This window comes from Flaviramulus multivorans (assembly GCF_021728415.1).
Lineage (GTDB): Bacteria > Bacteroidota > Bacteroidia > Flavobacteriales > Flavobacteriaceae > Sabulilitoribacter > Sabulilitoribacter multivorans.
In genome coordinates, this window is record NZ_JAKKDV010000008.1 from 1 (window position 1) to 84,780 (window position 84,780).

The 84,780-nt window shown below is 32.0% G+C and carries 80 protein-coding genes and 2 tRNA genes; 50 read left to right on the plus strand and 32 right to left on the minus strand.

All coding sequences use genetic code 11. From position 1 onward, the window contains the following. The first annotated feature begins 545 nt into the window (after positions 1–545). The 5 genes from thrS to L3X39_RS13905 all read left to right on the plus strand — a co-directional run bounded on the left by thrS (position 546) and on the right by L3X39_RS13905 (position 4,726). Positions 546–2,480: a threonine--tRNA ligase gene (gene thrS, locus L3X39_RS13885; RefSeq protein WP_237232467.1), complete on the plus strand. Its 1,935-nt coding sequence runs from the start codon at positions 546–548 to the stop codon at positions 2,478–2,480. Between the two features lie 33 nt (positions 2,481–2,513). Next, positions 2,514–3,059, plus strand: coding sequence for a translation initiation factor IF-3 (infC, locus tag L3X39_RS13890; protein ID WP_369411674.1), 546 nt, complete (start codon positions 2,514–2,516; stop codon positions 3,057–3,059). Between the two features lie 63 nt (positions 3,060–3,122). Further along, the gene (gene rpmI / locus L3X39_RS13895) at positions 3,123–3,320 is read left to right on the plus strand and encodes a 50S ribosomal protein L35 (RefSeq protein WP_139698285.1); all 198 of its coding nucleotides are present in this window, start codon (positions 3,123–3,125) and stop codon (positions 3,318–3,320) included. Between the two features lie 101 nt (positions 3,321–3,421). Further along, positions 3,422–3,766, plus strand: a complete 345-nt coding sequence (gene rplT, locus L3X39_RS13900) for a 50S ribosomal protein L20 (protein WP_136479789.1) — start codon at positions 3,422–3,424, stop codon at positions 3,764–3,766. Positions 3,767–3,901: 135 nt separating this feature from the next. Further along, positions 3,902–4,726, plus strand: a complete 825-nt coding sequence (locus L3X39_RS13905; RefSeq protein WP_237232468.1) for an HAD family hydrolase — start codon at positions 3,902–3,904, stop codon at positions 4,724–4,726. Here L3X39_RS13905 and L3X39_RS13910 read toward each other — a convergent pair. After that, positions 4,707–5,129, minus strand: coding sequence for a secondary thiamine-phosphate synthase enzyme YjbQ (locus L3X39_RS13910; protein ID WP_237232469.1), 423 nt, complete (start codon positions 5,127–5,129; stop codon positions 4,707–4,709). The two genes, L3X39_RS13905 and L3X39_RS13910, sit on opposite strands and share 20 nt — an antisense overlap. A gap of 134 nt (positions 5,130–5,263) precedes the next feature. Here L3X39_RS13910 and L3X39_RS13915 point away from each other — a divergent pair, with 134 nt between their 5' ends. Further along, on the plus strand, positions 5,264–5,698 hold the full coding sequence (locus L3X39_RS13915) for a hypothetical protein (protein WP_237232470.1): 435 nt from the start codon (positions 5,264–5,266) through the stop codon (positions 5,696–5,698). Between the two features lie 4 nt (positions 5,699–5,702). Here L3X39_RS13915 and L3X39_RS13920 read toward each other — a convergent pair whose 3' ends face one another. The 6 genes from L3X39_RS13920 to tgt form a co-directional block, all read right to left on the minus strand. Next, positions 5,703–6,887: an asparagine synthetase B gene (locus L3X39_RS13920; RefSeq protein WP_369411675.1), complete on the minus strand. Its 1,185-nt coding sequence runs from the start codon at positions 6,885–6,887 to the stop codon at positions 5,703–5,705. Positions 6,888–7,021: 134 nt separating this feature from the next. Next, a complete protein-coding gene (gene dnaB, locus L3X39_RS13925) occupies positions 7,022–8,563 on the minus strand; it encodes a replicative DNA helicase (protein ID WP_237232472.1) in 1,542 nt (513 codons plus the stop codon). A 168-nt stretch (positions 8,564–8,731) separates the two neighbouring features. Then, positions 8,732–9,685: an acetyl-CoA carboxylase carboxyltransferase subunit alpha gene (locus L3X39_RS13930; protein ID WP_237232473.1), complete on the minus strand. Its 954-nt coding sequence runs from the start codon at positions 9,683–9,685 to the stop codon at positions 8,732–8,734. 68 nt (positions 9,686–9,753) lie between these two features. Beyond that, a complete protein-coding gene (locus L3X39_RS13935) occupies positions 9,754–10,650 on the minus strand; it encodes a DMT family transporter (protein ID WP_237232474.1) in 897 nt (298 codons plus the stop codon). Further along, positions 10,637–11,713: an LptF/LptG family permease gene (locus tag L3X39_RS13940; RefSeq protein WP_237232475.1), complete on the minus strand. Its 1,077-nt coding sequence runs from the start codon at positions 11,711–11,713 to the stop codon at positions 10,637–10,639. The genes L3X39_RS13935 and L3X39_RS13940 overlap by 14 nt, the downstream gene beginning before the upstream one ends. 6 nt (positions 11,714–11,719) lie before the next feature. Further along, a complete protein-coding gene (gene tgt / locus L3X39_RS13945) occupies positions 11,720–12,850 on the minus strand; it encodes a tRNA guanosine(34) transglycosylase Tgt (RefSeq protein ID WP_237232476.1) in 1,131 nt (376 codons plus the stop codon). Between the two features lie 123 nt (positions 12,851–12,973). Here tgt and L3X39_RS13950 point away from each other — a divergent pair, with 123 nt between their 5' ends. Continuing rightward, positions 12,974–13,645, plus strand: a complete 672-nt coding sequence (locus tag L3X39_RS13950; protein ID WP_237232477.1) for a TonB-dependent receptor plug domain-containing protein — start codon at positions 12,974–12,976, stop codon at positions 13,643–13,645. Positions 13,646–14,005: 360 nt separating this feature from the next. Then, positions 14,006–14,566 carry an outer membrane beta-barrel protein gene (locus tag L3X39_RS13955; RefSeq protein WP_237232543.1) on the plus strand — a complete coding sequence of 187 codons (561 nt, stop codon included), beginning with the start codon at positions 14,006–14,008 and terminating at the stop codon, positions 14,564–14,566. Positions 14,567–14,614: 48 nt separating this feature from the next. Here the strand turns inward: L3X39_RS13955 and L3X39_RS13960 are convergent, their stop codons facing one another. Further along, positions 14,615–15,562: an FKBP-type peptidyl-prolyl cis-trans isomerase gene (locus L3X39_RS13960; RefSeq protein WP_237232478.1), complete on the minus strand. Its 948-nt coding sequence runs from the start codon at positions 15,560–15,562 to the stop codon at positions 14,615–14,617. A gap of 173 nt (positions 15,563–15,735) precedes the next feature. Here L3X39_RS13960 and L3X39_RS13965 point away from each other — a divergent pair, with 173 nt between their 5' ends. Together L3X39_RS13965 and L3X39_RS13970 are read left to right on the plus strand one after the other, a co-directional pair. Next, positions 15,736–16,107 (plus strand): RNA-binding S4 domain-containing protein, encoded by a 372-nt coding sequence (locus L3X39_RS13965; protein WP_237232479.1) that lies wholly within the window; start codon positions 15,736–15,738, stop codon positions 16,105–16,107. A gap of 29 nt (positions 16,108–16,136) precedes the next feature. After that, on the plus strand, positions 16,137–16,640 hold the full coding sequence (locus L3X39_RS13970; RefSeq protein ID WP_237232480.1) for a phosphoribosyltransferase domain-containing protein: 504 nt from the start codon (positions 16,137–16,139) through the stop codon (positions 16,638–16,640). On the opposite strand, the gene L3X39_RS13975 is transcribed toward L3X39_RS13970, so the two are convergent. Further along, the gene (locus tag L3X39_RS13975) at positions 16,632–17,153 is read right to left on the minus strand and encodes a shikimate kinase (RefSeq protein WP_237232481.1); all 522 of its coding nucleotides are present in this window, start codon (positions 17,151–17,153) and stop codon (positions 16,632–16,634) included. The genes L3X39_RS13970 and L3X39_RS13975 overlap by 9 nt on opposite strands. Positions 17,154–17,287: 134 nt before the next feature. Between L3X39_RS13975 and L3X39_RS13980 the strand changes: the two genes are divergently transcribed. From L3X39_RS13980 to L3X39_RS14010, 7 genes are all read left to right on the plus strand, one after another. Beyond that, positions 17,288–17,360, plus strand: a tRNA-Lys gene (locus L3X39_RS13980). Positions 17,361–17,487: 127 nt separating this feature from the next. Continuing rightward, positions 17,488–17,572 (plus strand) — tRNA-Leu (locus L3X39_RS13985). Positions 17,573–17,684: 112 nt separating this feature from the next. Next, on the plus strand, positions 17,685–18,584 hold the full coding sequence (locus tag L3X39_RS13990; RefSeq protein ID WP_237232482.1) for a MerR family transcriptional regulator: 900 nt from the start codon (positions 17,685–17,687) through the stop codon (positions 18,582–18,584). Between the two features lie 46 nt (positions 18,585–18,630). Then, the gene (crtID, locus tag L3X39_RS13995; RefSeq protein WP_237232483.1) at positions 18,631–20,103 is read left to right on the plus strand and encodes a bifunctional phytoene desaturase/3,4-desaturase; all 1,473 of its coding nucleotides are present in this window, start codon (positions 18,631–18,633) and stop codon (positions 20,101–20,103) included. Continuing rightward, entirely contained in the window at positions 20,100–20,939 is an 840-nt protein-coding gene (locus tag L3X39_RS14000) for a phytoene/squalene synthase family protein (protein ID WP_237232484.1), read from the plus strand. The genes crtID and L3X39_RS14000 overlap by 4 nt, the downstream gene beginning before the upstream one ends. Positions 20,940–20,949: 10 nt before the next feature. Beyond that, a complete protein-coding gene (locus L3X39_RS14005) occupies positions 20,950–21,399 on the plus strand; it encodes a sterol desaturase family protein (RefSeq protein WP_237232485.1) in 450 nt (149 codons plus the stop codon). 3 nt (positions 21,400–21,402) lie between these two features. Then, positions 21,403–22,089 carry a lycopene cyclase domain-containing protein gene (locus L3X39_RS14010; RefSeq protein WP_237232486.1) on the plus strand — a complete coding sequence of 229 codons (687 nt, stop codon included), beginning with the start codon at positions 21,403–21,405 and terminating at the stop codon, positions 22,087–22,089. A gap of 52 nt (positions 22,090–22,141) precedes the next feature. On the opposite strand, the gene L3X39_RS14015 is transcribed toward L3X39_RS14010, so the two are convergent. The 6 genes from L3X39_RS14015 to L3X39_RS14040 all read right to left on the minus strand — a co-directional run bounded on the left by L3X39_RS14015 (position 22,142) and on the right by L3X39_RS14040 (position 25,883). Next, a complete protein-coding gene (locus L3X39_RS14015) occupies positions 22,142–23,014 on the minus strand; it encodes an anti-sigma factor (RefSeq protein WP_237232487.1) in 873 nt (290 codons plus the stop codon). Positions 23,015–23,088: 74 nt separating this feature from the next. Next, positions 23,089–23,760: a Crp/Fnr family transcriptional regulator gene (locus tag L3X39_RS14020; RefSeq protein WP_237232488.1), complete on the minus strand. Its 672-nt coding sequence runs from the start codon at positions 23,758–23,760 to the stop codon at positions 23,089–23,091. Positions 23,761–23,878: 118 nt separating this feature from the next. Next, positions 23,879–24,310: a DUF5606 family protein gene (locus L3X39_RS14025; protein WP_237232489.1), complete on the minus strand. Its 432-nt coding sequence runs from the start codon at positions 24,308–24,310 to the stop codon at positions 23,879–23,881. Between the two features lie 57 nt (positions 24,311–24,367). After that, positions 24,368–24,958, minus strand: coding sequence for a peptide deformylase (gene def, locus L3X39_RS14030; protein ID WP_237232490.1), 591 nt, complete (start codon positions 24,956–24,958; stop codon positions 24,368–24,370). Positions 24,959–25,037: 79 nt separating this feature from the next. Beyond that, positions 25,038–25,448 (minus strand): Holliday junction resolvase RuvX, encoded by a 411-nt coding sequence (gene ruvX / locus L3X39_RS14035; protein ID WP_237232491.1) that lies wholly within the window; start codon positions 25,446–25,448, stop codon positions 25,038–25,040. Between the two features lie 99 nt (positions 25,449–25,547). Then, positions 25,548–25,883 (minus strand): hypothetical protein, encoded by a 336-nt coding sequence (locus tag L3X39_RS14040; RefSeq protein WP_237232492.1) that lies wholly within the window; start codon positions 25,881–25,883, stop codon positions 25,548–25,550. Positions 25,884–26,209: 326 nt separating this feature from the next. Here L3X39_RS14040 and L3X39_RS14045 point away from each other — a divergent pair, with 326 nt between their 5' ends. Beyond that, positions 26,210–27,025, plus strand: coding sequence for a 2,3,4,5-tetrahydropyridine-2,6-dicarboxylate N-succinyltransferase (locus L3X39_RS14045; protein ID WP_237232493.1), 816 nt, complete (start codon positions 26,210–26,212; stop codon positions 27,023–27,025). A gap of 41 nt (positions 27,026–27,066) precedes the next feature. Next, complete coding sequence (locus L3X39_RS14050) at positions 27,067–28,125, plus strand: glycosyltransferase family 9 protein (protein WP_237232494.1); 1,059 nt, start codon at positions 27,067–27,069, stop codon at positions 28,123–28,125. Here L3X39_RS14050 and L3X39_RS14055 read toward each other — a convergent pair. Next, on the minus strand, positions 28,122–28,946 hold the full coding sequence (locus L3X39_RS14055; RefSeq protein WP_237232495.1) for a glycosyltransferase family 2 protein: 825 nt from the start codon (positions 28,944–28,946) through the stop codon (positions 28,122–28,124). The genes L3X39_RS14050 and L3X39_RS14055 overlap by 4 nt on opposite strands. A 43-nt stretch (positions 28,947–28,989) precedes the next feature. Here L3X39_RS14055 and L3X39_RS14060 point away from each other — a divergent pair, with 43 nt between their 5' ends. Then, complete coding sequence (locus tag L3X39_RS14060) at positions 28,990–29,751, plus strand: glycosyltransferase family 2 protein (protein WP_305070113.1); 762 nt, start codon at positions 28,990–28,992, stop codon at positions 29,749–29,751. 8 nt (positions 29,752–29,759) lie between these two features. Here the strand turns inward: L3X39_RS14060 and L3X39_RS14065 are convergent, their stop codons facing one another. Then, on the minus strand, positions 29,760–30,515 hold the full coding sequence (locus L3X39_RS14065) for a lipopolysaccharide kinase InaA family protein (protein ID WP_237232496.1): 756 nt from the start codon (positions 30,513–30,515) through the stop codon (positions 29,760–29,762). After that, positions 30,505–31,158, minus strand: coding sequence for a class I SAM-dependent methyltransferase (locus L3X39_RS14070; protein WP_237232497.1), 654 nt, complete (start codon positions 31,156–31,158; stop codon positions 30,505–30,507). The genes L3X39_RS14065 and L3X39_RS14070 overlap by 11 nt, the downstream gene beginning before the upstream one ends. An 88-nt stretch (positions 31,159–31,246) precedes the next feature. Between L3X39_RS14070 and L3X39_RS14075 the strand changes: the two genes are divergently transcribed. The 7 genes from L3X39_RS14075 to L3X39_RS14105 are packed head-to-tail and all read left to right on the plus strand — an operon-like array spanning position 31,247 to position 36,996. After that, complete coding sequence (locus L3X39_RS14075; RefSeq protein ID WP_237232498.1) at positions 31,247–32,044, plus strand: glycosyltransferase family 2 protein; 798 nt, start codon at positions 31,247–31,249, stop codon at positions 32,042–32,044. Between the two features lie 2 nt (positions 32,045–32,046). Then, positions 32,047–32,976 (plus strand): glycosyltransferase family 2 protein, encoded by a 930-nt coding sequence (locus L3X39_RS14080; RefSeq protein ID WP_237232499.1) that lies wholly within the window; start codon positions 32,047–32,049, stop codon positions 32,974–32,976. A gap of 2 nt (positions 32,977–32,978) precedes the next feature. Beyond that, positions 32,979–33,539 carry an L-threonylcarbamoyladenylate synthase gene (locus L3X39_RS14085; protein WP_237232500.1) on the plus strand — a complete coding sequence of 187 codons (561 nt, stop codon included), beginning with the start codon at positions 32,979–32,981 and terminating at the stop codon, positions 33,537–33,539. Positions 33,540–33,556: 17 nt separating this feature from the next. Beyond that, on the plus strand, positions 33,557–34,984 hold the full coding sequence (locus L3X39_RS14090) for a CCA tRNA nucleotidyltransferase (protein ID WP_237232501.1): 1,428 nt from the start codon (positions 33,557–33,559) through the stop codon (positions 34,982–34,984). Beyond that, positions 34,977–35,429 carry a GNAT family N-acetyltransferase gene (locus tag L3X39_RS14095; RefSeq protein WP_237232502.1) on the plus strand — a complete coding sequence of 151 codons (453 nt, stop codon included), beginning with the start codon at positions 34,977–34,979 and terminating at the stop codon, positions 35,427–35,429. Before L3X39_RS14090 ends, L3X39_RS14095 begins: the two co-directional genes overlap by 8 nt. After that, a complete protein-coding gene (locus tag L3X39_RS14100; RefSeq protein ID WP_237232503.1) occupies positions 35,430–36,446 on the plus strand; it encodes a COX15/CtaA family protein in 1,017 nt (338 codons plus the stop codon). A gap of 37 nt (positions 36,447–36,483) precedes the next feature. Then, positions 36,484–36,996, plus strand: a complete 513-nt coding sequence (locus L3X39_RS14105) for an IS1096 element passenger TnpR family protein (RefSeq protein WP_237232504.1) — start codon at positions 36,484–36,486, stop codon at positions 36,994–36,996. Positions 36,997–36,999: 3 nt separating this feature from the next. Here the strand turns inward: L3X39_RS14105 and L3X39_RS14110 are convergent, their stop codons facing one another. Then, positions 37,000–38,061 carry a hypothetical protein gene (locus tag L3X39_RS14110; protein WP_237232505.1) on the minus strand — a complete coding sequence of 354 codons (1,062 nt, stop codon included), beginning with the start codon at positions 38,059–38,061 and terminating at the stop codon, positions 37,000–37,002. Between the two features lie 126 nt (positions 38,062–38,187). Here L3X39_RS14110 and L3X39_RS14115 point away from each other — a divergent pair, with 126 nt between their 5' ends. The 6 genes from L3X39_RS14115 to uvrB all read left to right on the plus strand — a co-directional run bounded on the left by L3X39_RS14115 (position 38,188) and on the right by uvrB (position 52,111). Continuing rightward, positions 38,188–39,090 carry an ABC transporter ATP-binding protein gene (locus L3X39_RS14115; RefSeq protein ID WP_237232506.1) on the plus strand — a complete coding sequence of 301 codons (903 nt, stop codon included), beginning with the start codon at positions 38,188–38,190 and terminating at the stop codon, positions 39,088–39,090. Positions 39,091–39,100: 10 nt separating this feature from the next. Further along, complete coding sequence (locus tag L3X39_RS14120; protein ID WP_237232507.1) at positions 39,101–39,925, plus strand: ABC transporter permease; 825 nt, start codon at positions 39,101–39,103, stop codon at positions 39,923–39,925. 28 nt (positions 39,926–39,953) lie between these two features. Beyond that, positions 39,954–42,674, plus strand: a complete 2,721-nt coding sequence (locus L3X39_RS14125) for a T9SS type B sorting domain-containing protein (protein ID WP_237232508.1) — start codon at positions 39,954–39,956, stop codon at positions 42,672–42,674. 138 nt (positions 42,675–42,812) lie between these two features. Beyond that, the gene (locus L3X39_RS14130) at positions 42,813–47,702 is read left to right on the plus strand and encodes a T9SS type B sorting domain-containing protein (RefSeq protein WP_237232509.1); all 4,890 of its coding nucleotides are present in this window, start codon (positions 42,813–42,815) and stop codon (positions 47,700–47,702) included. Between the two features lie 50 nt (positions 47,703–47,752). Further along, on the plus strand, positions 47,753–50,080 hold the full coding sequence (locus L3X39_RS14135) for a choice-of-anchor L domain-containing protein (RefSeq protein ID WP_237232510.1): 2,328 nt from the start codon (positions 47,753–47,755) through the stop codon (positions 50,078–50,080). 27 nt (positions 50,081–50,107) lie between these two features. Further along, on the plus strand, positions 50,108–52,111 hold the full coding sequence (gene uvrB / locus L3X39_RS14140) for an excinuclease ABC subunit UvrB (RefSeq protein WP_237232511.1): 2,004 nt from the start codon (positions 50,108–50,110) through the stop codon (positions 52,109–52,111). A 92-nt stretch (positions 52,112–52,203) separates the two neighbouring features. Here the strand turns inward: uvrB and L3X39_RS14145 are convergent, their stop codons facing one another. After that, positions 52,204–52,617: a TerB family tellurite resistance protein gene (locus L3X39_RS14145; protein ID WP_237232512.1), complete on the minus strand. Its 414-nt coding sequence runs from the start codon at positions 52,615–52,617 to the stop codon at positions 52,204–52,206. 371 nt (positions 52,618–52,988) lie between these two features. Between L3X39_RS14145 and L3X39_RS14150 the strand changes: the two genes are divergently transcribed. Continuing rightward, positions 52,989–53,252: a DUF1456 family protein gene (locus tag L3X39_RS14150; protein WP_237232513.1), complete on the plus strand. Its 264-nt coding sequence runs from the start codon at positions 52,989–52,991 to the stop codon at positions 53,250–53,252. Between the two features lie 33 nt (positions 53,253–53,285). Here the strand turns inward: L3X39_RS14150 and sucC are convergent, their stop codons facing one another. After that, a complete protein-coding gene (gene sucC, locus L3X39_RS14155) occupies positions 53,286–54,476 on the minus strand; it encodes an ADP-forming succinate--CoA ligase subunit beta (protein WP_237232514.1) in 1,191 nt (396 codons plus the stop codon). Between the two features lie 196 nt (positions 54,477–54,672). Between sucC and lysA the strand changes: the two genes are divergently transcribed. From lysA to L3X39_RS14225, 14 genes are all read left to right on the plus strand, one after another. After that, positions 54,673–55,908, plus strand: a complete 1,236-nt coding sequence (gene lysA / locus L3X39_RS14160) for a diaminopimelate decarboxylase (RefSeq protein WP_237232515.1) — start codon at positions 54,673–54,675, stop codon at positions 55,906–55,908. A 100-nt stretch (positions 55,909–56,008) separates the two neighbouring features. Beyond that, positions 56,009–57,898, plus strand: a complete 1,890-nt coding sequence (locus L3X39_RS14165) for a tetratricopeptide repeat-containing sensor histidine kinase (RefSeq protein WP_237232516.1) — start codon at positions 56,009–56,011, stop codon at positions 57,896–57,898. Continuing rightward, entirely contained in the window at positions 57,899–58,645 is a 747-nt protein-coding gene (locus L3X39_RS14170) for a LytR/AlgR family response regulator transcription factor (protein ID WP_237232517.1), read from the plus strand. A 166-nt stretch (positions 58,646–58,811) separates the two neighbouring features. Continuing rightward, on the plus strand, positions 58,812–59,549 hold the full coding sequence (locus L3X39_RS14175) for a hypothetical protein (RefSeq protein ID WP_237232518.1): 738 nt from the start codon (positions 58,812–58,814) through the stop codon (positions 59,547–59,549). Between the two features lie 70 nt (positions 59,550–59,619). Beyond that, positions 59,620–60,543, plus strand: a complete 924-nt coding sequence (locus tag L3X39_RS14180; protein WP_237232519.1) for a nuclear transport factor 2 family protein — start codon at positions 59,620–59,622, stop codon at positions 60,541–60,543. A 377-nt stretch (positions 60,544–60,920) separates the two neighbouring features. Further along, positions 60,921–61,439, plus strand: a complete 519-nt coding sequence (locus L3X39_RS14185; RefSeq protein WP_237232520.1) for a RidA family protein — start codon at positions 60,921–60,923, stop codon at positions 61,437–61,439. A 42-nt stretch (positions 61,440–61,481) separates the two neighbouring features. Next, positions 61,482–62,321, plus strand: coding sequence for a nuclear transport factor 2 family protein (locus tag L3X39_RS14190; RefSeq protein WP_237232521.1), 840 nt, complete (start codon positions 61,482–61,484; stop codon positions 62,319–62,321). A gap of 6 nt (positions 62,322–62,327) precedes the next feature. Beyond that, complete coding sequence (locus L3X39_RS14195) at positions 62,328–63,365, plus strand: hypothetical protein (RefSeq protein ID WP_237232522.1); 1,038 nt, start codon at positions 62,328–62,330, stop codon at positions 63,363–63,365. Positions 63,366–63,367: 2 nt separating this feature from the next. Beyond that, positions 63,368–64,783: an MBOAT family O-acyltransferase gene (locus L3X39_RS14200; protein ID WP_237232523.1), complete on the plus strand. Its 1,416-nt coding sequence runs from the start codon at positions 63,368–63,370 to the stop codon at positions 64,781–64,783. 18 nt (positions 64,784–64,801) lie between these two features. Then, on the plus strand, positions 64,802–65,986 hold the full coding sequence (locus L3X39_RS14205) for an acetyltransferase domain-containing protein (protein WP_237232524.1): 1,185 nt from the start codon (positions 64,802–64,804) through the stop codon (positions 65,984–65,986). A gap of 74 nt (positions 65,987–66,060) precedes the next feature. Next, positions 66,061–69,312 carry a S41 family peptidase gene (locus tag L3X39_RS14210; RefSeq protein WP_237232525.1) on the plus strand — a complete coding sequence of 1,084 codons (3,252 nt, stop codon included), beginning with the start codon at positions 66,061–66,063 and terminating at the stop codon, positions 69,310–69,312. Between the two features lie 3 nt (positions 69,313–69,315). Then, positions 69,316–70,614, plus strand: coding sequence for an APC family permease (locus L3X39_RS14215; RefSeq protein ID WP_237232526.1), 1,299 nt, complete (start codon positions 69,316–69,318; stop codon positions 70,612–70,614). Continuing rightward, entirely contained in the window at positions 70,614–71,378 is a 765-nt protein-coding gene (locus L3X39_RS14220) for a DUF6090 family protein (RefSeq protein WP_237232527.1), read from the plus strand. The genes L3X39_RS14215 and L3X39_RS14220 overlap by 1 nt, the downstream gene beginning before the upstream one ends. Further along, entirely contained in the window at positions 71,375–72,091 is a 717-nt protein-coding gene (locus tag L3X39_RS14225; RefSeq protein WP_237232528.1) for a DUF6090 family protein, read from the plus strand. Before L3X39_RS14220 ends, L3X39_RS14225 begins: the two co-directional genes overlap by 4 nt. Before the next feature lies 1 nt (position 72,092). On the opposite strand, the gene L3X39_RS14230 is transcribed toward L3X39_RS14225, so the two are convergent. From L3X39_RS14230 to L3X39_RS14240, 3 genes are all read right to left on the minus strand, one after another. Continuing rightward, positions 72,093–72,644, minus strand: a complete 552-nt coding sequence (locus L3X39_RS14230; RefSeq protein WP_237232529.1) for a hypothetical protein — start codon at positions 72,642–72,644, stop codon at positions 72,093–72,095. Between the two features lie 25 nt (positions 72,645–72,669). Beyond that, positions 72,670–74,073, minus strand: coding sequence for a M20/M25/M40 family metallo-hydrolase (locus tag L3X39_RS14235; RefSeq protein WP_237232530.1), 1,404 nt, complete (start codon positions 74,071–74,073; stop codon positions 72,670–72,672). Positions 74,074–74,245: 172 nt separating this feature from the next. After that, positions 74,246–75,112, minus strand: a complete 867-nt coding sequence (locus L3X39_RS14240) for a PPK2 family polyphosphate kinase (RefSeq protein ID WP_237232531.1) — start codon at positions 75,110–75,112, stop codon at positions 74,246–74,248. A 122-nt stretch (positions 75,113–75,234) separates the two neighbouring features. Between L3X39_RS14240 and L3X39_RS14245 the strand changes: the two genes are divergently transcribed. Then, positions 75,235–75,978, plus strand: coding sequence for a hypothetical protein (locus L3X39_RS14245; protein ID WP_237232532.1), 744 nt, complete (start codon positions 75,235–75,237; stop codon positions 75,976–75,978). Between the two features lie 15 nt (positions 75,979–75,993). On the opposite strand, the gene L3X39_RS14250 is transcribed toward L3X39_RS14245, so the two are convergent. The 8 genes from L3X39_RS14250 to L3X39_RS14285 form a co-directional block, all read right to left on the minus strand. Then, complete coding sequence (locus L3X39_RS14250; RefSeq protein WP_237232533.1) at positions 75,994–76,446, minus strand: GNAT family N-acetyltransferase; 453 nt, start codon at positions 76,444–76,446, stop codon at positions 75,994–75,996. Positions 76,447–76,454: 8 nt separating this feature from the next. Continuing rightward, positions 76,455–77,618 (minus strand): sigma-54-dependent transcriptional regulator, encoded by a 1,164-nt coding sequence (locus tag L3X39_RS14255; protein WP_237232534.1) that lies wholly within the window; start codon positions 77,616–77,618, stop codon positions 76,455–76,457. 2 nt (positions 77,619–77,620) lie between these two features. Further along, a complete protein-coding gene (locus tag L3X39_RS14260) occupies positions 77,621–78,505 on the minus strand; it encodes a DUF6268 family outer membrane beta-barrel protein (RefSeq protein WP_237232535.1) in 885 nt (294 codons plus the stop codon). A 20-nt stretch (positions 78,506–78,525) separates the two neighbouring features. Next, on the minus strand, positions 78,526–79,443 hold the full coding sequence (locus L3X39_RS14265; protein ID WP_237232536.1) for a mechanosensitive ion channel family protein: 918 nt from the start codon (positions 79,441–79,443) through the stop codon (positions 78,526–78,528). A gap of 2 nt (positions 79,444–79,445) precedes the next feature. After that, positions 79,446–80,753 carry an ABC transporter permease gene (locus L3X39_RS14270; protein WP_237232537.1) on the minus strand — a complete coding sequence of 436 codons (1,308 nt, stop codon included), beginning with the start codon at positions 80,751–80,753 and terminating at the stop codon, positions 79,446–79,448. A gap of 1 nt (position 80,754) precedes the next feature. Further along, on the minus strand, positions 80,755–81,678 hold the full coding sequence (locus L3X39_RS14275) for an ABC transporter ATP-binding protein (RefSeq protein WP_237232538.1): 924 nt from the start codon (positions 81,676–81,678) through the stop codon (positions 80,755–80,757). 327 nt (positions 81,679–82,005) lie between these two features. Next, positions 82,006–83,124, minus strand: coding sequence for a molecular chaperone DnaJ (gene dnaJ, locus L3X39_RS14280; RefSeq protein ID WP_237232539.1), 1,119 nt, complete (start codon positions 83,122–83,124; stop codon positions 82,006–82,008). A 9-nt stretch (positions 83,125–83,133) separates the two neighbouring features. Next, positions 83,134–83,685, minus strand: a complete 552-nt coding sequence (locus tag L3X39_RS14285; protein ID WP_237232540.1) for a nucleotide exchange factor GrpE — start codon at positions 83,683–83,685, stop codon at positions 83,134–83,136. Positions 83,686–83,854: 169 nt separating this feature from the next. Here L3X39_RS14285 and L3X39_RS14290 point away from each other — a divergent pair, with 169 nt between their 5' ends. Continuing rightward, on the plus strand, positions 83,855–84,508 hold the full coding sequence (locus tag L3X39_RS14290) for a YceI family protein (RefSeq protein ID WP_237232541.1): 654 nt from the start codon (positions 83,855–83,857) through the stop codon (positions 84,506–84,508). The last annotated feature ends 272 nt before the right edge of the window (positions 84,509–84,780 follow it).

The window sequence follows — 84,780 nt, forward strand, 5'->3', positions numbered from 1 at the left end:
ATGTTTATGAACTTTTTTTATCTTTTACTAGCTCGTTTCCTTGCTAAGCGGGTGCAAATATAAAACCCTTTTTTTAACCCCACAATACTTTTTCAATCTTTTTTAGAAAAACTTTTTTTACCCTTTCTGAAAAATATCCCACCGTGGAAATGAACTTTTGCACAAACAGTACTTAACCGTTTTTGCGGGTGCAAACATAATACCTATTTTTAAATTTACAATGCCTTTTTTGGACTTTTTTTGAACAAGTTTTTAATGCGCTAATTATAGGTGTCTTACGCTCACACTTTTTTAGTTTTTTTATAAATTTTAAACTTTAAAAATATTTTAAAGCCTTTAAATTTTTATTGGATTTTGATTGAAAATATAGCGTTAGGGATTGTAGCGGCATCCTTTTTTGAGACACGAGAAAAAGATATAGTGGAAAGCCCGACCTTTTTAATAAAAAAGGGAACGCCCAAATATTTAAATAAATTATACCTATATATATATTGTGTGGGTTTGTTTATACTATTATCTTTGCAGCCGGATTTTAATTTATTTTAATGATACATATTACATTACCGGACGGCAGTGTGAAGACGTTTGATGAAGGCGTTACACCAATGGATGTTGCAAAAAGCATAAGTGAGGGATTTGCGCGAAACGTGATTTCGGCAAATTTTAATGGTACAACTGTTGAAACTGTTACACCATTAACTACTGATGGCTCTTTGGTATTGTATACATGGAATGACGATGATGGAAAAAAAGCCTTTTGGCATAGTAGTGCGCACGTTTTAGCACAGGCTATTGAAGAACTGTACCCTAGTGCTAAGCTTACTATTGGTCCTGCTATTGAAAATGGGTTTTATTATGATGTAGATTTTGGAGAGCAAGCTGTTTCGGAGAACGATTTTAAAGCGATTGAAAACAAAATGTTGGAGATTGCCCGCGAAAAGCATGATTTTAAGATGCGTTCTGCTAGTAAAGCTCAGGCTTTGGCTATATATAAAGATAATCCGTTTAAAACGGAACTTATTGAAAATTTAGAAGATGGCACCATTACATTTTGTGACCATTCTACATTTACAGATTTATGCCGTGGTGGGCACATACCAAACACGGGAATTATTAAAGCGGTGAAAGTGTTAAGTGTTGCTGGTGCTTATTGGCGCGGTGATGAAAACAAACCACAGTTAACGCGTGTTTATGGAATTTCGTTCCCAAAACAAAAAGAACTCACCGAGTATTTAGAAATGCTTGAAGAAGCCAAAAAGCGTGACCATAGAAAACTTGGTAAGGAACTTGAGCTTTTTACTTTCTCGCAAAAAGTTGGACAAGGTTTGCCTTTATGGTTACCAAAAGGTGCTGCATTACGTGAACGTTTAGAAAATTTTTTAAAAGCTGCGCAGAAAAAAGCTGGTTACGAAATGGTGGTTACGCCACATATTGGGCAGAAAGAACTTTATGTTACTTCTGGTCATTATGCTAAATACGGAGCAGATAGTTTTCAGCCTATTAAAACACCAAAAGAAGATGAAGAGTTTTTGCTAAAACCCATGAATTGTCCGCATCACTGTGAGATTTATAAAAGTAGCCATTGGAGTTACAAGGATTTACCTAAGCGTTTTGCAGAATTTGGTACAGTTTATAGATATGAGCAAAGTGGTGAGTTACACGGTTTAACTCGTGTTAGAGGGTTTACACAAGATGATGCGCATTTGTTTTGTACGCCAAAACAATTGGATAAAGAGTTTAAGGATGTTATCGATTTAGTACTTTATGTATTTGGATCGTTAGGGTTCGAAAACTTTACTGCGCAAGTTTCTGTAAGGGATCCTGAAAATCCCGACAAGTATATAGGAGATGTAGCCAATTGGGAAAAAGCTGAACAGGCCATTATTAATGCTGCTACTGATAAAGGTTTAAATTTTGTTATTGAAACTGGTGAAGCTGCTTTTTATGGTCCTAAGTTAGATTTTATGGTGAAAGATGCTTTGGGCAGACGCTGGCAGCTTGGAACCATACAGGTTGATTATAATTTACCCGAGCGTTTTGAGCTAACCTATAAAGGTAGCGATAACGAGCTTCACAGACCCGTAATGATACACCGTGCACCGTTTGGAAGTATGGAACGTTTTGTGGCATTATTATTAGAACATACAGGTGGTAATTTTCCACTTTGGCTTATGCCAACCCAAGCTATAATATTATCAATTAGCGAGAAATATGAAAAATACTCGCAAAAAGTTTTAAATTTGCTAGAAAATGACGAAATTCGCGCCCTCGTAGATCATAGAAACGAGACCATTGGTAAGAAAATTAGGGAAGCAGAAATGCAGAAACACCCTTATATGATTATCATCGGAGAGCAAGAAGAGCAAGAAGGCAAAATCACTGTGCGTCAGCATGGTGGGGCAGATTTAGGCATGATTTCTGTAGAAGCTTTCTCAGAAATAATAAAAGAAGACATTAAAAAAACGTTAAAATCGTTTTAGAAAATAATAAGTTTAATTTAAAACCATAACGCCATAGCAATTAGAAGAAGACACGAACCTAGAAGGGTTTCACAAGAGGATAAACACAAAATAAACTCTAAAATTACTGCACAAAAAGTACGCCTTGTTGGAGATAATGTAGAGATTGGTATTTATACCAAAGGTGACGCCATGAGGATAGCTAATGAGCAAGAATTAGATCTTGTGGAAATTTCTCCGAATGCTGACCCACCTGTTTGTAAGGTTATGGATTATAAAAAGTTTCTTTATGAGCAAAAGAAACGTGATAAGGCTTTAAAATCTAAAGCTACAAAAGTAATTATAAAAGAAATTCGATTTGGCCCTCAAACAGATGACCATGATTATGAATTTAAAAAGAAACATGCTGAGAAGTTCTTAAAAGAAGGAGCAAAATTAAAAGCTTTCGTATTCTTTAAAGGGCGCTCGATTATATTTAAGGAACAGGGGCAAATTTTATTATTAAGATTAGCTCAAGACCTTGAAGAGTTTGGAAAAGTGGAACAAATGCCTCGATTAGAAGGTAAACGAATGACCATGTTTCTAGCTCCGAAGAAATAAAAAATACTGAGAAATCAGGATTACAGATAATTAAGCGAAATAATTAAAAACTAGGAGAAGAAAATGCCTAAAATGAAAACAAAATCTAGTGCCAAAAAACGTTTTAAGTTAACAGGTACTGGTAAGATTAAAAGAAAGCACGCTTTTAAAAGTCACATCTTAACAAAGAAGTCGAAAAAGCGTAAGCTAGCGTTAACACATGATACATTAGTACATAAGGCTGACGAAGATAATGTTAAAACCATGTTACGTTTAAAGTAATAAGGTTTTAACCGGTTAAAACAATTTATAAACCCTGGAGTTAGGCTAATAAAAAAGTGTCAATTAAAATTGACCGCCTACTACAAAAAACAATTAAAATTATGCCAAGATCAGTAAATTCTGTAGCAAAAAGAGCCCGAAGAAAAAAGGTTCTAAAACAAGCAAAAGGTTACTTCGGACGTCGTAAAAACGTTTGGACAGTAGCAAAAAATGCGGTTGATAAAGCGATGCAATACTCGTATAGAGACCGTAGAAACAAAAAGAGAACATTCCGTGCTTTATGGATTACGCGTATTAACGCTGGAGCCAGAGAACATGGTTTATCTTATTCTCAATTTATGGGTAAATTAAAAGCTAATGATATTGAGTTAAACCGTAAGGTTTTAGCAGATTTAGCTATGAATAACCCAGAAGCTTTTAAAGCTGTAATTGATAAAGTAAAATAAGGCGTTTCGCCTATTGTAAAACATATTATTCGCTTAATAAAAAATCCGATTCGAAAGAGTCGGATTTTTTTATGCTAATATTGTAGAAAATTACCCGAAATAATAGAATATTAAATTTATAGTTTAAAATACAACATGAATCTATCTCAAATAAAATTGGTCGTTACAGATATGGATGGCACACTACTTAACTCAAACCATGAAGTTAGTAGCTTATTTTTTGAGCTATTTAATGAGTTAAAAAAGCATAATGTTTTTTTCGTTGCAGCAAGTGGTAGACCATATTATAGTATTGTTGATAAGTTAAACTCCATTAAAGATGATATCATTATTGTTGCAGAAAATGGTGGTTTAGTGATCAGAAAGGATGAACTACTGCTTTCAACACCGATAAAAAGAGACAATTTGCTTGAAATTGAAGCATTAATAGAGTCCAAAACTGATATCCACCCCATTTTTTGCACAAAAGCCAAAGCTTATTTTAGTCACAGGTCTAGTTCAAATGGTTATTTCAATTCTTTATTAGAATATTATCCTAACTACGCTATAATAAAAAGCACAAAAGAGATTAAAGAAGATATTATTAAAATAGCCTTGTATAATTCAGAGGATTCTGAAAAGCAAATTTATCCACATTTTAAACATTTAGAACCAAACTATAAGGTTAAAATATCTGGAAAACATTGGGTAGATGTATCGGACGATTTGGCCCACAAAGGGCATGCCATTGAGTTAATTCAAGAAAAATATAATATTTCACCCGAGGAAACTTTAGTTTTTGGTGATTACAACAATGATATTGAAATGCTCAAACGCGCATCATATAGTTTTGCAATGGAAAATGCCCATAAAAATGTAAAAGAAGTTGCAAACTACACAACGAAAAGCAACGATGATTTTGGTGTGGAATTTATTTTGAAAAAACTTATTGAGTCGAAAGTTAATTACCGAAAACTGTAATAACTATGCTTCTTGAACTTGCATAATCTCTATGTTCGCATAGATAAATACCCTGCCATATTCCTAAGTTGAGCTTGCCATTTGTTATTGGAATTTGTATCGAAGCACCTAAAAGAGACGATTTTATATGTGCAGGCATATCATCTGACCCTTCAAAGTTATGTTTATAATACGGTTGATTTTCAGGTACCATTATATTAAAATGGCTTTCAAAATCTTGTCGTACAGTAAAATCTGCGTTTTCATTAATTGTTAAACTAGCCGAAGTATGTTTTATAAACACTTGTAATTGACCAATATTAATTTGAGTCATTTCTGGAATCGCTACTAATATAGAATCAGTTATTAGGTGAAATCCTCTTTTAAAAGGTTTTAATTGTATTTCTTTCTGAAAAAATTTCATATTTATATATTTCAAATATAGATTATATACTGATTCCTTATTATTAAAAAAATTAAATGAGAATAATTTTTATTAAATTAACGCAACCTTTTTAAATTACATTCATCTATTAATATAAACCAATTCTATTAATTATGAAACCCTATTTATTTATATTTCTTATAAGTTTTCTATCATTAACCAACTGTTCTATTGGTAATGATGACAATACGCAACCACAAGTTGTTGAAGTCTATTGGAACTTAATAAACGTAACTGGTGGTATTGCTGGTGTTGATGAAGATTACGCTTTAGGTGAAATTATTTGGAGATTTAATGAAGCTTCTGGTGTTTTAAGTGTTGAAAATAATAATACCGATGACACTAAACAGGATGGTTTAGACTCTGGCGACTATACGTATTCTATTTTAGATGATAATGGCGATTTATTTTTAGTTGTTGATTCAGATGAAATGGGCCATTTAACTATTACAGCCAATGAATTTATTTTAAACGAAAATGAAACTTCTCAAGGTAGTGGTGCTGATGGTTTTATTTATACTTTTAGAAAAACCACAGTCACAGAGTAAACCATTATGTTTTCTGCTTTTTCTTTCTAGCAGCTGGAAACAAAACGTTATTTAAGATAAGTCTATATCCTGGTGATGTTGGATGCAAATCGAGTTCGGTTTTCGCATCACCTACCCTATGTTGATAGTCTTCTGGATCATGTCCACCGTAAAATGTAAAAAAACCTTTTCCTTTAATACCATGAATATATTTTGCTTCTCCGTTTAATTTGGTTTCACCCATTACTAAAACATTCGATTTAATTTCATCTCTAGCAAATGATGTTGTTTGCCCCATAAACCCTTTTACCAAAGCAGTGTGATTTTGGCATAACATGGTTGGAATAGGATCCCATTTTGCAGAAAATTCCATAAGTGAAAAATAGTCGCTTGTTTTAGGAATCATACGTTTTCTTGTAGTATCAATAGATGAAAACTCATAAACCAATGGACTTCTCTCCAGAGTATAATTTGTAAATGCAAAGGTTTTATTGTAATCAATTTTATTTTGGTAACCTGGGTCACTTCCATCACCATCAAACATCGGTTCGCAAATATCAATACCTTCAGCAGATAAAGCAATATCAAAACTATCTGTTGCACTACACATAGCAAACATAAAGCCACCACCTATTACATAATCTCGAATTTTTAGAGCCACTGCTAATTTTTCTTCAGACACCTTATTATAACCTAATTTTTCAGCTAATTTTTCAGCATCCTTTTTTTCTTGAATATACCATGACGATGCTCTATATTGGGCATAAAATTTCCCAAATTGACCAGTAAAATCTTCATGATGCAAGTGTAACCAATCAAAAAGTAGTAAACCATCATTTAGTACTTCTTCGTCATAGACAGTTTCATAAGGAATTTCGGCATATTGTAGAACCATGGTTACAGCATCGTCCCAAGGCTGATTCCCATAGGGTGTATAGACCGCTATTTTTGGTGCCTTTTCTAAAATAACAGCTTCCATATTTTGACTAGGACTTGCTATTTCTTCTAAAATACTCTCAGCTTTTGCATTAGAAATTACTTCAAAAGAAACACCTCGTATTTGACATTCACGTTGTATATCATCCGAATCTGGTAATAAAAACGAACCGCCTCTGTAATTAAGTAACCACTTTACTTTAAGTTCTTTTTTAAGCGTCCAATAAGTGATACCGTATGCTTTTAGATGGTTTTTTTGTCCTTCTGCATCCATAGGAATCAGAATGTAAGATGCGAATGCATTGACCGAAAAGAATAACAGTATGATGATTAATGAGGCCTTTTTCATAGACCGAAAGATAATCAAAAATTATTTTTATTGGATAATGTTTAACAGGAGTTTAATTATTAAAACGGCACATCATTATCTTCATCCTCATTAAACGAGCTACCAAAAGCTTGGTCCGGACTCGCTTTAAAATTATCTGATTTAAATGTATCATCGTTTGCAGCGGCGTTCATTTTCGAGTGAAATTCAAAAGGTGAGTCAAAATCATCTAAATTATCAAACTTACCTAAATGACCAATAAACTTCAACCTAATATTATCTAAACCTCCGTTACGATGTTTTGCAACAATAAATTCTGCCTGTCCCTCAGTTGGCGAGCGTTCTTCATCATCCCATTCATCAATTTTATAATATTCTGGCCGGTAAATAAAACTTACAATATCTGCATCCTGCTCAATAGCACCTGATTCACGTAAATCGGATAATAATGGACGCTTGCTTCCGCCACGTGTTTCAACCGCACGAGATAATTGGGATAGGGCTATTACTGGAACATTTAGCTCTTTTGCTAAGGCTTTTAGGTTTCTGGAAATCATTGAAATTTCTTGTTCACGATTTCCTCCATGTGAGCTACCTCCAGTCATTAACTGTAAATAATCAATCATGATAAGCTTTATACCATGCTGCGAAGACAAACGGCGTGCTTTTGCTCTTAAATCGAATATTGAAAGCGATGGTGTATCATCAATAAATAATGGGGCTTTTTCTAATCCTTTAACTTTTACATTCAGTTGTTCCCATTCATGTTTTTCAAGTTTCCCTGTTCTTAATTTTTCGGAAGACAGTCCTGTTTCACTAGAAATTAAACGCGTAATTAATTGTACTGATGCCATCTCTAAAGAGAAAAACGCTACTGGTATATTTTGATCTACCGCTATATTTCTAGCCATAGATAGTGTTAATGCGGTTTTACCCATACCAGGACGTGCAGCTACAATAATTAAATCGGATGGTTGCCAACCCGAAGTTAATTTATCGAGTTTATTAAATCCTGTAGGTATACCACTAAGCCCTTCTTTGTTAGAAATTTCTTCAATTTTCTTTTTAGCCTGAATTACTAAATCTTGAGCTGTTTCACTGGATTTTTTAATATTACCCTGTGTTACTTCATATAACTTCGATTCAGCCTTATCTAATAAATCGAAAACATCCTTAGTTTCATCATAGGAATCCTCAATAATTTCGCTTGAAATTTTTATTAAACTTCGTTGAATAAATTTTTGCAAAATAATACGAGCATGGAACTCAATATGGGCTGAAGAAGACACTTTTTGAGTTAAAGCAATCAGGTAAAAATCACCTCCAGACAATTCTAACTTTGAATTTTTCTTTAACTGCGAAGAAACCGTTAATAAGTCAATTGGTTCACTATTTTCAAATAACTGATAAATAGCTTCAAAAATATTCTGGTGTGCTTCTTTATAAAATGCTTCAGGACTTAAAATATCAATAACCTCATCAACTCCTTTTTTATCAATCATCATTGCTCCAAGCACAACCTCTTCTAAATCAAGTGCTTGAGGTGGTATTTTTCCTTTCTCAAGACTTATAATAGTGCTTTTGTCAATTTTATATCCTTGAAGTTGATTAGGTTGTTTCATCGCTACGAAAGTAATTAAAAAGAAAGGATTTTTGGGTATTTGAACCTTTGTCGTTGTTAACCATTGGTTAACAATTTAACTGTTAATAACTTAAAAATATTGTCAATAAGCATAAAAAAACCTGAAGTTATTAACTTCAAGTTTTACTAGCTTATGGTTTTTAAAGCATTAGCCTTTTACTACACCCATTTGAGCATATTTTTCCATACGTTGAGAAACTAAATCTTTTGGTGATAAGTTTTTAAGTTCCTCATACGATTTTACAATAGCGTTACTAACTGCGGTAAAAGTTTTTTCACGATCCCTATGTGCACCACCAAGAGGTTCTTTAATTATCTCATCAACTAATTTAAGCTTTTTCATATCGGCTGCTGTTAATTTTAAAGCTTCAGCGGCTTGTTCTTTATATTCCCAACTGCGCCATAAAATAGAAGAACAAGACTCTGGTGAAATAACAGAATACCACGTGTTTTCCAACATTAACACCCTATCACCTACTCCAATTCCTAAGGCACCTCCTGATGCTCCCTCTCCAACTACTATGGTAATTATTGGAACTTTTAAGCGAGTCATTTCCAAAATATTTCTTGCAATGGCTTCTCCTTGTCCGCGCTCTTCCGCTTCTAACCCTGGATAAGCTCCTGGTGTATCTAAAAGAGTAACTACAGGAATTCCAAATTTTTCGGCTGATTTCATTAAACGTAATGCCTTTCTATAACCTTCAGGGTTCGCCATCCCGAAATTTCTGTACTGCCTGGTTTTTGTATTATATCCCTTTTGCTGTCCGATAAACATGAAACTCTGATCGCCAACTTTACCTAAACCACCAATCATAGCCTTATCATCCTTAAAGCTTCTATCGCCATGTAACTCTAAAAACGATGTCCCACAAATAGCTCTAATATGGTCTAATGTATAAGGTCTATCAGGGTGTCTAGATAGTTGAACACGCTGCCAAGGTGTAAGATTTTTGTATATTTCTTTTTGGGTAACTTTAAGTTTTTTCTCTATTTGAGCGCAAGTCTCCGTAACATCAACATCGCTTTCTTCCCCAATTACTTTACATTTTTGTAATTGGTCTTCAAGCTCTTTTATAGGAAGTTCAAATTCTAAATATTCCATAAGAATTTATTTTACTTTTTTAATTCTGGTTAGTGTACAAATATAAAAACTTTAATTTGCAAAAAACGTTAACTAGAGTTTCTTTTTATCCTTCTACTATATTTTAAGGCTGCATTTAATAGCACTACAGAAATAATAATTATGGCACCATAATAAAACGATGGACTCATTTTTTCTTTTTCTGGAAACAATATAATGGCTAAAATAATACCATAAACAGGCTCTAAATTATAGGTTAAAACAACCGTAAAAGGGCTTATGATTTTCATTACATATACTGACGCTATAAAAGCATAGGCTGTGCAAATTGATGCCAATATAAATAGGTAAATAAAGTCAGATTGACTGATATCAAAAAAAGCTAAAGAAAAGCCTTCTCCAAAAATTAAAATATACACTGAAATAAAGAAAACACCACTTAGAAATTCATAAAAAGAAATGACTGTTGCAGAATGTCGTTTTAAAAAGCTTCCGTTTAAAACTGCAAACAATGATGAAAAAAATGCTGATGAAATTCCCAACAAAATGCCTGTTAGATATTTGAATTCACTTTGAGTTATGATAAAAACCCCTATAATGACAATGATTCCAAAAACAATTTCGTACCATATTATGGGTCGTTTATAAATTATTGGTTCAATAAAAGATGCAAAAAAAGCACCTGTTGAGAACATCGCCAATGCAATTGAAATATTAGCTTCGTCAATAGCTCCAAAAAAAGTAATCCAATGTAAAGCGATTATAATACCTGCAACAGAAAATCTAAATATGGCCTTGGGATTTGCTTTTAATTTAACCTTGGCAAGTTTTATATAAAGTAACATTAAAATGGATGCGATAACCATTCTATACCAAACTAATGACACTGCTCTTATAGTAATTAACTCGCCTAAAATGGCAGTAAATCCAGCAATAAAAACTAAAAAATGAAGATGTAAATAATTTTTAAGTTTAGCGCTTAGCATTATATAAAAGATATATAGCTAAAATACCAAAAATGAAATTAGGAAACCACACCGCTATTATGGGTGAAAAATCAGATTGTTCAGCCATAACCCCAAAAATTTTATCGAAAAACACAAACACCATCGCAATACATATACCCACTGCCAAATTAACCCCCATTCCACCTCGTCTTTTTATAGATGATACTGCCACTGCTATGATTGTTAAAATAAACACTGAAACTGGTAAACTCCATTTTCTATATAAAACCAATTTAAAACGCCCTACATTTGAAGAACCTTGTGCTTCTTCTTTTGCTATAAAACGTTTTAAATCACCATACATTTTTGTTTCTGCAGCATAAATAACTGGAATTAAATCATCAACATCAAAATCAAATAGGGTGTCTTTTGTTCTTAGGATTTCAAGCTTGTCCTCGTTTTCACCTATATCTCTTTTAACATAATTTGTTAAGGTATATAAGGTATCTTCTTCTGAATAACGAATACTATTTGCTGTGATTTTATACTTAAGTTCGCTATCTTCAAAATGTTCTAAAGTAAAATTACTTCCTAAATTATTTTTTACATCAAAGTTACTAACGTAAATAATTTCATTATCATTTATTTGTTTAAAAACATTTGTGCTTTCAACTGCACTGCGACCTTTTTTAAAATATTTGTAACTAAAATTATTAAACCCTTCACTGGCTTTAGGAGCTAAAAACAATCCTAGAATTATAGCGAGTATACCTACTATAAAAGCGCCAATCAAATAAGGTCTTAAAAACCGAGAAAAGGAGACTCCAGAGCTTAAAAAAGCAATTACCTCGGTATTATTTGCCAGTTTTGAGGTAAACCAAATAACAGATAAGAATAAAAACAACGGGAATAATAAATGGGCAAAGTAAATTGTAAAATCTAAAAAATACCAAAGCACCTCATTTATAGGAACCTCATTTTCCAGAATTTTTCCGATTTTTTCAGCTAGATGAACTGTTATTCCAATAGGAATAAACAGCAATAGCATCATAAAAAATGTAAATATATAACGCTTTAATATGTACCAATCTAAAATCTTCATGTATAACTACAAACGATTATTCATTTGCTTAACCATTTTATCTTTCCAAGTAGCAAAATCTCCTGCTAATATATGTTTTCTAGCTTCGCGAACCAACCATAGATAAAAACCTAAATTATGTATAGTTGCAATTTGCTTGCCCAGTAATTCATTAACCGTAAATAAATGTCTTAAATAAGCTTTCGTATATTCTGTATCGACAAAGGTTATACCCATATCATCAACAGGTGAAAAATCGTCTGCCCACTTCTTATTCTTAATGTTTATGGTACCATTAACCGTAAATAACATGCCGTTTCTCGCATTTCTTGTTGGCATTACACAGTCAAACATATCAATACCTAACGCTATATTTTCTAAAATATTGATTGGAGTGCCAACGCCCATTAAATAACGTGGTTTATCTTCTGGTAAAATTTCGGTCACCACTTCAGTCATAGCATACATTTCTTCGGCGGGTTCTCCAACCGATAAACCTCCAATAGCATTACCAAAAGCTCCTGCGTTTGCAATATATTCAGCGGATTGCTTACGTAAATCTTTATAAGTACTACCTTGCACAATTGGAAAAAAGGCTTGGTTATAATTATATTTTAAAGGTGTTTTTTCTAAATGATTAATACACCTATCTAACCAGCGATGCGTCATATGCATTGAGCGTTTTGCATAATTATAATCGCAAGGATATGGTGTACATTCATCAAACGCCATAATAATATCGGCTCCTATGGTTCGTTGAATTTCCATTACATTTTCTGGGGTGAATGTATGGTAACTTCCATCAATATGAGATTTAAACTTAACACCTTCTTCTTTAATTTTTCTATTAGCAGAAAGTGAGTAAACTTGATAGCCACCAGAATCAGTTAAAATATTTCTATCCCAATTCATAAACTTATGAAGTCCGCCTGCCTTTTCTATAATATCAGTTTGAGGTCGCAAATATAAATGGTAGGTATTTCCTAATATAATATCAGGGTTTATATCATTTTTCAACTCACGTTGGTGTACTCCTTTTACTGTTCCTACCGTACCAACAGGCATAAAAATCGGTGTTTCAATAACTCCATGATCTGTCATTATTACTCCTGCTCTGGCTTTACTTTGTGAATCTTTTTCTTTTAATTCAAATTTCATTTACTCTATACTATTGGTTGGCAAACCTACATATTTTTTTAATTTAAATTAATATTAGTAGTTAAGATTAAAACTTATAATTACCTATTTTAGCTAAAGATTATATCTTTAACTAAAAAGAAAATGATAAATTTATTTAAAAAAGCGTCTTTACTAGTTTTCTTATTATTATTTGTAAGTATTTCATATTCACAAGAAAGAATAGTTACTGGTCAGGTTACTACGTTTAAAAAAATTGCAGTAGTTAATGCTGAAATTAAAGTGCAGAGCAGTAAAGTTACTGTTTTAACTGATACAACTGGGTATTTTAAAGTAAGCTGCTCACCTAAAGACAAAATTAAAATTAGTGCCAATGGTTTTATTTCACAAAAAATAAAATTAGATGAAAAAACGAATGATTTATCTATAAACCTAAAGTTTAAACCAAGTGAAAAGAATATTGACGTAGCAATAGGATATGGACATATTAAAGAAAAAGATAAAACTTTTTCTTTAACGAGTATTAGAAGTGAAACCAATTCTCAATTTGCACAATTTTCGAATATAATTGATATTATTCTTAACAGCTCTCCTTCAATTGCAATTAAAAATGGAGAAATAATAATTCGTGGTGAATCATCACTTAATGGGTCAAGTGCTGCTTTAATACTTGTAAACGGAAGTGAAGTAAATATGTCACAATTATCGGCTATTCAACCCTTGGATGTTAAAAGCATTGATATATTGAAAGGGTCTGGCGGAGCAATATATGGTGTTAGAGGTGCTAATGGTGTCGTTTTAATTACATTAAAATAGTAGTAGATTGAATGAATTATTTATCTAATATATTCCTATTTAGATGCTTCTTAAAAATTTAGTTTAAATTTAATCTTTTACAACTATAAGTTGTTTTTTTTCAGCGCTTCTTCTCCTATAAATTGTTTTTCTTTTTGTTTTTGGAACCATAGTAAACACCTGTTAAAAAGAATCTTTTCAATAAATTAAATCAGCTTTTTTCGTTTAAATAAACCTTTTTACAAAAAAATAATATGCTTTTGGCAACGTTTTTGATATTACAAACAAAATCTTAAAACGAACATTATGAAAATTTTAAAAAGCATTCAAAAACAATTTAAAACTAAAAGTGACGCGAGTAAGAATTTATTTTTTATTTTAATGATTGCATTATGTTTACCTGCCTTAACGATGGCACAAACCGCAACTGGTTTGGGTTTAAAAGGTGGATTAAATTACAATGCAAACGGAGACTATTTTGAATCTATTAGCTCTAATGCACAAAACCCAGACAGAAATGTTGGATATCATTTTGGGATATTCGGGAAAATTGGAACTCATCTTTTTTTTAAACCTGAATTAGTATACACGAGCACCAAAAGTGATTATAACGATGATAGCTTTAAGATGCAAAAATTAGATGCGCCTATGCTAATTGGATTAAAAGTTTTAGGCCCCATAAGTGTTTTCGGAGGTCCCTCATTTCAGTATATTTTAGATACTGAGTTTGATGGTATTACGATAAATGATGTAGAAAATGAATTTACGGTTGGACTAAATTTTGGTATTGGTCTTAACTTAAATAAATTAGGTATTGATGTAAGGTATGAGCGTGGATTTAATAACAACGAAGCAACCTTTTTAGGTAACAACGGTATTAGCAATAGTAGATTAGATACACGTCCAGATCAATTAATTTTGAGTCTATCTCTTATTCTTTAACTAATAAAACCGTTTAAAAAAAACCTCGCAAATGCGAGGTTTTTTTGTTTAATTATCATTCTTCGATGCGGTCTCTTCTGGGTCTAAATAATTAGGTATGTTATTTGCACCTATATCATTTGTTGGGTCACCATCTTCATTTAAATCTTCATTAATAGTAAGTATTCCATCACCATCATCATCCGAATCAACATAGTTTGGTACTCCATCACCATCAGTATCATCATCTGTATCTACGGTTAAATCTTCAAAATTAACTATAAATTCTCCATCACCATTTAAATCTTCTAAATAAGAAGGAACTCCATCGCCATCGTGATCATTTTGAGCCATTTTATACAATTCAAACTTAAAAACCAAAGGCGAATATGAGGAAATACTTCCTGTTGCTCCAGAATAATACCCTAACCCTGAAGGCACAAACATAACCCCTGTACCATGATTTAAATAATCAACTGTGCCGTCTCCATTTTCCACAAAACTTTCCGCCGTATTAAACTGTGGTAATACTTTTCTCCAAGCTGGAATTACAGATGTTAAATCAAAGGTTAAAGGTGTAACCGCACTATCAAAAATCTCATTATCTAGAGTAAAACCTTCGTAGGTTACAATAACATTATCAGCAAAAGTTGGGGAATCTGTGCTACCTCCTTGATTAAGTCTTAAAATATAGTATTCATAATCAGTATCGGCGTAATTAACTGTTTTTGTTTCAACAGCATTAATTAGTAATGAATCTGCATCGCTTGAAATAATTTCGTCAGTAATCTCAGTTATTACCAAGTCTTTAATTTTTGGGTTTGTATTTCCATCAAACTGACTTTTATTATAATAATGTGTTTGTAAATAACCAACTATAGAATCGTTATCAACGATTTGTTGCTCTGTCCTATCTCTCTCTTCTATTATAACCCCACCAGAATCATCGTCGTTTTTACAAGACACGAAACCAACTATTAAAATTAAAATGAATAAGGTGACTTTTCTTAATTTCATGTGAATATTTTTATTTTACTTTTAGCGCATTTGGACACATCCATTTTATCATTTTCCTTCTCGAAAAATTTTTTATTCTTGAATGTTTCAATATTGCTTATTTTTAAGCCCGCAAGATACAATTTTAATACAATCTTGTGCAATAACATTAACGTAGTTTTTAGAATAATTGTATGCGTTTAGATAAGTATTTATGGTGTGTTAGGTATTACAAAACAAGAACACTTGCTACTACTGCCTGTAGAAAGGGTCAAGTACGTGTAAATAACGATGTAGCAAAACCTAGTAGAGAAGTATATGCGCAGGATGTTATTGAGTTCAGAAAAGATCAAATAAATTATAGAATAACCGTTAACGATATCCCTGAAAGTAGAATTGGTGCTAAATTGGTTGATATTTACAGAACTGATACAACTCCGAAAGAACAATTTGAAGCCAGAGAACTTTTAAAATACTCCAAAGATTATTATCGAAAAAAAGGTGTTGGAAGACCTACAAAAAAAGATAGAAGAGATATTGATGATTTTACAGAGGAAAATGAGTAATTTTAGGCTTTAATTTTTAATCAATTACAATGACAGTAAAGAACAATGTAATACTTAATCATAACGAAATTAACAATAAAATAAGACGTATTGCTTTTCAGATTTACGAAACCAATGTGAATGAAAAAGACGTTATTCTTGCTGGTATTGATAAAAACGGTTATGTGTTTGCAAAAAAAATTAAAAGTGTACTTCAAAAAATATCTGATATTAATCCAATACTTTGCAAAGTAAGTATTGATAAAAAAAATCCTTGGTCAGATATTAAAACATCACTACTTGAAGAAGAGTATAAAAATAAATCGTTGGTCCTAGTTGACGATGTTTTAAACTCTGGAACCACATTAATTTACGGTGTAAAGCATTTTTTAAATGTACCTTTAAAACAATTTAAGACTGCTGTTTTGGTTAATAGAAACCACAAAAAATATCCTGTAAAAGCTGATTTTAAAGGCATTTCACTGTCTACATCATTGCATGAACACGTTAATGTAGTTTTAGAAGGTAAAAATTTTGAAGCTGTTTTAGAATAGTTTTAAAATAACTTCTTCAACTATCTTCTTTTTTGATTTACCATCAGTATCTATATGAATTTCGGACTGGTTATAAAACTGAACCCGTTCAAATAAATGCTTAGCAACAAACTCTGTCATTGCCTCCTTTGTTTCAATATGAGATATTAGCGGACGCTTAGTTTTTTTCTTATAAAGTTTTTTGACCAGCGAGGAAATTGAATTTTTTAGATAGATACTTTTTACATTTTGGGTATTCAAAATATGTTCCATATTATTACCAAAACAAGGTGTTCCTCCACCTAGGGACAATACTATTTTATCATTAGATTGTAATATGCTCGTTAAATTTAAAGCTTCTTGTTTTCTGAAATAGATTTCTCCTTTAGTTTTAAATATCTCTCTAACCGATAAATTTTCTTTACTTTCAATAAAATGATCTAAGTCAATAAACCCATAGTTCAATTTATCGGCTAATTTCTTTCCAATTGTAGACTTTCCAGACGCCATATACCCTATTAAAACTATTATCATCTATTCGCTATAAATTGATTATTAAAAACATACGTTTAAGGAGTACAAAAAAACGAAAATTTCTTTTAAAAAAGTATGGTTTTATTAATTAAACATTTTATATTTGCACCCTCGAAAGCGAAAGATTTTGAAACGACCTGGTAGCTCAGTTGGTAGAGCATCTCCCTTTTAAGGAGAGGGTCCTGGGTTCGAGCCCCAGCCCGGTCACTAAAAACAATAAAACCTTGATAATAGATTTATTATCAAGGTTTTTAGTTTTAAATAAAATTATTTTTCAGCTGGAAAAAATTTAAGTTAAATTAGTTTTCTTTTTCTATTTTTAACTTAATATAATGCGCACGTGGCGGAATTGGTAGACGCGCTGGCTTGAGGGGCCAGTATTCGCTTAGAATGTGGAAGTTCGAATCTTCTCGTGCGCACTTCCTTTTTCAATTTAGCAGATTTTTTCTTTTACTAATCAATGTTTTTTAAGAAATTATAATCAACTATTAATATTTATATGTATTTTTGTTTAACATAAATAAGTTATTGATGAACAATATTAAAGTAAATTTTAGTATTAAAGATTTAGAAAATCTTACTGGCATTAAAGCGCACACCATTCGCATATGGGAAAAAAGATATAATTTATTAAGTCCAGATAGGACAGATACCAACATTAGAAATTATAGCTTAAGTAGCTTTCAGAAGCTTCTAAATATATCCTACTTAAATAATAATGGCCTAAAGATTTCTAAAATTGCAAACCTTAAAGAAGAAGAAATACCAATAAAAGTTAGGGAAATAGCATCCAGAGCCAAAATTGAAGATCATGCTATAAATGCTTTAAAAATGGCTATGATTAATTTTGATCAAGTATTATTTTACAGTACTTATAATAGCCTTTTGGAGAGTAAAACATTTAGTGAAATATTTTATTCTGTATTTTTACCATTACTCAATGAAATTGGTTTATTATGGCAAACCAACACAATAACACCAGCTCATGAGCATTTTTTATCAATACATATAAAGCAAAAAATACTTCTAAATATTGAGCGACTACAGCTTTTAGAACCAAAACCTATTTCTAAAACCTATGTGCTTTTTTTGCCAGAAAACGAAATTCATGATATAGGATTATTATTTATAAATTATCAGTTACGAAGCAAAGGTTATCATACTATATTTCTTGGAGAAAGTGTTCCTATGGAGAGTTTAACTGATTTACTTGACTTTTTTGAAGATATTACCTTCGTTTCATACTTTACTGTATATCCTGAAGATAATAACATTAAAGAATACATTAACAAATTCAATAATCTCCTACTAAACCAGGAAAATACAAAACTACTATTACTAGGCAAGAAACTATCTAGTTTTAATAAAAGCGAAGTTCCTCAAAAAGTAACTATTTTCAATTCAATAGAAAATTTAGTTAAACAACTGTAAAATATTTTTATTATTGTTTAACTTTTTTATATATTTGTTAAACAATATGAAATCAACTATAAACATAATTGGCTCTGGATTTTCTTCGCTTGCAGCTTCATGCTATTTAGCGCAAGCTGGATATGAGGTAACCGTTTTTGAAAAAAATAAAACCATTGGTGGTAGAGCTCGCCAACTACACAAAGAGGGTTTTACATTTGATATCGGACCAACTTGGTATTGGATGCCAGATGTATTTGAACGCTTTTTTTCAGATTTTGGAAAGAAACCTTCCGATTATTACGCTTTAGAAAAACTAAACCCAGCATATAGTGTTTATTTTGGTAAAAATGATTTTATAACTATTGAGGATACTCTAGAAAAAATTGCTTTAGCTTTTGAAAAAGAGGAAAAAGGAAGTTCTAAAAAACTTAATAAGTTTATTGTTAAAGCCAAAAATAATTACGACATCGCAATAAAAGATTTGGTTTACAACCCCGGAGTTTCTCCTTTAGAATTGGTTACTCCTGCCACGATAAAAAAAATAAATCAGTTTTTTAGCACCATAAAGAAAGATGTCAGAAAAGAATTTAAAAACGAGCGCTTAGTAAAAATTCTAGAGTTCCCTGTGCTCTTTCTAGGAGCAAAACCTAGCGACACACCTTCTTTTTATAGCTTTATGAATTATGCCGATTTTGGCTTAGGTACATTTCACCCAAAAAAAGGAATGTATCAAGTTATTCTAGCTATGGAAAACTTAGCCAAAGAACTAGGAGTTAAAATTAAAACTGAAAACCCAGTTGATAAAATAATCGTAGATAAAGGTAAAGCAATTGGTATTTTGTCAAACGGAAAAGAATATTTATCAGATATTACAGTTAGTGGTGCAGATTACCATCATACCGAAACACTTTTAGAAAAACCATTAAGACAATATTCTGAAACATATTGGGAAAAGAAAACTTTTGCTCCCTCGTCTCTACTATTTTACGTTGGTTTCGATAAAAAACTAAAAAACGTTAACCATCATACCTTATTTTTTGATGTTGATTTTGATGTGCATGCTGAAGCGATTTATGACAACCCTAAATGGCCAGAAAACCCCTTGTTTTATGCTAGTTTCCCTAGCATAACTGATAAAAATTCAGCTCCTGAAGAAAAAGAAGCTGGAATATTTTTAATTCCATTAGCTCCTGGGTTAGAAGATACCGATGCATTAAGAAATACTTATTTTGATAAAATTATCACTCGTTTTGAAACTTTAACATCTCAAAATGTTAGAAAAGACATTATATTTAAAGAAAGTTTTTGCATTAACGACTTTATAAAAGATTACAATTCATACAAAGGAAATGCCTACGGAATGGCTAATACCTTAATGCAAACAGCTTTTTTAAGACCAAAATTAAAGAGTAAAAACGTAGGAAATTTATTTTTTACAGGGCAATTAACTGTACCTGGTCCAGGTGTTCCTCCCTCGCTAATTTCTGGAAAGTTAGTAGCCGATTTAGTAACTAAACATCATAGTGTATTAGCATGAAAATATTATTCGACACCGTATCCTACCATTCCAGTAAGCTAGTGACCAAAACTTATAGCACCTCGTTTTCATTAGCTACTAAAATGTTGTATAAATCTATTCGTGCTGATATTTATAATATTTATGGCTTTGTGCGATTAGCCGACGAAATCGTAGATTCTTTTCATGATTTTGATAAAGAGTTTCTTTTTAATAGATTTCAAGACGATTTAGAACTTGCTCTGAAAGATAAAATTAGTTTAAATCCAATATTAAATTCTTTTCAACATACTTATCATAAGTATGGTATAGATAAAGATTTAGTGGATGCATTCATGAACAGTATGCGTACCGATTTACATAAAACGATTTACTTAACCGATGAAGAATATAAAGCCTACATTTATGGGTCTGCAGATGTGGTTGGACTTATGTGCTTAAAAGTATTTGTTAAAGGTGATAGACAAAAATATGATGACCTTAAAGATACGGCTATGGCGTTAGGTTCTGCGTTCCAAAAGGTTAATTTTTTGCGAGATTTAAAAGCAGATTACGACGATTTAAATCGAACATATTTTCCAAATACCGATTTAAATAATCTTGATGAAATCTCAAAACAGGATATAATTAATGAAATTGAAAGTGATTTTGAAAAAGGATTAAGTGGTATTAAAAAATTACCCATCGAAGCAAAGTTTGGTGTTTTTATGGCATATAGGTATTACAGACAGTTATTAAAAAAACTAAAAAAAACACCAGCATTGAAAATAAAAGACTCAAGAATTCGAGTTTCTAATCCAAAAAAAATCGAACTTTTAATGAGGAGTTATGTAAAATATCAATTAAAATTAATGTAAATTTAGAATGATGAAAACTTTATTTTGGATATTAATTTTTCTTGCTACATATGGCTTCATGGAATTTATGGCGTGGTTTACTCATAAATATATTATGCATGGCTTTTTATGGAGTTTACATAAAGATCATCATAAAAAAGACCATAATAGTTGGTTTGAGCGTAATGATGCTTTTTTTATTTTTTATGCCGTAGTTAGCATTGGCTTTTTCTTACTTTGGAAATATACAAGCTTTTGGGCTGGCTTACCTATTGGTCTAGGTATTTTTGCTTACGGCGTTTCATATTTTATAGTACACGATATATTTATACATCAACGTTTCAAGCTATTTAGAAATGCAAATAACTGGTATGCAAAAGGTGTAAGACGTGCTCACAAAATGCACCACAAACATTTAGGAAAAGAAGATGGTGAATGCTTTGGAATGCTATTCGTGCCCTTTAAATATTTCAAAAAATAGTAAATGAACTATTTGTATCTATTACTTAATTTAGGATCATTAGCTATACCTTTTATTTTTAGTTTTCACCCTAAACTAAAGTTCTATAAGCTTTGGAAACCTTTATTTATTGGTATTCTTTTTAGTATGCTCATTTTCATTCCTTGGGATATTATTTTCACAAAGCAAGGTGTTTGGGGCTTTAATGATGATTATTTTTTAGGCATAAAATTGTTCTCTCTTCCAATCGAGGAATGGTTATTCTTCATTTGTATTCCGTATGCATGCGTCTTTACACATTATGCTTTACTTTATTATTTTCCTAGTTTAAAACTATCTGAAGCAATAACGAAAACCATTAGTTACTTACTAATTTTAGTATTAATTGTTCTTTCCATTTATAATTATGATAAGTGGTATACTTTAATAAATTTTTTATTAACCATTTTATTAATTAGGGTAGTGACAACTAAAAATGTGCATTTATTGAGACATTATTACCTCACATTTTTAGTTATGCTAATTCCTTTTTTTATTGTGAATGGCGTATTAACTGGAGGCTTTATTGAAAACCAAGTTGTTTGGTATAATAATGAAGAAAATATGGGTATTCGTCTGTTTACTATACCTATTGAAGACACTGCTTATGCATTCACTTTAATTCTTTTGAATTTGTTTATCATGAGCCTGTCTAAATCAAAAAAAGCATAGCTTCAGACATTGAAACTATGCTTTAAATGTTCAAAACGCGATTTAAATAATCTTACCTATTAACAGTTCCTGATATTATGCTTACAGGTCCAGAACCCATAGCAATAGCAGTATGAGTCATTGCATCATTTGGCACCATATGAGCCAATGGTTTTAAAGTAAAAGGCGACTCATTGTTATCTGGTGATGGCTCTACTGAAATTACAATGGTAGCCCCTCTTAAATCTGTTGGAAAAGTAAATCCAGACGGTGCATTTTGTAAATAATCTTCACCTGGATATCCCGGACCATTACCTGTACTACCTTTAAAAGGTGATGAAGTAGCGTTATCATCTGCCATACCAGCATCTGTAAATGTCCCGGTACTTATTGGTGTACCATTTAAAACGGTCCAACCTTCATATTTCCAACCTGCTTGTAATGTTGGTAAATTAAGTCCAGCCACAGGGCTACCGCTTGAATTATCTAAAAACCAAACTCCGCTTGCCTCATTGGTATCATCCATATCTGTTGGAGTTGCTAAAATATAAGTTCCAGAAGCACTGGAAAAATCTGCAACTATTCCATTAGAATTTACACTAGCCGAATTACCCGAAAAATCACCAGCCAATAGTTTTGTGGCTGCTGGAGCAGGATCAGGATCGATTGCAGGTTCAATCGAAAGCACAAAAGTTGTGGCATCTTGCAATTGAGATGCATCAACTATAAAAGATTGCGGAAATGACACTGACGAAAAAGTTCCTGTTGAAACGGGAGCACCATCTACAATAATCCAGCCTTCATAAACATAGTCGCTACCCAAAGCTTCTAGTCCATCTAAGTTTAAAGTTAAAGTTGCAGTTGTTGGTGCATTTCCATCATCATTACTACAGGCAGTAGCAAAAATCCCTATTGCTAGAACTGCTAGACACATTTTTTTAATCATAGTATTTTGTTTTTGAGTTATTTATAATTCAAAATTATACCATGAGGTTTTTATAAAATGTTAGCCATCTAACATTAAGCAATATTTTTATAAATTCTGATTTCTTTTCTATTGAATTCAATAACCTTATCTTGCTTTAACTCGTTTAAAAGCACATTTAATGTAGGTCTTGAAGTACCTATTAATGAGGCTATATCCTTTTGGGTATAAGGATGATGGATTACTTTATCGCCCGTTTTCTTACAATCATAGCCATATTCAGCACATAACTCATCGAGAAATTCCATAAGCCTTGTTTTTGTATCCTTAAACATTAAAAGCTGAAGGCGTCTCTCTAATTTTTGAAGCTTAAAACCAATAAATTTATAAACCCTAAAACTAAAAGATTCGTTTTTACGCATTAAATCGTGCATTGTATCTACACTTATTGGGCAAATACTTGTAGAATTATCAATTGACTGAGCAAATTCTTCTCTTTTATGCTCACCAAGAATTGCCTTTTCGCCAAATAATTGTCCTCTAGATAAAATAGCCTTCACTACTTCGGTTCCATCTTCGTTATAATAACCAATTTTTACCTTACCTTTTTCTATAAGGAATACTTTATTTGAGGCGTCTTCTTCAAAATATATATAATCTTGCTTTTTATATGCATCAAAGTCATGACCTTTCTTGTATTCTTTGAATTTGTGTGGGCATAGAATTTTAAAAAGATTTACATCTTCAAAAAACCAAAGTGAATTCATGGTTCTATCGTTTTTTTGTTAGTTGCTCAATTAAGTCGGTATTACCCAACAAAACTTTCAAAAAAAGGCATAAAAAAACCTCCAAAAGGAGGTTATATCATTTAAAAATTAGTTTTAACTACTCTTCTTCGTCTGTAGATTTACCTTTCTCCTCTTTCGAATCTATTAAATCAAGCATGTCATGTTTTTGTAATAAGTTATACCACTGTATTACTTTTTTAATATCACTTACGTACACTCTATCTTCATCATAATCTGGCAATATTTCGAAAAAATATTCTTCTAATTTATCTTTATTATCCTTAGGCAAAACCGAAGTTTGTCCACCATTTTCCTTCTTTTTTATATTCTTAAAGACTTGCTTTAAAGGTATTTCTTCAGTTAATGTATATATTGCAATTTCACTTAATACGCTTACATTGTTTTGAACACTAACAGATATACGCTTATTATCAATTAATGATTCGGCCACAAAACCACCACGGGTTTGCGCAATTAATTTATATAACCCTGGTTTACCAGATATTGCTAAAACTTTTTCTAAACTCATAAATTATTTTTTCTTGAAAGGCGCAAATATCAACTGTTTATAAATATTTTACAAATATTAACGCTTCTTTTTTTGGTTAGGAAAACGCATTCTGTAATCTACATTTATTTTCCCTTTCGATATGTTTGATAATCTTCCTTTTATCAATCTCTTTTTAAAACTTGAAAGTTTATCTGTAAATAAAATACCCTCAATATGATCGTATTCATGTTGAATAACTCTGGCAATTAAACCATCATAAACTTCGGTTTGTGGTTTAAAATTCTCATCGAGGAACTCAATAGTAATTCTAGGTTTTCTAAATACATCCTCTCTAACATCTGGAATACTTAAACAACCTTCATTAAAAGCCCATTCATCTCCTTCTTCATTCGCTATTTGTGCGTTAATAAAAACACGTTTAAATCCGTTTAAAGATTTCTTTTCTTCTTCGGTCAAATCTTCATCTTCCGAAAAGGGTGTTGTATCTACTATAAATAAACGAATAGGTAATCCAATTTGAGGAGCGGCTAAACCAACACCGTAAGCATTGTACATAGTTTCAAACATGTTCTTCAAAAGTTCATCAAAACCAGCATAATCTTTTGCTATATCGGTTGCCTTTTTCTTTAAAACAGGATCGCCATAGGCTACAATCGGTAATATCATTCTGTGCTTATTAATCCCTGCAAAAATACTAACTTATAATTTATTGCTCGTATTTATGATACATATTCTTTTGAAGATTTTATTTAGAATACAAGTAGCTTTGCAAAATAAGTGTTGCACTTATTTCATCAACTAAAGCTTTATTTTTTCGTTGGCTCTTTTTCAAACCACTATCTATCATGGTTTGAAATGCTATTTTAGATGTAAAACGTTCATCAACCCTAGTTATAGGAATATTAGGAATTTGTTTTTCTAATTTTTGAATAAATTCAGCAATATATGATTCACTCTCCGAAGCCGTGTTATTCATTTGTTTAGGCTCGCCAATTAAAAACAACTCAACAGACTCATTTTTAATATAATCATTTAAAAATAGTAATAAGTCTTTTGTATTAACTGTAGTAAGTCCAGATGCAATAATTTGCAATTCGTCCGTAACTGCTATACCTGTTCTTTTAGTACCATAATCTATTGCTAAAATGCGTCCCATATTTTGCAAAAATAGCTAATAAAACAACAAAGGCTGTCTTTTCAGACAGCCTTTACTTAAAAATTAAACCTTAATTATTAATATTTGAACATTATCGTATTAAGCTTTTACAGCTTTATTTATTTTAGGAAATATAAACTCAATATTATCAGAGTTTTTGAAACGATTAATATAGTTTCTAATATCACTAGTACCACGTGCAATAGTTTCTTTTAAAACATCAGCATCAATTAATAAAGAATCGTTTTCCTTAACTGTATTAACTTCCTTAACTGTATTAACTTCAACACTTGGTGTAATGATAGTTTTATCATCTTCAACAGAAACAGAAATAGTATTGTTAATTTCAATCTCAACAACTTTAGAAGTGCTTTGAGCATTCCCGAAAGAAAAAGAAAGTAATAAAACTAATAGTATGTAAAAATTTGTTTTCATTTGTTTGTTACTGTTTGATGGTTCAAATATATATCTAGATGAAGACTCATGCACAAAAAATTAGTTGTAAACCGAGTATTTTCGATTATAAGGGAAGTGACATATTTGCATCGATGAATAGTTGAAATACATCATTTTAAAGACGAAATACACAAAAAATGCATTTCATCGATTCAATTAATTCGCTTAAGGATAAAAAAGAAAAAAATTGAGGAATAAAACTCAAATATTTGGTTCTTAATCGAAATATTAAATTAAGATATAATAGCTTTTCACTCTTCTTTTTTAATTGATACATATTATATTTGCTCAAAATTTAAATACCGATGACAGAATTACAAGAAATCATAGAAAAAGCGTGGGATAACAGAGATTTATTAAAAGAAGAAAAAACAACTTCTGCTATAAGAAAGGTAGTAGATTTACTAGATAAGGGTGAATTACGTGTTGCTGAGCCTATTGAAGGGGGATGGCAAGTAAATGAATGGGTAAAAAAAGGAGTTGTTCTATATTTTCCAATACAAAAAATGGAAACTATTGAATGCGGACCGTTAGAGTTCCATGATAAAATCCCTTTAAAAACTGGATATGCTGAAAAAGGTATTCGTGTGGTACCTCATGCAGTTGCTAGACATGGCGCTTATATTTCTGCTGGAACAATTTTAATGCCTAGTTATGTAAATATTGGAGCTTATGTAGATGAAGGTACTATGGTAGATACTTGGGCTACTGTAGGTAGTTGTGCTCAAATTGGTAAAAACGTACATCTTTCTGGTGGTGTTGGTATTGGTGGTGTTTTAGAGCCGTTGCAAGCAGCTCCTGTAATTATAGAAGATGATGCTTTTATAGGATCTCGTTGTATTGTGGTTGAAGGTGTTCGTGTGGAAAAAGAAGCAGTTTTAGGTGCTGGCGTTACTTTAACGATGAGTACTAAAATTATCGATGTAACTGGTAAAGAACCTATTGAATATAAAGGTCGTGTACCTGCACGTTCAGTGGTTATTCCTGGAAGTTATGCTAAAGAATTTCCTTCAGGAAACTACAATGTACCATGTGCATTAATTATTGGTAAGCGTAAAGAAAGTACCAATAAAAAAACATCGCTTAACGATGCGCTTCGTGAGCATAGTGTAGCTGTATAGGTTATTACAAATTCACTGTATAAAATAATAACTCTTAGAGTTTGAAAATTTTAATTATACAACAAAAAATGATTGGTGATGTGCTTACAAGCAGTATTTTGTTTGAAGCACTTCGCCAAAAATACCCTAAAGCCCAATTAGATTATTTAATTAATAATCACACTTACCCTGTTGTACAAAACAATCCATTTATAGATAATTTCATTTTTTTTACTGAGAAAGAAGCATCTAGCAAAACAGCTCTTTTTAAACTCGGAAAAACGGTTAGAAATAAAAAGTACGATGTAGTTATTGATATTTATTCTAAGTTTTCAAGCAACTTAATAACACTACTTTCTGTTGCGAAAACTAAAATTTCGAAATATAAGTGGTACACATCGTTTATATACTCTCAAACCTTTAAGGAATTAAAAAGACCTAAAACCACTGCGGGTTTAGCTATTGAAAACAGATTGCGATTGTTAGAACCAATTTTAAATGAAAATTCTCAAATCTTTCAACCTAAAATTTATTTAACCAGTGACGAAATTGAAAATTCAAAACAGTTATTATTAAACCATAATATTGATTTGAATTCGAAATTAATTATGATAAGTGTTTTAGGAAGTAGCGAAAACAAAACATATCCACTTCCTTATATGGCTGAAATTATTGACGCAATAGTTGAAGAAACTAAAGCACAAATTTTATTCAATTATATACCAAACCAAAAAAACAAAGCTAAAGAGGTATACGATTTATGTAAAATAGAAACTCAAAAACACATATTTTACGATGTTTTTGGAAACGGTTTAAGAGAGTTTCTTGCTATAACAAAACACTGTATTGCACTTATTGGTAATGAAGGTGGTGCCGTAAATATGGCTAAAGCTTTGGACATTCCAACATTTACTGTTTTTTCACCATGGATTTTAAAAGAAGCTTGGAATATGTTTGAGGATGGAAAAACTCATGTTTCGATTCATTTAAAAGATACAAATCCTGAACTTTACAGCACTAAATCTGTTAAAGACATGAAAACAGATTCCAAAGAATTATACCATTCCTTTAAACCCAATTTAGTTATTCCAAAACTTAAATCTTTTTTAAAAGGACTTTAGTTACTTCTTTCAATTCCAAAAGGCGTTCTTATAACCTTTTCGTTTTTTGTAGTTTCTCGGATTTTCTTGTTTTTTTCAATCATTTCTGGTTTTACATAACCCCTTTCATGATCTAAATGCAAACAAATGGCACTATAGCGTATTTGTTTTGCTTTTATGCCCATATTAAAAAGACGTTCTCCTAATTCCCTGTCTTCACCACCATATTGCATACGTTCGTCATATCCATTTATCTCCAAAATATCTTTCTTCCAACCTGATGCATTATGCCCATTCCAAGTTGCCCTTGTTGGCGTAAACCTATTTAAAAGTTTTTGTTTAATGCCTTTTGCAGTAATCTTGTTACTTTTAAATGAGTTTTTTAATCCGTGCTTTTTTAACCAATCAATATCAAAACAATCTTGATTTTTTATATCGTCTTTAGAAATTATTTTGCTAATCACCATGGGCAACTTAAAATAGCCTCCTGATAGAAAATAACCTTGCTCTCGGTTATCGATGTGAGTTTGAATAAAATCAGCTCGCGCCACACAATCTCCATCAGTATAAAGCAAGTAGTCCGATTTTCCTGCTACGGTAGCTTTGTTAAGGATTATTGTTTTTTGAAACCCATTATCCTCGTGCCATATATGTTGAACAGGATAAGAAACTTCCTTTTGTATATTTTGTATTAGCTCTTTAGTTGTTTCATCAGAGCCATCATCAGCAATTACAACTTCAAAATTTTTAAATGTTTGAAACTCGTAACTCCAAAGCACTTTTTCTAGCCATTCTGGGTTATTATAAGTACTAATAATAACTGAAACTTCTGTTTTATTCATTGGTATAAAATTAACTATTTTTACCAAAATTTTGAGATTTTAAATGATTAAACTGTCCGGTGTTATAATTACCTATAACGAAGAACGAAATATTGAAAAATGTTTACAATCTTTAGTTAATGTTGTTGACGAAATTGTTGTTTTAGATTCCTTTTCGACTGATAATACTAAAGCTATTTGTTCTAAATACAAAGTAAAGTTCTTTGAACAAACGTTTTTAGGTTATGTTGAGCAAAAAAACTTTGCTTTAACACTAGCTTCTCATAATTATATTGTGTCTCTTGATGGCGATGAAGCCCTTTCCGAAGCACTTCAGCAGTCTATTATAAATTTAAAAACCAGTTGGAAGTTAGATGGGTATTTCGCTAACAGATTTAATAACTTTTGTGGTCAATGGATAAAATATTCTGATTGGTATCCTAATAAAAAACTACGTGTATTTGATAGAAGAAAGGCTGAATGGAAAGGGATTAATCCACACGACCGTATAGAGATTCAAAATAGTACAGCAACAATTGGGCATTTAAAAGGTGATATTTTACATTGGACTTATCAAACCTACTCTGAATTTAATTTAAAAACCGAACATTTTTCTACTATTTCAGCTAAAGCGTACTATGACTTGGGAAAAACTGCTCCTATTTGGAAAATTGCATTTAACCCTACATGGGCATTTTTTAAAGCCTATTTTTTAAGATTAGGTTTTCTTGATGGTTTAAATGGTTTCGTAATTTGCGCACAAACTGCCAATATTACGTTTTTAAAATATACCAAACTACGTGAATTAATAAAACAAAACAGTTAGTTCGGTTTCTAAAACTTTAGTTTCTTTTTTAACCTTCGTTTTCGATGGTATTTTTCTTGAAAAGCCTCTGTTTCTTGCCACATTAAATTGAAAACTTTATTATAATTTTCTCCAATACATTTTGCATATTCATCGCTCATTACTTCAATCATAGATTTATGAATGGTGAGTTTTGAAAAGTTTTTGATGCGCGTTTCAAAATCTAATGGTTTAAACTCCATTCGGTTCAAATCCACCAAATAAAACCTATAATCGCCATTATTTAGCTGAATAAGTGTATTTCCAGGAGAATGATCTAAAAAATGAATCTCCCTTTCGTGAAGTTGAAAAGTAAACCTCGTAAATGCCCTAAGTATAGCTTCGTGGTTAGTATAACTTAAATCTGTAGTAAGTTCTCTATAAGTTAAATCGCAAGCTTGCTGTTCACTTATATAGTAACTCTTTTTGAATAAAAATGGTGTTTTAAATTCGTAATAAGCTATTGGTTTTGGTGTGCCTATGTTTAAGTCTACGAGTTTATTGGCATACTCAAAAGAGCGTTGTGCTTTGCTTTTTCTAAAAAATTTATAAGCTATTTGGTTAACAATGTTAGGCACTCTAAAAGACTTAACGTTAACCTTTTTATCATCTAACTTAAATAGTTTTAATGAGTTTCTATCTTGGTTACCAAAGTTTTCACCTTTAGTATCAAAATTTAGTATAATATCATCTAAAAAGTTAGATTTAGATTTAAAATCCTTATGAATTACTTTGTTACTTTTCATCAGCAATTTTAGCCACAGTAGCAAATTGAACATACTGCATATCTAATTGAGTAAAAAATGTTAGTAGATGAAATAAATAAGGTTTTATTGACTTACTTTTATTTATCCCGATATGTTTTACTACTTCAAAACCTAATTCTTCATACATTCTTTTAATACTTTTCTTGGTAAAAAATCTTAGATGAGTTCTATCCATAACACCATAATCTTCATATCTCCAATCTTTGTTAATTAATAAGCGCATAAAAGTTTTATAAAATCGCACATTTGGTAAGGAGCTAATAACAATACCGCCATTTGATAATTTTTTCTTCAAAATTTCTAAAACCCAATACGGATCAACTAAATGCTCAAGCACATCATTGCAATAAATAACGTCAAAATAATTATCAGGAAGACTTTCAACAAAATCTTCACACTTCCCTATATAAACATTGTCCAACTTTTTATGCGCCTCCACACCATGAGTTTTCATATATTCAATACCCCAAACCTCGGCTTTATTTTTTTCTTTTATAATTTCCGCAAAAGCACCATTACCACAGCCTACATCTAAAACACGCTTAGCATCATTTGGTAAAAACTGAAGCATTTCTAAGCGAACATTATCATAATATCCCTTAGGTTTATTTTCGTAATCCATTCTTCAAAAATAGGAAATTTAAAGTCACTCTTTTAAACTATTAACCATTTAATAAAAATTACATTAATTTGCATTCAAATACATATATATGCCTTCCTATCCTAAAAGCACCTTAGTAACTCCAACCTATAATTGGCCAGAAGCTTTAGAGCTTTTATTATTAAGTATAAAAAATCAGTCTCATTTACCTAATGAAGTTATTATAGCTGATGATGGCTCAAAAAAAGAAACAGAAAGGTTAATAAAAAATTTTCAAGAAAATTTTCCAGTTCCTTTACATCACGTTTGGCACGAGGACATAAAAAACAGAAAACCTGCCATAATGAACAAAGCTATTGCTAAGGCTAAACATGAGTATATTATTGAAATTGATGGCGATATTATAATGCATAAAGATTTTGTGAAAGACCATTTAAGAATGGCAAAAAAAAATATGTTCTTATATGGTAGCAGAGTAAATATTCAAGAAAATCATTTGGAAGATTTGTTTGATAAAAAACAAACGTCCTTTAATTTTTTCTCTAAAGGCATTAAAAAACGAGGTAGAACGCTTAGAATTCCTTTACTTTCTAATCTGTATAAAGAAGAAGATTCTAGGTCATCAAAATTAAGAGGTTGTAATATGTCATTTTGGAGAGCAGACTTTATAAAAGTTAATGGTTTTAACGAAAATTTAGTAGGTTGGGGAATTGATGATAGCGAAATGATTCAGCGCTTATTGAATATTGGTGTAAAAGGGAAGCGATTAAAATTTGGAGGAATTGTTTATCATATTTATCATAATGAACAGGATAAAAGCCATATAAATATTAATGAAATTATAGAAAAAGAAACCACCGAAAAGAAAATTACTTTTATTGAAAAAGGAATTAATCAATACCTCTAAGAATGGCATTTGATGTATCAATAATCATAATCAACTATAATACGACGGACTATACTATTAACTGTATAGAATCTATTTTTAAGCACACAACAAACGAAATAAATTGTGAGTATTTAATTATTGATAATGGCTCTGAAGCTGAAAGCTTTCATAGTTTAAAAAAGTATATCAATACAGTTTCCCAACAAAATGCTATAAAACTAATTAGAAGTCACATTAACACTGGTTTTGGTGGTGGAAATATGATTGGTGTTAATGAAGCTACTGGCAAGTATTTAGCTTTTATAAATAACGATGTTTTGTTTAAGAATGATTGTTTAAGGATCCTTAAAAACTTTATGGACACAAACAAAAATGTTGGTGTTTGTGGTCCGCAGGCCTTTAAAGAAAATGGAGATATTTTACCTACTATAGATCATTTTGCGTCACTTGGAAGAGAGTTATTGGGCAGAAAAGTTTTAGAAATAGTAAATTCACAAAAATATCCTAAACGTAAAAAAACATATAACCAACCTCAAAAAGGACAATTTGTAGCCGGAAGTTTTATGTTTTTTAATGCAAACAATTTTAATAGCATTGGTGGTTTTGACACTAATATATTTTTATATCATGAAGAGACAGACGTTTGTAAGCGTCTAACAAAACTAAACAAAGAAGCTTTTTTAGTACCTGAAGCACAGTTTATTCATTTTCATGGTGCTAGTACTCCCAAATCCGTCGCTTTAAAAATCGAATTAAAAATCTCTCTACTTTATGTGATACGAAAGCATTACGGGCTAATTTCATTTTTCATATTGTTACTATATTTACAATTAAAATATTTTTTAAGTAGTTTATTCAAACCAAAAAACTGGCCTGTATTTATCGCTTTAATTAAACAAGTACCTTTATCTATTTCATTAAAACATAAACAACAAATTCATCGTTTATAACAATGCAAACAGAAATTAACAACGCCTTAAAAGTGCTAAAAGAAGGTGGACTTATACTCTACCCTACCGATACCGTTTGGGGTATTGGTTGCGATGCCTCTAACCCTGATGCCGTGAAAAGAGTATATCAATTAAAACAACGAGTTGATAGTAAGGCTTTAATTTGCTTGGTAGCAGATGATAGAATGCTAAAAAAATATGTAAAACAAGTACCTGAAACGGCATTAAATATTATTGAAGTTACCAATAAACCTACAACCATTATTTATGACGAAGCCCAAAATTTAGCAAATAATTTAATTGCAGATGATGGTTCTATTGCCATAAGAATTCCGGACGATGATTTCTGCTATTGGCTTTCAAGAAAATTTAATGGCGCCATTGTTTCTACATCAGCAAATATCAGTGGGCAACCCACACCAAAATCCTTTAAAGAAATAGCTTCAGAGGTTTTAAAAGGTGTAGACTATGTTGTAAATTTGCAAAAGGAAAAAATCTGTGACAAACCATCTTCAATTATTAAGCTAACAAACGATGGTATTGTTACGATTATTAGAGAGTAAAATCTCAAATGTCATTCATGAATTACAAAGAAGCCCTTCAGCATAATATCTTCAAAATAATTTCTAAATCTGCTGCTCAATTAGATATAGAAAGCTATGTTATTGGTGGTTTTGTGCGTGATTTTATTTTAAATCGAGGTAATGCAAAAGATATTGATGTGGTTGCAATTGGTGATGGCATCCAAATAGCGCAACAAGTTGCTAAAAATCTTCCTAACAAACCCAAAGTTCAGGTTTTTAAAACATACGGTACTGCCATGTTGCGTTATGATGATATTGAGATTGAGTTTGTTGGTGCTCGCAAAGAATCTTATACTGAGGATAGCAGAAATCCATCCGTTGAAAATGGAACACTTGAAGATGACCAAAACCGACGGGACTTTACAATAAATGCACTAGCATTAAACTTAAGTGAAGCAAATTTTGGAGACTTGCTTGACCCTTTTCATGGTATAAAAGATTTAGAAAACTCTTTAATAAGAACGCCATTAAACCCAGATATTACATACAGTGACGACCCTTTACGGATGATGCGAGCAATAAGATTTGCAACACAATTAAATTTTAAAATTGAAGAAGCTTCTTTAAAGGCTATATCAAAAAATTGTGAACGTATTAAAATTATAACCGAAGAGCGTATTGTTACTGAACTTAATAAAATTCTTGAAAGCGAAAAGCCTTCTATTGGTTTTTTACTCTTAGAAAAAACGGGGTTACTCAAATATATATTGCCTGAATTAATTGCTCTAAAAGGTATTGATGAAGTTGAAGGTCAACGTCATAAGGATAATTTCTATCACACCTTAGAGGTGGTTGATAATATTTCAAAAAACACCGATAATCTTTGGCTACGTTGGGCAGCATTGCTTCATGATATAGGAAAAGCACCCACAAAAAAGTTTAGCAAAAAAGTAGGTTGGACCTTTCATGGACATGAATTTGAAGGCTCAAAAATGGTATTTCAATTATTCAAAAGACTTAAAATGCCATTGAATGATAAAATGAAGTTTGTTCAAAAAATGGTGTTGATGAGCTCTAGACCTATAGTTCTAGCTAATGAAGAAGTTACCGATTCTGCAGTACGTCGGTTAGTGTTCGATGCGGGAGATTATGTAGACGATTTAATGACGCTTTGTGAAGCAGATATAACCACAAAAAATCCGAAAAAATTTAAGAAATACCATAACAATTTTAAAATTGTTCGAGATAAAATTGTTGAAGTTGAAGAGCGCGACCATGTTAGAAATTTTCAGCCACCAATTTCTGGTGAAGAAATTATGCAAACATTCAATATCAAGCCTTCAAGAGAAATAGGTATGATAAAAGAATCTATTAAGGAAGCTATTTTAGAAGGAGATATTCCCAACGAATATGAGGCTGCATATCAACTCATGTTAAAGGAAGGCAAACGTTTAGGTTTAAAAGTAACAGAACAAAATGATTAAACTTTTAAGAACCGATTCAAAACACATAGACTTTATAAATTTAGTAAAGCAACTCAATGCTTATTTAAAAATAGTGGATGGTGATGAGCATGATTTTTATATGCAATACAATAATATTGATGTTTTAAAACACACCATTGTAGCCTATTCGGATGAAAAGCCAGTTGGCTGTGGCGCATTTAAAAAGTTTGATGAAAATAGCGTTGAAATAAAACGTATGTACACCTCAACAGAGACAAGAAGTCAAGGGATTGCGACAAATATTTTGAACGGATTAGAGATATGGGCTAAGGAATTAGGTTATACGTCGTGTATTCTAGAAACAGGTAAAAGACAAGTTGAGGCTGTTAATTTTTATAAAAAAAATAATTATCAAATCATACCAAATTTTGGTCAATACAAGAATATAGAAAATAGTTTGTGCTTTAAAAAAGAAATCTTATAAATGAAAAAAGATAACAAAAAAGTCATTTATTGGCTATTAACTGGTTGTTTACTCATTTTTATAATGGTAATCGTTGGTGGCATTACCAGATTAACACACTCTGGTCTATCAATTTCTAATTACAAATTAATTTCAGGAACAATTCCACCTATGAATGAGGTCGAATGGCAAGAAGCTTTTGATTTGTATAAGCAATATCCAGAATACCAAAAGCTTAACAACCACTTCAATTTAGAAGATTTTAAGGACATCTATTTTTGGGAATGGCTACATCGTGTTATTGGACGTTTTATTGGCTTAGTCTTTTTAATTCCTTTTTTATACTTTTTAATTACCAAACAGTTATCAAAGCCTACCATCAAAAAAGCGCTTGTTCTTTTAAGTTTAGGTGCATTCCAAGGGTTTCTAGGATGGTACATGGTTAAAAGCGGATTAGTAGATAATCCAGATGTCAGCCATTATAGATTAGCAGCACATTTAACTACCGCGTTCTTAACCTTTGCCTATACGTTTTGGGTAGCATTAGATTTGATATTTCCAAATAAAAAACAAGTTGATACTTCCATTAGAAATTTAATACGATTCGGACTTGCTTTGCTAATAATTCAAATTATTTATGGTGCTTTTGTTGCTGGATTAGATGCTGGATTTATACATAATCATTGGCCAATGATGAGCGAAGGAAAATTTATGCATGAAACGGTTTATATTGAACAAAATCCTATTTATAAAAACTTTTTTGAAGGTAAAAGTGGTGTACAGTTTGTTCATAGAATTTTAGCATATTTTGTTGTTGGTTTTATTATTATTATATACATAAAGTCTAAAAAAATAGCTTTAACAAATTACCAATCAAAAGGTATAAACACCTTGTTAATAATGGTTTTTATACAATTTCTTTTAGGTGTTCTAACTATTCTATTACAAGTACCTGTTTGGTTGGGTGTAGCACATCAAGTTGGTGCTTTTTTCTTATTAACTGCTATGACATTTACATTACATCGTTTTACAAAATAATTTAAAAAAGTCTACCTTTGTAGCATAATTATTAGCAATGATTTACCGATTTAGAGTTATACTAGATAATGATACCGAAGAAGATGTTTTTCGCGATTTAGAAATTCGTGAAACAGATACGCTTGAAGATTTACATAACATAATTACCCAATCTTTCGGTTTTGATGGTACCGAAATGGCGTCATTTTATATAAGTAACGATTCTTGGGAACAGGGAGAAGAAATATCTTTATTTGATTTAAGTGAAGATAATTCTGCGAGGTTAATGAATGAAACGACTATTAATGATGTGGTTCATGAAATTCAGCCTAAACTTATATATGTTTACGACTTTTTGAGTATGTGGACATTCTATGTAGAACTTGCTGAAATAGTTGATGAGCTTGAAGGGTTTGATTACCCAAATTTAATGTTTGTACAGGGTCAAGTTCCTGATACAGCGCCAGAAAAATTATTTGAAGCTGATGAAGATGATGATTTTGATGAGTTTGAAGATGGTATTGATGTTGATGATTACGACTCATTAGACTTTGATGAGCACTGGAATTAAGGTTTATTTTAAATTTTCCAAATTAACATTTTCGTAGTTACGAGTTAAAAACTCTAAGGAGAATTTTAAAATTTCCCCCATGTTTTTAGATCGTTTAAAATTCACGTCTTGCGTGTATTCAAATATTGTCATTTTAAGTGAATCAATATTTTCTTCTTTTGAAATAGAATCTCCTAGCATACAAGTAAGTAGTTGGTTTATTCTATCATGAAAACTCTTTAAACGTTTCACTAAAATGGAGCGTTCCTCTGTTTTATACTGATGAATAGATAACTTCTCCATACTTTCGGAAACCAATTCAACCATTTTTAAATTCTCTTTAAAAAACTGTGGTCGGTATATATTAAACTTTCCTTCATAAGATTGCTGATCAAAATCTATAGGTCTAATTTTATACACCACATGATCAAAATCATGTGTAGGAACAATAACGTAGTTATACGACCTCATATCTCCTAAAAGGCGAATCATGCAACGCTCATTAAATTTCACAAACTCTTTTGCAATCTGAGATTTTTCAGATTTATCACATTTTGGCAAAAAATTCTTTATAAACTCATCACCCGGAATTCCTGCAATATGTTCTTCAATTAGCGTGTTTTTGTAAACTAGAAAATTGAGATTATACGGTGATAACATATGCTCTAATTCTAAACCATAAACGCGAGAAGCATCCGCAGTTTTTACATAAAAATAGGTAAAGTTATCATTTAATATATTCCTGATTTTTATTCTGAATGGCTTAGAATTCCCAAAAGTGCAATAATCAATAGCATCTACATTTAAAAATGGGATGGTGTCTTCGTTTCCATCAGAATGTAAAATTGTATATACTTTTTTAAGGGATAAATCTATCTCTTCTCTTTCATAATCGTTATAATAAACCCGAATCCAAAGTGTGTCATTATCCTCCTTATCATAAACGACAATAGAACCTTGAAATCGCAACAAATCATCATAAAAAATAGGAATTTTTATATTTCTATTATATTCTGATAAATAATTGTGTAATTTATCATTTATAGGGAATGACGGCTTTTTCTTTGATATTTTTAAATCTTGCATAGGCTTATAACTTATTCAAATTTAATGCTTTTTATAATAGGCTTGTAACAAAAATTAAGGACTGTCGTCATACTTTTGTAACTAACCCATGCTAATTACCTAAGTTGGCATAAAAACCATTACAGTTTGGAATCTATTCTTACTATTAACAATCTTACAAAAAAATTTGGCTATTTAACCGCTGTTAAAGACCTATCATTCTCCATAAACAAAGGTAATGTTTACGGTATTTTAGGACCTAACGGAAGTGGGAAATCTACAACACTTGGAGTTGTTTTAAATGTTGTAAATAAAACAGAAGGTAGTTTTCATTGGTTTGATGGTAAAACGTCAACGCATGATGCCTTAAAAAAAGTAGGCGCTATCATTGAACGTCCAAATTTTTACCCTTACATGACTGCTTCACAAAATCTGAAATTGGTTTGTAAAATTAAGGGTGTTGATTATAGTAAAATAGATGAAAAACTTGAAATTGTTGGTCTTTTAGATAGAAAAAACAGTAAGTTTAAAACCTACTCTTTGGGTATGAAACAGCGTTTAGCTATTGCTTCGGCCCTACTTAACGATCCTGAAATTTTAATTCTAGACGAACCCACCAATGGCTTAGATCCACAAGGGATTCATCAAATTCGTGAAATTATTAAAGAAATAGCCACACAAGGCACAACTATTTTGTTGGCTTCACATTTATTAGACGAAGTTGAAAAAGTATGTTCACATGTTGTAGTGCTTCGTAAAGGGGTCAAATTATATTCAGGTCGAGTTGATGAAATGATTTCCAGTCATGGCTTTTTTGAGTTAAAATGTAATAAGCAAAGTGAATTAGTAGAATTATTAGAAAACAATAAAATTTTTGGTAAAATTAAAGTCAAAGATAATTTAGTTACAGCGTTTTTGAATGAACCTATGAACTCTGAAGATTTTAATAAATTTTTGTTTGAAAAAGGAATTATTCTAACGCATTTAGTGCAACGCAAAGAAAGTTTAGAAGAGCAATTTTTACAATTAACTGACAACCAAAAAAACTAAATCCAACCACATGTTACGACTTTTAAATTTAGAATTACAAAAATTACTACTAAACAGAACCAGTAAAATCCTGATTTTTGTATCCTTTATATTACCTTTTTTTGTAATTCTTTTATCATCCTTAAAAATAAATGTTTTTGGTTTTTTTACCCTAGAATTAGGTGAATTAGGTGTCTTTAATTTTCCTATAATTTGGCATTTAACAACTTTTTTTGCATCACAATTCAAGTTCTTTTTTGCCATTGTAGTAGTTAGCATGATTGGGAATGAGTATAGCAACAAAACCATAAAACAAAACTTAATTGATGGGTTGAGTAAAAAGGAATTTATACTATCAAAATTCTATACTTTGGTATTCTTTTCTCTAGTATCAACTATTTTAATAGGCCTCATTTCCTTGTGTATTGGTTTGTATTATTCAAGCTATAATGAGTTTTCAATAATAATCAGAGAAACCAATTTTTTAGTGGCTTATTTTGTGAAATTAGTTGGCTTTTTTAGTTTGTGTTTATTCTTTGGAATGTTAATAAAGCGTTCTGCTTTTGCCCTAGCCTTTTTATTTATACTTTTCATTCTAGAGTGGATTACTTTTGGATTAATAGTTTGGAAATTTGATGCTTCTATAGCAGAAAAAATACAGAATTTCTTTCCACTAAAATCAATGTATAAATTAATTGACCAGCCTTTTCAGAGAATTGCTATGACTAAGTTTCCAGACAAGGCAGAATTAGCTTATGATTATGCTGTTCATTGGCACGAATTTGTTATTGTTATTTGTTGGACTGCCTTATTTATCTTTTTATCGTATAGATTATTAAAAAAGCGAGATTTATAATATCTTTGATAGCTATCGCTATGAAAAGATGAAAAAAATAATATTATTCGCGATTTTTAATTTTGTTTGTTTAAGTGTTTTCCCTCAATATGAAGCTTCAAATTGGTATTTTGGTGAAAATGCTGGCATCAAATTCAACCTTGGTAATAATACTATAACTAGAACTTCTAATGGGCAATTAAATACCCGCGAGGGATGTTCTTCAATTTCTGACGATTCCGGTAATTTATTGTTTTATACTGATGGGGTTACTGTCTGGAATCAAAATCATCTGCAAATGCAAAATGGTTTTGGATTAAATGGAGATTCTTCTAGTACTCAATCGGCCATTATCGTACCCAAACCTAATGACACTGATATATTCTATGTTTTTACAGTGGACAATGGTTTAAATGGTATGAACAATGGTTTAAACTATTCTGAAATTGATATGACTCTTGATGGTGGTTTAGGTGCTGTTATAACAAAAAATATCAATTTACTTCCCCGTTGTTCGGAAAAAATAACTGCGGTTTTGAAAGACTGTATTTCTAAATCTATTTGGGTAGTTACTTTTGCTTCAGTTGATGGAAATCAGGGCCCTTACAACACCTATCATGCCTTTGAGGTAAGTGATACTGGTATAAGTACAACATCGGTAAAATCAACTTTTAATTTGTTTATTTCGGATGCAAGGGGTTACCTAAAGTTATCGCCAGATGGCACGAAGGTAGCAAGTGCTAATGCTAAAGACGGGTTATATATTTATGATTTTGATGTAGCTACTGGTATACTTTCTAATGAGCAATCTATACAAATATACTCAAGCAATGGTAGCCCATTCCCTTATGGCGTTGAATTTTCTCCAGATAGTCAACTGCTTTATATTCATTCTTCAAACGACTTTTTCGATCAACAAAATCCAAACAACTCTAACGACCCTTCAAACCATACCTCTGCGTTAGTTCAGTTTAATCTAAATGCGGCCGATATTGAAGCAAGTCAAATTATGATTGATGAACAACAGCTTTATAGAGGTGGTTTACAACTGGGTCCCGATGGAAAAATTTATAGAGCTTTAAGTGCATCCTATTCTCAAGGTCTCCCATATTTGGGTATTATTCAAAATCCTAATACGCTTGGATTAGGTTGTAACTATGTCCATAATGCTTTTAGTTTATCACCATTTAGATCTTCTCAAGGACTTCCTCCTTTTATAGCATCCTTTTTTAACACGGAAATAGATATCATAAAAAACGGAGAAAGCTCCAGTAACTTAGCGCTTTGTGATGGTGATAGTTATACTTTAACCTCAGAAATATTACCTGGTGCTTCTTATATATGGACTAGAGACAAAGTTGTTTTACCAGAAACAACCTATGATTTAGAGGTATTTCAAGCAGGACAATATGAGGTTTATATTGAACCTAACAATGGAGATTGTGCCATTGAAGGTCAAGCTTTTGTAGAATTCAACCCCAACCCCGATGCTTTTAACCATACCCTTTTACAATGTGACGAAGATGGTTTGGTTGATGGTTTTACTACGTTTAACCTTACAGAGGCTAATGAAGATTTAGCTGGTACAACTACGGATAGATCTACCAAATTCTATACTGATGTATCTAGAATTAATGAGATAAATGGTGCTGCTTTTAATAATACAGCGAATCCACAAACTATTTATGTTGAAGTTATTGATGACCGAACCGGGTGTTTTAGTTATTCCGAACTAACCCTTAGTGTAAGCGTAACTGATGCAAATAATGCCGCTTTACCTGCTGTGTGCGATGATGATGGCGTTGAAGATGGTCTTCATCTATTTGATTTAAGCGATGCCGATAGCTTAATTCTTAACGGATTACCAACTACGAATTTAGATATAGCCTATTACCAAACCTATGATGATGCCTTGTTAGAACAAAACAATTTAGGAACTTCTTACACAAACACGATGCCTTATTCGCAAACCATTTATGCTCGAGTTGAAAATCAAAATAATTGCTATGGTATTAGCGAAGTTGAACTAACTGTTAACCAGCTTCCTGATATTGATATGCAGGGTGTTGCAAATTACTGCTTGAATTTCTCTCCAGCAACCATTCCTATTAATGCAGCGGTTTTAAACGATTCTCCTAATAATTACAGCTACATCTGGTCTACAGGTGAAAGTACTTATGAGATAAATGTTAATCAAATTGGGACTTATAATGTTACTGTTACTAATGCCAATGGTTGTACAAAAGAAAGAACTGTTACCATAGAACCATCAAACATAGCTACTTTTGAATCCATTAAAGTTATTGATGCCACTGCAAATAATACCATTACCGTTATAGTCTCTGGCGAAGGCGTTTATGAATACAGATTACTTGATAGCAATAACGTAGTGGTGGCACCTTATCAGGAAAGTAACGTGTTCGAAAATGTTTCTCCCGGTATTTATACGGTTTATGTAAAGGATATAAAAAATAATTGTGGCGTTGTTAATGACAAAGTATCCGTTATTGGTTTTCCTAAATTCTTTACACCTAATAATGATGGCATTCATGATACATGGCAAGTATCAGGAGTTTCAGAAATGTTCCAACCTAATACTAAAGTGCTTATTTTTAATAGATTTGGTAAATTAATTAAGGAACTAAGCCCCACTGGAGAAGGATGGGATGGTACTTTTAATGGTGGTAAATTACCAAGTGATGATTATTGGTTTTCTGTGAAATTACAAGATGGTAGAATTTTTAAAAATCATTTTACATTGAAATATTAAACATTAAAACCAATTTAAGTGCACTTTCTCCTATTTTTTTTGTGTTTCACCTAAAAAAAATCTACTTTTCGTTCTAAATTTATTCTGGAAAACTAGAATTATTTTTGCACAAAGACCCAAACAGAAAACCTACAAGGTATGAGATTTATTTACTACATCTTATTTATACTTATTTTTAGTAGTAATTCCATTTTTTCTCAACAAATATCAGTTGATGATTCTGTTGGTTTACAATCGCTCATATTAGACAATTTAGTTGACGGTTGTGTTGATATTACCAATATCAGTTCATCAGTTAATGGTAATTCGCACGGTTTTACAAGTTATGCTTACTTTGAAAGAGCCGGTTCGAATTTTCCATTTGAAAATGGTATTGTTCTATCTACTGGCGGTGCAGCATCGGGTGGTAATGCTGTTAGAACTCCTACATTAAGTGAAGGTTCTTCAGCTTGGGGTACAGATCCCGATTTAGAAGCGGCTTTAGGTGTCACAAACACCGTCAATGCCACGTCTATTGAATTCGATTTTGTTTCAATTTCAAATCAATTTCATTTTAATTATTTATTAGCATCTGAAGAGTATTTTGGAATAAACCCTTGTCAATTTTCAGATGGTTTTGTTTTTCTTATCAAAGAAGCTGGAACTGCTGACCCTTATCAAAACATTGCGTTAGTTCCTGGTACTACTACGCCTGTTAATACCAACACCATTCATGATGAAATTTTTGGTGTTTGTGCTGCTCAAAATGACCAATACTTTGATGGATATAATATCGGAGATACGAATTACAATGGTAGAACTACTGTTTTAACAGCTTCTGGTAGTATATTACCAAATGTAACTTACCATATTAAACTGATTATAGCAGATCAAACTGATGGAACTTTTGATTCCGCCGTCTTTATCGAAGGTGATAGCTTTAGAATTTTAGACCTAGGTTCAGATGTTGAAACCTGTGCTGGTTCTGTTCTCTTGGATGCAGATTTGCAAAATCCATTAGCATCTTATGCTTGGTATTTAAATGGGAGCTTAATAACTGGTGCTATTACACCCACTTATAATGCTATTCAAGATGGAACATATAGGGTTGAAGTTTCTGTACCAGTAAATGGTTCAAATTGTGTTGAGGAAGATGAAATTGTAGTCGTTCTTAATACAGAAGAACCGATAAATCAAATATCTGATTATGAAATATGTGATGATGCCAGTGAAGATGGCATAGAAATTTTTGACCTTAGTACAAAAAATTCAGAATTAATAAGTAATATACCCTTTACAAACTACGCCTTTTCATATCATTTTTCGGATTCGGATGCAAGAAACAATTTAAACCCTATAACTACACCCATAGCAAACACATCAAACCCTCAAGCGATTTATGTTAGAATTGATGACTTAGATAGCGATTGTTTTTCCTATACATCCTTTAACTTAGTTGTAAATTCTGTTCCAAATATAGTAGACCCTACCGATTTAGAGGTTTGTGATGGTGATGATAGTCCTGATGGGTATGCGGTAATAGATTTATCACAAAAAAATGATGAAATTACAGGCGGTCAAACTAATATGCTAGTAACATATCACTACAACAGTTTAGATGCAAGCACTGGTAATAACCCAATCCCAATTCCGTATATAAACACCAATACTCCAACAGACTCTGTATTTGTTAGGGTAGTAAATACATCTACTGGTTGTGTAAACACCACAACTTTAAACGTTAATGTAACCATAAGTCCTATTGCAAACAGGGATACACAATATATTGATGCTTGTGACAGAGATTTAGATGGTAGCGCTACTTTTGATTTAACAGAAGTGATAGATGATATACTAGCAGGCCTAACAGGTGTTACAACTACCTTTCATGTTTCTTACTCTGATGCTCAAGATGGTATTAACGTTATAGCAGATGAAACGAATTATCAGTATACAAATGCGGTAATAGAACCTGGTTCAGCAACAATATATTTGAGAATTGTTGATGATGCTACAGGCTGTTTTACTATTGTTCCTTTTGAAATTCACACCAATTTATTGCTTACAGGCACAGATACTGGTGATTTTGCGCTATGTGATAATAACGATGATAGCACAGATGCTTTAAATTTTGATTTGTTTACTGTAGAAAGCTACATTGCTAATGATTTACCAACTACCATTACGGTGTCTTTCTTCGAAACTGAAGATGATAGGGATAACAATGTAAACGCCATTGATAAATCACAATTATATGCGGCTGTAAGTCCAAAAGTATTGTACATACGAATTGATAATGGCGAGTGTATTGAAAATACTCAGATTACATTATTGGTAAACCCTATACTATTATTCGATAATGTGGTAATACCTTACTGCGATGATAATGATGATGGTATTGCAAGTATTGATTTACATTCACTTGATAGTATTATAACTTCAGGTAATACAGACTTTACGGTAACTTATTTTCCAACAGATGCCGATGCACAAAGTAATAATACTGCCAATCAATTACCCCCATTTTATACCAATACTAATTCTATTGAGACTATTTATGCTCGAATTGAAAATATAGATTCAGGTTGCTCAACTGTAAATCCTTTTCAAATTGAGGTATTGGTGGCTCCTTCAGCAACTGAACCAATAGATGTTATTATTTGTGATAATGATCAAGATGGGTTTTCAATTATTAACCTTGAGGCTAAAATTGATGAGGCAGTTTCAAATAACAGAACAGGTTTAGATATTAACGTTTTTACTTCTTTTGAAGATGCCGATACTAACACTAACGCTATTCCTGTTGGTGATAGAAATGCTTATAATACCGATACTCAAACTATATATATTCGGATTGAAGATGCTTTAAGTGGGACTGGATGCTATACCATTGTTTCGTTTGAAGCCATAGTAAACACTTTGCCCATTTTCCCTGTAATAAGCAATTTCCAAATTTGTGAAGATGATGGTGATGCTTTTGCTGATTTTTTATTAGTTGATAAAGACGCTGAAATTTTAAACGGACAAACGGGTAAAGAAGTATTTTATTTTGAAGATGCTGCTTTCACAATTCCTATTGATAAAAATAATATTTATCGCAATACAACAAGTCCGCAAACCATTTATGTCCGCGTTGAAAATATTACCGATCCTTCATGTTTTGGAACTGATTCGTTCATATTACAGGTATCACCAGATCCTGTTTACAATCCTGTAATTGATTATTTGGTTTGTGACGATGACAGTAATGATGGTAGAAATGTTTTTGATTTAAGTGAAAAAATTGCTGAAATATCTCAAGGGTCACCTGATAACTTGAATATCTCGTTTCACCTTACTCCTACTCAAGCAGCTACTAATACCAATCCATTACCTTTAACTTATACTAACGTTACAAACCCTCAAAGTTTATACATCAGAATTGAAAGTGAGGATTCGTTGTGTCATATTGTTGAAGAATTAGGAATTAACATCATTGCAACACCTGATGTTACCGAAGTTTCAGCTCCGTTAATATCCTGTGATGCAGATTACGACGGCATTACAACCTTCGACTTAACCACTGCAGATTTTGAAATTTTAGATAGAGTTCAAAGTAATCTTATTGTAAATTATTTTGAAAATTTAAGCGATATTAATCCAGATGATGGTTTAGATAATACCAATGAAATTCAAAATCCTTCAAGCTACGATTCAACAACTAGAACAGTTTATATAAAAATAGCAAATACGTTAACTAGTTGCTATAGTGTTATCACATTAGACCTTATTGTTAATTTGCCTCCTACAACAAATACTATTGGTACAATTCCTATTTGTGATAATGATACGGACAGCTATGAATTATCATTGGTAGATACAATGATTGTTAATGATACTTCTTCGGTAAACATATCCTATCATGATACATTTTCAGACGCTGAGGCTAATGTTGCACCGTTAAATAGGACCTATAATTATACATTAAGTAACCATACTATTTTTGTAAGGGTTTCTGATACTTCAACAGGTTGCCATATTACATCATCATTTATTTTACAAATAAATGAAAATCCCATTCCTAATACACCATCTGATTTAATAGATTGTGATGATGATTTTGACGGCTTTTTAAGCTTTGATTTATCATCGCAGGATAGCACCATAATGGGGTCATTAAGTGCTTCAAATTTCAACGTTACTTATTATAATACCATGGATGACGCTGAAAATGGCTCAAATGTCTTACCCACATCACATTCAGCTTTTAACAGCGAAATAATTTATGCTAGATTAGAAAATAATGCCACCGGATGTTACGGAGTTACACAGTTTACAACCTATGTGAATCCATTACCTGTAATCCCTATTGATGATGTTGTTCCTTTATGTATCAATGATTTGCCTTTAATTATTGATGCTTATACTGGAAATCCAAATGATACATACCAATGGTCAACTGGTGCAACAACCTCACAAATACAATTAAATGACCCTAGTGAAATTGGTGATTATTGGGTAACAGCAACTACTCCAAATATTGGTTCTAATGATTGTTCTTATACAAAAGAATTTACGGTTATTGAATCGGAAGAAGCAAGTATAAACTTTACAACAAAAGTAGATTTTGCAGATCCAAATAGTATTACGGTAGATATTGATGGTATTGGAGACTATGTATTCATTTTAGATAATGGCGAGCCACAAACCTCTAATGTTTTTGAAAATGTAACTTTTGGAATTCATATCATAACTATTAGAGATTTAAATGGATGCCAAGATGTAACCACAGAAGTTGTTGTTATTGATGTTCCCAAGTTTTTTACACCAAATAATGATAGTGTTTTTGATACGTGGCATATTGTAGGGATTAGCGAAATCCCTGGAACAATAGTTTATATTTATGATAGATACGGCAAACTTTTAAAAACTTTACCACACACGTCCATAGGATGGGATGGAACTTTTAATGGTCAAAATATGCCTTCAGATGATTATTGGTTTCTTGCAAAAGTTATTCAAAATGGAACTCCTTTTGATGTGAAAGGTCATTTTGCATTAAAGCGATAAATTCACTAAAATAAAACTTAAAGCTTATTTTTGTTAGAGTTTTTAGATCTATGAAGCACTTCATTTATTTTTGTCTTTTATTTTGTTTTTGCTTCCAGAGTTTTGCCCAAAATGTACTGGTAGATAGTCAAACGTACACACCACAACAGCTTATAGAAGATATTTTAATCAATAGTGTTTGTATCGAAAATGTTGTTGTAACAAATGTTGTAGGTGGAAATTTTGGAGGTACAGACCAAAGTTATGGTTATTTTGATGCTTCTGGTACTACGTTCCCTTTTCAAAGAGGTATTGTTTTAAGTACTGGGCGTTTAAGTAATGTTGAAGGTCCAAACAATTCACTAAGCGACGATGATGCCGCAAATTGGAATGGAGATAGTGATTTAGAAAATATTCTAAATGAAACCAACACACTTAATGCAACCATCATAGAGTTTGAGTTTACTTCGTTGGCAAACCAAATAAGCTTTAAATACATTTTTGCTTCAGAAGAGTATCAAGAAAACAATCCTAATACTTGCCAATATTCAGATTTATTTGGGTTTTTAATTAGAAATGTAAACAACTCACAATACACAAACATAGCCTTAATACCAAATACGCAAACGCCTGTAAAAGTTACAACGGTGCATCCAACCATTCCAAATGGATGTGCTGCCCAAAATGAAACTTATTTTGGTAGTTGGAATAACACATCTGCACCTATTAATTTTAATGGTCAAACCACGGTTTTAACAGCCACAGCAAACACAATACCTAGCGAAACCTATCATGTAAAATTGGTAATTGCAGACGAGCAAAATTATCGATATGACTCTGCTGTATTTTTAGAAGCTGGAAGTTTTCAATTAAGTACCAGTTTAGGGCCTCATCGTTTGACATCTACTAATAATCCATTATGTGGAAACGAAACTCTAACACTTGATGCATTCCAAACAGGCAATAATACTTATAGATGGTTTAAAGATAATGTTGAGATTTTAGGCGAAACGAATGCAACCTATACCGTAGTTGATGCTGGAACTTATAATGTTGAAGTCTCATTAGAAAATTCTTGTATTTCTTATGGAGAAATTGTGATTGAATACACCCAAAACCCTACGGTTACAAATACAAATATTGTTGAATGTGACCCAAATCAAGATGGCTTAACAACCTATAATTTATTTGATGCTGAACAAAATATTACAGGTACTAACACCTCTTTGTTCATTGAAGGGTTTTATACAACTCTAATAGATGCTCAGCAAAAAACAAATCCGATTAATACTCCAGAGTCTTATCAAAATACATTGCCTCAACAAATTATTCATGCAAGAGTTGAAAATCAATATGGTTGTGCTTCGGTTGTTGAAATAACCTTAGATATTTCAAACGAAAACATTAATATCGCTCCCTATGAAACTTGTGATGACGACATAGTTGATGGTTTTACTAGTTTTAGTATTTCCGATTTAACAACTCATGTTGAGCAATATATTCCAAATGGTTTAACCATAACATGTTATTTAACTGAAGCTGATGCCTTTAGCGATTCAAACATATTAAGTGGTTCATACACGAATACAACTCCAAATTCTGAAACTATTTATGTAAAAACCGAATCGAACGGAACGTGTTATGCTATTGGAACGCTGGGTTTAAATATAATTACTACACCTGAGTTATTATCTGATAATACCGTTTATTATTGTTTAAATACATATCCTCAAACCATTGTATTAGATGCAGGTATTTTAAATGATAGCATATCAAATTATACATATGAGTGGTTTTTAAACAATCAACTTTTAACTAATAATACTTCAAGTATAGGTGTAAACGAAACAGGAAGTTATACCGCAGTGGTTACACATTTTAACGGATGTGCTTCGTCAAGAAATATAACTGTTATTCCATCAAACCGAGCAACGATAGAAAGTGTAGATATTCAACAAGCATCCAGCAATAATACTGTTACTATCACTGTTTCTGGAGAAGGTGATTATCAATTTGCTTTAGACACTCCAATATTTAATGACAGTAATGTTTTCACTAACGTCACTGCTGGTTTTCATACCATAATGGTGCTTGATAAAAATGGTTGCGGTATTACTGAAAAAGAAATTGGAGTTCTAGGGTTTCCTAAATTCTTTACTCCAAATAACGATGGACTTCATGATATTTGGAAACCTTATGGAGTTAATGAGCAATTCAATTCAAATATTACCATAAATATTTTTGATCGATTTGGTAAATTATTGAAATCAATAAACCCAATTGAAACGGGATGGGATGGTACTTATAGCGGTAATCTACTTACAAATGATGATTATTGGTATACTGCCACTTTTCCAGATGGCATATCTTATAAAGGTCATTTTACTTTAAAAAGATAAGACACTTATTTTACGTAATTTTGCAAAATGCACTTTAATATTGAATCAGAATTTAGTCCCACTGGAGATCAGCCAGAAGCTATAAAACAACTTGTTAATGGTATTATTTCTAATGAAAAATACCAAACGCTTCTTGGTGTAACAGGTTCGGGTAAAACCTTTACAGTTGCAAATGTTATAGAGGAAGTCCAAAAACCTACCTTGGTTTTAGCGCATAATAAAACATTGGCAGCTCAACTATATTCTGAATTCAAACAGTTTTTTCCAAACAACGCCGTTGAGTATTTTGTGTCTTATTATGATTATTATCAACCAGAAGCTTATATCCCTGTTTCTGGAGTTTATATAGAAAAAGATTTATCAATAAACGAGGAAATTGAAAAAATGCGGTTAAGCACTACTTCTTCACTCCTATCAGGGCGTCGCGATGTTTTGGTGGTTGCATCTGTTTCATGTTTATACGGCATTGGTAATCCTATAGAGTTTCAAAAAAATGTGATTACGCTTAAACGCGATCAAGTTATTTCTAGAACAAAGTTATTGCATCAATTAGTGCAGAGTTTGTATTCACGAACAGAAGGTGAATTCAATCACGGAAATTTCAGAATTAAAGGTGATACCGTCGATATTTTTCCGAGTTATGCCGATGATGCTTTTCGCATTCATTTCTTTGGTGATGAAATTGAAGATATTGAGGCCTTCAATATCCAAACGAATCAAGTCATTGAAAAATATGACAGACTAAACATATATCCAGCCAACATGTTTGTTACTTCACCTGAAGTTCTTCAAGGTGCAATTAAGGATATTCAAGATGATTTGGTAAAACAACATGATTATTTTAAAGAAATCGGGAAACATCTAGAAGCTAAACGATTAAAAGAACGTACAGAATTTGATTTAGAAATGATTCGAGAATTAGGCTATTGTTCTGGTATTGAAAACTACTCACGATATCTTGATGGTAGACAACCAGGAACTCGTCCATTCTGCTTATTAGATTATTTTCCAGACGATTATTTAATGGTGGTTGATGAAAGTCATGTAACTATTTCGCAAGTACATGCTATGTATGGTGGTGATAGAAGTCGTAAAGAAAACTTAGTAGAATATGGATTCCGATTGCCCGCAGCCATGGACAATAGACCTCTAAAATTTGAAGAATTTGAAGCTTTACAGAATCAGGTAATCTATGTAAGTGCAACGCCTGCTGATTACGAATTGCAAAAAACAGATGGCGTTTATGTAGAACAGGTAATTCGTCCAACGGGCTTATTAGATCCTGTGATAGAAGTACGACCAAGTTTAAACCAAATTGATGATTTAATAGAAGAAATACAACTTCGTGTTGAAAAAGATGAACGTACCTTGGTTACTACCTTAACCAAACGAATGGCTGAGGAATTGACAAAATATTTAGATAGAATTCAAATTCGTTGTCGATATATTCATAGTGATGTTGACACTTTAGAGCGTGTTGAAATTATGCAAGATTTGCGAAAAGGATTGTTTGATGTATTAGTTGGTGTAAATTTACTTCGTGAAGGATTAGATTTACCTGAAGTATCTTTGGTAGCTATTTTAGATGCTGATAAAGAGGGGTTTTTACGTTCTGCGCGTTCATTAACTCAAACCGTTGGTAGAGCCGCTAGAAACCTAAATGGTAAAGCCATTATGTATGCAGATAAAATAACAAACAGTATGCAAAAAACTATTGATGAAACCAATTACAGACGTGAAAAACAAATTGCCTACAATACGAAACACAACTTAATACCAAAAGCATTAAATAAAAGTTTAGATAATGCGTTGGCTAAAAACTCTATTAGCACATATAGCTACGAATTAGAAGCTTTAAAAGCCGCCGAACCTGAAAGTGAATATTTAAGTAAGGGTGAATTAGAAAAGAAAATTCGTGAAAGACGAAAACTTATGGAAGAAGCTGCTAAGGCATTAGACTTTATTGTTGCGGCAAAACTCCGTGATGAGATACAAGCTTACCAAAATAAACTAGAAAAGCTAAAGGTTTAAACCTTTAGCTTTTCATATTAGCATTACTTAAATTAAAAAATCAACACTTTAAATTTTCCTTTTAGAAATGCGTGAGAGACAATACCTTTTGTTTAGTTATATTGTGTCTTAAAAATATCTATTAATACGTCTGGTGGTACTATTTTATTTGGAAAACTTTCCATTAAATAGAGTACTTTGGTTATGGACTCATGGCTTAAACCCATTCTTAAACCAAAATTGTATAACTTAATAACTCCGGCAGAATTATTTTCTTCACCATATTCTTGTTCAATATTCATCAACAATACAAGTCTGTGAAACTGAACAATACGTTCGCTATGCGATTTTAAATGTGTATAAGTAACAGGGTTTTCCAATAAATATTCAAAATCTTCACGCGAAATCTCGAGCTGTTTTGCTACTCCCAGCAAAAAGTTATACTCTATTCGTTTTATGTCTTTATCATATTTAGCAAAAGCTATCATTTCAGATAAAAGACTTAATTTTTCTACTCTATTAATCATTTCTAAAGGGATTAATTAATTACAATATAAAGTTACGCAGAACACACTTTTATTAATCGTAGATATAATGTAACTTATCGAAAAATGTATGGTATTTGGTCGTTATTTTTAATTACTTTATCAAAAGGTATTTTTTATTCAACTAATAAAATTGCATTTCATCTTTATCGAATTTTAAATTTACTCATCCGATTACATATATATATTATTGATTTTCAATTAATTAAATTCAATAATTACAGATTAAATAGAATATCAAAAAAATGAATATTTGCGGTATATTTACTGAACTTAAAAAAACGCTAAAAAAGGTGATGCGTTTTTCCGAAATCGATGAAATACACCTTTAGATAAAGTGCAAAATTATAAACATGACAAATAATGATATTTTAAAAAAATTACGTGTTGCGTTGAAGCTTCGTGATGACGATATTGTAAAAATTTTGGAGCTGGTAGATTTTAGAATTTCTAAAAGTGAACTTGGTGCTTTTTTTAGAAGAGAAGACCACCCCAAATATATGGAATGTGGCGACCAAATTTTGCGTAATTTTTTAAATGGCCTCGTTATACACTTAAGAGGCCCCATGCCTCCAAAAGAAAAAGCAAAAAATAAAGAACAAAAAAAAAGCAACTAATTTAGTTGCTCTTTTTTTATATAATTGAAAATATTATGCCAATACTTGTTGCACTTTGTCGGCAGCCTCTTGAAACTCAGTAGCACTTAATACTGCTAAACCAGAGTTATCAATCAAATTTTTTGCAATATCAGCATTGGTCCCTTGTAATCGTACTATAATTGGTACGTTAATGGTTCCCATGTTTTTATAAGCATCAATAACACCTTGCGCAACTCGATCACAACGTACAATACCACCAAAAATATTAATTAAGATAGCTTTTACCGCTGGATCTTTCAATATAATTTTAAAGGCTGCTTCAACACGCGCCGCATCAGCAGTTCCACCAACATCTAAAAAGTTAGCTGGCTCTCCTCCCGCTTGTTTAATTAAATCCATAGTTGCCATTGCTAAACCGGCTCCATTAACCATGCAACCAACATTTCCATCAAGGTCAACATAGTTTAAACCAAGTTCTCCTGCTTCAACTTCAATGGCACTTTCTTCACGTACATCACGTAAATCAACATAATTTTTATGTCTAAAAAGCGCATTGTCATCAATGGTTACTTTAGCATCAACCGCCATTATTTTATTATCGCTCGTTTTTAAAACAGGATTAATCTCAAATAAAGAAGAGTCTGATTTTACATAAGCTGTATAAAGATTCGTAACAAATTTTGTCATTTCTTTAAACGCATTTCCTGATAACCCTAAATTAAAAGCTATACGTCTTGCTTGAAATGGCAGTAAGCCAACTGTAGGATCTATCTCCTCGGTAAATATTAAATGAGGTGTTTCTTCAGCAACCGTTTCGATATCCATACCACCTTCAGTTGAATACATAACCATATTTCTGCCTGTACCTCTATTAAGTAAAACAGACATATAAAACTCATCCGTTTCGCTCTCACCTGGATAGTAAACATCCTCTGCAATAAGAACCTGATGTACACGTTTTCCTTGGGCAGAAGTTTGAGGGGTAACTAAGTCCATCCCTATAATTTTTCCTGCAATTTCCTCAACCTCTTTTAAATTTTTTGCAAGCTTAACGCCTCCGCCTTTACCTCGTCCTCCAGCATGAACTTGAGCTTTAATAACGTACCAACTTGTTCCAGTTTCATTAGTTAATTGTTTTGCAGCTGCAACAGCTTCATGAGCATTTTGAGCTACAATACCTCGTTGGATGCGAACTCCAAAACTGCTTAAAATTTCTTTACCTTGATATTCGTGTAAATTCATAACTTACTTAATAGTTTAACAGTCACAAAAGTATATAATCATGTTAACTTACCCTAAAATTAATAATGAAAACTTTTAACAATTTCTAACAAATTTAAAATGTTATATATTTAACATTTTGTTTAATTATAATAAATTTTGATTTATTTATTTTTTATAAAACTTAATAAAATATCTTTGATGAAAATTTGAAATTATGACAGAGAGTCAATTATTAAAAACTGCAGAAGAATTTGGTAGCCCTGTGTATGTTTATGACGCCGAAAAAATAGAAGCGCAATACAAAAGACTTACAAATGCGTTTAAAAATGTAAAAAGCCTAAAAATCAATTATGCTGTTAAAGCATTATCAAATATATCCATCTTAAAATTATTTAAATCACTAGGTTCTGGTATTGATACCGTTTCAATACAAGAAGTACAATTGGGATTAGCTGCTGGTTTTTCACCTAAGCAAATTATATATACTCCTAACGGGGTATCCCTAGCCGAAATTGAAGAAGCTGCCAAATTAGGTGTAGAAATAAATATTGACAATCTATCTATTTTAGAACAATTTGGAACAAAACATCCAAATATCCCTGTATGTATTCGTATAAATCCACATGTTATGGCTGGTGGAAATGCAAATATCTCAGTTGGTCACATTGATTCTAAATTCGGAATTTCAATCCATCAAATACCACATATCTTACGTATTGTTGAGAACACCAAAATGACTATTAACGGTATTCACATGCATACAGGTAGCGATATTTTAGATATTGAAGTATTCCTTTATGCTAGTGAAATATTATTTGAAACCGCTAAACAATTTAAAAATTTAGATTTTATTGACTTTGGTTCTGGCTTTAAGGTACCCTACAAACAAGGAGATATTGAAACGAACATTGAAGAGTTAGGTAAAAAATTAACCTCTAAATTTAATGAATTCTGTAAAGAATATGGTAAAGATTTAACCCTTGCTTTTGAACCTGGAAAGTTCTTGGTAAGTGAATCTGGTTACTTTTTAACTAAGGTTAATGCCGTAAAACAAACTACCTCAACGGTGTTTGCACAAGTAGATTCTGGATTCAATCATTTAATACGCCCTATGTTTTATGGTTCACATCATGAAATTACAAATATTTCCAACCCAAAAGGACGCGAACGTTTTTATACCGTTGTTGGTTACATATGTGAAACGGATACATTTGGAAACAACCGACGCATCAACGAAATAAATGAAGGGGATATTTTATGCTTCAAAAATGCTGGAGCCTACTGTTTTTCTATGGCTAGCAACTATAACTCCAGATTTAGACCAGCAGAAGTTTTATGGTATCAAAATAAAGCTTACCTCATTAGAAAAAGAGAGAATTTTGATGACATTTTAAATAACCAAATTGAAGTTGATTTTTCTAAGAAAAAGGAAAGTCAATTAGCAAAATAAATATTTACGTCTTAAATTTTTAAAAGCTCAACAAAAGTTGAGCTTTTTTGTTATCTTTAAGTCTCCCTAAGTCTTTATTTTCTCGTATTTACTAAGGCTTATGACAAAAAAACTAATCATCTCTCTCACTATTTTATGCTTTATAATCAACATTTATGGTCAAGAAAATGAATTAAATGTTGAAAATTTTAAAACAGTATCCATAGACTCTTCCTTATCATGGATGCGGAAAAACGCCTATACAGGCAAGAATTTAGATCTATTTCATAAAATTGGATTACAAACATTAAAGCGAAGTTTACATACGAGCGGTTCAAAAACCATTGCAGAAATCCATGAGGAACTTGCCAATTGGCATGGTTACAATGGTACGTTTTCACCAGATTCCGTGGTTTACCATTCAGAAAAAGCCCTAGAGTTCTATCAAAAAACGGATGATAAAAATAAAATTGCTAATACTTATAGAACTTTATCTATAGATTACATGAACACTCGTCAATTAGATAAAGCACAAGAGGTGTTATTTAAAGCCATTTCTTTATACGAAGAATTAAATAACGAAAGTGGATTGGGTAATGCCTATCGTTCTCTAGGAGTTTTGTATCAAGTGATGGAAGAATTTGAAAAGTCTATCGAATACACAAATAAAGCGATTCCTATCTTAGAAAAAACAGGTAACTACGCTTCAGTTGCCATAGCTCAGTTTAATTTGATTATTGGATATGGTGAACTTGGCGAATTTGAAAAAGCTTATCAAGCAGCCGATTATTGTCTAGAAATTGTTCGAACTAAAGCTCCTGAAGAAATTTTCGTACCCGTAAGAGCACACTCTTACAGGGGAGAAGTTTACATGAAAGCTAACGATTATGGAAACGCTTTAAAGGATTATATGAGTGCTTGGGAGCTATGTAAAGAAAATATTGGTGAAGAACGTTGCGCTACCTATCGCACAGAAATAGGTCAAGTTTATCTCAAACAAAATGAATTTAGAAAAGCACTAGAGCACCTATCTATTGGCGTTAATGCCTATGAAGAAAAGGGTCAAGACAACATTGTTCAGCCATACCTAGATTTAGCAGCTTGTTACGAAAACCTTGATGATTACAAAAACGCTATGCTTTACAAAGACAAAGCACATGCTAATACAAAAAAAATGCTTGAAGATAAAGTTATCAATCTTCAAACAGAGGCTGTTGTAAAATATGAAACAGGTAAAAAAGATGAAGCACTTGCATCCCAAACCCTATTGTTAGAACAAAAAAGCAAAGCGCAAAATTTAATTATAGCTATTGCAGCTTTACTTGCGATATTGTTGTTATCCTTATTCTACTTCTTCAACAAAAACAAAAAAGCTACCAAAATAATTAAAGCAAAAAATGCTGAGAATGAATTGCTTTTAAAAGAAATACACCACCGAGTAAAAAACAATCTGGAAATGGTTAAAAGTTTAATTGCACTACAATCTGCACAATTAGAGGATTCTGCTAGTAAAGATGCTATGATTGCTAGTCAGAATCGGGTACAATCGATGGGCATTATTCATCAAAAGCTGTATCAAGGAAATAATTTAGGCAGTATAGAAATGAAAGACTATTTTGTTAATTTAAGCGATGGCATTTTAGATACTTTTAATGCAGAAGATAAAGTAAAAATTAAATGCGCTATGGATAATTTGGAATTAGATGTAGATACAGCAGTGCCTATTGGCTTAATTGTAAATGAGTTATTGACAAATGCTTTAAAATATGCCTTTCCTAAAGATAAAAAAGGTGAAATAAGTATTAGTCTACAAAAAAGTACTAACGATATTTTAACACTAAAAGTAACTGATAATGGCATTGGTAAAGTTGTAGGGCAAGCACCAAAAGGTACTGGGTTTGGTTCACAACTTATAAAATTATTGACGCAACAGCTTGATGGTAAAATGTTGGAAGATAACAAAAAAGGTACCACAGTTTTATTTGAATTTAAATTAAACAAAGCAGCATAAATGGGTAAACCTGTAAAAATATTAATTGTTGAAGATGAAATGCTAATTGCAGCAAACATTTCATTACAACTCACAACACTTGGTTATGAAGTTACAGGGATTATTCCCAGAGGCGAAGAAGCCATCGTACACATCAAGGAAAACAAACCAGATATCCTTTTAATGGATATAAACTTAAAGGGGAAATTAAATGGTATTGAAACTGTAAAAGAAATCCAGAAAAGTTTTTCGATTTCGGTTATTTATTTAACTGCAAATGCTGATGACGACCATTTTAATAGAGCTAAGGCTACAAACCCAGCAGCTTTTATTTCAAAACCTTTCAAAAAATTAGATTTACAACGCGCTATTGAACTTGTTACAAATCAATTAAAATCTACTGAAAATGCTGAACTTAATAATTTAGAACAAGGAAAGTCTGATACCTTCATATTAAGTGACTGTATATTTGTGCGTCATCATGAAAAAATGGTGAAGGTAAATATCAATGACATTCTTTACATTGAAGCTGAACGTAATTATTGTCGTATTTATTCAAAAGAAAAGGAATATCTGTTGGTAATGACCCTTAAAGATATATCAGTAAAACTACCACAAAAACACTTTATTAGAGTACATCGCTCATATGTTGTAAATCTTTCGCAAATTAACGAAGTAGCTACAAGCCATATTGTGATTGGTAGAAAAGCCATACCCTTAAGTAAATCTTTTAAAGAAGAACTTTTAAAGCGTTTACAGACCATATAAGTCAAATCTTCCCATCATATAAAAACTTTCGATAAATAAATTTATCCGTTCGGACATTATATATAATGTTTCGTCCTAAGTTGGTTTTAATAATTGTTTATTCTCAATTACTTAGGTACAAGAATCTATTGTGATTCTTATTAATTAACCATAAAACGCTATTAACATGAAAATTTTAAAAACAGCCCTAACATTAGTTACAATCGTATTGATGCTGCCTATTTCAGCACAATCACAAAATCAAGAAAGTTTTATAATGAACTTAACTGAGTTTACTATAAAATTTGGGCATGATGCCAACTTTACAGATGGTGTAAAGAAGTGGAACAAGTGTTATAAAGAAAATAATGGTACTAGTACTTGGAATGTATGGCATCGTTTACAAGGTAAAGGCAATGTTTACGTCCTCTCTTCGCGATTAAAAAATTGGGCAGAAATGGATCAAGCAGATACGGCAGCAAAAGCGTGTCGCTCAATCGCTCTAGACTTTATAACCCCACACATAGAAAGTACTGAGTTTAATACAACCAGAAATATGCCTGAAATTAGTCGTAAAACACCACTAGGTGACATGTCAATTGTATGGGTTACAAACTTTATTATTAATGATGATGTTGCCTTCAATGATATTATAAAACAAGTTTCTTCGGCTATTAGCTCAAAAGAAGGAGACAGTAGAGGATACTGGTATAGACTTATGGGAGGCGAAGGAAGTGACTATTTTGTGTCTACACCTTTTAAAGATTTTGCAGCCTTAGATAAGGATACTGACGGTGTGTGGAAAGTTTATGAGAGTGTACACGGAAAATCTAAAACGGATGATATTCGTAAAAAATTCAGAGCTGTAGTTGATGACATTTGGAGCTATACTTTCACTCTTGAAAAAGAACTAAGCATGCAATAAACTATAACTAACCAACCAAAATAAGGCCTACTGAGTCTCTTAAGTAGGCCTTTAATCAAAACTAAGCATTATGAAAAATTTAATTTTATTAGGGCTTGCAATTGTTCTATTCACTTCTTGTGAAAAACAAGACAAGCGTTATACACAACAATCTCCAGAAATTGAAATAGTAAAAAAAACTATCAAAAATTATAATGAAAAGAATTATGATACCAGTATGTATGCTGATAGCGCAAAAACATATTTTAATTCTAATTCCAAAGATAAATTTATGACTCCCGATCAAACTGTTGCTTATCACAAAGCAAATGATAACAACTACTCACGTCGAGGGTTTACAGACAATGAACCAGAGTATGAAATGGTCTTAACGGACGATGGTAATACTTGGGTTAATTGTTGGTTAGAGTGGAAAGCAACATTGGCCGGAAATGGCAAAGAGATAACAATTCCAGTACATCTTACATACAAGTTTGTTGATGGAAAAATAGTGAGACAAGTTGGGTATTGGGATCCAACAGAAGTTGTTTTAAATTTTCAACAAATTGAAGCAGAAAAGAATATGTCTGCTGATGAAAAAGCCATGAAATCGTTAATAGATAACTGTGTAAAAGCATGGAATAATAATGATAAATCCTTGATGGCTTCAATCATGACAAATGATTTTGTAAGAACTGAAAACGGAAATGTAATTGCAAAAAGTGCTGCTGAATATGGTACTAATTTAATGGATGTGTTTCATGGAGCATTCCCAGATTTTAAGGTTATACTAGATAATTATAAAATAATTGGAAATACCATTCATATAGATTGGACATGTAAAGGCACTAACACAAAACCATTTCAAGGTAATGCAGCTACGAATAAAGCAATAACAACGCACGGACATAGTATATGGACAGTTACTAATAATAAGCTATCCCGAGAAGATGCATACTATGACAATCTGACTTTGTTTAACCAATTGGGCTATTCAATGCCAGCGCCAAAATAAATTTATCAAGGAAGGATAATAAATTATAAAAAGGCATTGGTATAGCAGTGATTATTATTTGAATCAATTAGTCAAAATGCTTAACATATGTTAAGCATTTTTTTAATCCTTTTAAAGTTAAATATGAATAATTGATAATTAATTTGTTAGAGTTCATAATTTTATTTAATATTATAACACTTTTCCCTAAGTCTTTAATTGATTTTTTTAATAAATATTAAAGACATTTATGTTTAATACCCTCGAAACAAATTCTAATTCAAGATTCTGGATTAAACACTTCTTATTTTACTCGTTTTACTCGAAACCACCTCCTTCAGTTATTTTTTATACCTAGATACTAAACATTCTAATTAACCAATTAAATCTTTTTTTAAATGAAAGCTACAAGCCTTTATACCCTAGTAATCATAATACCTGCCCTTTTTTTAACAAGTTGTAATGAAAAAAAATGTAAAGCACTAGAAGAACACGTTTTAGAATTCCACCAGTCTTCACAAGACAAAGAAGCTCCAGAATTTTTTCTACTTCGACCAGAAGTTGAAAAAGCCTATGGCTATTCACACGCAGTAAAAATTGGAAAAGATATTAAAATCTCTGGAGCAGTAAGTATGGATGATACAGGGAATCCCACTGCTATTGGCGATTTAGAACAGCAAATGAAAAATTGCTATGCAGATTTAGAAAAAGTTTTAAGGCACTACGGATGCACATTTGATGATGTGATTGTAGAAAATATTTTTACTACCAACATGCCTAAATTTTTGGAAGTTGCTGCTTACAGAAATGACATTTACAAAGGCAAATTTCCAACAGGCTCTTGGTTGGGTGTTAAAGAATTGGCAATACCAGAATTTATGATTGAAATTGAATTGGAAGTTCATAAATCTGAATAAAAATAAATCACTATAACTAATAACCATTTAAAAATTATAATCATGAGAAATTCAAAAGTTACAAATCTTTTATTCATTTTTTTACTCAGCGCACCCTTTATATTTCAAGTATATGCTCAAAATGCAGGTGTCGAAAAAATGCATCAATTATATATAGATATGATTGATACAGAAAATCTTGACCATATAGATGCACTGTACACAAAAGATGCCTCAATAAAAAATTCAGACGGAAGTATGGTATCTGGTTTAGAAGCAATTAAAGCTCTATATAGTGCCACATTTAATGCTGGAAAATATAATATAGCTCTAAAAACGATAGACGAAACTGTTTTAAACAAAGATTATATGTTTGTAAGTGGCTCTTTTGTATTTAGTAAAATCGACGAGCCAAAAGTTGTACAAAGTGGTCAATTTGTAAATACGCTTAAAAATGTAAATGGTCATTGGAAAATCTTGAAAAGCTATCGTTATTCAGTAACTCCAAATAATGCAGCTATTGTTGATGGTATGTACAAAGCATTTTCAGTTGGAGATATCCCTGCAGTACTTGGAGCTATGGATGAAAATATTGTTTGGAACGAAGCCGAAAGTAATAAACTGGCCGATGGCAACCCTTATATTGGACCCGATGCTGTTTTAAATGGTGTTTTTGCACGTCTTGGTGCAGACCATGAATATTTTAAACTCGCTGATATTACATTACATGAAATGAGCAATAATCAAGTTTTGGCAACATTACGATATGATGCTAAATTTAAAGAAAGTGGCAAAACTTATAATGCACAAGCCGCTCATCTTTGGACACTAAAAGATGGGAAAGTAATTGCTTTTCAGCAGTATGTAGATACCAAAAAACTTGCCGACTCCGAAAAAAAATAAATTGATATGCAATTAAAACAATCTCTCATCATCGCGATTATACTCGGAATAATTTCAGTAGCTGCTTGGGAACTTTACTGGCGTTCTCAAGGTCTGCATCCAACATTAAATGATGAAAAAGCGCTTTGGGCTATGGCTAGAGCAAATGTAGAAAAAGCCGGTAAAGATGACGTTGTTATTTTGGGGTCATCTAGAGCATATTTTGACATTCAAGTTAAGCAATGGGAAAAACTTACAGGGAAAGTACCTATACAACTTTCATCAACCGGTTCTTCGCCACTACCTACGTTTCATGACATTGTTAATAATACCAACTTTAATGGTACAGTTATAGTTGGTGTTACTCCTGGATTACTGTTCTCTACTACTTATCCAAAGGCGTTTCCTTGGGAACGCCCTCAATCAAAAGTAGATTTTTACCGTGATAGAACTTATGCACAAAGACTTAATTATTTATTATCAGTTCCGCTACAACAAAATTTAGTTTTGATGTCGGCCGATGAAGAAGAATGGAATGATGATATTGATTTAAAAGCCTTGTTAAAGCGTGTTAATTGGGGAACCCGAGATACCATGCCACCACCACCACCGTTTTACAATTTTGGAGATGTATCAATTCCTAGAAATATAAGTATGATGCCTAGAACGGTAACCGATACCGCCTTTGCTAAATCCATTATTGATGTTTGGCACTTCTTTGGAAAAGGATCTCCTCCTCCAGACAAAGATGCAACCACAGAGTTCTTTATGAAAGATGTAAAAAAGTTTAAAGCCAAAGGAGGTAATCTTATTCTAGTTCGGCCACCATCTAGCGGAGGTGTTAGAATGGGAGAAAAAATGGGACTTCCAAGAGAACGGTTTTGGGATTCGTTAGTAAAAGTCGCTAATGTTAAGAGTTATCATTTTGAAGATTATGATCAATTAAAAGATCTAGTATGTCCAGAGGAATCTCATCTTTCACTAGATGATGCAAATTTCTTTACTCGTGAATTTATAGAGATTTTAAGAAAAGATAATGCCATTCCTAATTTAAAATCTAACTAACCATGCTATTTAACTCATTAAGTTTCGTATTATTTTTAGTTATAGTAATAGTATTATACTATTCTAAAATATTTAATTGGACAGGAAAAAAGCGCATGCTTTTATTATCCAGTTATGTCTTCTATGGCATGTGGAATCCTCCACTAGTCATTTTGTTATGGATATCCACCATCGTTGACTGGACAGCTGGAAAAAAATTAGCTGTTGAAGAGAATCAGAAGAAAAGAAAAATGTGGTTACTGCTAAGTATGTTTGTAAATCTTGGTTTTTTAGCCTTTTTTAAATATGGAGATTTTTTACTTGAAAATTTTGTGTCCTTAGTAAATATGGTAGGCATTGAATTTCAGGCACGCCCAATGGATATTATTCTACCCATGGGTATTTCGTTCTACACGTTTCAAACCATGTCTTATACCATTGATATGTATAAACGTAAAATAGAACCTGCTAAAACGTTTTTAGATTTTGCGCTATATGTTACCTTTTTTCCGCAATTAGTAGCTGGACCCATTGTTAGAGCTAAGGATTTAATTACTCAATTTTATGAAGAAAAAAAGGCTACTGCAAACCAGTTTATTTGGGGAACTTTTTTATTAACTATAGGGTTATTTCAAAAAGTCGTTTTAGCTGATACTTTATTAGCCGATACATCTGATGAAGTCTTTGGAGCAAAAAGTATCTTAAATGGTCTAGATGCTTGGACAGGTACTTTGGCATTTTCAGGGCAAATTTTCTTTGACTTTGCAGGATATTCTACTTGTGCTATTGGTATAGCACTAATGCTTGGTATTGTTTTACCAGACAACTTTAAATATCCTTACGCTTCTATTGGGTTTTCAGATTTATGGAAACGATGGCACATTTCTTTATCCAGCTGGTTAAGAGACTATTTATATATCCCCTTAGGAGGTAATAGACATGGTATTACAAGAATGTACGTAGCATTAATGCTAACCATGCTATTAGGAGGTTTATGGCATGGAGCTGCTTGGACATTTGTAGTTTGGGGAGCATTACATGGTATTTATTTAGTTATTGAACGCTTGTTAAAAAATAGAATCCATATAAAAATAAATGCGTTTAATGGTGTTTTGCTCGCGCTTCTCACCTATATGCTTGTCAATTTTACTTGGGTATTTTTCAGAGCTCGAGAGTTTTCGACTGCTAAGAATATGATTAATTCTATGCTATTTATTAATTCTGATGGAGAAAAAATATTACAGTCTTTTGATATTATCAAAGTGTTTCTATTAATAACACTATTATTTATATGCCATTGGGTTATGAGAAATACTTCAATGAAAGAGGTCTCTTTAAAAACGCCTGCTTGGTTATTAGGTATAGTATGGGCTATAATGTTTTTCCTGATTGTAATTTCACAAGGTACTGGAGAACAGTTTATTTATTTCCAATTTTAAGCAAAAGAAATCAATTGTATGGTAGAAGTTAAATCCTCCAGAATAGAATCCATCGACATTTTAAGGGGAGTAGTAATGGTTATTATGGCGCTAGATCATGTAAGAGACTATTTTCATTATGGCTCCTTTTTTAGCGATCCCACCAATTTAGAAACAACAACTCCTTTTTTATTTTTCACAAGGTTTATAACACATTATTGTGCGCCTGTTTTTATTTTCTTAGCAGGTACTTCAGCCTATTTATATGGAAGTAAAAGAACAAAATACCAACTTTTTAAGTTCCTTTTTACACGAGGTTTGTGGTTGGTATTTTTAGAGATTGTTTTAAACAATTTATTTTGGTGGTTTGATATTAGTTATAGCTTTATTGCACTTCAAGTTATTTGGGCTATTGGTCTATGTATGATGCTTTTGTCTTTTCTTATTTATCTGCCAAAAAAACTACTTTTAACTGTTGGTATTATTTTAATAGCGGGTCATAATTTGTTAGACGGTATACTATTGCAAGGCAAAAGTTTTACGTCCATTTTATGGTATATATTACACCAATTACAATTTGTTATGTTTGATAATGGTAGAATGGTAGCCTTTGTTTATCCAATAATTCCTTGGGTAGGCTTGATCAGTTTAGGTTATTGTTTCGGAACGTTTTATACCAAAGATTTTGATGCTGGTTTAAGAAAAAAATGGTTACTGCGCTTAGGATTAGGTGCTATATTTTTGTTTTTTGTAATACGAGGATTAAATGTTTATGGCGATTTAGTGCCTTGGTCTGGTCAAGACACGACAACTAAAACCATTTTATCGTTTTTTAACGTCACTAAATACCCACCATCGCTTTCGTTTTTATTAATTACAATAGGTCCGGCACTATTATTTTTATATGGTATAGAACGTGTAAAAAATAAAATAACCGACTTCTTTTTAGTTTTTGGTCGTGTACCCTTCTTTTATTATTTCATACATGTATTTGTTATTCACATTTTGGCTATTATAGGGATGCTTATTTTTGGTGGTAATTGGAAAAACATGATTATTACTGTCGATGTTTTTAACAATGCAAAACTTTTAGACTATGGTTATTCCCTTTTTGTGGTATATTTAGTTTGGATTGGAATTATTACGCTTATATACTTCCCAAGTAGAAAATACATGATTTACAAAGCAAATAATAAAGACAAGTGGTGGTTAAGTTATTTGTAAAAAATAGAATAACTTACCAAATATTCAAGATACATTGAATCAAAATATAATAAATGTAATTAAAACTATCAATAATGAAAAAACTAATTAATCCTTCAGCAGTCTTAAATTACATGTTTTGGATGTTTTTGTTGTCATGTACAATTGCAGTCGCCCAAGAAACACGACTTCTTTCCCAACCTGCAATAAGTGATTCTCATATCGCTTTTATTTATGCCGAAGATTTATGGGTGGCAAATAAAGATGGTTCTAACCCTAAACGACTTACCATAGATGAAGGTATTGAATCAAATCCTATTTTCTCTCCTGATGGCACCAAGATTGCATTCAATGCCCAGTATGACGGTAATACTGATGTGTTTATTGTTCCTGTATCTGGTGGTATTCCTAAGCGTCTTACATGGCATCCTTATAACGATATAGTTCGAGATTTTTCTGCAGATGGCTCAAAAGTTATGTTCCTTTCTCAGCGCAACACATACACTAATAGGCATGCGCAACTCTTTACAATATCTATAAATGGTGGTGCCGTTACTCAATTAAAAATTCCAAATGCATTTTGGGCATCATCTTCCGATGATGACAGTCATATGGCTTATACTCCAATTTCTGATGCCTTTGACCAATGGAAACATTATCGCGGTGGTCGTATCTCTCGTATCTGGATTTATAATAACACCTCTCATAAAGTTGAAGAAATTTCAAAACCCACTGGTGGATGCAATGATAGTAACCCGCAATGGTCTGGAGATTACGTTTATTTTAAGAGTGATAGAAACGGAGAATTTAATCTTTATAGTTATAATGTAAACAATAAAGAAATATCACAACTTACAAATTTTAAAGACTTTCCAGTAATTAGTTTATCGGCCAATAAAAATGAAATTATTTTTGAGCAAGCAGGCTATTTACACATATATAACATAGCAGCTAATTCTACTAAAAAATTAAGCATCAATATTAAAACAGACCTGTTAGAGCTTAGACCGCGTTACGTCTCGGACGATGACTATATCAGAAGTGCTAGTATTTCTCCTTCAGGAGCACGTGTAGTATTGGATTATAGAGGCGATATTATAACGGTTCCTGCAAAAAAGGGAGACCCAAAAAACATAACGAATACAACGGGTGTTCATGAAAAAGGTCCAGAGTGGTCACCTGATGGAACATCTATAGCTTATTTTTCGGATGAATCTGGTGAGTATGCGATGCATGTTCAAGATCTTTCTACAGATAACACAAAGAAAATTAAGCTTAACGGCGCGGGATTTTATGCTAATATTCATTGGTCTCCAGATAGCAAAAAATTAAGTTTTGTTGATAACGGTAGAAGTTTATATGTACTTAATATTACTACAAGTAAAATAACTAAAATTGCTTCGGACCAACTTTATACACCTGGTGTTTTTAGAGAATTATTTGGAGACTGGTCATCAGATTCTAACTGGATATCTTATACTACCATTACTGATACTAATTTTGAGCAAGCTCACCTCTACTCTATTTCTGAAAGCAAATCCTATTCGATTTCGGATGGGTTATCAAACATTTCAAGTCCTGTTTTTGACCCTAGCGGAAAATACCTCTATATGCTCGCTTCTACAGATGCTGGTCCAGTTGTAAACTGGTTCGACCAATCAAATCAAGATATGGAATTTAGTAACTCTATTTATTTAGTTACACTTCAAAAAGAAACCTTGTCTCCTTTCTCCAAAGAAAATGACAACGAAGAATTAACTAAGGAATCGAAAGACGAACCAAAGAAAGGCGAAACTAAAAAAGAAGAAAAAGTTGAAATACTAAAAATTGATTGGGATGGTATACATAATAGAATAGTTGATATTCCTGTCCCTTCAGGAATTTACAGAAATCTAAGCGCCCCAAAAGAAGGCGAACTGTATTATCTATCGCGTACCCCTCATGAAAATCAATCCATGCTACATAAATATAGTTTAAAAGACCGAAAGGATGAAACTATAATGCAAGCTGGGTTTTATAGAATTGCGGCTAAAGGTGATAAGACTCTTTATTTTGCTAAAGGAAAAATGGGGATTGCTGATACAGGTAAAAAACCAGATGATGGCTTAGTAAATACAAGTGCAATTCAGGTGAAAATTGACCCAATTGCAGAATGGAAAAATATCTTTAACGAAGCTTGGAGAGTAAACCGAGACTATTTTTACGACCCTGGAATGCATGGAGTTGACTGGGATGCTATGAAAACTAAATATGAAGTGTTCTTACCGCATGTAACTTGCCGTAGCGATTTATATAGAATGATGAGTTGGATGTTCAGCGAATTAGCGGTTGGCCATCATCGTTTTTCTAGCAGAGGTGATCGTATGAATAATCCACAAAGAATAAGCGGAGGCCTTTTAGGTGCCGATTACGAAGTGAGTAACAACCGCTATAAAATCAGTAAAATATATGGCGGTTTAAATTGGAATCCTAACTTACGTTCTCCCTTAACAGAGCCTGGGGTTAATGTAAATGTAGGAGATTATATAATTGCAGTTAATGGAAAAAATGTATCTGCAAACGATAATCTTTATAGTTTTTTTGAAAACACAGCTGATAAAATTATAACTCTAACCGTTAGTTCAAACGCCAATGGTAATGACGCACGAACTGTAAAAGTAACTCCAGTAGGAAACGAACAAGCATTACGCAATAGAGATTGGGTTGAAGGTAATATAAAAAAGGTAGAAGAAGCAACCAATGGTCAAGTGGCTTATGTTTATGTGCCTAACACCGCTGGGGCTGGACATGAATATTTTAAACGCTACTTCTTTCCTCAAGCAACTAAAAAAGCTATTATAATTGATGAGCGCTACAATGGTGGTGGTCAGTTAGCTGATTACTATATTGACATGCTGAAAAAACCTGAACAAGCTTATTGGAATTTTAGATATGGTAAAGATTTAAAATCTCCTAGTGCATCTATACAAGGACCAAAAGTGATGATAGTTGATGAAACTGCAGGTTCAGGAGGGGACTACTTGCCATGGATGTTTAGAAAATTTAAGATTGGAACCATAGTAGGAAAGCGTACTTGGGGTGGTTTAGTAGGGGTTTTAGGATACCCTGAGTTTATAGATGGTGGTATTGTAACCGCACCGAATGTGGCCTTTTATACTGAAGATGGTTTTAGAGTTGAGAACGAAGGAGTTGCTCCTGATATCGATATAGAACAATTACCAGAGCAAGTAATCAAAGGGCAAGACCCTCAATTGGAAAAAGCGATAGAGATAGCATTAAAAGAATTAAAAGAAAATCCGCCAAAAGTTATGAAGCGACCAACCTATCCAATAAAAACTAAGAATTAAAATATGATTCAAAAAGAAGAGGGATTAAAAAGACGGGTTGGCGTATTAGGGCTATCGGCAAACATCGTTAATATTATAATTGGGTCTGGGATTTTTGTGCTTCCAGCTATTGTTGCCAGCTATATGGGAGCCTCCAGTATAATAGCATATTTATTTTGCGGTTTACTAATGGCTATGATTATGCTCTGTTTTGCAGAAGCAGGCAGTAAAGTAACTAATACAGGTGGCCCCTATACCTATATTGAAACAGCGTTTGGAGATTATGCTGGTTTTATAGGTGGTTTTTTTGCTATAGGCAGTAATTTGTTTGCAGACGCAGCAGTATCTAATGCCCTAGTAAATGTTATTGGTTCTGCTTACCCCATTTTCGCAGAAGGGTTACCTCGATTTTTATTCCTATTTATCCTTTTTTATGGCATGGTTTATATTAATGTTATTGGATTAAAACAAGGTATTGGCTTAGTAAAATTTAACACGCTTATGAAACTGATACCGTTACTATTGCTCATAGTTATTGGTTTTAAAGATGTTACAATAAGTAATTTGTATTTTGAAAATATGCCCAGTATTAAAACGTTGGGTGAAACATCGCTTATCTTATTTTTTGCATTTCAAGGCTGTGAAACGGGTATTATAGTTGGCGGAGAGGTTATCAATCCGAAACGCACTATTCCAAAAGCAATTTTAATAAGTATCACCACAGTAGTTGTTATATATGTGTTAATTCAAACGGTATCTCAGGGTGTTTTAGGTAGCGACTTACCAAATTTTAAAGCAGCTCCACTGGCAGAAACTGCCAAAGAAGTTATGGGGTCGTTTGGTTATATGTTTTTAATTATAGGTGCCGTTATTTCCATGTTTGGTTATATGAGCGGTACTATCCTTAACAGCCCAAGAGTAGTTTATGCTCTTTCAAGAGACAAAGTGATTCCTATTAAAGCATTATCTAAAATTCATAAATCGTTTGCAACACCATATATCGCCATTATTGTTTATGCAACCATTGGTTTTATTCTAGCTATCTCGGGTAGTTTTGAACAACTCGCCGTTATAGCAAGTAGCTCAATGTTAATCCTCTATTTAGGAGTTGCCTTGTCTGTAATTAAGCTACGCAAATCTGAAAAAGAAGCTTATGATGGATTTAAAATCCCTGGAGGCTGGACAGTACCTATTTTAGCAATTGCAATAATTATTTATTTTTTATCAAATCTTTCAACAAATGAAATGATTGTAACCGCTATAACAATCTCCGTTTTGAGTTTGATATTTTTAGTGATAAGATTTTTGAAACAAAAAAGTTAATGATAAAATTCTTTAGAAAAATACGCCAACAACTGCTTACCGAAAATAAGTTTTCAAAATATTTATTGTACGCCATAGGAGAGATAGTACTCGTAGTAATTGGTATTCTTATTGCTTTGCAAATCAATAATTGGAATGAAAACAGGAAACAGAAAGCAAAAGTCAATAACTACTTAAAAAGTATGGTAATAGACTTAAATAGTGATACAAAGGCATATGAAAGAATTATAGACAGTTATGAGCTTCAAGTAGAAAATAACACCTTAATTTTTAAAGACAAAAACTATCAAGAATTACCATTGGATTCAATTGTCTCAAAAATTACTAGCTATTATGCCATGCACCAAATAGTAGATCAAACCTATCAAAAAATAAAAAATTCAGGACTTTCAGATAACCTAGGTTCAAAAGAATTAAATGATGCTATTAACAACTATTACTTTAACGGTATAAATTCTTTTAACACCTTTTTACAATATGATAAAGAACGCTCTACAAGAGATGACGATTTATGGTTTCTAACTAATAATTACGAAATAAATCTAGCACATCATGCTACTAAAACTATGGATCTCCCTTTCTCAGAGAGCGAGGAGGCAAGAAAAAAAGCACTCATAACAACAATCGAATCTAACCTTGGCAGAAACTTTCTAAGACACAATATAGACAGAAAAAAAATCGGAATTATAATTGCAAAACAGGTAAAAACCGAAGCAGAAGCACTTATTCAGTTGATTAATGGAGAACTTAATAAATACAAATGATGATTAAATTCTTTAGAAATATCCGTAAAGACTTTCTCAGTGAAGGCAAAACATCAAAATATTTTAAATACGCTATTGGGGAAATTATTTTGGTAGTTGTTGGCATTTTAATTGCACTTCAGGTAAATAATTGGAATGAAATTAGAAAAGATAGAGTTAAAGAAAAAGAGATTTTAAACGAAATTCACAGCGACTTTAAAAACAATCTTGAAGAATTTTATCCTGTAAAACAAAATCAAATAAATACCTTTAATAGTGGTAATATAGTTTTCAGAAACATTTCTAAATTACATATTGTTACATCAAGAGACTCGGTATTTAAGCATGTTACGAATATGTTTGGGGGTTACCCTTATCACCCATCAAACGGGGTTATAGAATCTCTTATAAGTTCGGGAGAAGTGAATTTAATTAGGAATGACACTCTTAGAAGACTTTTGGTATCTTGGAAGGATGTATTAAACGATTATTCTGAAGAAGTTGTTTTTGACCGTAATCTATGGACCAATATGATTGAACCTTACGTCATAAAAAATGGTGATTTTCTAAATTTGGCTAGTGACAAAAACAAAAGACTTTTATTAGATACTGTTTTTATAAACATGCTTGTTAGAAAGCAGTTTTTTCAGAGAAATATTGTTAGAGCCATTTCCGGTGAAAACGGTTTAGAAAAGCATTTAAAAGAAATTGTAAGATTATCAGAAGTTAAGTAAATTATTCTCTTAACCTTCCTGAAAACACACTTACCTTAGAGTTAAACGGATTACCAGAAGCCCGACGCGACATAACAACTTGACCACAATGCCATAAAGCATCAGCTATTGGTCCATTAATTAAATTCCAAAAAGGAAATCTATCATTATCAAATTGTGAAATATTATCTGTAGCTCTTAAAATATCCGAAGTCTGTTTAATATTTAATAAAGTCTGTTTTCGTTTTGCTTCAAAAGTAAGCTCAACGTCTTCATTACTTTGTTTCTCATTTGATATGTTTGTAAGTATAAAATTAGTTAAACCTAACAGATGGTCTATCGTTTCCGCCGAAGTTCTACCCGATTCGCTAGCCTTATAATTTAAGTCCTCAGGCCTTAATCCTTCCGTTGCCCAATAATAACGAAAACCCAAACCATCAACCATTCTTGCTGCAACTGTACCAGCAGTATAGGTTTCTGGATAATCTGGTATTTCGTAATATGGTAATTTTTCTTCTTGTGCCATAACAATCATTGATAAGGTTAAAGCTGATACTAAAATTAGTTTTTTCATTTTAATAAACTTTTAAAACGAGTTCTTAGTTTTTAATTTTTTCTGGGTTAGAAATAGGATTAATGCCATATTTATCAAACAAATAAACCAATGCTGTCATAGTTGCTGCACCTAATTCCAACTCACGTTTATTCACAGCATCAAACGTGTCATTACTTGCGTGATGATAATCGAAATAACGTTGTGAATCAGGTCTTAACCCAGCTAACACATTGGTATCTGTTTTTAAGGGTCCAACGTCGGCACCACTTCCTCCTTTTTCAAAATAGTGAATTAAATAAGGCTTAAAAAGTGCTTGCCAGCTTAATACTTGACTAAAAGCAGCATCAGAACAATCAAAACTAAAACCGCGAGGTGTAAATCCGCCCGAATCACTTTCCAACGCAAACACATGATTTTCACCTTTTTGTTTTGCTACTTCGGCATATTTATTTCCGCCACGTAACCCGTTTTCTTCATTCATAAATAATACAACTCTTATGCTTCGTTTAGGTTTTATTCCTGACTCTTTTAACAGTCTTAACACGTCCATTGATTGGACTACTCCAGCGCCATCATCATGTGAACCGTCACCTAAATCCCAAGAATCTAAATGACCACCTACAACCATATATTCGTTAGGATATTCACTACCAGTAATCTGACCAATAACATTATACGATTGTACATCTGCTAGTTGTTTACAATTTTGCTTAAAGTAAAATTTAACTGAGTCATCTAAGGCTAACATCGTACTTAATAACTCCGCGTCATTAGTACTAATAGCAGCTGAAGGAATACGCCTTTCAACAGGTAAGTCGTCATATGTCATGCTTCCTGTGTGTGGTAAATCATCAAGTCTTAAATTCATCGAGCGTACAATTACACCTACAGCACCATATTTTGCTGCTTCAACTGCGCCTTGATAACGCTGATTTACACAACCACCATAAGCTTCAAAGGTGTGAATTAAATCTGCTTGCATTGGTCTATTATAAAAGACGATTTTACCTTCAACTTTTTCTTTACCTAATTGCTCTAATTCTTCAAAACTTTTTACCTCAACTACATTTGCTTTCAAGCCCAATGCTGGTGTTGCTATAGAACCACCTAAAGCACAAATATTTACATTGGTTGTTTTACCTGGTTTGGTTTCTATAAAAGCAAACTCTTTAGCACCTCTTACCCATCTTGGTACCATGACAGGTTGTAACCACACCTTATCTAAACCTAACTTTTCTAATTCTTCTTTGGTATAAGCTACCGCCTTTTCTGCACCTAATGAACCCGACAATCTACTCCCTATTTGATTTGACAAATGATTTAACCAATCGTAACTTTTGCCATTGGTTAAGGATTGTGTATAAATGGTTTTTATGACTTCCTCGTCCGTTTGTGAATAAATATTTAAAGTAAATAGGATGAATATTATATAAGTAAGTTGCTTCATAAATTATTTTTTTTGAGTTTAAAAATACTACTTCTTTAAAAATAGCATGTACTTGCGAAACATAAATTTGTGTTAAGAATTTTACCCCATGCGTTAACGATTGAGCAATTGTTGGAGCTCTCCCAATAATTTTGGGAAGCGACTTGCGAATGCGTGTTAAAACGCCCAAAACCTATTCATTATTGAGTTGTTGCTTGTATAAGTCAATATTAGCCTTAGTTTCATCGTCTAATTCTGGCTCTTGTATATCGGTGTAAGTTTTTAAGGTGTCATACATAGTTTTTGCTACCAAATATCTGGCAGTTGGTTTATCGTCCGCAGGAATAATATACCAAGGCGCGTGAGGTTTAGAACTTCTATTTATCGCCTCTTCATAACATTCTTGGTACTTATCCCAAAGTTTACGCTCTTTTAAGTCGCCTGACGAAAACTTCCAGTTTTTTTCTTTTTTATCTAAACGACGTAATAATCTATTTTTTTGTTCTTGTTTTGAAAGGTTAAGAAAAAACTTAAAAATAATTGTGCCGTTTTCAGTTATGTGCTTTTCAAAGTTATTGATTTGTTCGAAGCGTTTATCCCAAAATTCGTCATTGATGTCTTCTATGGATTTTACAGAAGGTATTTTTTCGCCTAAAATATACCCTGGATGTACTCTGGTAACCAATACATTTTCGTAGTGTGTTCTATTAAAAACACTAAATTTACCGCGTTCGGGAAGTGCAATATAGTGCCTCCATAAATAATCATGACCTAATTCTAATTCGGTTGGCACTTTAAAACTGTGCACAACTACACCTCTTGCATTAAAATCTTTAAACACTTCTCGTATTAAGCTATCTTTCCCAGATGTATCCATACCCTGTAAACAAACCAAAACAGCATATTTGTCATGAGCGTATAAGGTATCTTGAAGTTTTCCTAATTTTCTCCTTACATCTTTAAGCGCTGATTTTGCATCTTCAATAACAACTTTTGTTTGCGATTTTTTTAGTGATATGTTTGAAGTTACTTTGTAGTTATTAGTTTCTATTTCCTTCATTTCTTATTTAACAATGATTAATCCATAAATATAGTGAATTCATAATTTCGATGAAATGCACACTAGTCTATTATCTTTTTAATACATTCGCTCTACCTATTTATGTAACCAACCCCAAAATCATGAAACATTTTTACCTATTATTTTTTTTGTTTCCTTCTTTAATCATAAACGCACAATCAAATTGTGATGAAGCCAATTCTTATATTTTAAGTGCATATTCACACGTTAAAGATGCGTATGAGGCCAATAATATTAGTCATTTAAAATATTACGCCAATCGCTCGTTAGAATCCTTTAAATTATCTAAAAAAACACTTGCTGATTGTAATTGTGAAACAGCTACAAACCTAACCAATAAAAGCATGGATCTTTTAGCAAAAGTTGAAGATGTAGAAACTTATGAAGATGGTCGGTTTTTTGTAAAACGTGCTAGAGATATAAGTAAGGAGTGTATTATTGAAATTGACAAATGCTCGGTAAACTCCAATAAAAAATCAACCACTATTAGTGAAAATACAGAACTTTTAGATTTACAAAGTGAGCAATTAAAATTGAAGAAACAACAAGAGGCTTTAAAGCTAAAAGAGGAAGAAATAAAAACAAAATTGGCTCAACAAAACGAAGAAACGTTAATGCTTAAAAAAAAGCAATTAGTACTTTCATACAAAAGCGCCATTTCTTCAAATATTAAAACTTATAACGATGTTTTAAAAATTTGTGATTGTAATCATGAACAAATAAAAGAGGTTGATAATCTTGAAGACATAAATTCAGAAAGCCTTGCATCTATTAGGACTTATTACACCAACAATCTTAAAACATTAGCTTCAAATTATTTGGCACAACTTAACTCGTGTGAATAACTTGAAGTTACTATTTTAAAAATGCATTTTCATGCCTTCATGTGTTGATTTAAATCCTAAATCTTCATAAAATTTAATAGCTTTAGGTCTTTGTTTGTCTGTTGTTAGTTGCAAAACGTGAGCATTTCTTTTCTTTGCTCTTTCAATGGCCCATTCAAACATTTTTTTTCCTAGTCCGATTCCTCTTTGGTCCTTTCTAATTCTTACAGCCTCAATTTGAGCTCTAACACCTCCTTGATATGTTAAGTATTGAATAAAAGTAAGTTGTAAGGTTCCTATTATTTCAGAATTATTATTCTCAACAACTATTATTTCTTGATTGCTGTCTGAATTTATTTTTTCAAAGGCTTTAAGGTATTCATTTGGAAGCGGGATTTTATAATTTTCCCGTTTCATACCTAGTTCATCATCAGCAATCATTTGAATAATTTGAGGTAAATCATTTTTAGTTGCTTTTCTGAACTTCATTTTAATTATTATTTACTAGCAAATGCTTTAACGTCTTGCTCACTTACTTCGCTGCCCCCTAAAATAATTAAGCGTTCAATAACATTACGAAGTTCCCTGATATTTCCTGTCCAATCATACTCCTGTAGCAATTTAATAGCCTTATCTGAAAACGTTTTTTTAGCGGTTCCTTGTTCTTCCGAAATTTTCTCTGAGAAATGATTTATCAATAAGGGAATATCATCACGTCTTTCATTTAATGATGGTACTTTTATTAAAATAACGGCAAGTCTATGATATAAATCTTCTCGAAATTTACCATCTTCAATTTCTTTTTTTAAGTCCTTGTTTGTAGCCGCTATAACGCGTACATCCACTTTAATATCCTTATCGCTACCAACACGCTGAATTCTGCTTTCTTGTAAAGCCCGAAGCACTTTAGCTTGAGCAGACAAACTCATGTCTCCTATTTCATCTAAAAAAATAGTACCTCCATTTGCTGCTTCAAATTTTCCAGCCCTATCCTTTGCTGCACTCGTAAAAGCACCTTTTACATGACCAAACAATTCACTTTCAATAAGTTCAGAAGGGATAGCTGCACAATTTACCTCTATCATGTTTCCATTAGCTCTGTCACTTTTTTGATGTAACCAATGTGCAACAAGTTCCTTTCCGGTTCCATTTGGTCCAGTAATAAGCACTCGGGCATCGGTTGGAGCTACTTTATCAATAATATCTTTAATTTGAGTGATGGCACTACTCTCGCCTATCATCTCATATTTTTTACTTACTTTTTTCTTAAGAATTTTGTTTTCAACAACTAGTTCTTTTCGATCCAAAGCATTTCTAACCGTATTTAGGAGTCTATTTAAATCTGGTGGTTTCGAAATATAATCAAAGGCTCCTAAACGCATCGTGTTAACAGCCGTATCCAAATCACCATGACCTGAAATCATAACAATAGGAATTTCCGGTTTTAATTTTTTAATCGCTTCTAACACTTCAACACCATCCATTTTAGGCATTTTAATGTCACACAATACTAGATCAAAATCTTCATTCTTAATTTTTTCAACTCCAGATAAACCATCTTCTGATTCTTCAACTTGATAAGTATCATTTTCTTCTGAAAGAATTTTTATAAGTACACGTCTTATCGCTGCTTCGTCTTCTATTACTAATATTTTTGACATCTCTATATTTTAAATTTTATTCCTGTTCTTAAATAAAACGCATTTACATCGTCTAATTTATAAATTTCATCTCGGTTTTTATTTCGTAATACATTATTTAATCTGAATGTATAACCTGTATACAAATACCCTACCAAATGTTTTGTAAATAGATATTCATAACCTAAACCAATGACAGCAACAGATAGTGAAATATGATCAACACTTTCTCCATTTACAATTGAAGGTTCTTGCAAATGTGCTAAATATCCATCTAAAGCTAGAAAGGATTGAATGTTATTTTTGCTATTAATTGAATATTTTAAGTTAGTTTTTGGCACACCCAAATTAAAACTCCATGTTTCATTAATCTCTCTATGATAGCTTACAAAAGGCAACGGAAACGGCAAACCTGTTGTAGCATTGTAGGTTAACCCTAATATTAATCGGTATGGACGTTTTAAGCTTTCTTCTTTACTCCTATCTGCAATAAAAAAGATACCACCATTCATGAAATAATCATCAGAATTCAATTGCTTAGTTAACGTTGAAGCTATTCTTGGATTAAAATTAACACCAAATCGCCAAGTTTCATTAAGCTTAAAAGTATATCCAAGATTTAAATCTATGATATGAACTTTATTTAAGCCTGATACATCGAATGGATAATCATCTTCTAGATTTAATAAAATACGATTATACTCAGCGCCTACTATAAAATAAGAGTCGTTTTTAAGTTCAATAGGGTAATTAAAAAGAGCTTTTAACCGTGTATATTGGTCTTCAGAATTGCTTTTTGGAATAAACGAATATTCTAACCTAGCTAAATCCGTAAGTTGAGCAAATGAAAAATGTGTAATAAAAAACAAACCAACCATTAAAATCAATCCGCTTTTTCTAAATGCCATAATTTTTAAGATGGTTAGGTTTATTTACTATCAGAATTATTCTTGAATTGTATGTTTTGATCGGGTTTTTGAATAATGTGTATATCTCTTTGTGGGAAAGGAATGCTGATGTTATTTTCTCTAAACAATTTATCAATTTCAAAACGTATATCACTCTTAGGAAACTGAGCTTTAAAACTATCCCCTAAAGTAAAAACGATTTTGAAGTTTAACGAACTATCGCCAAAATCTGAAAATACAACGGTTGGCTCAGGTTCACTAATAACTTCTGGATGTGTGCTTGCCGCTTGCAATAAGAGCTTTTTAACTAATTGAACATCGCTACCATAAGCAACACCAACCTCTACTGATTCTCTGGTAGTAGTACCATTTTGTGTCCAGTTATATAAACTATTCTCTAAATATAAATGGTTAGGTATTACCAAAACTTTGTTATCCAGGGTTACTGCTCTGGTTGTACGAAGCTTAATTTCTTCAACCCTTCCTACTTTACCATCAATTTCAATAATATCACCTACATGAACAGACTGATCGATAAGAATAAAAACCCCGGAAATAATATCCTGAAATAAGGTTTGCAATGCTAAACCAATACCTATTAATAATGCCGCTGATGCCGCAAAAACTGCCGTGACGTTAACACCTACCGAATGAAGCGTTATGAGCAGAATAATAAGGTAAATGAGCCACCTAAAATAGCTATAAACAACATTAAATTTTGATTTATCGTCTTGAGGAAGATTTCTAGTTATAACTCTTAAAACAATTCTTAAAATTATAGAAGTAATAAAAATAACCGTTACTATAACTAGCAAATCAAGAATTGAGATACTTATTTTTTCTGTAAAGTCTATATGCAAATTAAGGAATGTTTTAATATTATCCCATATAGAACTTTCAGTTATCGCTTCTTCTATTTTTTCAAAATCTTGTGTCATTTTTAATATTTAATCCATTTAATGAGTTCTTTATAGCTTGGTTTTTTTCCATACATTAAAATACCAACTCTATATATTTTTGATGCAAACCAAACGGTAAACATAAAGGTACCAATTAATAATAATAACGAAACTAATTGTTGCCATATTGGTACCCCAAACGGTATACGCATAAGCATAACCACAGGCGATGTAAGCGGGATAAACGAAAATACGGTTGAAACCGTACCATGTGGGTCTTCAATTACCGTAAAAATACCAATATACACCGCTAAAATTAACGGCATTATAATAGGTAATAAAAACTGTTGTGTATCGGTCTCGTTATCAACGGCTGCACCAATAGCAGCATACAACGAGCTGTATAGCAAATAACCACTGATAAAAAATAAAATAAATGCTATAATTAAATTAGTAATAGGCAAATTATAGAATGCATTTATTAAATTTTGAATTTGAGAATTGGCTTCTGGCGATTCCATTGCTTGTTGCAACATATCTTGCTGTGGGCTTTGCATCATATCAATACCAAAAACTAACGATATGATAGTCATTAAAACACCTCCTAAAATTATCCAAATTACAAACTGCGTTATCCCAGCTAATGAAGTGCCAATAATTTTACCCAGCATCAATTGTACTGGTTTTACCGATGAAATAATTACTTCAATAATTCTACTCGTTTTTTCCTCAATAACGCTACGCATAATCATGTTCCCATAAATGATGATAAACATAAATAGCAAATACCCTGCTGCTCCACCAAAAATTAACTTCACTACGCTATCAATTTTTGAGGTTTTTTCGCCCTCAAAACTTTCTTGGGCTATATCAACATAAACTTTAGAAGCATTAATCATGCTTACATCAACTCCTTGCTGTTCTAATTTTATATTAGTTAATTTTTTCTCTAATTGATTTTCAAGATTTGAAATTATACTAATAGACGGAGATTCTTCCGAATAAAATTCTATATGATTTGAGATGTCATCAACATTACTAAACTTATCAATATGTAAAAGTCCGTATGACGATGTTTCTTTTACAATAGCTTTCGCATCCGATAAAGACATGTTATGCAATATATTGTACTTCGTTTTTTCAGTGCTTTGAAAAGCGCTTTCTACCAATCCTGATTCATCTAAAATTGAAATAGTTCGAACTTTATCGTTATTTAATTGTGATAAATAGGCAACAACTGATATAAGTGCAATCATTATTATCGGACTTAAAATAGTCATCACAATAAAAGATTTATTCTTAACCTTAGTTAAGTACTCACGTTTTATAATTAATGGTAAATGATTCATTTTAGTTATTCTTTACAGTTTGAATAAAAATATCGTTAACACTTGGTATCAATTCTACAAAATGAGACACATCTCCTTTTGAAGTGAGAAAATTAAGCAAGTCATTTGGTGCGTCACCATTAAGCTTAATATTTAGCTTTAACTCATCTTCTAAACTTTTGAAATTTGCTTTTGATACTTCGAATTTTTCAGATAATTCTTTTTGCAAAACTGCTTTATTGTTTGTTCTAATACCAACTTCGAAAGTGTTAATTTTATATTGACGTTTTATATCAATAAGTCTACCATCTAGTATTTTATTAGATTGATGTATCAATGCAATATCATCACAGAGCTCTTCAACGGATTCCATTCTATGTGTTGAAAAAATAACCGTAGCACCATCTTCCCGTAATCGTAGTATTTCATCTTTTATTAAGTTGGCATTTATAGGGTCGAAGCCCGAAAAAGGTTCATCAAAAATTAATAATTTAGGTTGATGAAGCACCGTTACTACAAACTGTATTTTTTGAGCCATCCCTTTTGAAAGCTCTTGTATTTTTTTATTCCACCAATCGCCAATTTCTAAACGCTCAAACCAATATTTTAAACGCGTTTTAGCTTCCGCTTTACTCAAACCTTTTAATTGCGCTAAATATAAAGCCTGCTCGCCTACCTTCATAGATTTGTATAACCCACGTTCTTCTGGTAAATAACCAATGTCTTTTATGTGATTTTCATTTAGAGCTTCACCATCTAAATGAACCGTGCCATTATCTGGCATAGTTATTTGATTTATAACTCGTATTAGCGTAGTTTTTCCAGCTCCGTTAGGTCCTAATAATCCAAATATACTGCCTTTAGGAACTGCAATTGATACATTATTTAGGGCTTTAAAATCTCCAAAATTTTTAGAAACCTTATTAACTTCAAGTAAGTTACTCATTCGTATTTTTTAAATGTCTAGTAGTTTGTAAATATATTAAATGTTGAGTGAGACCTCAATGTTTTTAATATAAATAATAATAAATACGTGATAAATTTTAATGCTTTTTAATATCATTCATAAAAAAACAAAACCCATCCTTAAAACAAATTAAGGATGGGAAAAAAATTGCTATGAAAAAGAAAAATTATCACTAAAGTTAATTAGTGATAGTCAAATATAACTTTTTTTTTACAACTAATTGCAAAACTATTTGATAAGTTATCGATTAAATAAAAAAATTCCGTTATCTAACGGAATTTTTAATATCAAATAAAATATTCATAATTAAGAGAACATATCCTTAACTTTTTCGAAAAAAGATTTATCAGAACTCTCTGGTTTAGGCACAAAATGTTCATCATCTTGCATCGCTTCAAAGAATTCTTTTTGTTGCTTGTTTAGTGTTTTTGGTGTCCAAACATTAACATGTACCAATAAATCTCCTTTGCCATAACCATTAATACTTGGTATACCTTTTCCGCGTAAGCGTAGAATTTTACCAGATTGCACACCTGCTTCTACTTTAATACGCACTTTACCTGTTACGGTATCAATTTCTTTTGAAGTTCCTAAAACAGCATCTGGATAACTTATATATAAATCATAATGTAAGTTATCACCTTCGCGTTGTAATTTATCGTGTTGCTCTTCTTCAATAACGACAATTAAATCTCCAGAAAAACCATTACCTGGTGCTTCATTTCCTTTTCCAGATACTTTAAGTTGCATACCATCCACGACTCCTGCTGGTATTTTAATAGAAACCGTTTCTTCAGCTACTTTTAAACCTTGAGCATCAGCATCACTTGGTTTTTTATCAATGGTTTCTCCTGCGCCACCACACACATTACATGGCGACGACGTTTGCATTCTACCTAAAATTGTGTTAGCAATACGAGTTACTTGCCCTGAGCCATTACAAGTAGAACATGTTTTATAACTAGTTCCAGGAGCTTGAACTTTACGTTTTACTTTTATTTTCTTTTCAACACCATTAGCTATTTCTTCCAAAGTAAGTTTTACGCGAATACGCAAATTGCTTCCTTTTACACGACGCTGACCTCCGCCGCCGCCAAAACCAGAAAAACCTCCGCCACCAAAAGCACCTCCAAAAATATCACCAAACTGACTGAATATATCATCCATATTCATGCCACCACCGCCAAAGCCACCACCGCCTTCAAAGGCTTGATGCCCAAATTGGTCGTAACGCGATTTTTTATCAGGGTCGCTTAAAACTTCGTAAGCCTCAGCGGCCTCTTTAAATTTTGCTTCTGCCGTTTTATCATCTGGGTTTTTATCAGGATGAAACTCTATCGCTTTTTTACGATATGCCTTTTTTATTTCGGCTGCAGATGCCCCTTTACTAACCCCTAATATTTCGTAATAATCTCTTTTTGCCATGTTTTTGGTTTATTGTCCGATAACAACTTTAGGAAAACGAATTACTTTATCGCCCAGTTTATAACCTTTTTCAATAACATCTATAATCTTTCCTTTTAAGTCATCAGAAGGTGCTGGTATTTGTGTAATAGCTTCATGATCATCTGCATTAAAAACATCGCCTTTCTCTACTTTAATAGATTTTAAGCCTTTTAACTCTAAAGTATTTATTAATTTTTGATAAATTAATAAAACGCCCTTCCTTAATTCCTCGGCTTCCTTATCTTCTTCAATATGGTTTAAAGCACGCTCAAAATCATCAAGAACGGGCAACAATGTTTTCATAACATCTTCACTTGCCGTAGAAAATAACTCAACTCGCTCTCTAGAGGTACGTTTTTTATAGTTTTCAAATTCTGCAAATAGCCTTAAAAACTTTTCTTTTTCTTGTTGTAATTCTTCTTTCAATTTATCTTCTACTGTTAGTTCTTCTACTGCTTGTTCTTCAACCTCGGCAGTTTGAGTTTGAGAATTTACAACGTCTTCTATCTCTTTCTTATCTTTTTTGTCCTTTTTACTCATCGCTAAATTTTAATTTTTGCAATACTAAAATTAGTTGGCAAAAGTACTGCCATTATTATTAAAATGCCATAATGTCATTAAAATATTTTCTTTATAAAATATTTAAGAATTTTTTCCTCAATAAATACTATATTTATAGCTAAAATTAAACCCAAAAACTAATATTAAAATGAAAAAGAATTTTTTAAGTATTACCATTATTTCTGCTTTAACATTGTTTATAGTTTCGTGCAAAGACAAAGCTAAAGAAGCTACTACAGTTGAAGCCGAAGCAGTTACTGAAGTAACACCCGAAACTGTATATACTGCAGATGCGGGGGCAAGTACTATTGAGTGGCAAGGATTTAAGCCAACTGGTTCACATAACGGTACTATAAGTTTAGAAAGCGGTACTTTAAATACCACCGATGGAAAAATCTCTGGTGGATTGTTTACTATTGATATGGCTTCGATAGTAGATTTAGATATTCCTGCGGACAAAGAAGGCAATGCCAAATTAGTAGGTCATTTAAAGAGTCCTGATTTTTTTGATGTTGAAAAATACCCAACAGCTAAATTTGAAATTACTGGTATTAATGAAACCGAAGGTAAAACCATGCTTTCTGGTAATTTAACGTTGAAAGATGCAACAAACAACATTACTTTTCCGGTGTCTGTATCTCAAGAAAATGATTCTATTACCTTAGCAAGTGAAACCTTTACAATAGACCGCTCGAAATGGAATGTAAAATTTGGCTCAAAATCATTTTTTGATGATTTAGGCGATAAATTTATTAATGACGATATTGAATTGAAAATTAAGGTTAAGGCGGCTAAGTCTTAATACATTAAAAAAAACAAAAATCTCAAAAGCCACACTTTAAATTAGGGTGGTTTTTTTTGTGCTTACAACTTGACTTTGTAAAAATTTTCTGCTACCTTCGTTTAACGTTGGATATATAACATTAAAACGTTTTCATATCCGAAATAGTTGTTAGCTACCATTTGAACTCACTCATACGTATTCAACCTATGAATAAAAAAATCTTAATATTTTTTATTTCCTTGATATTGATTTCTTGTAAAAAGGAAATTGAATATGGTGCGAATAAATTT

What these genes read in the sequence shown, in the direction of transcription:
- thrS (WP_237232467.1), top strand. Translation starts at nt 546, where the DNA reads ATGATACATATTACATTACCGGACGGCAGTGTGAAGACGTTTGATGAA.
- rpmI (WP_139698285.1), top strand. Translation starts at nt 3,123, where the DNA reads ATGCCTAAAATGAAAACAAAATCTAGTGCCAAAAAACGTTTTAAGTTA.
- rplT (WP_136479789.1), top strand. Translation starts at nt 3,422, where the DNA reads ATGCCAAGATCAGTAAATTCTGTAGCAAAAAGAGCCCGAAGAAAAAAG.
- L3X39_RS13905 (WP_237232468.1), top strand. Translation starts at nt 3,902, where the DNA reads ATGAATCTATCTCAAATAAAATTGGTCGTTACAGATATGGATGGCACA.
- L3X39_RS13910 (WP_237232469.1), bottom strand. Translation starts at nt 5,129, where the DNA reads ATGAAATTTTTTCAGAAAGAAATACAATTAAAACCTTTTAAAAGAGGA.
- L3X39_RS13915 (WP_237232470.1), top strand. Translation starts at nt 5,264, where the DNA reads ATGAAACCCTATTTATTTATATTTCTTATAAGTTTTCTATCATTAACC.
- L3X39_RS13920 (WP_369411675.1), bottom strand. Translation starts at nt 6,887, where the DNA reads ATGGATGCAGAAGGACAAAAAAACCATCTAAAAGCATACGGTATCACT.
- dnaB (WP_237232472.1), bottom strand. Translation starts at nt 8,563, where the DNA reads ATGAAACAACCTAATCAACTTCAAGGATATAAAATTGACAAAAGCACT.
- L3X39_RS13930 (WP_237232473.1), bottom strand. Translation starts at nt 9,685, where the DNA reads ATGGAATATTTAGAATTTGAACTTCCTATAAAAGAGCTTGAAGACCAA.
- L3X39_RS13935 (WP_237232474.1), bottom strand. Translation starts at nt 10,650, where the DNA reads ATGCTAAGCGCTAAACTTAAAAATTATTTACATCTTCATTTTTTAGTT.
- L3X39_RS13940 (WP_237232475.1), bottom strand. Translation starts at nt 11,713, where the DNA reads ATGAAGATTTTAGATTGGTACATATTAAAGCGTTATATATTTACATTT.
- tgt (WP_237232476.1), bottom strand. Translation starts at nt 12,850, where the DNA reads ATGAAATTTGAATTAAAAGAAAAAGATTCACAAAGTAAAGCCAGAGCA.
- L3X39_RS13950 (WP_237232477.1), top strand. Translation starts at nt 12,974, where the DNA reads ATGATAAATTTATTTAAAAAAGCGTCTTTACTAGTTTTCTTATTATTA.
- L3X39_RS13955 (WP_237232543.1), top strand. Translation starts at nt 14,006, where the DNA reads ATGATTGCATTATGTTTACCTGCCTTAACGATGGCACAAACCGCAACT.
- L3X39_RS13960 (WP_237232478.1), bottom strand. Translation starts at nt 15,562, where the DNA reads ATGAAATTAAGAAAAGTCACCTTATTCATTTTAATTTTAATAGTTGGT.
- L3X39_RS13965 (WP_237232479.1), top strand. Translation starts at nt 15,736, where the DNA reads ATGCGTTTAGATAAGTATTTATGGTGTGTTAGGTATTACAAAACAAGA.
- L3X39_RS13970 (WP_237232480.1), top strand. Translation starts at nt 16,137, where the DNA reads ATGACAGTAAAGAACAATGTAATACTTAATCATAACGAAATTAACAAT.
- L3X39_RS13975 (WP_237232481.1), bottom strand. Translation starts at nt 17,153, where the DNA reads ATGATAATAGTTTTAATAGGGTATATGGCGTCTGGAAAGTCTACAATT.
- L3X39_RS13990 (WP_237232482.1), top strand. Translation starts at nt 17,685, where the DNA reads ATGAACAATATTAAAGTAAATTTTAGTATTAAAGATTTAGAAAATCTT.
- crtID (WP_237232483.1), top strand. Translation starts at nt 18,631, where the DNA reads ATGAAATCAACTATAAACATAATTGGCTCTGGATTTTCTTCGCTTGCA.
- L3X39_RS14000 (WP_237232484.1), top strand. Translation starts at nt 20,100, where the DNA reads ATGAAAATATTATTCGACACCGTATCCTACCATTCCAGTAAGCTAGTG.
- L3X39_RS14005 (WP_237232485.1), top strand. Translation starts at nt 20,950, where the DNA reads ATGAAAACTTTATTTTGGATATTAATTTTTCTTGCTACATATGGCTTC.
- L3X39_RS14010 (WP_237232486.1), top strand. Translation starts at nt 21,403, where the DNA reads ATGAACTATTTGTATCTATTACTTAATTTAGGATCATTAGCTATACCT.
- L3X39_RS14015 (WP_237232487.1), bottom strand. Translation starts at nt 23,014, where the DNA reads ATGATTAAAAAAATGTGTCTAGCAGTTCTAGCAATAGGGATTTTTGCT.
- L3X39_RS14020 (WP_237232488.1), bottom strand. Translation starts at nt 23,760, where the DNA reads ATGAATTCACTTTGGTTTTTTGAAGATGTAAATCTTTTTAAAATTCTA.
- L3X39_RS14025 (WP_237232489.1), bottom strand. Translation starts at nt 24,310, where the DNA reads ATGAGTTTAGAAAAAGTTTTAGCAATATCTGGTAAACCAGGGTTATAT.
- def (WP_237232490.1), bottom strand. Translation starts at nt 24,958, where the DNA reads ATGATATTACCGATTGTAGCCTATGGCGATCCTGTTTTAAAGAAAAAG.
- ruvX (WP_237232491.1), bottom strand. Translation starts at nt 25,448, where the DNA reads ATGGGACGCATTTTAGCAATAGATTATGGTACTAAAAGAACAGGTATA.
- L3X39_RS14040 (WP_237232492.1), bottom strand. Translation starts at nt 25,883, where the DNA reads ATGAAAACAAATTTTTACATACTATTAGTTTTATTACTTTCTTTTTCT.
- L3X39_RS14045 (WP_237232493.1), top strand. Translation starts at nt 26,210, where the DNA reads ATGACAGAATTACAAGAAATCATAGAAAAAGCGTGGGATAACAGAGAT.
- L3X39_RS14055 (WP_237232495.1), bottom strand. Translation starts at nt 28,946, where the DNA reads ATGAATAAAACAGAAGTTTCAGTTATTATTAGTACTTATAATAACCCA.
- L3X39_RS14060 (WP_305070113.1), top strand. Translation starts at nt 28,990, where the DNA reads ATGATTAAACTGTCCGGTGTTATAATTACCTATAACGAAGAACGAAAT.
- L3X39_RS14065 (WP_237232496.1), bottom strand. Translation starts at nt 30,515, where the DNA reads ATGAAAAGTAACAAAGTAATTCATAAGGATTTTAAATCTAAATCTAAC.
- L3X39_RS14070 (WP_237232497.1), bottom strand. Translation starts at nt 31,158, where the DNA reads ATGGATTACGAAAATAAACCTAAGGGATATTATGATAATGTTCGCTTA.
- L3X39_RS14075 (WP_237232498.1), top strand. Translation starts at nt 31,247, where the DNA reads ATGCCTTCCTATCCTAAAAGCACCTTAGTAACTCCAACCTATAATTGG.
- L3X39_RS14080 (WP_237232499.1), top strand. Translation starts at nt 32,047, where the DNA reads ATGGCATTTGATGTATCAATAATCATAATCAACTATAATACGACGGAC.
- L3X39_RS14085 (WP_237232500.1), top strand. Translation starts at nt 32,979, where the DNA reads ATGCAAACAGAAATTAACAACGCCTTAAAAGTGCTAAAAGAAGGTGGA.
- L3X39_RS14090 (WP_237232501.1), top strand. Translation starts at nt 33,557, where the DNA reads ATGAATTACAAAGAAGCCCTTCAGCATAATATCTTCAAAATAATTTCT.
- L3X39_RS14095 (WP_237232502.1), top strand. Translation starts at nt 34,977, where the DNA reads ATGATTAAACTTTTAAGAACCGATTCAAAACACATAGACTTTATAAAT.
- L3X39_RS14100 (WP_237232503.1), top strand. Translation starts at nt 35,430, where the DNA reads ATGAAAAAAGATAACAAAAAAGTCATTTATTGGCTATTAACTGGTTGT.
- L3X39_RS14105 (WP_237232504.1), top strand. Translation starts at nt 36,484, where the DNA reads ATGATTTACCGATTTAGAGTTATACTAGATAATGATACCGAAGAAGAT.
- L3X39_RS14110 (WP_237232505.1), bottom strand. Translation starts at nt 38,061, where the DNA reads ATGCAAGATTTAAAAATATCAAAGAAAAAGCCGTCATTCCCTATAAAT.
- L3X39_RS14120 (WP_237232507.1), top strand. Translation starts at nt 39,101, where the DNA reads ATGTTACGACTTTTAAATTTAGAATTACAAAAATTACTACTAAACAGA.
- L3X39_RS14125 (WP_237232508.1), top strand. Translation starts at nt 39,954, where the DNA reads ATGAAAAAAATAATATTATTCGCGATTTTTAATTTTGTTTGTTTAAGT.
- L3X39_RS14130 (WP_237232509.1), top strand. Translation starts at nt 42,813, where the DNA reads ATGAGATTTATTTACTACATCTTATTTATACTTATTTTTAGTAGTAAT.
- L3X39_RS14135 (WP_237232510.1), top strand. Translation starts at nt 47,753, where the DNA reads ATGAAGCACTTCATTTATTTTTGTCTTTTATTTTGTTTTTGCTTCCAG.
- uvrB (WP_237232511.1), top strand. Translation starts at nt 50,108, where the DNA reads ATGCACTTTAATATTGAATCAGAATTTAGTCCCACTGGAGATCAGCCA.
- L3X39_RS14145 (WP_237232512.1), bottom strand. Translation starts at nt 52,617, where the DNA reads ATGATTAATAGAGTAGAAAAATTAAGTCTTTTATCTGAAATGATAGCT.
- L3X39_RS14150 (WP_237232513.1), top strand. Translation starts at nt 52,989, where the DNA reads ATGACAAATAATGATATTTTAAAAAAATTACGTGTTGCGTTGAAGCTT.
- sucC (WP_237232514.1), bottom strand. Translation starts at nt 54,476, where the DNA reads ATGAATTTACACGAATATCAAGGTAAAGAAATTTTAAGCAGTTTTGGA.
- lysA (WP_237232515.1), top strand. Translation starts at nt 54,673, where the DNA reads ATGACAGAGAGTCAATTATTAAAAACTGCAGAAGAATTTGGTAGCCCT.
- L3X39_RS14165 (WP_237232516.1), top strand. Translation starts at nt 56,009, where the DNA reads ATGACAAAAAAACTAATCATCTCTCTCACTATTTTATGCTTTATAATC.
- L3X39_RS14170 (WP_237232517.1), top strand. Translation starts at nt 57,899, where the DNA reads ATGGGTAAACCTGTAAAAATATTAATTGTTGAAGATGAAATGCTAATT.
- L3X39_RS14175 (WP_237232518.1), top strand. Translation starts at nt 58,812, where the DNA reads ATGAAAATTTTAAAAACAGCCCTAACATTAGTTACAATCGTATTGATG.
- L3X39_RS14180 (WP_237232519.1), top strand. Translation starts at nt 59,620, where the DNA reads ATGAAAAATTTAATTTTATTAGGGCTTGCAATTGTTCTATTCACTTCT.
- L3X39_RS14185 (WP_237232520.1), top strand. Translation starts at nt 60,921, where the DNA reads ATGAAAGCTACAAGCCTTTATACCCTAGTAATCATAATACCTGCCCTT.
- L3X39_RS14190 (WP_237232521.1), top strand. Translation starts at nt 61,482, where the DNA reads ATGAGAAATTCAAAAGTTACAAATCTTTTATTCATTTTTTTACTCAGC.
- L3X39_RS14195 (WP_237232522.1), top strand. Translation starts at nt 62,328, where the DNA reads ATGCAATTAAAACAATCTCTCATCATCGCGATTATACTCGGAATAATT.
- L3X39_RS14200 (WP_237232523.1), top strand. Translation starts at nt 63,368, where the DNA reads ATGCTATTTAACTCATTAAGTTTCGTATTATTTTTAGTTATAGTAATA.
- L3X39_RS14205 (WP_237232524.1), top strand. Translation starts at nt 64,802, where the DNA reads ATGGTAGAAGTTAAATCCTCCAGAATAGAATCCATCGACATTTTAAGG.
- L3X39_RS14210 (WP_237232525.1), top strand. Translation starts at nt 66,061, where the DNA reads ATGAAAAAACTAATTAATCCTTCAGCAGTCTTAAATTACATGTTTTGG.
- L3X39_RS14215 (WP_237232526.1), top strand. Translation starts at nt 69,316, where the DNA reads ATGATTCAAAAAGAAGAGGGATTAAAAAGACGGGTTGGCGTATTAGGG.
- L3X39_RS14220 (WP_237232527.1), top strand. Translation starts at nt 70,614, where the DNA reads ATGATAAAATTCTTTAGAAAAATACGCCAACAACTGCTTACCGAAAAT.
- L3X39_RS14225 (WP_237232528.1), top strand. Translation starts at nt 71,375, where the DNA reads ATGATGATTAAATTCTTTAGAAATATCCGTAAAGACTTTCTCAGTGAA.
- L3X39_RS14230 (WP_237232529.1), bottom strand. Translation starts at nt 72,644, where the DNA reads ATGAAAAAACTAATTTTAGTATCAGCTTTAACCTTATCAATGATTGTT.
- L3X39_RS14235 (WP_237232530.1), bottom strand. Translation starts at nt 74,073, where the DNA reads ATGAAGCAACTTACTTATATAATATTCATCCTATTTACTTTAAATATT.
- L3X39_RS14240 (WP_237232531.1), bottom strand. Translation starts at nt 75,112, where the DNA reads ATGAAGGAAATAGAAACTAATAACTACAAAGTAACTTCAAACATATCA.
- L3X39_RS14245 (WP_237232532.1), top strand. Translation starts at nt 75,235, where the DNA reads ATGAAACATTTTTACCTATTATTTTTTTTGTTTCCTTCTTTAATCATA.
- L3X39_RS14250 (WP_237232533.1), bottom strand. Translation starts at nt 76,446, where the DNA reads ATGAAGTTCAGAAAAGCAACTAAAAATGATTTACCTCAAATTATTCAA.
- L3X39_RS14255 (WP_237232534.1), bottom strand. Translation starts at nt 77,618, where the DNA reads ATGTCAAAAATATTAGTAATAGAAGACGAAGCAGCGATAAGACGTGTA.
- L3X39_RS14260 (WP_237232535.1), bottom strand. Translation starts at nt 78,505, where the DNA reads ATGGCATTTAGAAAAAGCGGATTGATTTTAATGGTTGGTTTGTTTTTT.
- L3X39_RS14265 (WP_237232536.1), bottom strand. Translation starts at nt 79,443, where the DNA reads ATGACACAAGATTTTGAAAAAATAGAAGAAGCGATAACTGAAAGTTCT.
- L3X39_RS14270 (WP_237232537.1), bottom strand. Translation starts at nt 80,753, where the DNA reads ATGAATCATTTACCATTAATTATAAAACGTGAGTACTTAACTAAGGTT.
- L3X39_RS14275 (WP_237232538.1), bottom strand. Translation starts at nt 81,678, where the DNA reads ATGAGTAACTTACTTGAAGTTAATAAGGTTTCTAAAAATTTTGGAGAT.
- dnaJ (WP_237232539.1), bottom strand. Translation starts at nt 83,124, where the DNA reads ATGGCAAAAAGAGATTATTACGAAATATTAGGGGTTAGTAAAGGGGCA.
- L3X39_RS14285 (WP_237232540.1), bottom strand. Translation starts at nt 83,685, where the DNA reads ATGAGTAAAAAGGACAAAAAAGATAAGAAAGAGATAGAAGACGTTGTA.
- L3X39_RS14290 (WP_237232541.1), top strand. Translation starts at nt 83,855, where the DNA reads ATGAAAAAGAATTTTTTAAGTATTACCATTATTTCTGCTTTAACATTG.